This is a genomic window from Halosimplex halobium (genome assembly GCF_051414055.1).
Classification (GTDB): domain Archaea; phylum Halobacteriota; class Halobacteria; order Halobacteriales; family Haloarculaceae; genus Halosimplex; species Halosimplex halobium.
In genome coordinates, this window is sequence record NZ_JBLKNX010000017.1 from 1 (window position 1) to 108015 (window position 108015).

At 68.2% G+C, this 108015-nt stretch carries 126 protein-coding genes and 2 tRNA genes (1 of these 128 only partly in view); 79 read left to right on the forward strand and 49 right to left on the reverse strand.

Annotated features, from left to right (window positions below):
- The first annotated feature begins 163 nt into the window (after window positions 1-163).
- On the forward strand, window positions 164-700 hold the full coding sequence (locus ACMGFG_RS17315; protein ID WP_436931574.1) for a response regulator transcription factor: 537 nt from the start codon (window positions 164-166) through the stop codon (window positions 698-700).
- 161 nt (window positions 701-861) lie between these two features.
- Entirely contained in the window at window positions 862-2106 is a 1245-nt protein-coding gene (locus ACMGFG_RS17320; RefSeq protein ID WP_436931575.1) for a mandelate racemase/muconate lactonizing enzyme family protein, read from the forward strand.
- Window positions 2107-2154: 48 nt separating this feature from the next.
- On the opposite strand, the gene ACMGFG_RS17325 is transcribed toward ACMGFG_RS17320, so the two are convergent.
- Genes ACMGFG_RS17325 through ACMGFG_RS17335 form a run of 3 tightly spaced genes read right to left on the reverse strand, consistent with a single transcriptional unit; the run spans window position 2155 to window position 4706 of the window.
- A complete protein-coding gene (locus ACMGFG_RS17325) occupies window positions 2155-3087 on the reverse strand; it encodes a hypothetical protein (RefSeq protein ID WP_436931576.1) in 933 nt (310 codons plus the stop codon).
- Window positions 3088-3143: 56 nt separating this feature from the next.
- Window positions 3144-3782, reverse strand: coding sequence for a hypothetical protein (locus tag ACMGFG_RS17330; protein WP_436931577.1), 639 nt, complete (start codon window positions 3780-3782; stop codon window positions 3144-3146).
- A 45-nt stretch (window positions 3783-3827) separates the two neighbouring features.
- Complete coding sequence (locus ACMGFG_RS17335) at window positions 3828-4706, reverse strand: hypothetical protein (RefSeq protein ID WP_436931578.1); 879 nt, start codon at window positions 4704-4706, stop codon at window positions 3828-3830.
- 119 nt (window positions 4707-4825) lie between these two features.
- Here ACMGFG_RS17335 and ACMGFG_RS17340 point away from each other — a divergent pair, with 119 nt between their 5' ends.
- Together ACMGFG_RS17340 and ACMGFG_RS17345 are read left to right on the forward strand one after the other, a co-directional pair.
- Window positions 4826-5566, forward strand: coding sequence for an HFX_2341 family transcriptional regulator domain-containing protein (locus tag ACMGFG_RS17340; protein ID WP_436931579.1), 741 nt, complete (start codon window positions 4826-4828; stop codon window positions 5564-5566).
- A 757-nt stretch (window positions 5567-6323) separates the two neighbouring features.
- Window positions 6324-7100 (forward strand): class I SAM-dependent methyltransferase, encoded by a 777-nt coding sequence (locus tag ACMGFG_RS17345; protein ID WP_436931580.1) that lies wholly within the window; start codon window positions 6324-6326, stop codon window positions 7098-7100.
- Between the two features lie 43 nt (window positions 7101-7143).
- On the opposite strand, the gene hflX is transcribed toward ACMGFG_RS17345, so the two are convergent.
- Together hflX and ACMGFG_RS17355 are read right to left on the reverse strand one after the other, a co-directional pair.
- Complete coding sequence (gene hflX, locus ACMGFG_RS17350; RefSeq protein WP_436931581.1) at window positions 7144-8460, reverse strand: GTPase HflX; 1317 nt, start codon at window positions 8458-8460, stop codon at window positions 7144-7146.
- Window positions 8461-8776: 316 nt separating this feature from the next.
- Window positions 8777-9754, reverse strand: coding sequence for an MBL fold metallo-hydrolase (locus tag ACMGFG_RS17355; RefSeq protein WP_436931582.1), 978 nt, complete (start codon window positions 9752-9754; stop codon window positions 8777-8779).
- A gap of 203 nt (window positions 9755-9957) precedes the next feature.
- On the opposite strand from ACMGFG_RS17355, the gene ACMGFG_RS17360 reads away from it, so the two are divergent.
- The gene (locus ACMGFG_RS17360; RefSeq protein WP_436931583.1) at window positions 9958-10575 is read left to right on the forward strand and encodes a helix-hairpin-helix domain-containing protein; all 618 of its coding nucleotides are present in this window, start codon (window positions 9958-9960) and stop codon (window positions 10573-10575) included.
- A gap of 57 nt (window positions 10576-10632) precedes the next feature.
- Here ACMGFG_RS17360 and ACMGFG_RS17365 read toward each other — a convergent pair whose 3' ends face one another.
- The 5 genes from ACMGFG_RS17365 to ACMGFG_RS17385 form a co-directional block, all read right to left on the reverse strand.
- Window positions 10633-11418: an SAM hydrolase/SAM-dependent halogenase family protein gene (locus tag ACMGFG_RS17365; protein WP_436931584.1), complete on the reverse strand. Its 786-nt coding sequence runs from the start codon at window positions 11416-11418 to the stop codon at window positions 10633-10635.
- 66 nt (window positions 11419-11484) lie between these two features.
- A complete protein-coding gene (locus tag ACMGFG_RS17370) occupies window positions 11485-12528 on the reverse strand; it encodes an ABC transporter ATP-binding protein (protein WP_436931585.1) in 1044 nt (347 codons plus the stop codon).
- Complete coding sequence (locus ACMGFG_RS17375; RefSeq protein WP_436931586.1) at window positions 12521-14263, reverse strand: ABC transporter permease; 1743 nt, start codon at window positions 14261-14263, stop codon at window positions 12521-12523. The genes ACMGFG_RS17370 and ACMGFG_RS17375 overlap by 8 nt, the downstream gene beginning before the upstream one ends.
- Entirely contained in the window at window positions 14264-15460 is a 1197-nt protein-coding gene (locus ACMGFG_RS17380; protein ID WP_436931587.1) for a thiamine ABC transporter substrate-binding protein, read from the reverse strand.
- 163 nt (window positions 15461-15623) lie between these two features.
- Window positions 15624-16502, reverse strand: coding sequence for an aldo/keto reductase (locus ACMGFG_RS17385; RefSeq protein ID WP_436931588.1), 879 nt, complete (start codon window positions 16500-16502; stop codon window positions 15624-15626).
- Between the two features lie 154 nt (window positions 16503-16656).
- Between ACMGFG_RS17385 and ACMGFG_RS17390 the strand changes: the two genes are divergently transcribed.
- The gene (locus ACMGFG_RS17390) at window positions 16657-17196 is read left to right on the forward strand and encodes a multiprotein bridging factor aMBF1 (RefSeq protein WP_436931589.1); all 540 of its coding nucleotides are present in this window, start codon (window positions 16657-16659) and stop codon (window positions 17194-17196) included.
- 51 nt (window positions 17197-17247) lie between these two features.
- Here the strand turns inward: ACMGFG_RS17390 and ACMGFG_RS17395 are convergent, their stop codons facing one another.
- Window positions 17248-17808: a response regulator gene (locus ACMGFG_RS17395; RefSeq protein ID WP_436931590.1), complete on the reverse strand. Its 561-nt coding sequence runs from the start codon at window positions 17806-17808 to the stop codon at window positions 17248-17250.
- Window positions 17809-17971: 163 nt separating this feature from the next.
- On the opposite strand from ACMGFG_RS17395, the gene tpiA reads away from it, so the two are divergent.
- A complete protein-coding gene (gene tpiA, locus ACMGFG_RS17400; protein WP_436931591.1) occupies window positions 17972-18619 on the forward strand; it encodes a triose-phosphate isomerase in 648 nt (215 codons plus the stop codon).
- A 102-nt stretch (window positions 18620-18721) separates the two neighbouring features.
- Complete coding sequence (locus tag ACMGFG_RS17405) at window positions 18722-20044, forward strand: MFS transporter (protein WP_436931592.1); 1323 nt, start codon at window positions 18722-18724, stop codon at window positions 20042-20044.
- 60 nt (window positions 20045-20104) lie between these two features.
- Here the strand turns inward: ACMGFG_RS17405 and ACMGFG_RS17410 are convergent, their stop codons facing one another.
- Both ACMGFG_RS17410 and ACMGFG_RS17415 read right to left on the reverse strand, forming a co-directional pair.
- Entirely contained in the window at window positions 20105-22276 is a 2172-nt protein-coding gene (locus tag ACMGFG_RS17410; RefSeq protein ID WP_436931593.1) for a helicase HerA domain-containing protein, read from the reverse strand.
- 791 nt (window positions 22277-23067) lie between these two features.
- Window positions 23068-23658, reverse strand: a complete 591-nt coding sequence (locus ACMGFG_RS17415) for a J domain-containing protein (RefSeq protein WP_436931594.1) — start codon at window positions 23656-23658, stop codon at window positions 23068-23070.
- Between the two features lie 163 nt (window positions 23659-23821).
- Here ACMGFG_RS17415 and ACMGFG_RS17420 point away from each other — a divergent pair, with 163 nt between their 5' ends.
- Window positions 23822-24031 carry a hypothetical protein gene (locus ACMGFG_RS17420; RefSeq protein ID WP_436931595.1) on the forward strand — a complete coding sequence of 70 codons (210 nt, stop codon included), beginning with the start codon at window positions 23822-23824 and terminating at the stop codon, window positions 24029-24031.
- Window positions 24032-24045: 14 nt separating this feature from the next.
- Here ACMGFG_RS17420 and ACMGFG_RS17425 read toward each other — a convergent pair whose 3' ends face one another.
- Window positions 24046-24591 (reverse strand): NUDIX hydrolase, encoded by a 546-nt coding sequence (locus ACMGFG_RS17425; RefSeq protein ID WP_436931596.1) that lies wholly within the window; start codon window positions 24589-24591, stop codon window positions 24046-24048.
- Between the two features lie 134 nt (window positions 24592-24725).
- The gene (pyrF, locus tag ACMGFG_RS17430) at window positions 24726-25538 is read right to left on the reverse strand and encodes an orotidine-5'-phosphate decarboxylase (RefSeq protein ID WP_436931597.1); all 813 of its coding nucleotides are present in this window, start codon (window positions 25536-25538) and stop codon (window positions 24726-24728) included.
- 96 nt (window positions 25539-25634) lie between these two features.
- Between pyrF and ACMGFG_RS17435 the strand changes: the two genes are divergently transcribed.
- The 3 genes from ACMGFG_RS17435 (at window position 25635) to ACMGFG_RS17445 (ending at window position 27592) form a co-directional block, all read left to right on the forward strand.
- On the forward strand, window positions 25635-25880 hold the full coding sequence (locus ACMGFG_RS17435; RefSeq protein ID WP_436931598.1) for a hypothetical protein: 246 nt from the start codon (window positions 25635-25637) through the stop codon (window positions 25878-25880).
- Window positions 25877-26719, forward strand: coding sequence for a beta-keto acid cleavage family enzyme (locus ACMGFG_RS17440; protein ID WP_436931599.1), 843 nt, complete (start codon window positions 25877-25879; stop codon window positions 26717-26719). Before ACMGFG_RS17435 ends, ACMGFG_RS17440 begins: the two co-directional genes overlap by 4 nt.
- Before the next feature lie 225 nt (window positions 26720-26944).
- The gene (locus ACMGFG_RS17445) at window positions 26945-27592 is read left to right on the forward strand and encodes an alpha/beta hydrolase (RefSeq protein ID WP_436931600.1); all 648 of its coding nucleotides are present in this window, start codon (window positions 26945-26947) and stop codon (window positions 27590-27592) included.
- A 113-nt stretch (window positions 27593-27705) separates the two neighbouring features.
- On the opposite strand, the gene ACMGFG_RS17450 is transcribed toward ACMGFG_RS17445, so the two are convergent.
- The 4 genes from ACMGFG_RS17450 to ACMGFG_RS17465 all read right to left on the reverse strand — a co-directional run bounded on the left by ACMGFG_RS17450 (window position 27706) and on the right by ACMGFG_RS17465 (window position 30420).
- Entirely contained in the window at window positions 27706-28425 is a 720-nt protein-coding gene (locus ACMGFG_RS17450) for a helix-turn-helix domain-containing protein (RefSeq protein ID WP_436931601.1), read from the reverse strand.
- Between the two features lie 178 nt (window positions 28426-28603).
- Entirely contained in the window at window positions 28604-29089 is a 486-nt protein-coding gene (locus ACMGFG_RS17455; RefSeq protein WP_436931602.1) for a double winged helix-containing putative transcriptional regulator, read from the reverse strand.
- A 1-nt stretch (window position 29090) separates the two neighbouring features.
- Window positions 29091-30023, reverse strand: a complete 933-nt coding sequence (gene mch, locus ACMGFG_RS17460) for a methenyltetrahydromethanopterin cyclohydrolase (RefSeq protein WP_436931603.1) — start codon at window positions 30021-30023, stop codon at window positions 29091-29093.
- Window positions 30024-30102: 79 nt separating this feature from the next.
- A complete protein-coding gene (locus ACMGFG_RS17465; protein WP_436931604.1) occupies window positions 30103-30420 on the reverse strand; it encodes an MTH1187 family thiamine-binding protein in 318 nt (105 codons plus the stop codon).
- A 197-nt stretch (window positions 30421-30617) separates the two neighbouring features.
- On the opposite strand from ACMGFG_RS17465, the gene ACMGFG_RS17470 reads away from it, so the two are divergent.
- The gene (locus tag ACMGFG_RS17470; protein ID WP_436931605.1) at window positions 30618-31883 is read left to right on the forward strand and encodes a substrate-binding domain-containing protein; all 1266 of its coding nucleotides are present in this window, start codon (window positions 30618-30620) and stop codon (window positions 31881-31883) included.
- 177 nt (window positions 31884-32060) lie between these two features.
- Window positions 32061-33782, forward strand: coding sequence for an ABC transporter permease (locus ACMGFG_RS17475; protein WP_436931606.1), 1722 nt, complete (start codon window positions 32061-32063; stop codon window positions 33780-33782).
- Window positions 33783-33955: 173 nt separating this feature from the next.
- On the opposite strand, the gene ACMGFG_RS17480 is transcribed toward ACMGFG_RS17475, so the two are convergent.
- Window positions 33956-34948, reverse strand: a complete 993-nt coding sequence (locus ACMGFG_RS17480; protein ID WP_436931607.1) for an ATP-binding cassette domain-containing protein — start codon at window positions 34946-34948, stop codon at window positions 33956-33958.
- A 174-nt stretch (window positions 34949-35122) separates the two neighbouring features.
- Here ACMGFG_RS17480 and ACMGFG_RS17485 point away from each other — a divergent pair, with 174 nt between their 5' ends.
- Entirely contained in the window at window positions 35123-35296 is a 174-nt protein-coding gene (locus ACMGFG_RS17485; RefSeq protein WP_436931608.1) for a hypothetical protein, read from the forward strand.
- A gap of 268 nt (window positions 35297-35564) precedes the next feature.
- On the opposite strand, the gene ACMGFG_RS17490 is transcribed toward ACMGFG_RS17485, so the two are convergent.
- A tRNA-Gly gene (locus ACMGFG_RS17490) sits at window positions 35565-35635 on the reverse strand.
- Between the two features lie 197 nt (window positions 35636-35832).
- Between ACMGFG_RS17490 and ACMGFG_RS17495 the strand changes: the two genes are divergently transcribed.
- The 33 genes from ACMGFG_RS17495 to ACMGFG_RS17655 all read left to right on the forward strand — a co-directional run bounded on the left by ACMGFG_RS17495 (window position 35833) and on the right by ACMGFG_RS17655 (window position 59029).
- The gene (locus tag ACMGFG_RS17495; RefSeq protein ID WP_436931609.1) at window positions 35833-35955 is read left to right on the forward strand and encodes a hypothetical protein; all 123 of its coding nucleotides are present in this window, start codon (window positions 35833-35835) and stop codon (window positions 35953-35955) included.
- 312 nt (window positions 35956-36267) lie between these two features.
- On the forward strand, window positions 36268-37176 hold the full coding sequence (locus tag ACMGFG_RS17500; RefSeq protein WP_436931610.1) for a putative RNA uridine N3 methyltransferase: 909 nt from the start codon (window positions 36268-36270) through the stop codon (window positions 37174-37176).
- Window positions 37177-37181: 5 nt separating this feature from the next.
- Complete coding sequence (locus ACMGFG_RS17505; RefSeq protein WP_436931611.1) at window positions 37182-38231, forward strand: 50S ribosomal protein L3; 1050 nt, start codon at window positions 37182-37184, stop codon at window positions 38229-38231.
- 3 nt (window positions 38232-38234) lie between these two features.
- Window positions 38235-38978 carry a 50S ribosomal protein L4 gene (gene rpl4p / locus ACMGFG_RS17510; protein WP_436931612.1) on the forward strand — a complete coding sequence of 248 codons (744 nt, stop codon included), beginning with the start codon at window positions 38235-38237 and terminating at the stop codon, window positions 38976-38978.
- A complete protein-coding gene (locus ACMGFG_RS17515) occupies window positions 38975-39229 on the forward strand; it encodes a 50S ribosomal protein L23 (RefSeq protein WP_436931613.1) in 255 nt (84 codons plus the stop codon). Before rpl4p ends, ACMGFG_RS17515 begins: the two co-directional genes overlap by 4 nt.
- Before the next feature lie 2 nt (window positions 39230-39231).
- Window positions 39232-39954, forward strand: coding sequence for a 50S ribosomal protein L2 (locus tag ACMGFG_RS17520; protein WP_436931614.1), 723 nt, complete (start codon window positions 39232-39234; stop codon window positions 39952-39954).
- Window positions 39951-40373, forward strand: coding sequence for a 30S ribosomal protein S19 (locus tag ACMGFG_RS17525; RefSeq protein ID WP_436931615.1), 423 nt, complete (start codon window positions 39951-39953; stop codon window positions 40371-40373). The genes ACMGFG_RS17520 and ACMGFG_RS17525 overlap by 4 nt, the downstream gene beginning before the upstream one ends.
- Window position 40374: 1 nt before the next feature.
- Window positions 40375-40842, forward strand: a complete 468-nt coding sequence (locus ACMGFG_RS17530; protein ID WP_436931616.1) for a 50S ribosomal protein L22 — start codon at window positions 40375-40377, stop codon at window positions 40840-40842.
- On the forward strand, window positions 40842-41819 hold the full coding sequence (locus ACMGFG_RS17535; RefSeq protein WP_436931617.1) for a 30S ribosomal protein S3: 978 nt from the start codon (window positions 40842-40844) through the stop codon (window positions 41817-41819). Before ACMGFG_RS17530 ends, ACMGFG_RS17535 begins: the two co-directional genes overlap by 1 nt.
- A complete protein-coding gene (gene rpmC / locus ACMGFG_RS17540) occupies window positions 41816-42031 on the forward strand; it encodes a 50S ribosomal protein L29 (RefSeq protein ID WP_436911782.1) in 216 nt (71 codons plus the stop codon). Before ACMGFG_RS17535 ends, rpmC begins: the two co-directional genes overlap by 4 nt.
- The gene (locus tag ACMGFG_RS17545; protein WP_436931618.1) at window positions 42031-42387 is read left to right on the forward strand and encodes a ribonuclease P protein component 1; all 357 of its coding nucleotides are present in this window, start codon (window positions 42031-42033) and stop codon (window positions 42385-42387) included. Before rpmC ends, ACMGFG_RS17545 begins: the two co-directional genes overlap by 1 nt.
- A complete protein-coding gene (locus tag ACMGFG_RS17550) occupies window positions 42378-42704 on the forward strand; it encodes a 30S ribosomal protein S17 (RefSeq protein WP_135363716.1) in 327 nt (108 codons plus the stop codon). Before ACMGFG_RS17545 ends, ACMGFG_RS17550 begins: the two co-directional genes overlap by 10 nt.
- A complete protein-coding gene (locus ACMGFG_RS17555) occupies window positions 42704-43102 on the forward strand; it encodes a 50S ribosomal protein L14 (protein WP_006884834.1) in 399 nt (132 codons plus the stop codon). The genes ACMGFG_RS17550 and ACMGFG_RS17555 overlap by 1 nt, the downstream gene beginning before the upstream one ends.
- Entirely contained in the window at window positions 43099-43461 is a 363-nt protein-coding gene (gene rplX / locus ACMGFG_RS17560) for a 50S ribosomal protein L24 (RefSeq protein ID WP_436931619.1), read from the forward strand. The genes ACMGFG_RS17555 and rplX overlap by 4 nt, the downstream gene beginning before the upstream one ends.
- Window positions 43458-44222: a 30S ribosomal protein S4e gene (locus ACMGFG_RS17565; RefSeq protein ID WP_436931620.1), complete on the forward strand. Its 765-nt coding sequence runs from the start codon at window positions 43458-43460 to the stop codon at window positions 44220-44222. The genes rplX and ACMGFG_RS17565 overlap by 4 nt, the downstream gene beginning before the upstream one ends.
- A complete protein-coding gene (locus ACMGFG_RS17570; RefSeq protein WP_436931621.1) occupies window positions 44219-44752 on the forward strand; it encodes a 50S ribosomal protein L5 in 534 nt (177 codons plus the stop codon). Before ACMGFG_RS17565 ends, ACMGFG_RS17570 begins: the two co-directional genes overlap by 4 nt.
- Window positions 44749-44931 (forward strand): 30S ribosomal protein S14, encoded by a 183-nt coding sequence (locus ACMGFG_RS17575; RefSeq protein ID WP_436931622.1) that lies wholly within the window; start codon window positions 44749-44751, stop codon window positions 44929-44931. The genes ACMGFG_RS17570 and ACMGFG_RS17575 overlap by 4 nt, the downstream gene beginning before the upstream one ends.
- Window positions 44928-45320, forward strand: a complete 393-nt coding sequence (locus ACMGFG_RS17580) for a 30S ribosomal protein S8 (protein ID WP_436931623.1) — start codon at window positions 44928-44930, stop codon at window positions 45318-45320. Before ACMGFG_RS17575 ends, ACMGFG_RS17580 begins: the two co-directional genes overlap by 4 nt.
- Window positions 45321-45322: 2 nt before the next feature.
- Entirely contained in the window at window positions 45323-45859 is a 537-nt protein-coding gene (locus ACMGFG_RS17585) for a 50S ribosomal protein L6 (RefSeq protein ID WP_436931624.1), read from the forward strand.
- Entirely contained in the window at window positions 45859-46707 is an 849-nt protein-coding gene (locus ACMGFG_RS17590) for a 50S ribosomal protein L32e (protein WP_436931625.1), read from the forward strand. Before ACMGFG_RS17585 ends, ACMGFG_RS17590 begins: the two co-directional genes overlap by 1 nt.
- Window positions 46700-47137, forward strand: a complete 438-nt coding sequence (locus ACMGFG_RS17595) for a 50S ribosomal protein L19e (protein WP_436931626.1) — start codon at window positions 46700-46702, stop codon at window positions 47135-47137. Before ACMGFG_RS17590 ends, ACMGFG_RS17595 begins: the two co-directional genes overlap by 8 nt.
- Complete coding sequence (locus ACMGFG_RS17600) at window positions 47137-47697, forward strand: 50S ribosomal protein L18 (RefSeq protein WP_436931627.1); 561 nt, start codon at window positions 47137-47139, stop codon at window positions 47695-47697. Before ACMGFG_RS17595 ends, ACMGFG_RS17600 begins: the two co-directional genes overlap by 1 nt.
- Window positions 47694-48326, forward strand: a complete 633-nt coding sequence (locus tag ACMGFG_RS17605) for a 30S ribosomal protein S5 (protein ID WP_135363708.1) — start codon at window positions 47694-47696, stop codon at window positions 48324-48326. Before ACMGFG_RS17600 ends, ACMGFG_RS17605 begins: the two co-directional genes overlap by 4 nt.
- Entirely contained in the window at window positions 48326-48790 is a 465-nt protein-coding gene (locus ACMGFG_RS17610; protein WP_436931628.1) for a 50S ribosomal protein L30, read from the forward strand. The genes ACMGFG_RS17605 and ACMGFG_RS17610 overlap by 1 nt, the downstream gene beginning before the upstream one ends.
- On the forward strand, window positions 48787-49284 hold the full coding sequence (locus tag ACMGFG_RS17615; protein ID WP_436931629.1) for an uL15m family ribosomal protein: 498 nt from the start codon (window positions 48787-48789) through the stop codon (window positions 49282-49284). Before ACMGFG_RS17610 ends, ACMGFG_RS17615 begins: the two co-directional genes overlap by 4 nt.
- A gap of 2 nt (window positions 49285-49286) precedes the next feature.
- Window positions 49287-50771: a preprotein translocase subunit SecY gene (secY, locus tag ACMGFG_RS17620; RefSeq protein ID WP_436931630.1), complete on the forward strand. Its 1485-nt coding sequence runs from the start codon at window positions 49287-49289 to the stop codon at window positions 50769-50771.
- A gap of 178 nt (window positions 50772-50949) precedes the next feature.
- Entirely contained in the window at window positions 50950-52638 is a 1689-nt protein-coding gene (locus ACMGFG_RS17625; protein WP_436931631.1) for an ABC transporter substrate-binding protein, read from the forward strand.
- Window positions 52639-52690: 52 nt separating this feature from the next.
- On the forward strand, window positions 52691-53713 hold the full coding sequence (locus ACMGFG_RS17630) for an ABC transporter permease (RefSeq protein WP_436931632.1): 1023 nt from the start codon (window positions 52691-52693) through the stop codon (window positions 53711-53713).
- Window positions 53713-54843 (forward strand): ABC transporter permease, encoded by a 1131-nt coding sequence (locus ACMGFG_RS17635; RefSeq protein WP_436931633.1) that lies wholly within the window; start codon window positions 53713-53715, stop codon window positions 54841-54843. The genes ACMGFG_RS17630 and ACMGFG_RS17635 overlap by 1 nt, the downstream gene beginning before the upstream one ends.
- Entirely contained in the window at window positions 54843-56090 is a 1248-nt protein-coding gene (locus tag ACMGFG_RS17640) for an ABC transporter ATP-binding protein (RefSeq protein ID WP_436931634.1), read from the forward strand. Before ACMGFG_RS17635 ends, ACMGFG_RS17640 begins: the two co-directional genes overlap by 1 nt.
- Window positions 56083-57411: an ABC transporter ATP-binding protein gene (locus tag ACMGFG_RS17645; protein WP_436931635.1), complete on the forward strand. Its 1329-nt coding sequence runs from the start codon at window positions 56083-56085 to the stop codon at window positions 57409-57411. Before ACMGFG_RS17640 ends, ACMGFG_RS17645 begins: the two co-directional genes overlap by 8 nt.
- Window positions 57412-57485: 74 nt before the next feature.
- The gene (locus tag ACMGFG_RS17650) at window positions 57486-57986 is read left to right on the forward strand and encodes a DUF7529 family protein (RefSeq protein ID WP_436931636.1); all 501 of its coding nucleotides are present in this window, start codon (window positions 57486-57488) and stop codon (window positions 57984-57986) included.
- Window positions 57987-58093: 107 nt separating this feature from the next.
- Window positions 58094-59029 (forward strand): DNA adenine methylase, encoded by a 936-nt coding sequence (locus ACMGFG_RS17655; RefSeq protein WP_436931637.1) that lies wholly within the window; start codon window positions 58094-58096, stop codon window positions 59027-59029.
- Here the strand turns inward: ACMGFG_RS17655 and ACMGFG_RS17660 are convergent.
- The gene (locus tag ACMGFG_RS17660; RefSeq protein WP_436931638.1) at window positions 59023-61266 is read right to left on the reverse strand and encodes an amino acid permease; all 2244 of its coding nucleotides are present in this window, start codon (window positions 61264-61266) and stop codon (window positions 59023-59025) included. The genes ACMGFG_RS17655 and ACMGFG_RS17660 overlap by 7 nt on opposite strands.
- The gene (locus tag ACMGFG_RS17665; protein ID WP_436931639.1) at window positions 61259-61771 is read right to left on the reverse strand and encodes a universal stress protein; all 513 of its coding nucleotides are present in this window, start codon (window positions 61769-61771) and stop codon (window positions 61259-61261) included. Before ACMGFG_RS17665 ends, ACMGFG_RS17660 begins: the two co-directional genes overlap by 8 nt.
- Window positions 61772-62041: 270 nt before the next feature.
- Between ACMGFG_RS17665 and ACMGFG_RS17670 the strand changes: the two genes are divergently transcribed.
- From ACMGFG_RS17670 to ACMGFG_RS17695, 6 genes are all read left to right on the forward strand, one after another.
- A complete protein-coding gene (locus tag ACMGFG_RS17670; RefSeq protein ID WP_436931640.1) occupies window positions 62042-63589 on the forward strand; it encodes a TrkH family potassium uptake protein in 1548 nt (515 codons plus the stop codon).
- A 47-nt stretch (window positions 63590-63636) separates the two neighbouring features.
- A complete protein-coding gene (locus tag ACMGFG_RS17675) occupies window positions 63637-64119 on the forward strand; it encodes a cation:proton antiporter regulatory subunit (RefSeq protein WP_436931641.1) in 483 nt (160 codons plus the stop codon).
- Window positions 64116-65312, forward strand: a complete 1197-nt coding sequence (locus ACMGFG_RS17680) for a cation:proton antiporter (protein ID WP_436931642.1) — start codon at window positions 64116-64118, stop codon at window positions 65310-65312. Before ACMGFG_RS17675 ends, ACMGFG_RS17680 begins: the two co-directional genes overlap by 4 nt.
- Before the next feature lie 168 nt (window positions 65313-65480).
- A complete protein-coding gene (trkA, locus tag ACMGFG_RS17685; RefSeq protein WP_436931643.1) occupies window positions 65481-66812 on the forward strand; it encodes a Trk system potassium transporter TrkA in 1332 nt (443 codons plus the stop codon).
- A 7-nt stretch (window positions 66813-66819) separates the two neighbouring features.
- Window positions 66820-68322, forward strand: a complete 1503-nt coding sequence (locus tag ACMGFG_RS17690; protein ID WP_436931644.1) for a TrkH family potassium uptake protein — start codon at window positions 66820-66822, stop codon at window positions 68320-68322.
- Between the two features lie 110 nt (window positions 68323-68432).
- On the forward strand, window positions 68433-69920 hold the full coding sequence (locus ACMGFG_RS17695; RefSeq protein WP_436931645.1) for a hypothetical protein: 1488 nt from the start codon (window positions 68433-68435) through the stop codon (window positions 69918-69920).
- Here the strand turns inward: ACMGFG_RS17695 and ACMGFG_RS17700 are convergent.
- Entirely contained in the window at window positions 69915-70631 is a 717-nt protein-coding gene (locus ACMGFG_RS17700; protein WP_436931646.1) for a class I SAM-dependent methyltransferase, read from the reverse strand. The two genes, ACMGFG_RS17695 and ACMGFG_RS17700, sit on opposite strands and share 6 nt — an antisense overlap.
- 206 nt (window positions 70632-70837) lie before the next feature.
- On the opposite strand from ACMGFG_RS17700, the gene ACMGFG_RS17705 reads away from it, so the two are divergent.
- Entirely contained in the window at window positions 70838-71482 is a 645-nt protein-coding gene (locus ACMGFG_RS17705) for an adenylate kinase (RefSeq protein WP_436931647.1), read from the forward strand.
- Between the two features lie 65 nt (window positions 71483-71547).
- Window positions 71548-72516 carry a DUF106 domain-containing protein gene (locus ACMGFG_RS17710; RefSeq protein WP_436931648.1) on the forward strand — a complete coding sequence of 323 codons (969 nt, stop codon included), beginning with the start codon at window positions 71548-71550 and terminating at the stop codon, window positions 72514-72516.
- A 68-nt stretch (window positions 72517-72584) separates the two neighbouring features.
- Here the strand turns inward: ACMGFG_RS17710 and ACMGFG_RS17715 are convergent, their stop codons facing one another.
- Window positions 72585-73835, reverse strand: a complete 1251-nt coding sequence (locus ACMGFG_RS17715; RefSeq protein WP_436931649.1) for an orc1/cdc6 family replication initiation protein — start codon at window positions 73833-73835, stop codon at window positions 72585-72587.
- 918 nt (window positions 73836-74753) lie between these two features.
- Between ACMGFG_RS17715 and cmk the strand changes: the two genes are divergently transcribed.
- The 12 genes from cmk (at window position 74754) to ACMGFG_RS17775 (ending at window position 83151) form a co-directional block, all read left to right on the forward strand.
- Window positions 74754-75332, forward strand: a complete 579-nt coding sequence (cmk, locus tag ACMGFG_RS17720) for a (d)CMP kinase (RefSeq protein ID WP_436931650.1) — start codon at window positions 74754-74756, stop codon at window positions 75330-75332.
- Window positions 75332-76201: an RNA-guided pseudouridylation complex pseudouridine synthase subunit Cbf5 gene (locus ACMGFG_RS17725; RefSeq protein ID WP_436931651.1), complete on the forward strand. Its 870-nt coding sequence runs from the start codon at window positions 75332-75334 to the stop codon at window positions 76199-76201. Before cmk ends, ACMGFG_RS17725 begins: the two co-directional genes overlap by 1 nt.
- Before the next feature lie 50 nt (window positions 76202-76251).
- Window positions 76252-76322 (forward strand) — tRNA-Pro (locus tag ACMGFG_RS17730).
- A gap of 67 nt (window positions 76323-76389) precedes the next feature.
- The gene (locus ACMGFG_RS17735; RefSeq protein WP_436931652.1) at window positions 76390-76740 is read left to right on the forward strand and encodes a hypothetical protein; all 351 of its coding nucleotides are present in this window, start codon (window positions 76390-76392) and stop codon (window positions 76738-76740) included.
- Window positions 76740-77354 (forward strand): hypothetical protein, encoded by a 615-nt coding sequence (locus tag ACMGFG_RS17740; RefSeq protein WP_436931653.1) that lies wholly within the window; start codon window positions 76740-76742, stop codon window positions 77352-77354. Before ACMGFG_RS17735 ends, ACMGFG_RS17740 begins: the two co-directional genes overlap by 1 nt.
- Window positions 77351-77857 carry a PD-(D/E)XK family putative nuclease gene (locus tag ACMGFG_RS17745; protein ID WP_436931654.1) on the forward strand — a complete coding sequence of 169 codons (507 nt, stop codon included), beginning with the start codon at window positions 77351-77353 and terminating at the stop codon, window positions 77855-77857. The genes ACMGFG_RS17740 and ACMGFG_RS17745 overlap by 4 nt, the downstream gene beginning before the upstream one ends.
- A complete protein-coding gene (locus ACMGFG_RS17750) occupies window positions 77857-78327 on the forward strand; it encodes a hypothetical protein (RefSeq protein ID WP_436931655.1) in 471 nt (156 codons plus the stop codon). Before ACMGFG_RS17745 ends, ACMGFG_RS17750 begins: the two co-directional genes overlap by 1 nt.
- Window positions 78317-78526, forward strand: coding sequence for a hypothetical protein (locus ACMGFG_RS17755; protein ID WP_436931656.1), 210 nt, complete (start codon window positions 78317-78319; stop codon window positions 78524-78526). The genes ACMGFG_RS17750 and ACMGFG_RS17755 overlap by 11 nt, the downstream gene beginning before the upstream one ends.
- Window positions 78507-79550: a DNA cytosine methyltransferase gene (locus tag ACMGFG_RS17760; RefSeq protein ID WP_436931657.1), complete on the forward strand. Its 1044-nt coding sequence runs from the start codon at window positions 78507-78509 to the stop codon at window positions 79548-79550. Before ACMGFG_RS17755 ends, ACMGFG_RS17760 begins: the two co-directional genes overlap by 20 nt.
- The gene (locus tag ACMGFG_RS17765; protein ID WP_436931658.1) at window positions 79547-80380 is read left to right on the forward strand and encodes a DUF6884 domain-containing protein; all 834 of its coding nucleotides are present in this window, start codon (window positions 79547-79549) and stop codon (window positions 80378-80380) included. The genes ACMGFG_RS17760 and ACMGFG_RS17765 overlap by 4 nt, the downstream gene beginning before the upstream one ends.
- Window positions 80381-80386: 6 nt before the next feature.
- Window positions 80387-82021 (forward strand): DUF7845 domain-containing protein, encoded by a 1635-nt coding sequence (locus ACMGFG_RS17770; protein WP_436931659.1) that lies wholly within the window; start codon window positions 80387-80389, stop codon window positions 82019-82021.
- 584 nt (window positions 82022-82605) lie between these two features.
- Window positions 82606-83151 carry a type IV pilin domain-containing protein gene (locus ACMGFG_RS17775; RefSeq protein ID WP_436931660.1) on the forward strand — a complete coding sequence of 182 codons (546 nt, stop codon included), beginning with the start codon at window positions 82606-82608 and terminating at the stop codon, window positions 83149-83151.
- 300 nt (window positions 83152-83451) lie between these two features.
- Here the strand turns inward: ACMGFG_RS17775 and ACMGFG_RS17780 are convergent, their stop codons facing one another.
- The 22 genes from ACMGFG_RS17780 to ACMGFG_RS17885 all read right to left on the reverse strand — a co-directional run bounded on the left by ACMGFG_RS17780 (window position 83452) and on the right by ACMGFG_RS17885 (window position 96604).
- The gene (locus ACMGFG_RS17780; protein ID WP_436931661.1) at window positions 83452-84147 is read right to left on the reverse strand and encodes a hypothetical protein; all 696 of its coding nucleotides are present in this window, start codon (window positions 84145-84147) and stop codon (window positions 83452-83454) included.
- The gene (locus tag ACMGFG_RS17785) at window positions 84144-84377 is read right to left on the reverse strand and encodes a hypothetical protein (protein ID WP_436931662.1); all 234 of its coding nucleotides are present in this window, start codon (window positions 84375-84377) and stop codon (window positions 84144-84146) included. The genes ACMGFG_RS17780 and ACMGFG_RS17785 overlap by 4 nt, the downstream gene beginning before the upstream one ends.
- 5 nt (window positions 84378-84382) lie before the next feature.
- On the reverse strand, window positions 84383-84676 hold the full coding sequence (locus tag ACMGFG_RS17790; protein ID WP_436931663.1) for a hypothetical protein: 294 nt from the start codon (window positions 84674-84676) through the stop codon (window positions 84383-84385).
- Entirely contained in the window at window positions 84676-84939 is a 264-nt protein-coding gene (locus ACMGFG_RS17795; RefSeq protein ID WP_436931664.1) for a hypothetical protein, read from the reverse strand. Before ACMGFG_RS17795 ends, ACMGFG_RS17790 begins: the two co-directional genes overlap by 1 nt.
- On the reverse strand, window positions 84936-85157 hold the full coding sequence (locus tag ACMGFG_RS17800; protein ID WP_436931665.1) for a hypothetical protein: 222 nt from the start codon (window positions 85155-85157) through the stop codon (window positions 84936-84938). Before ACMGFG_RS17800 ends, ACMGFG_RS17795 begins: the two co-directional genes overlap by 4 nt.
- Complete coding sequence (locus ACMGFG_RS17805; protein ID WP_436931666.1) at window positions 85154-87328, reverse strand: hypothetical protein; 2175 nt, start codon at window positions 87326-87328, stop codon at window positions 85154-85156. The genes ACMGFG_RS17800 and ACMGFG_RS17805 overlap by 4 nt, the downstream gene beginning before the upstream one ends.
- Complete coding sequence (locus ACMGFG_RS17810) at window positions 87328-87606, reverse strand: hypothetical protein (RefSeq protein WP_436931667.1); 279 nt, start codon at window positions 87604-87606, stop codon at window positions 87328-87330. Before ACMGFG_RS17810 ends, ACMGFG_RS17805 begins: the two co-directional genes overlap by 1 nt.
- 172 nt (window positions 87607-87778) lie before the next feature.
- The gene (locus ACMGFG_RS17815) at window positions 87779-88942 is read right to left on the reverse strand and encodes an ATP-binding protein (RefSeq protein WP_436931668.1); all 1164 of its coding nucleotides are present in this window, start codon (window positions 88940-88942) and stop codon (window positions 87779-87781) included.
- Window positions 88939-89715 carry a hypothetical protein gene (locus ACMGFG_RS17820; RefSeq protein ID WP_436931669.1) on the reverse strand — a complete coding sequence of 259 codons (777 nt, stop codon included), beginning with the start codon at window positions 89713-89715 and terminating at the stop codon, window positions 88939-88941. Before ACMGFG_RS17820 ends, ACMGFG_RS17815 begins: the two co-directional genes overlap by 4 nt.
- Window positions 89702-91414 carry a hypothetical protein gene (locus tag ACMGFG_RS17825; protein ID WP_436931670.1) on the reverse strand — a complete coding sequence of 571 codons (1713 nt, stop codon included), beginning with the start codon at window positions 91412-91414 and terminating at the stop codon, window positions 89702-89704. Before ACMGFG_RS17825 ends, ACMGFG_RS17820 begins: the two co-directional genes overlap by 14 nt.
- A complete protein-coding gene (locus ACMGFG_RS17830; RefSeq protein WP_436931671.1) occupies window positions 91411-91632 on the reverse strand; it encodes a hypothetical protein in 222 nt (73 codons plus the stop codon). Before ACMGFG_RS17830 ends, ACMGFG_RS17825 begins: the two co-directional genes overlap by 4 nt.
- Window positions 91629-91958: a hypothetical protein gene (locus ACMGFG_RS17835; RefSeq protein WP_436931672.1), complete on the reverse strand. Its 330-nt coding sequence runs from the start codon at window positions 91956-91958 to the stop codon at window positions 91629-91631. The genes ACMGFG_RS17830 and ACMGFG_RS17835 overlap by 4 nt, the downstream gene beginning before the upstream one ends.
- Window position 91959: 1 nt before the next feature.
- The gene (locus ACMGFG_RS17840) at window positions 91960-92439 is read right to left on the reverse strand and encodes a hypothetical protein (RefSeq protein ID WP_436931673.1); all 480 of its coding nucleotides are present in this window, start codon (window positions 92437-92439) and stop codon (window positions 91960-91962) included.
- On the reverse strand, window positions 92429-92839 hold the full coding sequence (locus tag ACMGFG_RS17845) for a hypothetical protein (protein WP_436931674.1): 411 nt from the start codon (window positions 92837-92839) through the stop codon (window positions 92429-92431). Before ACMGFG_RS17845 ends, ACMGFG_RS17840 begins: the two co-directional genes overlap by 11 nt.
- A gap of 84 nt (window positions 92840-92923) precedes the next feature.
- Entirely contained in the window at window positions 92924-93208 is a 285-nt protein-coding gene (locus tag ACMGFG_RS17850; protein ID WP_436931675.1) for a hypothetical protein, read from the reverse strand.
- Between the two features lies 1 nt (window position 93209).
- Window positions 93210-93668, reverse strand: coding sequence for a hypothetical protein (locus tag ACMGFG_RS17855; protein WP_436931676.1), 459 nt, complete (start codon window positions 93666-93668; stop codon window positions 93210-93212).
- Complete coding sequence (locus ACMGFG_RS17860; protein ID WP_436931677.1) at window positions 93655-93996, reverse strand: hypothetical protein; 342 nt, start codon at window positions 93994-93996, stop codon at window positions 93655-93657. Before ACMGFG_RS17860 ends, ACMGFG_RS17855 begins: the two co-directional genes overlap by 14 nt.
- Window position 93997: 1 nt before the next feature.
- Window positions 93998-94453, reverse strand: a complete 456-nt coding sequence (locus ACMGFG_RS17865) for a hypothetical protein (protein WP_436931678.1) — start codon at window positions 94451-94453, stop codon at window positions 93998-94000.
- Window position 94454: 1 nt separating this feature from the next.
- Window positions 94455-95909 carry a hypothetical protein gene (locus ACMGFG_RS17870; protein WP_436931679.1) on the reverse strand — a complete coding sequence of 485 codons (1455 nt, stop codon included), beginning with the start codon at window positions 95907-95909 and terminating at the stop codon, window positions 94455-94457.
- Window positions 95910-95949: 40 nt separating this feature from the next.
- Window positions 95950-96096 (reverse strand): hypothetical protein, encoded by a 147-nt coding sequence (locus ACMGFG_RS17875; protein ID WP_436931680.1) that lies wholly within the window; start codon window positions 96094-96096, stop codon window positions 95950-95952.
- Window positions 96093-96215: a hypothetical protein gene (locus ACMGFG_RS17880; RefSeq protein WP_436931681.1), complete on the reverse strand. Its 123-nt coding sequence runs from the start codon at window positions 96213-96215 to the stop codon at window positions 96093-96095. The genes ACMGFG_RS17875 and ACMGFG_RS17880 overlap by 4 nt, the downstream gene beginning before the upstream one ends.
- Window positions 96212-96604, reverse strand: coding sequence for a hypothetical protein (locus ACMGFG_RS17885; RefSeq protein WP_436931682.1), 393 nt, complete (start codon window positions 96602-96604; stop codon window positions 96212-96214). The genes ACMGFG_RS17880 and ACMGFG_RS17885 overlap by 4 nt, the downstream gene beginning before the upstream one ends.
- Window positions 96605-96922: 318 nt before the next feature.
- Here ACMGFG_RS17885 and ACMGFG_RS17890 point away from each other — a divergent pair, with 318 nt between their 5' ends.
- The 3 genes from ACMGFG_RS17890 (at window position 96923) to ACMGFG_RS17900 (ending at window position 97958) form a co-directional block, all read left to right on the forward strand.
- Entirely contained in the window at window positions 96923-97090 is a 168-nt protein-coding gene (locus tag ACMGFG_RS17890; protein WP_436931683.1) for a hypothetical protein, read from the forward strand.
- A 263-nt stretch (window positions 97091-97353) separates the two neighbouring features.
- The gene (locus ACMGFG_RS17895; RefSeq protein WP_436931684.1) at window positions 97354-97611 is read left to right on the forward strand and encodes a DUF7692 domain-containing protein; all 258 of its coding nucleotides are present in this window, start codon (window positions 97354-97356) and stop codon (window positions 97609-97611) included.
- Window positions 97612-97676: 65 nt separating this feature from the next.
- Entirely contained in the window at window positions 97677-97958 is a 282-nt protein-coding gene (locus tag ACMGFG_RS17900) for a hypothetical protein (RefSeq protein ID WP_436931685.1), read from the forward strand.
- A gap of 28 nt (window positions 97959-97986) precedes the next feature.
- On the opposite strand, the gene ACMGFG_RS17905 is transcribed toward ACMGFG_RS17900, so the two are convergent.
- Complete coding sequence (locus ACMGFG_RS17905; RefSeq protein ID WP_436931686.1) at window positions 97987-98874, reverse strand: HNH endonuclease; 888 nt, start codon at window positions 98872-98874, stop codon at window positions 97987-97989.
- Between the two features lie 80 nt (window positions 98875-98954).
- Window positions 98955-99203, reverse strand: a complete 249-nt coding sequence (locus ACMGFG_RS17910; RefSeq protein WP_436931687.1) for a winged helix-turn-helix domain-containing protein — start codon at window positions 99201-99203, stop codon at window positions 98955-98957.
- 413 nt (window positions 99204-99616) lie between these two features.
- Here ACMGFG_RS17910 and ACMGFG_RS17915 point away from each other — a divergent pair, with 413 nt between their 5' ends.
- From ACMGFG_RS17915 to ACMGFG_RS17950, 8 genes are all read left to right on the forward strand, one after another.
- On the forward strand, window positions 99617-99883 hold the full coding sequence (locus ACMGFG_RS17915) for a hypothetical protein (protein WP_135363863.1): 267 nt from the start codon (window positions 99617-99619) through the stop codon (window positions 99881-99883).
- Window positions 99880-100170 (forward strand): hypothetical protein, encoded by a 291-nt coding sequence (locus tag ACMGFG_RS17920; protein ID WP_436931688.1) that lies wholly within the window; start codon window positions 99880-99882, stop codon window positions 100168-100170. Before ACMGFG_RS17915 ends, ACMGFG_RS17920 begins: the two co-directional genes overlap by 4 nt.
- Window positions 100167-101213 (forward strand): tyrosine-type recombinase/integrase, encoded by a 1047-nt coding sequence (locus ACMGFG_RS17925; RefSeq protein ID WP_436931689.1) that lies wholly within the window; start codon window positions 100167-100169, stop codon window positions 101211-101213. Before ACMGFG_RS17920 ends, ACMGFG_RS17925 begins: the two co-directional genes overlap by 4 nt.
- Window positions 101214-101610: 397 nt before the next feature.
- Window positions 101611-103014: a metallophosphoesterase family protein gene (locus tag ACMGFG_RS17930; RefSeq protein WP_436931690.1), complete on the forward strand. Its 1404-nt coding sequence runs from the start codon at window positions 101611-101613 to the stop codon at window positions 103012-103014.
- A complete protein-coding gene (locus ACMGFG_RS17935; RefSeq protein ID WP_436931691.1) occupies window positions 103011-105734 on the forward strand; it encodes an AAA family ATPase in 2724 nt (907 codons plus the stop codon). Before ACMGFG_RS17930 ends, ACMGFG_RS17935 begins: the two co-directional genes overlap by 4 nt.
- Window positions 105734-106966: a DNA double-strand break repair nuclease NurA gene (locus ACMGFG_RS17940; protein ID WP_436931692.1), complete on the forward strand. Its 1233-nt coding sequence runs from the start codon at window positions 105734-105736 to the stop codon at window positions 106964-106966. The genes ACMGFG_RS17935 and ACMGFG_RS17940 overlap by 1 nt, the downstream gene beginning before the upstream one ends.
- A 37-nt stretch (window positions 106967-107003) precedes the next feature.
- Window positions 107004-107681, forward strand: a complete 678-nt coding sequence (locus ACMGFG_RS17945) for a DUF8166 family protein (protein WP_495849355.1) — start codon at window positions 107004-107006, stop codon at window positions 107679-107681.
- On the forward strand, window positions 107678-108015 hold the 5' portion of the coding sequence (locus tag ACMGFG_RS17950; RefSeq protein WP_436931694.1) for an ATP-binding protein. 1321 nt of this gene lie beyond the right edge of the window; only the first 338 of its 1659 coding nucleotides appear in the window; it begins with the start codon at window positions 107678-107680; the stop codon falls past the right edge of the window. The genes ACMGFG_RS17945 and ACMGFG_RS17950 overlap by 4 nt, the downstream gene beginning before the upstream one ends.

The window sequence follows — 108015 nt, forward strand, 5'->3', positions numbered from 1 at the left end:
CCAGCGACGCCGCTTGTTTAACGAAGCGGAAGAGTGGCATAGGTACATTCACTCTCTCCGCTTCGCTTCCACCTTCAGAGCGACGCTATCCGCTCGCCCTCACCGGATTCAACAGAGCAGTCGGATATAAAGTTCTAAATCGGGTACCCGCCAACTGCGATACATGGTCCGAGGGGGGGTAGCGACCGTGCTGGTCGTCGACGACGACGAGGCGGTCGCCGACGTGTACGCGAGTCAGCTGAGCGAGTTCTACGACGTGTTGACCGCCTACGACGGCGAGTCGGCGCTCGAACTGGTGACCGACGAGGTGGACGTGGTGTTGCTCGACCGCCGGATGCACGGGCTCTCGGGGCGGGAGGTCCTCGAACGCATCCGCGGGCGTGACATCGACTGCGGGGTGGTGATGGTGACTGCCGTCGACCCCGGCTTCGACATCGTCGACATGGGGTTCGACGACTACCTGCTCAAGCCCGTCGAGGGGCCGGAACTGCAGTCGGTCGTCGCCGAGACGGTCAACCGGCTCGACAAGCGCGCCGTCGTCCGGGAGTACCACGCTCTCTCGGCGAAGGTCGCCACCCTCCGCGTCGAGAAGAACCCGGCCGAACTCGAGGACAGCGAGGAGTACCAGCGACTGCTGGACCGCCTCGACGACCTGAAGGGCCGGATCGAGGACGGCCCCGACCCCGGTCCCGAGGACTGACTCCGCCGGGGCCGCCTGGCTGACCCGGGGCGGTCCGTCAAGACGATCCGACGGCACGCACGTTCCGTTCGGCCGACCCGGGAGTCGATTCGTTTCGGAGAGCCGAACGGAGCGTCGGCGTTTCCTCCACACTTTAGTAGGGGCCACAAGTAGCCGCCGACATGGGACGCGACTACAGAGACCTCCACGACCCGAACGCGGAGTACACGATGCGGGAGCTGTCCGCGGAGACGATGGACACCACCGCCCGACGCGGCGGCGGCCGTGACGTGGAGATCACGGACGTACAGACGACGATGGTCGACGGGAACTTCCCGTGGACGCTGGTGCGGGTCTACACCGACGCGGGGCTCGTCGGCACCGGCGAGGCCTACTGGGGCGCGGGCATCCCCGAACTGATCGAGCGGATGACGCCGTTCCTCATCGGCGAAAACCCGCTGGACATCGACCGCCTCTACGAACACCTCATCCAGAAGATGTCCGGCGAGGGATCCGTCGAGGGCGTCACCGTCTCTGCCATCTCCGGTATCGAGGTCGCGCTGCACGACCTGGCCGGCAAGATCATCGAGGTGCCCGCCTACCAGCTGCTCGGCGGCAAGTACCGCGACGAGATGCGGGTCTACTGCGACTGCCACACCGAGGAGGAGGCCGACCCCGACGCCTGCGCCGACGAGGCCGAGCGCGTCGTCGAGGAACTCGGCTACGACGCCCTGAAGTTCGACCTCGACGTGCCCTCGGGCCACGAGAAGGACCGCGCCAACCGCCACCTCCGGCCCGGCGAGATCCGACACAAGGCCGAGATCGTCGAGAAGGTGACCGAGCGCGTCAAGGACCGCGCGGACGTGGCCTTCGACTGCCACTGGACGTTCTCGGGCAACTCCGCCGAGCGCCTGGCCGAGTCCATCGACGACTACGACGTGTGGTGGCTCGAGGACCCCGTCCCGCCGGAGAACCTCGAAGTCCAGGAGAAGGTGACCGACTCGACGACCACCCCCATCACGGTCGGGGAGAACCGCTACCGCGTCACCGAGCACCGCCGGCTCATCGAGGAGCAGGCCGTCGACATCGTCGCGCCGGACATGCCGAAGATCGGCGGCATGCGCGAGACGCGGAAGATCGCCGACGTGGCCAACCAGTACTACGTCCCCGTGGCGATGCACAACGTCTCCTCGCCCGTCGGGACGGTCGCCAGCGCCCACGTCGGCGCCTCGGTGCCGAACTCCCTGGCCGTCGAGTACCACTCCTACGAACTCGACTGGTGGGAGGACCTCGTCGAGGAGGACGGCCTCATCGAGGACGGCTACATGAAGGTGCCCGAGGACGAGGGCCTCGGCCTGACCCTCGATCTGGACACCGTCGAGGAGCACATGGTCGAAGGGGAGACCCTCTTCGACGAAGCGCCCTGACCCTCTTCGAGCGCGAAATCTCCGATTTTCCGCGCTTTCGACCGGTATTCACTCGTCGGACCGGTACCCGTCGAGCACCCAGTCGTACTCGGCGGTGAACTCGTCCGGGTCGCAGTAGAACGCCTCGCGGACCGCCTCGATCCCCCGAGTAGCTTCGAGCCCGGTCAGGATCGCCGTGCCGACGCGATACGGCAGCCGCTGCCCTCCGAACAGGTGGGTGAACAGGCGGTCGGGCGGGACGGCGGACTCCCCGAGCGACGCGCGCAGCGAGTCGTAGGTCGCCACGAGGTCGGGCAGCCGGTCGTCGTCGGAGAGCACGGCGTAGTCCTCGGCGACGGGGTCGTCGCGCTCGCCCTGGTCGCCGTCCGCGCCGTCGTCCGCGCGACGCAGCGGGATCGGCGTGTACGTCGCGAACGCTTCCGTGTGAACCACGGTGTCGAAGACGGTCCGCTGGCCGGCCGGGTCCTCGAACGCGTCGGGGCCGAGTGCGCGCCGCGAGCGGTGGACCCGCTCGTGGAGGACGTGCGAACACTCGTGAGCCGCGGTGTACAGCACCTCACGCGGCGCGTCGCGGAACAGCGGTGCGTGCAGGTTCAGGTAGGCGCCCCGCTCCCCGCCGACCCCCGTCCCGTAGTCGTAGCCGACCCCGAGAAACACCGTCACGTCCGCGTGGTCCTCGTCCGGGGCGACCCGTTCCAGGGCGGCCTCGATCCGGTCGATCCAGGCCGCCTCGTTCGAGCGGACCCGTTCCAGCAGGCGGCGGACCCGGTCGCGGTGCTCCGGCAGGTCCCCCACCCCGGAGAACGCGGTGTCCTCGCCGGAGAGTCCCCGCTCCACGTCTTCGCGCGCGATGTCCCGGCCGAGCAGGTCCGCGTGTTCGCGGACGACATCGTAGGCCGGGTGTTCCCAGACCCGCTCCAGCGAGCCCTCCACGTCGAGGCAGGCGAGAAACCGCTCGGCCGCTGTCGCGTCGATCCGCACGACCCGTGGGTCGGCGACCGGCGGCAAGTGTCTTGCGGCGGGGTTCGCTCGGCCGGTCAGCCGAGGAAGTACCGCACGAGCGCGTCGTGTCCCGGTGCGACCTCGTCGGGGACCCTGTCGAACCAGTCGAGGTTGGGGTTCGAGGCGATGGGACCGGCGCCGGGACCGCCGGGCGGTCCACTGGGGCCGCCCGCGGGTGGCCCCTCTCCCTCCGGGGCCGCTTCGCCGTCCGGTGTCTCCTCGCCGTCGGGGCCGACGCCCGGCGGGGGACCGCCGGGGCCCATGCCGCCCGGGCCGCCCATCGCGGGGATCAGTGAGGCGGCGAACGCGACCGTGTAGCCGACGACGCTCTCGTCGCGGCCTTCGGCGCGTGTCTCCGTGCGGATGACCAGCTCGGGCTGTTCGATCTGGACGGGGAAACTGAGCGCGTCCTCGCTCCAGCGGTCGGCGGCGACCGCCCAGTCCTCGTCGGCGCCGACCGGGCCGTTCGGGAGCGTCCACCCGTCGACCCACTCGGAGTCGACAAGCAGCAGCCGCTCCCGGTCGTCGGTGACCGCGACGACGACGAGGCCGCTCTGGTTCTCCGCGCCCTCGACGGCCTGCTCGAACTCCTCGCCGTCGACGACCTGCTCCTGCTCCCGGAAGTCGACCCCGGGCTCGTCCCGGAGCGACTCCGGGTCCCTGACGTTGACCATGCCACTACTCGGGCGGCTCCGGTTGTAAAGACTGGCGCCATCCCGTCACATCTCGACGACCTCGAAGTCGTACCCCACCCGTTCGCGGACGGTCGCGAGCCCCGCGACCGCCCGCCGGAACTCGCCGGCGTCGGCGAACGACAGCCTCCGGGGCGGGTCCGTCGAGCCGTCGAGGCGGTCGACCGTCCACGCGAACGCCCGCAACAGCCCGCGGAGCACCCGGCTGGGCTCGCGGTCGACGCGTTCGCCGACGGGTCCCCAGTCGACGACGAGCTCGCGGCGGTCGCGGTCGACGGCGACGCGGCGCACGTGCTCCAGCGAGACGCCCGACCCGGCCTCGAGGCGGAGCGCCCGGTGGGTCAGTTCCCCGCCGCCGGACCACGTCGCGACCGGCCCCGTCGGGACGGCGGCGCAGGGCAGGTCGGCGAGGCGCTCGCACGCCCGGTCGGGGAGCGCGGGCACCCCCGTCGCGTCGAGTTCGAACCGCGAGTGGTGCGGGACCGACCGGTAGACCGGATGTCCATCGCGGCGGACCTCGACCCGCTGCACGTCCCAGCGACGCCAGCGCGCTTCACCGAGCGACCCGTCAGCCTCGGGGTCCGCGACCGTCAGGGCGCGCACCAGCGCGTCGGCGTCGTCCGGGAGCGGCGCCCGCCACGTCGGTCCGCCGAACGCGGGGTCGGTTCCGCCGTCGGCCCCGTCGTCCACGCGGTCGAGTTCCCCGTCGAGTATCCGCTGGGTGTGGGGGCTCCGGTCGCTGACATCGTCGGTCGCCATCGTCAGGACCCCCTCGTCGCCGAACTCACAGGCGACGGCGACCAGGCGCGTGTCGGCCGCGACCTCGTCAGCGAGGTCGCCCGTGGAGACGATCTCGTGGGTCGGTTCCCAGTCGGTCCCCTCCCCCGTCCGCTCGCCGGTCGTCATCGCCGGGGCGTACCGGCGGCGGACCGATACGTCTTCGGGCGGTGTGTGGCCGCGTCCCGCGCTCGCCGGACGGGCCTGCCACCGAAACGTTCTCCTCGGGGGCGCTCGCGCTCCCTGGCATGCGAACCATCGACGAAGTCCACGTCGTGCCGCTGGGGTACGAGCACGACCGGGTCCTCCGGCCGCTCCGCAAGCACGACGCGGACGTGGTCTACCTGCTGGCCGCCGACGGCGAACACACCCCGCTGACGCCCTACCAGGAGGCGCTCGTCGAGGAACTGGAAGACGACGGTCGAACGGTCCGTTTCCGGGAGACGGCCCTCTCGGATCTGTACGACGTGCTCGCGGTGGTCACGACAGTCGCCGCCGACCACGAGCAGGATGTGGTGCGCGTCAACGTCTCCAGCGGCGGGAAACTCGCCGCCATCGGCAGCGCCATCGCCTGCATGGCCACCGAGGCCACCGCCTACTACGTCCGCGCCGAGGAACACGTCCCCGACCTGGAGGAGCACCCGCGCACCCGCGGGATGCGCGACGACGAGGTCCTGCCATCCTACCCCATCGAGGCCGTCTCCCGCGACCAGGTCGCCATGCTCGCCTTCCTGGAGGAGACCAACACCGACACCTACACCGCCAAGAAGTCCGACCTCATCGACCACGCCGAGGCGGAGTCGCTCTCCTTCATCGCCGACGCCGACCCCGCCAACGACAAGGCGAAGTTCGCCCTGCTGAACGCCAACGTCATCGACCCGCTCGTCGACGACGGCTACATCGAGGTCGAGCGCGTCGGCCGCCAGAAACAGATCCGCCTCACCGAGACCGGCGCGAACGTCCTCCACGCCTTCCGTCACAAGCTCTGACTCGACCGGTCCCGTTCGGTCGCGCCGTATCGACGCTCGATAGAGTAACCGGGGTACAGCGAGTAACGATAGTATAGGTAGTATCGATACAATAGACGGTACCGAGATAGAAACTACAAACCGGTTCCCTCTACCAGTAGGTGCGCGCAGTTCGGTGGGTGCGACGGCCCTCGCGTCGCCCTGTCAGGTCCCCACCCGCTGACGCTTCGGCCCTCCCCACGCCGCCCCCGACTGCGCCGCTGTCGCATCGCCCGCCAACCGATCCACCTGTGCCTCTGACAGGGGACGACCGCCTCCGGTCGCCCCACTCCTGCTTCGAGCTGTTGCCTTCGTTGCTCGTCCCGGTGTTCCGTGTGGTGTCGCTACGTGTTCGACAGCCCGGGAACGCGACCGCTCGGCACGCCACCGCGACCCCACCGCAGACGGCCACGACCCGCCCCAGCCGATTGCGCTTCTCGCAGGCTGCGATGCTCATCCACCGTCGGAGCACGTTCCGACGAGCCTTCGGTCGCAGACTCCCGAAGACAGCGAGGGACCGGCGGTCCCTCGGGCCATTGGGGCGACGCCCGGGTCGCCCGCAGACCTCACGCGGCTACGGTCGCGCGGCTTAGCGCGCGCGTTGGCGCGCGGCGACCGCACCGAAACCTGGTCTGACGGCGATCCCGGGAACGAACACCGGGTGATATTCCCCGTTCGCTCGGTTTCCGACCCCCTCCGTCACCCGGAAACATAAGCCACGGCGCGGTCTGTCTCCGGCATGACCGAGGACCCGGAGGCGGTCTTCGCGGCGAACCGCCGCTACTGGGACCGCTCGACGCCGCGGAAGATGGACCACGGCAGCTACCCGCTGGCAGCGTTCCGGACGGGCGAGTCGACGCTGTTCGACCACGAGCGCGAGGAAGTCGGCGAGGTCACCGGCCGGTCGCTGCTGCACCTCCAGTGCAACAACGGGCTGGAGACGCTCTCGTGGGCGCGGGAGGGCGCCGAACCCGTGGGCATCGACATCTCGGGCGAGAGCCTGCGGGTCGCCCGAGAGCTGGCCGCGGAGGCGGACGTAGACGCCGAATTCGTCCAGTGCAACGTCTACGACGCCGCCGACGTACTCGACCGCCGCTTCGACGTGGTGTACACCTCCCGCGGCGTGCTCGGCTGGCTCCCCGACCTGGACGGCTGGGCCGACGCGGTCGCGCGCTCGCTCGCCGACGGCGGGGTCTTCTACCTCTTCGAGGGCCACCCGCTCGTCCACTCGTTCGACGGGGACCTGGAGATCGAGCGCTCGTACTTCGAGACGGGCCCGCGCGAGCGGACCGAATCGGACTTCGGCGCCGACGAGCGCCACTACCTGACTCACCACCGACTCGGCGACGTGGTCACGGCGCTCGCCTCGGCCGGACTGCGGGTCGAGTTCCTCCGGGAACACCCGTTCGACTACTGGCGGCGGTGGGACCGGATGGTGCGCGACGACGCCGGCCGCTGGCGGCTCCCCGACGACCCGGTCGCGCTCACCTTCTCGCTGCGGGCGCGACCGGCGTAGCCGATGGTGGGTCCCTTTAGCGGACGCCGCCGTCCCGCGGGCGCTACTCCCCGACCGCTTCGGCGTCGGCCCGAAGTTGCTCGATCACCGACGGCCGTCCGCGGACCGACAGCGCGACCGTCTCGGGGCCGTAGTCGACGGACTCGACGACCGCGCGGCCGTACGCCCGCGAGACGAGCGCCATCGATTCGTCGCGGTTGGGGAGGTGCAACTCGGCGCGCTCGGTTGGGAGTCGCGCCGCGACGGCCGCGCGGAGGCGGTCGAGGTTCGTCCCTTCCCGGACGCTGACCGGGACCGGCTCCGGGGCGAGGTCGGCGACCGCCTCGCGGCACCCGGCCAGCGCGTCGCCGTCGAGCAGGTCGACCTTGTTCAGCGCCGTGACGACCGCCGACTCGTCGACGCCTTGCCCGGCCAGCACGTCGAGCGCGACCCCGACCTTCTCGCGCAACTCCTCCGGCGGGTCGCTCGCGTCGGCGACGAGCACGACCGCGTCGGCGGCCGCGGCGTCCGACAGCGTCTCGCTGAACGACTCGACCAGCCAGTGGGGCAGGTCGGCGACGAACCCGACGGTGTCGGTACAGAGGGTCCGCCGCCCGTCGACCGTCGCCCGCCGCGTCGTCGTCTCCAGCGTCTCGAACAGCCGGTCCCGCACCGCTGCGGTCTCCGTCGCCGCGTCGGGGTGGCTGTGGCGCTCGCGCGTCGCGGGGCAGTCGCCCTCGGTCGGTTCCTCGAGCGTCAGGTCGTCCGCGAGCCGGTGCAACAGCGTCGACTTCCCGGCGTTCGTGTAGCCCGCGAGCGTCACCAGGTCGAACCCCTGCTCGCGGCGCTCGGCGCGGTGCTGCTCGGCCGGGTGCGGCAGGTCCGAGAGCTTCCGTTCGAGGTCGGCGATCCGGTTTTTCACCCCGTCGAGTGGCGTCCCCTTCTCGACGCGCCTGTTCATCCCCTGCACGTCCGAGCGTGCCTTCAGCCGGGGGAGGTCGTACCGCAGCCGGGCGAGTTCCGTCTGCAGTTGCGCCCGCCGCGTGCCCGCCCGGTCGGCGAAGACGGCGAGCACGAGCCGGTAGCGGTCGAAGACGGTCGTCCCGTCGGGGAGCGCCTCCCCGATGGCGGCCGTCTGCCGGGGTGTCAGCTCCCCGTCGACGGCGACCAGATCCGCGTCCGTCTCCGCGACGCGGGCGGAGAGCTCGGCGACCTTCCCGCGCCCGAAGTGCGTCCCCGGGTCCTCCGCGCGGGCCTGCGTCACCGCACCACGGACCTCGTAGCCCGCGGCCTCGGTCAGCGCCCGTATCTCGTCCGTGTCGACCGGTCGTTCGTCGGCTCGTGCCGCGACGATCGCTGCCGTTCCTGTCCGTCGTCTCATGTGTATCGATGTCTCTGTGGTGTCAGTCTGCACGCGATACCGCCGCCCGCCCGCCGGATCCACGTCGGATGGTCGCCGAGCTGTCGGACCGTCGACGATCGCCGGTCACGGAGCCGCTGCGGCGTCACGCTACCGGCGCGTGACCGCAGCGGTACCGACAGCCACGAGCGCGTCGCGACCCGCGGATGTGGGTCCACGGACAGCACCCGCGCTCGAAGCCGGTCAACAGAAGTGTCTGATCTCCATCGCCGTACCCGTCCGGTCGGCCGCGGCCATCATGAGCGTTGCCGTGGTGTGGGAGTCGCCCGCACGGCGCTCAGAAGTCGCCGAGCGTGGCCTGGTTCCGCTTCAGCGACTGCGCGGGGATCCCGAGTTCCGACGTGACGCTCGTCGCGAACTCGTCGGCGAAGCCGTGCTGGGTGTACACCTGCTCGGGGTCGACGGCGGCGACGACCTCGAGCAGTTCGTCGTAGTCGGGGTGGTCGGTGAGGACGAATCCCTCGTCGAAGCCGCGACGGTAGACGAACGAGTCGTCGACGGCCCACCCGGAGAACCCGGCCGTCACAGCCCCGGTCGACGCCACCAGCGACTCCACCCAGGGACTGCGCGGCGACCCCGAGCAGACGAGCGCGTCGCCCGCCCGGAGGTCCACGTCGGCGTCGTACCGCTCGCCCGGGAAGGTCACGTCGCGGTAGCGTTCGATCACGTCGCTCACGTCGGCGACGGCGTCGGTGACGAACACCCGTTCGCGCGGCGAATCGGCGAGGACCCGCTGGAGCTTCTGGGCCCGCCCCAGCGCGTAGCCGAACAGGAGGACCGGCCGGTCGGTCGTCGCCGCGAGCCACGACTGGATCGCCGCCTCCGACTCCGCGGTCGACGGGAACCGGTACTCCGGCTTCCCGTAGGTCGTCTCCAGGATCAGCACGTCGGCGTCGACGGGGTCGAACCCGTCGAGGTGGAAGCGGTCGCGCGTCGAGCAGTCGCCCGTGTAGAGGTACCGCCGGCCCGTCTCGGGGTCGGTGAGTCGCATCGCTCGCGAACCTGCCACGTGTCCCGCCGGGAACAGCTCGACCGCGGGATGGTCGACGGCGGTCGGGGCGGCGCCGTCACGCCGGGCGTCCAGCAGCGCCGCCGTCAGCTCCGAAGCGACAATCTCCGACCCGCTCGCGTAGTGGTCGCCGTGGGCGTGGCTCACCAGCGTCGCGTCGGCGTCGCCGCTCCCGTCCGCGACGAACCGCTCGCCGCCGGCGAACGTCACTTCGACCCCGCTCCCCAGCCGGACTCGCCGAGTCACGCCCGTCCGTTGGTTCCTCCGCCGAATATACGTGTCGTCGGCCGGTCGGTCGCCCGGCGTCTACGCTGTATGCCATCGTAGACAGCTCCCCTGTGCACCGTCGACGAGACCCGGAATCGACAGGCCCAAATCGCCAGAGTGCGTGCCGATCGTACGGGGTACGTGCCGCCGAGAAACAACCAGGCACGGCTTCGAACCCGACCATGGCAGACGCACACCACGATCCGTCGAGAACCAGCAGGATCGGCACGGAGATCGGACTCGTCCTCGAAGACCAGCGCACCGACGAGCGGCGGCAGGTGATCTACACCGACGCGCGGGTGGTGCTTTTGCGCGACGAATCCGGGGCAACGACGCTCGTTCGCCGCGACGCGTTCGACGCCGAACTCGGGACGCGCTACCGCCCGCGGCCGGACGCCGAGGCGCCGAGCGACGCCGGCCAGTACGAGCGCCTCCGCGAACGGCTCGCCGCCTACGAGCGCGCGGACGGCCGCAAGGCGAGACACAAGGCCGACGCGCTCCGCGAGGCGCTGGACCTGCTCGCCGACCCGAGCGGCCGCGACGCGGACGGTAGCGTCGCTGACGGAGACGGTAGCGGCGACGACTCGGACGACGGCGACTCCGGCGAGAGCGATACCGACACGGACCCGGAGGTTGCCTTCGAAGAGGTGCCCGGGGTCGGTCCGAAGACCGCCGGGAAGCTCCGGACCGCGGGCTACGTCACCGAGAGCGACGTGCGCGGCGCGGCGGACGACGCGCTGCTGGCGGTCGCCGGGATGGGGCCGACGAGCCTGGCGAGCCTCCGCGAGTTCGTCGACTGACGCCGTCCCCGGGCGGGCGCCGCCCTCGGACCCACCGGGAGCACCGCGAGCGCCCGCCTACCACTCCAGCAACACGCTGTCGCCGACGCCGAGGTCGAACGCCTCGTCGCCGCGACCCCTGTTGACGGCGAGTTCGACGTTGCCGTGGCTGCCGACGGTCACGAGACGCTCGCCGGGGTCCCGGACGGCGTAGGCGTCGCGGAACGGGATCAGCTCGTCGTTGACCCGGACTCCCTCGCTGTCCTCGACCGACCCACCGGGGATGTTCGTGATGACGTTGCCGAACCCGTCGACGACGAGTACCTCGCCGCGGGCGCCCTTCGCGACCATGTCCGGTTCCGGGAAGGTGAGGTCGACCCAGTCGTCGGTCCGCATGCACCGGTCGAGCGCGGCCGGCCCGCCCTCGTCGTGTACGTCAGCGGCCGCCGGCGCGAACACGTCGCGGCCGTGGAACGTGTTGCTCGCCGTCTCGCCGTCGTCGTACTCGATCTCCCACACGTCGAAGGCTTCACTGTCGGATCCGTCGGTCTCCGCTCCGTCGCCACCCGCAAGCTCGCGAGCGACCGGGACGGCGACGCCGTTGTCGGGCGCGATTATCTCGTGGTCGCCGGCTTCGACGACGAGCGCGCTCCGGTCCGTCCCGACACCGGGGTCGACGACGACGCAGTGGGTGGCCGGCGGGAAGTACGGGAGCACCTCGCGGAGCCAGAAGGCCGCCGCGCGCACGTCCTGGCGGGGGAAGTCGTGAGCGATGTCCTCGATCCGGGCGTCCGACCGCGAGCAGATCACGCCCCGCATCGCAGCGGGGTACGGGCTCGGGAAGTCCGAGGCGAGCGTTATCATACCCGATGGCACGGCGAAACGCCGGTTAATTCCCCCGGTCTGTCCCGGCACGGCGACGCGGGCCGCTCACACTATCCGAGCGTCGGCCGGGTCGAACCCGAGCGTCAGCGCGTCCCCGTCGTGGGGATCGGGCGTCCGGAAGACCACGGTCCGGTCGCCCCAGTCGGCGTAGTAGCGGGTCGTCTCGCCGAGGAACTCCGCGGTGTCGACCGCGACCTCGAAGCGGTTCGCGTCGGCGCCCACGCGCAGGTCCTCCGGCCGGACGCAGAAGGTGAGGCGGTCGCTCGCGGCGGCCGTTCCGCCTTCCAGCCCGTCGTCGATCCGGAACTCCGTCCCGTCGACGGCCACGGTCGTCCCGTCGCCGTCGCGGCCGACGACCTCGCCGCGGAAGAGGTTGTTCTCGCCGACGAACGAGGCGACGAACTCCGTCGCGGGCCGCTCGTACACCTCGCGGGGGGTCCCGACCTGCTCGACTGCGCCGTCGCTCATCACGGCGAGGCGGTCGGAGATCGCGAGGGCTTCCTCCTGGTCGTGAGTGACGTAGACGGTGGTCACGCCCAGGTCCTTCTGGATGCGCTTGACCTGCCGGCGCAGGGTCTCCCGCAGGCGGGCGTCCAGCGCCGACATCGGCTCGTCGAGCAGGAGCACGTCCGGCGCCGGCGCGAGCGCGCGGGCCAGCGCGACCCGCTGTTGCTGGCCGCCCGAGAGCTGGTCGGGGTCGCGGTCGCCCATGCCCGAGAGATCCACCAGCTCCAGCAGGTCGGTCACCCGTTCGTCGACCGACTGGCCGTCCGGCGGGTCGGCGAACTTCAGGCCGTAGGCGACGTTCTCGCGGACGCTCATGTGCGGGAACAGGGCGTAGTTCTGGAAGACGATGCCCACGTCCCGCTCCTCGGTGGGGACGCCGGCCACGTCCGCGCCGCCGAACCGGACGGTGCCGGCGGTCGGCGATTCGAGGCCGGCGATCGTCCGGAGGGTCGTCGTCTTCCCGCAGCCGGAGGGGCCGACGAGCGTGAAGAACTCGCCCTCGGCGATGTCGAGGCTGACGCCGTCGAGCGCGACGGTGTCGTCGAAGGCCTTCCGGACGCCGTCGAGTTGCAGGTCAACCACCGAAACCACTCCCCTCGCCGAGTCGGTCGATTATCACGAAGCTCACGCCCGTCACGACCAGCAGGACCACGCCCATCGCGGTCGCGGGGCCGAGCCGTCGGCCGATGAACCGCTCGATTGCGACCGGCATGGTGTAGCCGGAGCCGCCGGTGGCCAGTATAACCGTCGAATCGAACTCGCCGATGCTGATGGCGAAGGCGAAGGCCGTCCCCGCGAGGATGGCCGGGACGACCAGCGGGAGTTCGATGTCGAGCATCACCCGGGCGCGGGAGGCACCGAGCGAGCGCGCCGACTCGACGACCGAGTCGTCGATGCCGGCCAGCGCCGGCGCGACGTTGCGCGTGACGAAGGGGTAGGCGCCGACGGCGTGGGCGGCGACGATGGCGACCGCGCCCGTCGCGGTGAACCGGTAGCCGAAGGCTTCGGTGCCGAAGACCCATCCCCGTAACAGCCCCAGGCCGACGACGACGCCGCTCACCGCGAACGGCGCCATCGAGAGGGTGTCGATCAGCTTGCGCCCGCGGAACTGTCGGGTGCTGACGACGGCGAGGAACACGCCCATCGGGACCGCCAGGAGTAGGGTCCCCGCGCCGAACACGAGCGAGTTCGTGACGGCCGTCAGCGGCTTGACCTGGAAGGCGTAGGCGCTGGTCTGGCGTTCGACCAGGAAGCGGTAGTTGCGGAGCGTGAACCCCTCGGGGCCGGTGACGCTGCTGTAGACCAGGCTGACGATGGGGACGACGAAGACGACGACGGCGACGACGGCGTAGCCCCAGGCGAACAGCCGCCGTTTCGTCGCCGGGCCGAAGAGATCGATCCGGTCGGGCGGGCGCGCGGCGCCGGTCGCCCGCTGGCGCGCCTCGTAGCGCAGGTAGGCGTAGGTGAGCGCCAGCGAGAACAGCATCTCCATCGTCGCGAGCGTGGAGGCGGTGCCGTAGTCGAGCTGGCTGATCCGGTGGTAGACCCACACCTCGACGGTCGCCAGCGAGAGGCCGCCCAGCGCGAGGACGACCGCGAACGACATGAACGAGAAGATGAACGTGAGCAGGGCGCCGGTCAGGATCGCGGGAAGCAACTGCGGGATCACCACGTCCCGGAACGCCCGCAGCGGCGACGCGCCCAGCGAGCGGGCGGTCTCGGTCATCTCCGCGTCGATGCCCTCCCACGACGCGGCGGTGATCCGCGCGACCAGCGGCGCGTCGTAGAAGGCGTGGGCGAGGACGATGATCCCGAGCGTCCCGGTGAAACTCGACACCTGCAGGCCCAGCGCCTGCAGCGTCCCGGTGACGACGCCGCTCGCGCCGAACGTGGCGACGAACCCGATCGCGACGAGGATCGTCGGCATGACGAACGGCAGCGCCGTCAGCGAGCGAATCGTCCTGCGACCGGGGAACTCGAAGCGGGCGAGGACGTACGCGCCCGGGATCCCCAGCAGGACGGCGGCGACCGTCGACAGCAGCGCCTGGTAGGCGGTGAAGCCGAACAGCCCCAGCCGGTAGTCGGGGAACGACCGCACGATAACGGCCGGGTCGTCGAGCGCCTGGGCGACGACGCCGAAGTAGAACGGGTCGCGCAGCACCTCGACGGCGGTCGCGAGCGTGTAGACGCCGTCGACCCGGACGGCCTCGACGAGGACGATCCCCACCGGGTAGAAGAACATCAGCCCCAGCACTGCGAGCGTCGCGACTGCCAGCGCGGGGGCGCTCAGCCGTTCGACGACCCGGGAGGCCCGCATCTACTGCGTCGCGATCTGGCGCGACCAGTCGCTGAGCCACGGCTCGACGTTGCCCATCAGCTCGTCGTAGCCGAAGCTGACGATCTCCTCGGGCTCGTAGACGAGGTCGTAGTAGTCCGAGGGGAGGTCGGCGTTGTCGACCGCGGGGAGCGCGACGTTGCGCTGGGCGATCTCCGCCTGGATCTCCGGCTGGAGGACGAAGTCGATGAACTCCGTCGCCAGCCCCATCCGGTCGGTGCCGGTAAAGGGCGCGGCCCCCTCCAGGTAGGCGTAGCCCGAGTCGTCGAGGAACCCGACCTGGTGGCGGGCCATGTCCTGGTCGTAGCGGTCGGCGTACACCTGGTCCGTCGAGTAGGAGACGACCATCGGCGCCTCGTCGTTCGAGTAGGCGTCGTAGGCGGTCCCCCAGTCCTGCAGGACGCGCGTCCCGTTGTCCATCAGGTTCCTCCAGTAATCGAGGTAGCCGTCCTCGCCGAACTGGTCGATAGTCCAGAACATGAACTCCAGGCCCGTCTCGCTGTTTTGCGGGTTGGGGACGAGCAGGCCGTTCTCGTAGGGGTCGCTCGCCAGCTCGTCGAACGTCTCGGGCGCGTCGACGCCGCGCTCGTCCAGCGCGTTCTGGTTGTAGACGAGGCTGATGTAGGAGGCGCCGACGGGGATGGCCCGCTCCTGGGGGTCGAAGCGGTAGTCGTCGACGACCGCGTCGGCGTTCGAGAGCGCCCCCGTGTCGACGCTGGTGAACAGCGAGTCGCCCTCGCCGACCCCGCGGTCGGCCTTGACGAGGTTCTCCGGGGTCAGCCCGAGGAACAGGTCGGTGTCGATGCTGACGCCCTGCTGGCGCCGCTGGAGGAAGTAGTCCATGCTGCTCTCGGGCGCGAACCACTGCAGGTCCGCGTCGTACTCGGACTCGAAGCGCTCCTTGAGCCACGGGCCCGGACTCGAACTCGGCGCGTCGACGAACGACGGGTACGTGCCCACGCGCAGCAGCGGCGTCCCGCCCGAGGCAGTCCCCGTCACCGTCCCCTCTGCGGTCTCGGTCGCCGTGCCGTCGCCGTCCGTGGCGGTCGACCCGCTCTCGGGCGTGTCGGTCGAGTCGCCCTCCGTCGCGGTCGAGTCGTCGGTCGGTTCGGCGCTACAGCCGGCGAGCAGTCCGGCGGCACCCGCGCCCACGGTGGTGAGGAAACGTCGTCGGTTCACAACCAGTGAATATAGACGGCGAATAAAATACCCCGCGATCCTGACCCGACGGATCCGGAGGAAACCACCCGTTCTGGGACGCGAACGTGCAGAAATGGACAATCAGACGGAACGAATCGGCACTGGCGTGGGGGCCTGCTTTCGACCGGCCGTTCGGCCGCCGTCAGATGTCGACGGTCGGCACGGGCGACTCGTCGGACCGGCGTTCCTCGACCATCGCGGCCTGTTCGTCGTCGTCCATCGGCTCGAACTCCGCCGCGGCGTCGAGGATATCGTCGACGAGCCGCGGGTCGCCCGCGTTGGTCAGGGTCGTCACGCCCTCCTGGGCGAGCGTGAACCGGAGACACCGCCGCAGGTCCGCAGGGTCGTCGTAGGGTTCGTACCAGGTGTTGTAGGGTCGCTCCTCCTCGGACAGATCGTCGGGCCACGGCCGCTTCGCGAACGTCTTGATCGCCAGCACGCCGATCCCCCGCTCGGAGAGTTCGCGGGCCAGCGCGGGGAACTCGTGGTCGGGACCCTCCTTCGCGGCGACGGTCGCGTTGACCGGGAACATCGCCGTCTCCAGGTCCGGGATCCGTTCGACGGCCTCGCGGATCACCGCGGGACTGCCGTGGCTCGTCAGGCCGATGTGGTCGATGATTCCCTCCTCCTGGGCCTCGCGGTAGGCCTGCAGCGCGCCGTCGTCGGCGGTGATCGCGTCGATCTCCGAGGACTCGGTGACGGCGTGGAACTGGTAGAGGTCGATGTGGTCGACACCGAGCCGGTCGAGCGACGCCTCCAGCTTCTCCCAGGCGCCCTCGTAGCTCCGTTCGAGCGTCTTGCACCCGAGAAAGACCTCGTCGCGGCGGTCGGCCAGCGTCGGCGCGAGCTTGACCTCCGCGGTGCCGTACTGCGGCGCCACGTCGACGTGGTTGACCCCGCGGTCGAGGACCGCCTCGGTCATCTCGTCGGCCTCGGGCTGGTCGAGGAAGTCGAGCGCGATCGCGCCGAAGGTCAGGACCGTGCTCTCCTGGCCGGTATCGCCCAGCGGTCTGGTCTCCATAGCCGGAGTAGGGTCGAGAGCGGCAAAAACCCCGGTGGCCCCGGCGGGTGCGTCCGGAAGCGCGCGGTCGTCGTCGATCCGCACGGGAGCGCGAGGCGCGTCCGGCAGGTATTCTGGCGTATGCTTTATGCCCGGTGACCGGCAAGGGGCGATCATGGTTCAGTGTGAGATGTGCGGGAGCGAGACGAGTTCCCCCAACCGCGTCAAGGTCGAGGGGGCGGAGCTCGACGTCTGCGACGAGTGCACGGACTTCGGGACGGAGGTCACCCAGCAGTCCTCGTCGTCGACCTCGACGAAGTACTCGACCTCGTCGTCGGACTCGTCGTCCGGGTCCTCGGGTGGATCGTCGTCCTCGGGCTCGTCGAGTTCGGGCGGGTCCTCGCGGCGCCGGCAGGACATGTTCGACGAGATGGACGAGCTCGCCCAGGACTACGACGAGACCGTCCGCTCGGCGCGTGAGTCCGCTGGCATGAGCCAGGAGGACCTGGCCCGCCAGCTCAACGAGAAGGCCAGCCTCATCCGGAAGATCGAGCGGGGCGACACCCTCCCGAGCGACGAGGTCCAGCGCAAGCTGGAGAGCGCGCTGGACGTGGATCTTTCCGCGGGCGGGACGACCGACGAGTCCGAGTGGTCGGGCGGCGACTCGACCGGGGAGTACACGCTCGGCGACGTTGTCGAACGGAAGGACTCCTGAGGACGGGTCTCCGGCAAGCGAAACCGTTCGGGAACGGGACGACGCGGCCGCTCACTGCGTTTTCGCGACGTAGTCGTCGCCCAGGTCGTCGGCGATCCCCTGGATAGTCTCCTCCATCTCGGCGATCTCCCGCTGGAGGCGCTGGAACGTGTCGCTGTCGGCGAGCTCCGATTCGGTCTTCTCGACCTGCAGGACGTTGCGCTTGAGCTTCTTCGCGGTGAGCTCGCGCTTGCGGTCGGTGTACTCCGACAGCTTCAGCAGGCGGTCGACGACCTCCCTGAGCCGGTCCCTGGTCACCGGTTTGACCACGTAGTCGTCACAGCCCATGTCGATGATGTCGAAGTCGGGGTCGACGGCGGTGACCATGGCGACCCGACACTGGAGGCCCCGCTCCTGGATCTCCGCGAGCACCTCGTTGCCGGAGACGATGGGCATCCGCCGGTCGAGCAGGACCACGTCCAGGTCCGAGGCGAGCATCTCCAGGGCCTCGGCGCCGCCGTAGGCAGTCCGCACCTCGTACTCCTCGTCGAGGTACTCCGTGTACAGCTCGGCGAGGTGGTCCTCGTCCTCCACGACCAGCACCGTCCCGCGTTCGGCACTCCCCTGTGTCACGACGGACTGATATTGCGGGACGACCGTCTTAACTCTCACCCTCGACGCCCGGGTCGGTTCGCCGGTCGACGGCCGCCGGCGCCGACCGGATCCCGGGGGATCCGACCGGGCGACCGTCGCCGGACTCACAACCTATTTCCCCGTCGGGGTCGCCAACTCGGGTATGTTCGTCCTGGTCAACCTGAAAGCCTACCCGTGTGACCCCGTCGAGATCGCCGAGGCGGCCGCCGACGTGAGCGACGCGACCGGCGTGCGGATCGCCGTCGCCCCGCAGGCCGCCCACCTCTCGGCGGTCGCGGAGACCGGCGTCGAGACGTGGGCCCAGCACGTCAGCCCCGTCGAGCACGGCAGCCACACCGGCAGCACGCTCGCAGAGGCCGTCGCCGACGCCGGCGCCGAGGGCACGCTGCTCAACCACTCCGAGGCGCGGCGCAAGCTCGCGGACATCGACGCGAGCCTCGACGCGGCCGAGCGGGCGGACCTGGAGACGGTCGTCTGCGCGAACAACCCCGGCCAGGTCGGCGCCGCGGCCGCGCTCGGCCCCGACGCCGTCGCCGTCGAACCCCCCGAACTCATCGGCACGGGCACACCCGTCAGCAAGGCCGACCCCGACATCGTCACCGACGCCGTCGAGGCGGCCGCGGCGGTCGACGAGTCGGTCGACGTGTTCTGCGGCGCCGGCATCTCGACCGGCGACGACCTCGACGCGGCCCGCGACCTGGGCGCGACGGGCGTCCTGCTGGCCAGCGGCGTCGCGAAGGCCGACGACCCGCGGGCCGCGCTCGAAGACCTGGTCGAACCGCTCGCCTGACCGCTCCAGGAGAAGCGCGACTCGCCCGGGGATCGCGCCCGGGCCGACCGCGGACGCGTTCGCTGTCGGTGGGTATTTGCGACGGTCGTCGCAAACCCGACCATGGTCGACGACGCGAGTCGCGACGCGGAGAGCGGCGCCACAGGCGGCGGACCGTCGACTGACGCGTCGGACGGTGGGCTGTCTGACGGCCCGGAGTCGCACGACGCGTCCCCGGACGCGGTTCCGCCGAGTTCCTACGTGCTGGTCGTCCTCGGCGCTGTGAGCTATCTCCTGCTGATGGCCAACTGGTTCGCCCTGGCGGCCTTCCTCGAACCCATCGGCCGGGGGCTCGGCCTCTCGGACACCCAGGCCGGGGCGCTCGTCGGCGCGGTCCCGCTCACGTACGTTCCGCTCTCGCTGCTCTCCGGGCTCGCGCTCGACCGCATCGGCGCGCGCCGCGGCATCGCGCTCGCGGTCGGGGTCTTCGGCGTCGCGCAACTCCTGCGCTCGGCGACGACGGGGTTCCCGGGGATGCTCGCGACGACCGTCCTGTTCGCCGTCGGTGCGACGGGGATCACGTTCGGCCTGCCGAAGCTCGTGGCGAGCGTCTTCCCCTCCCAATTGCTGGGCACGATGTCGACCGTGTACATCCTCGGCTCCTACGCCGGTACCGCGGCAGCCTACAGCGTCGGCCGGGCGATCCTGGGGCCCGCGCTGGGCGGCTGGCGGCCGACCTTCCGCGTCCTCGCAGGCGCGGCGCTGGCCTTCCTCGTCGTCTGGCTTCCGGTCGCCGCGTGGCACGCCCGCCGCCACGGGACGCCCTACGGCGACGAGGCGGAGAGCGACTTCGCGCTCGGGTCGCTCCGGGTGGACGTGACCCGGGTCTTCTCCCACCGCGTGATGCGGCTGCTCGTCGTCGTCGGCACCGTCTACCTGCTGCTGGGCCACAGCCTCCAGGGGTGGTTGCCCACCCTCGCGGGCGCTCGCGGCGCGGCCCCCGCGCGGGCCGCGGCCGTCGCGACGCTGTTCGTCGTCGGCCAGGCCGCCGGCACCGTGGTCGTCCCGCCGCTCTCAGACCGGCTGGGTCGCCGCCGCGAGGCAGTCGTCGCCTGCGGCGGCGCGGCACTCCTGGGGATCGCCGGCCTCGTGGTCGGTCGGAGCGTCCTCGCGGCGAGCGTCGCCGCCGTGGTCGTCGGGACCGGCGTCGGCGGCGTCTCGCCGCTCGTCCGCGCTATCCCGACCGAGATCGAGGACATCGGCCCGGCGCTGACCGCGACCGCCGTGAGCCTCGTGTTCGCCGTCGGCGAACTCGGCGGCTTCTTCGGCCCGTTCCTCGTCGGCGGGCTCAGGGATCTGACGGGCTCGTTCGCCCCCGGGCTGGCGGTGCTGGCGGTCGGTGCCCTCGCGATGGTCACTGCGGGCCTGCGGCTGCCCGAGATCTGATCGCGACGGATCCGTGGAGCAGAGTGGACTCCGTGAGCGGCGTCACGGTCCGCTGGCGAGTCAGTCGAGGATCTCGACGTCGTCGTTGTCGACGGCGAGGGAGGAGTCGTCGTCGCCACTGTCGTCGGTGGCGTCGTCGGATCGCAGGTCGTCGAGCCCGTTGGTGGCGTCTCCGCTCGGGGTGGCGTCTTCGGCCGGCACGTCGCCGGCGCCGGTCGCCGTGCCCGCGTCGGGGTCCTCGACCTGACCGGGTTCGTCGGCCTGCTCGTGGTCGTCGCCGTCCTCGGCCTCGTCGACCGGCACGTCCTCGTGGTCGTCGCCGTCGAGCGCGCGCTCGACCTGCTGGACGAACGGGTCGACCGACTCGCGGTCGGTACGCTCGCGCAGGAGGGCGGGGACGCGATAGTCGTAGCGCCCGCGACCGACGTGTTCGACCAGACCGCGGACGCGCAGCCGCCGGTTTCGGGCGTAGGCCCGGGTTCGGTCGTCGGAGCCCCCGGCCGCGAACAGCGCGTCCGTCGGCGTCCCGGGGCCGTGGTCGCGGTAGTAGCGCAGCATCTGCCGTGTCTCGGCCTCCAGGTCCGCGAGGTCGTCGGCCAGCTCGCTGGCGAACGCGGCGGCGTCCTCGACCGCCTCGTCGTCGACGGCCGTCGAGGTGCCCGCCTCGAAGGCGTCGGTCGCGCGGTCGCCCAGCGGGTCGTCCTCGACGCCGTCGAACCCGCGGGTCATCGCCGCGTCGTCGGCCCCGCCGAGCCCCTCGTCGGCCCGCGCGGTCCTTCCGCCGTCCGTCGCGGCACTCCCGGTGGCTTCGGCGTCGTCACCGAACCCGTCGGCCATGCCGCCGAACATGCCGCCGTCGTCGCCGTCGCTCCCCGAGGCCTCCGCGGTCGTTTCGCCGTGGTCCGTGTCCGCGTCGGCGCCGTCGGCGACCTCGTCGGCCTCGGCGCCGCCCTCCCAGGCCTCCGCCCGGGCGGCCTCGTCACCGGGCCAGGTCATCGCCGACTCGTCGTAGCCGTCGTCCTCGCGGGCGGTCTCGTCGGGCAGCGGCGGCTCCTCGCCGTCTGTATCCGCTTTTGCCGACCCGTCGGTCCACTCCTCGGCGTCGTCGAACGACGACTGGTCCCCGTTCGCGGCGGCGCGGCGCTCGCGCATCCGCTCCTGTTCGGTGCGGCCGGGGTTGGCCCCCTTGACGTGGTCGACCAGCGCCTGCGTGAACTGGTCGGCCATCCGCTGCATGTCGCGGGCGTCCTGTAGCTCCGCCTCCAGCTCGGCGATCCGCGAGTTCTTCTCGTCCAGCTGTTCGCGCAGTTCGGCGATGCGGTCCTCGGTCTCGGCCTTCTCCTCGCTGATCTCCTGCAACTCGGAGACCAGGTCGTCGCTGACGGACTTGAGGTCGGGGCGCTCGAAGTCGTCGAGGCCGGGCGTGGCACCGGCGTCGAAAGTCTGCTTGCGGCGGAACTGGACCCGCTGGACGTCCTCGTCCCAGTCGTTCATCATGAACGCCTCGCCGTCGTCGAGGTCCTCGACGGCCTCGGCGTACTCCGTGTCGAGCACCCGCTTGACGACCTTCGTGTCGTTGTTCCAGGTGAGCCGGTGCCAGACGAGCCAGTCGCACTGGGTGATGAAGTCCTTCTTCACGTCGGCGGGTCGCTGGCTGATGCCGACGATCCCCAGGCCGTGCTTGCGGCCGCGCTTGGAGATCTTGATGAGCATCTTGCCGCACTCGCCGACGCTGCCCTTCTGGGGGATCCACTCGTGGACCTCCTCGACGAGCATCAAAAAGGGCTGTTTGAGCTTCTTGGCCTTCGCGAACAGCCGCTTGGAGACCTCGGTCAGCAGGTCGGCGGCCTCCTCTTCGTCGAGGAACGACGACACGTCGAGGATGATCGGGACGTTCTGCTCCAGCGCGAGCGTGGCGATCTTCTCGGCGTGCTCGGTGGTGACCTGGATGTCGCACTCGTCGTCGGCACCGGCGTGGAGGATCTCGTACTCCTCCTTGAGGCCGTAGTACTCGCCGTCGATGTCGACGATGAGCATGCCGAAGCCGTTGTCGAGCAGCTTCTCGACGACGACGCTCGCGGTGTTGGACTTGCCCGAGCCGGACTTGCCGGTGACGAACCCGCGCCCGGTCAGCAACTCGACGACCGGCAGGTCGACGGCCCGGCCCGGCTCGCCCGACCCGCACGGCCCGTCGCTCACGTCCGCGACGGTGATCGACTCTGTCTCTGCCATTACCGATCCACACCCGCGGCCGAGCCATAAGCCCCCGTCAGACGGAGGTCTGACGACCGATCTGTTGCGATGAGCGGGCGCGGTGCGGGTGGCGCGCGCTGTCGTCTCGGAATCGCAAGCGATTCCGAGGGCCGTCAGAGAAGCGATTCCGAGGGTCGTCAGAGAAGCGATTCCGAGGGCCGTCAGCTCTGACGGAGGCGCGCGTTCATGCGCGCGACCGGTCGCGCGAGGTCTTCGTGAACTGTGTGAACGAAGGCTCGTCGGAGCTTGCTCCGACGGTGGATGAGCGACGGCAGAAGCAAATCGGCTGGGGAGGCTCGTGGCCCTCTGCGGTGCCGTGCGGGGCGGTCTGCAGTACGGTCCTGGCGTCCGCGCGAACGTGTGAGCGCGGGCTCGGGAGAGCGTGCTCGCCCGGTGGACTGAACGGGCGAGGCACGCTCGCGCCGAGAGTCGACTGAGCGGGCAACATATCCGCGCGGTGCGAGGTGCTGTGCGCCTCGAAGCGAACGGCTGTGCCGTGAGCGGGCGGTGCCGAGAGCGCGGATATCCCGCCTGGTTCGAGAGAGCTTCGCTCTCTCGTCACTGAGCGAATCCGAGATTCGCGAGGTCTGTGGGAGCTGTGCTCTCGCCCGATCCCGAAAATCTTCGGTTTTCGGAGACAGCGACCGCGAGCGCGCCGAAGGCTTTCAGCGCTCACCGGCGAATGCGGTCTCCCCGACACGACTTCGTTTCACGACACCACAAACAGAAACAGCCGATACACTCGCCACTCGAACCGAACGGGACGGGACTCAGTCTGTCAGTCGCTCGTAGGCCGACTGCACCGCTTTGAACTCCTCCTCGTCGCCGTCGGGGGAGTCGGGGTGGACCTCCTTGACTTTCTCGCGGTAGGCGGCCTTGACCGCGTCCTCGTCGGCGCCGCGGTCCAGGCCGAGCGTGTCGTAGGCCTCGGCGGCTGTGGGACCGCTCCGCCGTGCGGCGGCGGTCGCCCGCCCCCGGCGACGGCGCTGACCGCCCGCGCGGGCTCCCCGTCGCTGGCGACGGCCACCCCCTGACTGCTGGCCGCCGGCTGCCTGTGCCCGTCTTCGGGCGCCCTCGTCGCGGGGCGGTTCCCAGTCCTCCCGCGGGCCGGCGCCGAACCCGCCGCGGTCGGCGCGGCTGCCGCCACCGGCGCCGCCCGGTGCCGCCCGGTTCTCGACCCCGCGGTAGAGCCGCTGTGCGAACCGACCCGACGCGTGGTACCACATGAAGTACGCGACCGCACCGAACAGCGCTGCGACGGCGAAGAAGCCGAGGTTGGCGACGAACCCGAAGATGGCGAACAGGACCGCGATGGCGGCGAACACCGTGGCGACCGCCGTGACAAGCCGGGTACCGTACACGATCGCCCCTTGGCGTCGGTGCCTCCTAAACGTCTCGGACGCGGCGGAACCTCTACTGGTGACCGGTCGCGGACGGTTCCCGCTCGCCCGTTCTCGGGGACCGTCCTGCCCGCCATCCACCCGCCGCCCAATCCCTTTACGCGCTCGCCTGCTACGAGCTTACATGAGCGTATCCGGGCTCTGCGAGGTCTGTCAGCGCCCCGATGTCGACCACACCTGCGACCGTTGCGGGAACCTGGTCTGCGACCGGCACTTCGACACCCAGCTGGGGATCTGCAGCGAGTGCGTCGCCGAAGTCGAGGGCGGGGATCCGACAGACCCGACCGGGACCGGCGACGACACCCCCGACGGCGTCGACACCTACCGGTTCTGAGCCCGAACCCCTCGTCACGCCTCGTCGAGCGTCGCGCGGGCGCCCTCAAGCCACCACGAGAGGTCCCGCGTCGCCGCGGGCTGGCGGTCGCTGAGCGCCATCCCCGAGTCGGCGAACGCCGCCGCCGACCAGAACCGGACGCCGTCGGGTTCCGCGCCGGCCTGTAGTTGCCCCCCCGTCGCCGCCCTGTCGACGGCGTAGCAGAGTCTCGTCGTGTACTGGTCGGGGACCGACTCGTAGCTCCGGGCGTCGAACAGCTCCAGTGCTCCGGGGTCGACGGTCAGGCCCGTCTCCTCTCGGAGCTCCCGCGCCGCCGCGACGGGCGGGTCCTCGTCGGCCTCCAGCCGACCCCCCGGCGTCTCCCAGGTGTCCGCGACGCCGGGGACGCCCACCTCGCAGAGCAGCAGTTCGTCGCCGTCGACGACGGCCACCCGGGCAGCGGGCGTCGGGTTGTAGAACGCGAACTCCTCGCAGTCCTCGCAGCGGTGGACGGTCGGCGGGTCGACCGCGGCCAGTTCGCCCCCGCAGTGAGGGCAGTACTCGGGCGGCTTGTTAGTCATACGCACGATCACTTCGTCGCCGCTACTTGATGGTTTTCGACACGAACGATCCGGAGGGTCGCCGTCGGGCAGTGTTCCACCGGCTGGCCGCCCTCCGGCCAGTTACGCTCCGGCCAGTCACGCCCTTGGTCGGTTCACTCCCGGTACTGGTTCAGCCGCTTCTTCAGTCGCTTGGCGGCCTGTCCCGACGCCTGGGCGAACTCCTCGCCCTGGTCCTCCCCGGCGAAGATGATACCGCGGGAGGAGTTGACGAGGCCGACGCCGTCAGCGAGGCCGTACTCGACGGCGGCCTCGGCGTCCCCGCCCTGTGCGCCGACGCCGGGGACGAGGAACGGGATGTCGGGGACGATCTCCCGGACCTCCGCCAGCTCCTCCGGTGCGGTGGCGCCGACGACCAGACCGACGTTGTCGTTGTCGTTCCACAGGTCGGCGAGCGCCGCGACCCGTTCGTACAGCGGCTCGCCGGTTTCGAGTTCGAGGTTCTGCAGGTCGGCGCCGCCGGGGTTGGAGGTCCGACAGAGGACGATGACTCCCTTGTCTTCCCGCGAGAGGAACGGTTCCAGTGCGTCGCGGCCGAGGTAGGGGTTGACAGTGATGGCGTCGACGCCCATACCGTCGTCGGAGAGCAGGTCTGCGTACTGGCGGGCGGTGTTTCCGATGTCGCCGCGCTTGGCGTCCAGCAGGACCGGCACGTCCTTGCCGTGGGCGTAGGCGACGGTCTCGCGTAGCGCTTTCCAGCCGTCGGGGTCCTCGTAGAAGGCGGCGTTGGGTTTGAACGCCGCGGCGTGTTCGTGCGTCGCGTCGATGATGCGGCGGTTGAACGCCCAGCGGGGCAGGTCGTGGTCGTGCAGGTGGTCGGGGATCCGGGCGGGGTCGGGGTCCAGCCCCACCGAGACGACGCTGTCGACGGCCGCGATGCGGTCGGCCAGCCGGTCGAAGAAGTTCATACCCGAGTCTCGCCGAGTCCGGTAAACAAGGTTGCGACTCCCGGCGGGGGATCTTCACGTGGGAACCGTTAACTCTCCAGCCCCGTAATTCGGCGTGTGACCTGCCCGTTCCTCTCGTACCGGGAGTCGGCCGACGGCGCGAGCTTCGACGAGACGCGTGCCTACTGCGAGGCCGCCGAGCGGTTCGTCCAGCCGATGCGCGCGGACATCTGCAACGACCGGTTCGAACTCGCCCACGCCGAGGACTGCGAGATCTACCGCGACCACGCCGACGACGCCGCTGGCGAGCCGACCGGCGAGAGTGACCACGAGAGCGGCAACGACGGAGGCGATGGCTCGTGAGCTACGAGCGGTTCCTCGCGGACGAGCCGGTCGTCGTCACGGCGGCGCTGACCGGCGGGATCCACGGCAAGGAGACCAACCCGAACCTGCCGGAGACGCCCGAGGAGATCGGGAGGGCAGCGGGGGAGGTAGAGGCGGCCGGCGCGTCAGTCGTCCACGTCCACGCCCGGAAAGACAACGGCGAACGAGCGTTCTCGACCGAGCGGTTCGGGGCGATCGACGAGGCGATCCGCCGGCACACCGACGACGTGATCATCCAGCATACGACCGGGGCGACGGGGGCGCCCGCGGAGAAACGCCATCTCTCGCTGCGGACGGACCCGCCGCCGGAGATGGCGTCGCTGGACATGGGGCCACTGAACCGCTACGACCGGCTCACCAGCGAGAACACCGTCGCGACCATCGACGCGCTGTACGACGAGATGGCCGACCGCGGGATCAAGCCCGAACTGGAGGTGTTCAACGACGGCCACCGCAACGAGGTCCACGGCCTGCTGGAGCGGCGCGACCTGGCCGACCCGGTCTACGCGACGCTGATCTTCGGCCCGGGGACGCTCACCCGACCGCGACCCCGGAACTTCCTCAACGCCGTCGACAACCTCCCCGAGGGCGCGCTGTTCAACACGCTCGGGTTCGGCCGCCACCAGTTGCCCTTCGCGACGATGGGGATCCTCTTCGGCGGCAACGTCCGCGTCGGGCTGGAGGACAACGTCTACTACCGGAAGGGGGAACTCGCCGAGAGCAACGCCCAGCTCGTCGACCGCGTGGTCCGGGTCGCCGAGGAACTCGGCCGGGAGGTCGCCGATACCTCGCAGGCCCGGGGGATTCTGGGACTCTGACACCGGGCGACTGCACTGGGATCCGAGGCCCCGGGTGATCGCACAGGGATCAGGGGCCCGGGCGACCGCGGTCGGGTCGGTAACCCCGATGTCATCGGGTGGCGCCGATGTCGGCGAGCGCCTTTGTAGGGCGACACCGTATGGAAGCCCATGACCGCCCAGCGAGAGACGTTCGGTGCGGCACCGACGGACGAACACCCCGCTCCCACAGGGGAGGTGGCCTGAATGGACGGGCCCCACCAGGGACAGCAACTCGCCACCGGCGGGACGCCGCTGGAGGAGGCCGAGGCCGCGATGATCCTGGTCCACGGCCGCGGCGCGACCGCCGAGAGCATCCTCCAGATGGGGCGCCAGCTCCACGAGGACGGCGTCGCCCTGCTGGCCCCGCAGGCCGCGCGCAACACCTGGTACCCCAACTCCTTCCTCGAACCCGTCGAGTCCAACGAGCCCGGCCGTTCGTCGGGCCTGCAGGCTATCGCGGACGCCCTCGGCGAGGCGAACGACGCCGGGATCCCGACGGGGAAAGTCATGATCCTCGGGTTCTCCCAGGGCGCCTGTCTCGGGTCGGAGTTCGTGGCGCGCAACCCGCGGCGGTACGGCGGCCACGTCGCCTTCTCCGGCGGGCTCATCGGCGAGACGGTCGACCCCGACGAGTTCGAGGGGTCGCTGGAGGGGACTCCCTCGTTCGTCGGCTGCAGCGACGTGGACCCGCACATCCCCGAGGAGCGCGTCCACGTGACGACGGAAGTGCTGGAGCAACTCGACGCCGACGTGGAGGAGCGCATCTACCCCGGCATGGGCCACGGCGTCAACGACGACGAGGTCGAGTACGTGAGCGGGATGGTCGCGGACCTCGTCGCGGACGAGGACTGATACGGATTATTGGGAGCGTTTACCGGGTCGACCGCACGACTGCGTGCGGTCGATCCCGGAATGACTTGCAATAATCCGTATGAGCCACCGGCGGATACTGTGCTGCTGACCCGTCAGAGCGTCTCGGAGGCGAAGCGGCTGACGATCTTCTCCTCGGCGCGCTGGAGGCGGTACTGGACCGTCGAGTGGGGGGTGTCCAGTTCGTCGGCCAGGTCCGCGACGGTCGCGTCCCGCGGCGTGCCGTAGTAGCCGGCGCGGACGGCGGCGGCGACCGTCTCCCGCTCCTCGGGCGTCAGCAGGCCCGCGGTGCCGAACCCGCCGTTCCAGTTCTGCGGGTCGGAGACGTGGCCGAGTTCCAGCGAGATGCCGTCGCGCAGCCGCTCGTCGACCCGGTCGTACAGCTCCCCCACGGCGCAGTCCTCCGGGATGAGCAGCCGCCAGACGTACTCGTCGTCACACCGCTCGGCCTCGATCAGCAGGCCGTCGCCGACGTGGTCGACGGCGAGGTAGGGGATCGAGTGGCAGTGCTGGATCTCCTCGCGGCGCGTGAAGTAGACGCGGTGCTCGGGTTCGGAACTGATGACCTGGTACTCCCGCGTCGAGTCACAGCCCGCCACGTCCAGGCACTCGTTGCACGTCGTCTCGTCGAGGAAGTGTTCCTCGACGGCGTCGAGGGCGTCGGGCGACCCCAGGACGTGGTCGACGCGCCACATAGAGCGGTCGTTGGCGAAACACGCCGCCGTCTGGGCGCGCAGCCCCGACCGCTCGCGGAACACGTCCATCAGCTCGTCCGCCCCCGGCCGGTAGGTGAGGACGAACTCGAACTCGCGCATACCGGCGAATTTGTTGGACATAGCTAATGGGTTTCGATCCGAATTCGTCGGCCGTACGGGGGACTACCGAGAGGTATGTTCGGCCAGGACCCGGTGTTGGGTATAGACAATCCGTCGGGGCGCTGCGGCGAAGTCCACGCTGGCGAGCGAGCGGCGTCCGTCGACGCCTGGTGCTCGCCTACGCGTCCGCGGCCCGATAGCGGTCGCCGTCGCGGGCGGCCAGGCCGAACTCGACACTCCAGTCCAGCAACCGCCCGGTCCGCTCGCGCCACTCGGCCGCCCAGTCGGTGTGGCGGTCGCGCTCCCACCGGGGGACGTGCTCGCGGATCTCGTCGAAAGCCTCGTCGAGTGTCAGCGACTCGGCCGCGCGCAGCGCGGCGAGGAGTTCGCTCGCGCCGAACACCCGGCCTTCGAAGGCCTCGGCGAGGGCGGCCTCGTCGGCGTCGACGCGCCGTCGCCTGAACCCCCGCGGCGTCTCCTCGGCGAGTTCGAGCGCCTGGAGGAAGGTGAGGTACTCGCGGGCGGCGTCCCGGGAGGGCGCGGCCGTCTCGTCGACGATCCGGAGACAGCAGTCCTCGACCGTCCCCGGGACCAGCGGCAGGGCCCGCTGGGCGGCCGCGAGGAAGGCCGGATCGCGGACCGGCGGGACGATCTTGTAGCGCACGCTAGAGCCCGAAGCTCTCGGCGAGTCGCTCCTCGTTCACGTCGCCGAGGACGTGCGTGTCACCACCGACCACGTCGATGGTGACCTGGGCGGGCGCGAACACGGACTCGGGCACCTCGTAGAAGTCCCAGTCGGCGTCGGCGAAGATCTCGGCGAACGGCGTGTCGTACTCGTCGGTCGCGGTCGAGGGCACCTCGTCGAACCGGTCGAACGGCTCGTCGACGACGAGGTGGGCCTGGCCGCCGTAGGCCAGCGCGTCGTTCGTCCGCGCGATCGCCGTCTCCTCGTCGTCGGCGACGGGTGCGACCGGCGCCGACCCCGTCACCGAGAGGATATCGAGCGGGTCGTAGCCAAGCTCCGAGAGGCGGAACGTCGCGAGCTCGGCCGCGCGGGCGGCCATCGCGACGCTGCCGGTGAGGCTGGCCGTCGAGAACGCCTGGAGGAAGACGCCGCTCTCGGCGACGCCCGCCCGCTCGGCGACGTGCTCGACGACGGCCTCGTCCGGGACCGTCTCCGTCTCGATGGCGAGGACGGCGAACTCGAAGTCGTCCTCGTAGCCGACGCGCTGGAACTCGTCCTCCTCGGCGACGAGCGCGCGGGCGGGGCCGCTGCCCAGCCCCTCGAAGCCGTCGACGCTGAGCTCCCAGCCGGCCTTCTGCGAGCAGAGCAGGGCCAGCGCCGGGTGGTCGGTCGACAGTTCGACGTGGGTCAGCGGCGCGCCGGCGACCTCGGCGAGGTCGCTCTCGACGGTCGCCAGCCCGGCGGTCTGTATCTCCGCGAGCATCAGCCCGGCCTCGACGCCGCCCGGCACGTCGACGCCGAAGTCGACGACCAGCGCCTCGCTGTCCAGCTGGTGGGCCGCGACGTTCAGCTCGTCGGCGAAGTCCAGCGCCTCGTCGACGAGGTCCGTCGCGGTCCGGTTGAGACTCTCCATACACCCGCCTCCACGCCGCTGGGCCTTCGGTCTTCGGTTCGCCGACGCGGACGACGCGGCCCGTTCGCCCGACCGGCCCTCACTCCGGACGCTCGCGTCTCGCTTCCCGCCCGAGGTGGTCCTCGACGGCGTCGACCTTCTCGCCGGCCGACTGGTCGACGGTTCGCTTGTCGTCCACCTTCAGGAACGTGCTTACGCGGTCGGCGTCGACGGCCTCGTGAGCGGCCTGTGCGGCCGCGAACAGCTCCGCCGAGTCGTCGGCCTCGATGACCGTCCCCATCGGCGTCGTCTCGTAGCCCACGTCGAACTCGTCGAGCGCCGCCACCGCCTTCGCGACCTCCTCGGACATGCTCCCCTCGACGACCGGTGCCACGCTCAGAAAGCCGATGACTGTCATGACCGGGGGTACGACCGGCCGGACCTAAGATGCTCCGCCAGCGCGCGGCTCGACCCCATGGAACAGATCTGCCCGATGTGTAATCAGTTCGTGACAAAAGCAAATGGTATGTACTCATCCCCGAGTCCGGGAGATTCCTGATGAATTATCGGCACAATTTATAAGTAACGACTGTCGTTAGGTCACCCTGTCATACGATGGCACCTGACAGTGGAGACATCGAGGAGGCGGACGACGTCGTCTCGATCGAACTTGGCGTATCGCGCCGGAAGCTGATGAAACAGCTCAGTGCGGCCGGGCTGGCCAGCGGGCTCGCGGGGATGGCGGGGTGCAGTTCGCTGCGCAACCAGGAGACGGCCACGCCGACGAGCGGAGGCGGCGGCCAGGACGGCGACGGCGGCGACGGCGGTGGCGGCGGGTCGAACCAGATCCCGGAGTTCACGCGGGTCCCGCTGGTGCCGCCGCCAGGCGCCGACTCGATGGACCTCTCGGAGCCGACCCACGAGGAGCGGCGGATGGACTTCGTCACCCACAACGGGACCAACCAGTTCTTCACGCCGGTCATCGCCGGGATGAACGACGCCCTCAACGCGATGGGCTGGACGGGGTCGTTCACCGGTCCCGAGGGCAACGACCAGGCCCGGCAGGTCGAGATCCTCAACACGAAGGTCGACTCGCTCGAGAGCGGCCGCGACCTGCTCGGGACGACGGTCCTCGACGAGTCGTCGTACACCGCGCCCGTCAAGAGCGCGATGGAGAACGACATCACCGTCGTCCAGTACAACACCACGGTCGACGGGTGGGACTACGAGTACATGATGGACGAGTTCGGGATGCCGCTGCCCTACGTGGGTCAGCGGGCGTTCCCCGCCGGGAACGCCGTCGGGATCACCGCCTACGAGAAGGCCCAGGAGATCCTCGGTTCCGACACCGAACTGACCGTCCTGCCGTGTATCGCCGTGCCGGGCCACCCGGCGCTGCAGGCCCGGACCGACGGGTTCGTCAACTCCATCGGCGCCCAGGACAACGTCACCATGCTCGACCAGCTCAACGTCAGCACCGACGTGTCCCAGGCGACCTCCCGCGTGCAGGACGCCTACAGCGCCAACAACGACATCAACGTCATCCTCGGGTCGGGTTTCTGGGGGCCGGCCGCGGCCGCCCAGCTCGTCGAGAGCGAGGGGCTCCAGGACGAGGTGATCGTCGGCGGCTTCGACCTGCCCGAGTCGACGCTGCAGGGGATCGAGAACAACACGATCACCTTCACCGTCGGGCAGGACCCCTACTCCCAGGGGTTCCAGTCGGTGATGCTCGGCTGGGAGTACGTCGAACGGGGCATCCCGATGAAAGACTACATCACCGGCGTCTCCATCGTCGACGAGTCCAACATCGAGTTCGCCAGGACCCGCTCGGGGTCGTGGGACGAACTGGTCAGCTGGCAGGACGAGAACTACGACACCTGACCCCGCGCTCGTCGGCGTTGCCCGGCCGACCCCGCGTCGGCGGGGCGCCGCCGTCATCGACCGGCGGATCGACGACGGGTTCCCCGTCGCCGGATCGCCCGAATACTGCCGAGAGAGTGGTTCTGCGACGACAATACGCCGGTGAATTTAATGGATGGGCCCGTAGAACGATGAGGTATGGCAACCGAAGTGGACAGCGGTCCGGAGGCAGTGGAACGCGAGCGGACGCTCGTACAGCGGATCTTCGGCCGTCGGGAGTTCGGCGTCGTGGTGGCCATCCTCGGGCTCCTCGTCGTCGGGTCGGTCGTCCGGGCGGACGTGTTCCTGACGCTCGGAAACTTCGTCGGCGTCCTCCGCAACGCCGCGGTCGTCGCGCTCATCGGCTACGGGATGACCGTCCTCATAACCGCCGGGGAGTTCGACCTTGCGGTCGGGTCGGTGATGGGCATCTCTGCCGGGATCACGGCGGTCATGCTGCTCGACGGGTTCTCGATCTGGTTCATCTTCCTGACCGTCGCGCTGCTCGCGGTGTTCTTCGGGGTCCTCCAGGGTATCCTCGTGACGAAGGTCGGACTCCCCTCGCTGATCGTCACCATCGGGACGCTCACGCTGCTGCGCGGGGCCCACCTGGCCATCCTGGGGAGCGTCACCCAGACGATCCCCCTCGGCGAAACGCCGCTCTCGCTCAGGGCGCTGGGGGGAACGATCTCGCTGCCGTTCCCGGTGCTGGTCCCGTTCACCGACGTGCAGCTGTTCACGCTGCCGGCGCTCTCCTACCGGCTCCCGGGAGTCCACGACGCGACCCAGACGTTCGACACCATCCCGCTGCAGATCCTGTGGGTGGTCGCCCTCGGCGCGGTCTTCCACTACATCCTCTTCTACACGGCCTTCGGCTACCGCGTCCGCGCGACGGGCGGGGAACTCAAGGCCGCCGAGTACACCGGCATCAAGACCGACCAGGTGAAGATCGCCGGGTTCGTCATCGTCGCGCTGATGGCGGCCTTCGCCGGGCTGAGTCAGCTGGCCTTCACGGGCAACGTCTCGCCGCTGACGGGTGACGGCCAGGAACTCGTCGTCATCGCCGCGGTCGTCATCGGCGGGACCGACCTCTTCGGCGGCGAGGGGACGATGAGCGGGACCGTCCTCGGCGCGCTCGTGTTCGCGTTCACCCAGAACATCCTGGTGCTCGCCGGCTTCGGGACGGAGCTGTTCTCGATTTTCACCGGCCTGTTCATCATCTTCGCCGTCGCCGTCGACGCGATCACCCGCCGCACCCGCTACGAGACCGTCGTCGAACAGTACACGACGCCGCTGCGACGCATCCTGCGCCACCCCCGGGAGTACTTCGGGCACGTCCGCGACCAGGTCCAGGGCGTCGACCGGCCGCTCGCCTTCTTCGTGCTCGTGACCGCGACCTGGGCGCTGCCGGTCGTCGTCGTCGCCGCGCTGACCTTCGTCACCAACCCCCTGACCGGGTCGCCGTTCCTCGGGCTCGCGTTCGACCTGCTGTTCATCGCCGGCGACGTGGGCGCGCTCGGGATGATCCCGGTGTTCGCGTACGTCCTCGCGGGCGGGAGCGCGCTCCTGCTGGTCGCGTTCCTCCAGCCGTTCGTCTGGCTGTTCGACGGGTCGGGCGACGTCGACGAGACCGTCCAGGCGGTCTGTTTCGCGGCCGCGCCGACCGTGGGGCTGTTCGTCCCCGTCCTGCTGGCGGCGCTCGACTTCATCTTCCCGCTTGTCGCCGCGACGGGCGCGGTCGTCGGCCTCGCCGTCCTCGGCCTGCTCGTCTTCGGGATGGAGACGCTGCACGAGCTCCCGCGGAGCCGCGCCGCGGGCGCCGTCGCCGGCGCCAGCGTCCTCCTGCTCGCGGTCTTCGCGTTCGTCGCCGTCGAACTCTGACGCGTCCTCCCCGCGGTCCCCCGACTTCTCGCCGTGCTACTGGTGCCTGCTGACCCGGAGTTGACAGGCCCCCGCGTCCGTCGCCTCGCCGCCCGCCGCGCGGTCCGACACCTCGGCCTATCCCCCGGAGCGGCCGCTACGGAGGCCTCAACGGTCGAAGGGTCGGCGAAGAATCAGCTACCGTCGGCCGTCCGCTCGGTATCGGTTTCCGTCGCCGCGGCCTCGTCGGCCGTCCGCTCGGTGTCGGTCTCCGTCGCCGCGGCCTCGTCGGCCGACCCGTCGCTCCCGGGAGCCGTCTCCGGTTCGGACGCGGCGTCGGCCGTCTCGTCGGTCCCGTCGTCGAGCCGCTGGACCGCGCCGGTCATCAGCCCGACCACGTCGCGGCGGTCGAGCGACGGGTCGTTGTCCAGGACCTGGACGAGCTTCCCGTCGCGGAGGACGGCGATCCGGTCGGCCACTTCGAACACCTCGTCGAGGTTGTGCGAGATGAACACGACCGTCCGGCCCTGGTCTTTCAGCCGCTCGACGAGTTCGAGGATCTTCTCCGAGCCCTCGACGGAGACCTCCGCGGTCGGCTCGTCGAGCAGGACGATCTCCGGGTCGGAGATGAGCGCGCGCGCGACCGCGGTCGCCTGCTGCTGGCCGCCCGACAGCTCCGCGGTCGGCGCCGTCGGGTCGACCTGGAACCCGATCTCCGCGAGCGCCTCGGTCGCGCCCTCCTCCATCCGGTCGCGGTCGACCCGCCGGAGGAGCCGCCCCAGCAGGTTCGACTGACGGGGTTCCCGCCCCATGTAGACGTTGCTCGCCACGTCGTGTTGCCCCGACAGCGCCAGGTCCTGGAACACCGTCTCGATGCCGACTTCCTGGGCGTCGCTCGGGTCCTCGATGGTCTGTTCGGCGAGCTCGCCGTTCTCGTCGCGGACGTAGATCGTCCCCGCGGTCGGGGAGATGACCCCGGTCAGCGACTTGACCAGCGTCGACTTCCCGGCCCCGTTGTCGCCGACGAGCGCGAGCACCTCGTTGTCCACGATGTCCAGGTCCACGTCGTCCAGCGCCTGGACCCCCTCGTAGCGCTTCGACAGCCCCTCGACCCGGACGACCGGCGTGTCCGCCGCCTCGGCGGTCGCTCGCTCGCCGCTCGCTGCTCTATCGTCGACAGTTGACATGGCACGTGATTCTGTATCCCGAGTATTAAGCCTTCAGGTAGCCGGGGTGGTCCCGCCCCGGCCGAAACGGTGTCTGCAGTCGAACCGTCCGGGTAGCTGCAGGCTGGTTGCGAGGTTCTCAACCGAGAGATTCGGACCGAAACCTTAAGTACCGACCTCGGAAGTGCGTTGAGTATGTCCGGCCTACCGGACTCGCCTTCCTACGAGGAGGACGAGACGCTCGCGAAACTACAACAGGCGCTCGACGACGCGACGGGCGTCGATATGCGCGCCGCGCTCGAAGGCGCTATCGAGGACCGGAAAGCGGAGATTCGCCGGAACGCACGCGACGCTCGCCACGCGGACTGATTCCCGACCGCGGCCGGCACACGATATTCTCACCGTATCAGCCGTAGGCGCCGCTTTACCGAGACCACGTCGTCCGGTCGAAGACCCTCGTGTTCGGGAGAGATCGGGGCCCGAACGTGGCGCATCCGCTCGCCGAGTAGTTCACGGAAGAGGTGCGACGGGCGAGATTTGAACTGCGCGCGACCGGTCTACTTCAAATCTCGGAGCGCATTCATCCGCTCACGAAGGCGAGCGCACGAGGTACTCGCCGGGTAGTTCGCGGAAGAAGTGCGACGGGCGAGATTTGAACTCGCGTTAGGACCGTGGCAGGGTCCTGTGATACCACTACACTACCGTCGCACGCTCGGCGTCGCCCGGTCGCCCGGTGCGCCTCACATCGTAAACGACTGGCGGAGAGGGATAAAAGGCTTCCGAATCGGTCGGACCGGCGACGGCGACGGCCGCGCGGGCTGTCGATTCGCGGCGGGGAGTCGCCCCCGGTTTCCCGGCCGACCGCCACCACGCTTTTCCGGCCGGCGACGCGTGTCCAAGGCGTCATGCCAGGCGACCCCGTCCAGTGTCCAGTCTGCGGGTGGACAGGCCAGCCGAACGATCTCGACGCCGGCCAGGGCCGCGGGAGTTGCCCGGTCTGCGACGAGACGATACCGAACCACGACTGAGCGGCGCGCCGGCGGGACGCTCGCGCGCGAACCCGCCGACCACGCCGCGTGGGAAGGCGGGCAGTGACGTTCCGGGAGACAGGGCGGTGGCGTTCCGGCCCCGACCGTTCCGTCCCGGCTGCCGGAGCCGGCGAATACTACCTCGACGCGAAGGGGCGACCGTCCGGTACGTATCGGGCCCGTCGCGCGGCGCTCCGTGTGAACGGTGGGCATGTGAACGCGTCCCTCCGCGCGCGTGAAGCGCGCTTTTTTTAAGGGTGGGCTGGGGATGTATCGCTACAGTCTAGTGGCGCGGCGCGGAAGCGTCACGGCATGACCACCAGCGTGCTCGTGCCGGCATCCCTCACCCGGGAGGCCGAAGACAAACGCGAGGCGACTCGCAAAGTCGGATACGTGGCCCGCGCGGCCACGGTCTTCCGGGTGGACCGGTTGACGGTCTATCCCGACCCCGACGGGGTCGAGAAGCGAGGTGCCGGGTTCGTCGAAACGGTACTGCGGTACGCCGCCACACCCCCCTACCTCCGAAAGGAGGTATGGGACAGGCGGGGCGAACTGGAGTACGCGGGGGTCCTGCCGGCGCTCCGGGTCCGTTCACGGACCGGCTCCGGTTCGGACGAATCGGGGTCGTTAAGACAGGGAATCGTGACCGAGGTCGGTGCTGATGGACGCGTACGGGTCAATTGCGGCCTGCAACACCCAGTCTCCCTGCCCGTTCCCTCCGGAATGGAGGTCGGGGAGGGGGAGCGCGTCTCCGTCAGGGTCTCTTCGCGACGACCGGTTCGGGCGAAGCTCGTCGACGAGCCCGCGGCAGGGTTCGTCGTCGACTCGGCCGAGATCGACGACGCGCTCGCGCGGCCCGACGCCGGGCTGACCATCGCGGCCTCTCGCTACGGCGAGGAGCTGACCGTCACGAAGCTCGACCAGCTGGTCGCACGGCTTCGTGGCGACGATGGCGGCACGTCCGGTAACGGGACGGGCGGATCCGACGACTCCGACGCATCCGACGACGAGGCGGCGCCCGGCGACCTGACGGTCGCCTTCGGCGCGCCGGAACGGGGGTTGCCCCCCATCCTCGGCGAGAACCCGGAGGCCGTCGCGGCGGAGACAGGCGACGACAGGTTCGACCTCTGGCTGAACACGGTTCCGGACCAGGGTAGCGAGGTCGTGCGAACGGAGGAAGCGGTGTTCGCCACGCTCTCGCCCCTCAGGCTGACGAGGTAAGACAAATGCCAGGTACGAACAGACCACGCAAAGGCTCGCTGGGCTTCGGCCCGCGTACGCGAGCGGCGAGTGAGACCCCGCGGTTCAACAGCTGGCCCGACGACGACGGCCAGCCGGGTCTCCAGGGCTTCGCCGGCTACAAGGCCGGCATGACACACGTCGTGCTGATCAACGACGAGCCCGACTCCCCCCGCGAGGGGATGGAGGAGACCGTCCCCGTGACGGTCGTCGAGACGCCGCCGATGCGCGCGGTCGCGCTCCGAGCCTACGAAGACACGCCGTACGGCCAGCGTCCCCTCACGGAAGTGTGGGCCGACGAGTTCCACGGTGAACTCGACCGTGCCCTCGACGTCCCGGAGGACCACGACGCTGCCGCCGCAGAGGAACAGATCCGCGAAGCACACGAGTCGGGCGACCTCGGGGACGTGCGCGTCATCACGCACACCGTCCCGACCGAGATCCCCGGCGTCCCGCGCAAGAAACCCGAGGTCATGGAGACCCGGGTCGGCGGTGGCTCCCTGTCCGACCGCCTCGACTTCGGGCTCGATCTGGTCGCCGACGGCGGCGAGCACTCGATGACCGACGTGTTCCGCGCCGGCGAGTACGCCGACGTGGCCGCGGTCACCAAGGGCAAGGGCACCCAGGGCCCCGTCAAGCGCTGGGGCGTCCAGAAGCGGAAGGGCAAACACGCCCGCCAGGGCTGGCGCCGACGCATCGGCAACCTCGGCCCGTGGAACCCCTCGCGCGTGCGCTCGACGGTCCCCCAGCAGGGGCAGACCGGCTACCACCAGCGCACCGAGCTGAACAAGCGCCTCATCGACATCGGCGAGGGCGCGGATGCCACCGTCGAGGGCGGCTTCGTCAACTACGGCGAGGTCGACGGGCCGTACACGCTCGTCAAGGGCTCGGTCCCCGGCCCGGACCAGCGCGTCGTGCGCTTCCGGCCGGCGGTCCGCCCGAACGACCAGCCCCGCCTCGACCCCGAGGTCCGGTACGTCTCGACCCAGTCCAACCAGGGCGGGCGCGGGACCGCCGCGACCACACAGGAGGACTAACACATGGAAACGACAGTACGCGACCTGGACGGCGACGACGACGGGAGCCTCGAGCTCCCCGAGGCGTTCGAGACGGCCTATCGCCCGGACCTGATCCGGCGGGCCGTCAACGCCGCACAGGCCAACCGGAAGCAGGACTACGGCAGCGACGACTACGCGGGGCTGCGCACGCCCGCCGAGTCCCAGGGGAGCGGCCGCGGCATGGCCCACGTCCCCCGGGAGAACGGCCAGGGGCGACGCGTGCCCCAGACCGTCGGCGGTCGCCGCGCGCACCCGCCGAAAGAGGAGAAAGACCGCGGGCTCGACATCAACACGAAGGAGAAGAAACTCGCCGTCCGCTCGGCCGTCGCGGCCACGGCGGACGCCGAGACAGTGGCCGACCGCGGCCACGACTTCGACGACGACGTCGAGCTCCCGCTGGTCGTCTCCGACGACTTCGAGGACCTCGTGAAGACCCAGGAGGTCGTCGACGTGCTGGAGTCGCTCGGCGTCGACGCCGACATCGAGCGCGCCGACGACGCGACGGTTCGCGCCGGCCGCGGGACGACCCGCGGGCGCAAGTACAACCGCGCGAAGTCGATCCTCTTCGTGACGAGCGAGGAGCCCTCGAAGGCCGCCCGCAACCTCGCGGGCGCGGACGTGACGACCGCGGCCCAGGTCAACGCGGAGGACCTGGCGCCCGGCGGCGACGCCGGTCGTCTCACCGTCTGGACCGAATCGGCCGTCGCGGAGGTGGCCGAGCGATGAGTGATATCATCAAGTACCCGAACATGACGGAGAAGGCGATGGACGACCTGGACTTCCAGAACAAGCTCCAGTTCGTCGTCGCCGGCGACGCCGCCAAGCCGGAGATCGCCGACGCGGTCTCCGAGCAGTTCGACGTGACGGTCGTGGACGTGCAGACGCAGGTCCAGCCGAACGGCGAGAAGAAGGCGTACGTCACGCTCTCCGAGGACGACGAGGCCGAGGACGTGGCCTCGAGGATCGGGGTGTTCTGACCATGGGACGACGAATCCAGGGACAACGACGCGGTCGCGGCACCTCGACGTTCCGGGCGCCGTCGCACCGCTACAAGGCGGAACTGTCGCACCGGACGGTCGAAGACGGCGACATCGTCGAGGGCCGGATCGTGGACATCGAACACGACCCCGCCCGCTCGGCGCCCGTCGCGGCCATCGAGTTCGAGGACGGCGACCAGCGACTCGTCCTCGCGCCCGAGGGCGTCGGCGTCGGCGACCGCATCCAGGTGGGCGTCAGCGCCGAGATCGCGCCCGGGAACACGCTCCCGCTGGCGGAGATCCCCGAGGGCGTCCCCGTCTGCAACGTCGAGGCCAACCCCGGCGACGGCGGGAAGTTCGCCCGCGCGTCGGGCGTCAACGCCCAGCTGCTGACCCACGACCGCAACGTGGCGGTCGTGACGCTCCCCTCCGGGGAGACCAAGCGGCTGGATCCGGAGTGCCGCGCGACGATCGGCGTCGTGGCCGGCGGCGGCCGGACGGAGAAGCCGTTCGTCAAGGCCGGCAACAAACATCACAAGATGAAAGCACGGGGGACCAAGTGGCCCAACGTTCGCGGCGTGGCCATGAACGCCGTCGACCACCCCTTCGGCGGGGGCGGTCGCCAGCACCCCGGCAAGCCCAAGTCCGTCTCGCGGGACGCCCCGCCGGGCCGGAAGGTGGGCGACATCTCCTCGCGCCGTACCGGCCGAGGTGGTAACAAATGAGTTCAGAGTACCAGATCGGTCACGAGGGTGAGTTCACCTACCGTGGCCACACGCTCGAGGAACTGCAGGAGATGGACCTCGAGGACGTCGCGGAACTGCTGCCCGCTCGACAGCGGCGAAGTATCACGCGTGGCCTCTCCGTCGAGAAGGAGAAGCTGCTCGAAGAGGCCCGCGAGGCCGGCGAGGAGGAGACGGCCAACGACCCCATCCGCACGCACCTGCGCGACATGCCGATCGTGCCGGAGATGGTCGGGCTGACCTTCGCCGTCTACACCGGCCAGAGCTTCGAGCGAGTGAAGGTCGAGCCGGAGATGCTCGGCCACTACCTCGGCGAGTTCCAGCTGACACGGACCTCCGTCGAGCACGGCCAGGCCGGCATCGGGGCCACGCGCTCCTCGAAGTTCGTACCGCTCAAATAACATGGGAATCAGCTACTCAGTCGACGCCGACCCGGAGACAACGGCGAAAGCGATGCTTCGGGAGCGTCAGATGAGCCACAAGCACAGCAAGGCCATCGCCCGCGAGATCAAGGGGAAGACGGCCGCCGAGGCCGTCGAGTACCTCGAGGCGGTCATCGCCGAAGAGCAGTCGGTGCCCTTCCGCGAGCACAACTCGGGCGTCGGCCACCGCAAGGACATCGACGGCTGGGACGCCGGCCGCTACCCCGAGAAGGCCAGCGAGGGCTTCCTCGACCTGCTCGAGAACGCCGTCGGCAACGCCGACGAGCAGGGCTTCGACGGCGAGTCGATGGAGATCATGCACGTCGCCGCCCACAAGGTCGGCGAGTCCCAGGGTCGCAAGCCCCGCGCGATGGGCCGAGCGAGCCCCTGGAACTCCCCGCAGGTCGACGTGGAACTGATCCTCGAAGAGCCGGAGGTCGAGGAATAATGGCCGACGAACAGCAGTTCATCGAGGACGGCCTCCAGCGGACCCAGATCGACGAGTTCTTCCAGGACGAACTGGGCCGCGCGGGCTACGGCGGCATGGAGGTCGCCAAGACCCCGATGGGCACCCAGATCGTCCTCAAGGCCGAGAAGCCCGGCATGGTCATCGGCAAGGGCGGGAAGAACATCCGCAAGATCACGACGGAGCTCGAGGAGCGGTTCGACCTCGAGGACCCGCAGGTCGACGTCCAGGAGGTCGACGAGCCGGACCTGAACGCCCGGATCGTCGCCGACCGCCTGGCGAACGCCCTCGAACGCGGCTGGTACTTCCGGAAGGCCGGTCACACCACGATCGACCGGATCATGGAGTCCGGCGCGAAGGGCGCCGAGATCGTCCTCTCGGGGAAGGTCACGGGCGCCCGCTCGCGCGTGGAGAAGTTCAACCGCGGGTACATCAAGCACAACGGTGAGCCCGCCGAGAACATCGTCGACCACGGGATCGGCACCGCGGTCATGAAGCTCGGCACCATCGGGGTGCAGGTGAAGATCATCCCGCCGGACGCCGAACTCCCCGACGACTTCGAGGTCTACGAGGACATGGAAGTCGAGGACTACGTCGAGGACGTCGACGACGAGTCCGTCGAGGAGCTCCTCGAGGGCGAACCCGAGGAGGCCGACGCCGAACAGGTCACCGAGCCGGAGACCGACGACGAGCCGGCCGAGCCGGAGGTCGACGAGGAGGTCATCGAGGAGGCCGCCGAGGAGACCGAGGAGTTCGACGACGTGGACGTGCCCGACGAGGAGGACATCGAGGACGAACTCGAGGACCTCGACGAGGCCGTCGACGAGGAGCTCGACGAGGAGACCGAGGCGGAAGCCGAGGAGCTCGTCGAGGAGATGGAAGACGCGGACGAGGACTCCGAGGCCGACGCGGCCGACGATGACTCCGACGCAGACGACGCCGAGGAGGGTGAGCAATGACCGTCCTCCACACCGAGGAGATCCGCGACATGACGCCCGCCGAGCGGGAGGCGGAGCTCGAAGAGCTGGAGACGGAGCTGCTGAACGACCGGGCCGTCAAGGCCGCGGGCGGCGCCCCGGAGAATCCGGGTCGCATCAAGGAGCTCCGGAAGGCCATCGCGCGGATCAAGACCATTCAGCGCGAAGAAGGCGACCTCGAGGAGTCCGAATAATGCCGCTGACACCCGAGACGCTGGCGAGACACGAACTGGTCGGGCTGGCGGCCCGCGTCCGCGCGGGCGACAACCCCGACCTGCTCGGTATCGAGGGGCAGGTCGTCGCGGAGACGACCAACACCCTCGGGGTCGAGCGCGAGGGCAGCGAGTCCTCGGAGCGAGCGGACAGCGGGTCCGCCGAGCGAGCGGATCGGGTGGCGACGGTCCCCAAGGCGGGGACAACCTTCGAGTTCACGCTTCCCGCGGGGGCGGGCGACGCCTCGGCCGGAGAGGTCGTGACCGTCGAAGGGCGCAGGCTGGTCGCACGGCCTGCACGACGAACGGAGAAATCTGGTGATAGCAAATGGCGCTAGGATTGAACGTACAAGAACCCGACGCGGCCTGTGACGACGAGAACTGCCCGTTCCACGGCACCCTTTCGGTGCGCGGGCAGACGCTCGAGGGCACAGTCGCGTCGACCGACATGGACAAGACCGTCGTCGTCGAGCGAGAGTACGACGTGCCGGTGCCGAAATACGACCGCCTGATGAAACGGCGGAGCCGTGTTCCGGCCCACGCACCCGAGTGTCTCGACCTCGACGAGGGCGATACAGTGACGATCGCGGAGTGTCGACCGCTCTCGAAGACGAAGAGCCACGTCGTGGTCTCCCGCGCGGGAGGTGACGACTGATGGAGGCGATGAAGGCAGACGTGACCCAGGGCCTGGAGAAGGGCTCGCTGATCAACTGCGCCGACAACACCGGCGCACGCGAGCTGAAGGTCATCTCCATCGCCGGCTACTCGGGAGCGAAGAACCGCCATCCGAAGGCGGGTATCGGTGACAAGATCACCGTCTCGGTCACGAAGGGGACCCCGGAGATGCGGCGGCAGGTGCTGGAGGCGGTCGTCGTCCGCCAGCGCAAGCCGATCCGCCGCCCGGACGGCACCCGCGTGAAGTTCGAGGACAACGCGGCGGTCGTCGTCGACGACAACGAGGACCCCCGCGGGACCGAACTCAAAGGACCGATCGCCCGCGAGGTCGCGGAGCGATTCGGGTCGGTCGCCTCGACGGCGACGATGATAGTATGAGCGAGCAACCACGCAAACAGCGGACGGATGACGCTACGGCGCCGCTGCACGAGCGCCACGAGAAGGTCCGGGCGACCCTGTCGCAGGACCTCCGTGACGAGTACGGGCAGCGCAACGTGCGCGTCAACGAGGGCGACACGGTCGAGGTGCTGCGCGGCGACTTCGCCGGCGAGACCGGCGAGGTCGTCGACGTGGACCTCTCCGAGACCGCGGTCAGGGTCGAGGACGTGACGGTCGAGGCCGCGGACGGGGAGGAGGTTCCCCGTCCGGTCGACGCCTCGAACCTGCGGGTCACGGACCTGAACCTCGAGGACGACCGGCGCCAGCAGCGTCTCGAATCGGAGGAGGACAGCGCATGACGAAACATCAGAAGCGACTCTCGGTGCCGAACAGCTGGCCGATCGAGCGCAAGACCGAGACGTTCACCGTCAAGGCCGACGCCGGCCCGCACGGCGAGGCGGGGGTGCCCCTGCTCATCGTCCTGCGGGACGTGCTCGGCTACGCGGACAGCCGCAAGGAGGCCCGCTACGCCTTAGAGCAGGACAGCGTCCTGATCAACGGCAAGGCGGTCTCCGACGAGGAGCGTCCGGTCGGGATGTTCGACATCCTGGCGTTCGTCGAGCGAGAGGAGTACTACCGCGTGTTCCCCGGCGAGGGCGGTCGGCTCTCGCTGACCCCCATCGACGAGGAGGCCGCGGACTCCACGCTCGGCAAGATCGTGAACAAGAAGACGGTGCCCGGCGGCGACGTGCAGCTGACCCTGCACGACGGCCAGACGCTGGTCGTCGACGAGGGCGCCCCCTACGACGGCGGCGACTCCGTGGTCGTCTCGAACGACGACGGCGAGATCGTCGCCCACTTCGAGTACGAGGAGGGCGCGCTGGTGACGGCGGTCGACGGCGCCCATGCGGGCGAGGTCGGCACCGTCGACGAGATCCAGGTCACGCCCGGCAGCGCCTCCAACAACGTGATCGTCGAGCAGGACGAGGGCGGCTTCGAGACGGTCGAGGAGTACGTCGTCGTCATCGACGAGAACTTCACCGACGACGAGGGCGAGGGCCCCGAGGACGCGACCGCCGAGGCCGCGGCCGACGTCGAGGAGGGAGGTGACGACGAATGAGTTCGGAGAGCGAATCCGGCGGCGACTTCCACGAGATGCGCGAGCCGCGCGTCGAGAAGGTCGTCGTCCACATGGGCGTCGGCGAGGGCGGCCGCGAACTGGCGGACGCCGAGGAGATCCTGGCCGACGTGGCCGGGCAACAGCCGGTCCGCACGCAGGCCCAGGCGACCGTCGGCGAGTTCGGCATCCGCCAGGGCGACCCGATCGGCGCGAAGGTCACGCTGCGCGACGACGAGGCCCACGAGTTCCTCGAGACGGCGCTGGGGCTGGTCGACCTGTCGGAGTCGCAGTTCGACGACACGGGTAACTTCAGCTTCGGCGTCGAGGAACACACCGACTTCCCGAGCCAGGAGTACGACCCGAACACCGGCATCTACGGGCTGGACGTGACGGTCAACCTGGTCCGGCCGGGCTACCGCGTATCGAAGCGAGACAAGGCGTCCCGACAGATCCCGTCGAGCCACCGGCTGGACGTGGCGGACGCGGTCGCGTTCGTCGAGGGGACGTTCGACGTGGAGGTGAGCGAATGAGCGAGAGCGAATCAGAGTCCGAGCAGACTGGCGAGCAGGTTGCAAAGCGGACCGGCCAGCTGGAGTCCTGCCAGCGCTGCGGGCGCGAGCAGGGACTGGTCGGCAAGTACGACATCTGGCTGTGTCGCCAGTGCTTCCGAGAGATCTCGCGAAGCATGGGATTCAGGAAGTATTCATGACAGGAAACGACCCACTCGCCAACGCACTCTCGGGGCTCGACAACGCCGAGAGCGTCGGGCATCTCGACCACGAGGTAGAACCCGCCTCGAACGAGATCGGCAGCGTGCTCGAGGTCTTCTACGACCGCGGGTACATCGACGGCTTCGAGTTCGTCGACGACGGCAAGGCCGGCAAGTTCGAGGTCGAACTGAAAGGAGCGATCAACGAATGTGGCCCGGTCACGCCCCGCTACTCGGCGGGCGCCGACGAGTTCGAGAAGTGGGAGAAGCGCTTTCTCCCCGCCCGCGACTACGGGACGCTCGTCGTCACGACCAGCCACGGGATCATGAGCCACTACGAGGCCCGCGACGAGGGCATCGGTGGCCAGGTCATCGCGTACGTATACTGACAATGCCACGCACAGAACTACAGATTCCAGACGAGGCGAGCGCCGAGATGGACCATCTCGAACTCACAGTCGAGGGTCCGAACGGGAGCGTGACCCGACGGCTCTGGTACCCCGACGTGTCGGTCTCGGTCGACGGCGACGCCGTCGTCATCGAGAGCGACGAGGACGACGCCAGGACGATGTCGACGCTGGGGACCTTCGAGAGCCACGTTCGGAACATGTTCCACGGCGTGACCGAGGGCTGGGAGTACGAGATGGAGGTCTTCTACTCCCACTTCCCGATGCAGGTCGACGTCGAGGGCGACGAGGTCGTCATCGAGAACTTCCTCGGGGAGCGCGCCCCGCGCCGCACCGATATCCACGGGGACACCGACGTGTCCGTCTCCGAGGAGACGATCACGCTGTCCGGCCCCGACGTGGAAGCCGTCGGCCAGACGGCGGCGGACATCGAACAGCTGACCCGCGTCACGGACAAGGACGTTCGCGTCTTCCAGGACGGGGTCTACATCACGAACAAGCCCACACGAGGTGACGCCTGATGGCAGACGAGACACCAGACAACGACCCCGGCGACGAAGCCAACGCCGACGAGGAGGGCCTCCCGCAGAAGGAGGCCGCCGACGAGGAGCTCGACGAGCCCGAGCCGGCCGAAGACGAGGAGGACCTCGTCGAGGACGCCGAGGACGACGAGGAGTTCGAGGAGCTCGAGGACATCAGCGGCGTCGGGCCCTCGCGGGCCTCCGACCTCGAAGACGCCGGCTACGAGACGGTCGACGACGTGCGCGCTGCCAGCCAGGAAGAGCTCGCCGACGTGGTGGGCAACGCACTGGCGGCCCGCATCAAGGCCGACGTCGGCGGCCTCGAGGTCGCCGAGGAGACCGAGGCCGAGGTCGAGGAGGAAGAGACCGAGGAAGCCGAGGAAGAGGAGCCGGCCGAGGACGTCGAGACGGAGATGCGCCCGCGCATCGAGGTCGACTTCGAGCCGGACATCGACGAGAACACCGAGCGGCTGCTCGACGAGCGGCGGTCGAAGAGCATGCCGAAGTTCAACCGCCAGGACCACCACAAGAAAAAGCGCGTCTCGAAGTCGTGGCGCAAGCCCCGCGGGACGCTCTCGAAACAGCGGATCGGCATCAAGGGCAAGGGCGACACCGTCCAGGCGGGCTTCCGCACGCCGAAAGCGGTGCGCGGCCTGCACCCCTCGGGCTTCGAGGAGGTCCGCGTCCACAACGTCGACGACCTCGAGGACGTGGACGGCGACACCCAGGCCGTCCGCATCGCCTCGAAGGTCGGCGGTCGCAAGCGCGAGCGCATCGAAGACGAGGCCGAGGACCGGCAGATCAAGGTCCTCAACCCCACCTACGAGGAGGTCGAAGTCGATGACTGACCTGAGCGCACAGAAGCGAATGGCGGCCGACGTGCTGGACGTCGGCGAGAACAAGGTCTGGCTCGATCCGGAACGCCAGGGCGAACTCGCGGACGCCATCACGCGCGAGGACATCCGCGAGCTCGTCGACGAGGGAGCGATCCGCGCGGAGGCGCCGAAGGGCAACTCCCGCGGTCGCGCCCGCGAGCGACAGGAGAAACGCGCCTACGGTCACCAGAAGGGACAGGGGTCCCGGAAGGGGACCGCGGGCGGCCGAGAGAACGAGAAGGACAAGTGGGAATCGCAGATCCGCGCACAGCGCGAGAAGCTCCGCGAGCTGCGCGATTCCGGCGAGATCTCGAAGTCTCGCTACCGCGAACTCTACGACCGCGCGAGCGGCGGGGAGTTCGACAGCGTCGCGGACATCGAACGAACACTGGAGGACAACTAATGGCGACAGGACCACGCTACACGGTGCCGATGCGGCGTCGCCGCGAGGCCCGAACGGACTACCATCAGAGGTTGCGCCTGCTGAAATCCGGCAAACCGCGCCTGGTCGCTCGAAAGAGCAACCGGCACGTCACGGCGCAGCTGATCACCACCGGACCGAGCGGCGACGAGACGGTCGCGAGCGCGCACTCGAGCGACCTCGAGGAGTACGGCTGGGAGGCGCCGACGGGCAACATGCCCGCGGCCTACCTGACCGGCGTCCTCGCGGGGCTGCGCGCGAAGGAGGCCGGCCTCGACGAGGCCGTCCTCGACATCGGCCTCAACTCCCCGACGCCGGGTAGCAAAGTATTCGCGGTACAGGAAGGTGCAATCGACGCGGGACTCGACGTTCCCCACAACGACAGCGTACTCGCGGACTGGTCGCGCACGCGCGGCGAGCACATCGCCGAGTACGCCGAGCAGCTCGACGACGGGCTGTACGGCGGGGACTTCGACGCAACGGACCTACCGGAGCACTTCGACGACATGCGAGAACAACTGCTGGAGGCGGATGAACTATGAGTAACGGCTGGGAGCCTCGCACACGGCTCGGCCACGCGGTCGCCGAGGGCGAGATCGACTCGATGCAGGACGCCCTCAACTCCGGCCTGCCGCTCAAGGAACCGGAGATCGTCGACCAGCTCGTCCCAGGGCTGGAAGACGAGGTGCTGGACATCAACATGGTCCAGCGCATGACCGACTCGGGCCGACGCGTGAAGTTCCGCTGCGTGGTCGTCGTGGGCAACCGCGACGGCCTCGTCGGCTACGCGGAGGGCCGCGACGACCAGGTCGGCGGCGCCATCCAGAAGGCCATCGAGGTGGCGAAGCTGAACCTCATCGACGTCTCGCGGGGCTGCGGGTCCTGGGAGTGTGGCTGTGGGCGCCCCCACACCGTCGCGCTCCGGACGACCGGCAAGGCCGGCAGCGTCGAGGTCGAACTCCAGCCCGCCCCGCGCGGGCTCGGGCTCGCGGGCGGAGAGACCGTCCGCCACGTGCTCGAACTCGCGGGCATCGAGGACATCTGGACGCGCTCGTCGGGCAACACCCGCACGACGGTCAACTTCGCGAAGGCGACGTTCAACGCGCTCCAGAACACCGCCGAGGCCCGCGTCCCCCAGGAGACCTGGGAGAAGCGCGAGGTGATCGAGTGATGCAAGCGCTCGTCCAGCTCCGCGGCGAAGTGAACATGAACCAGGACGTACGGGACACGCTGGAGATGCTGAACATCCACAACGTGAACCACGCCGCGTTCGTCCCGGAGACGGACACCTACGAGGGCATGGTCACGAAGGTCAACGACTACGTGGCCTACGGCGAACCCAGCGTCGAGACGGTCGAGCTGCTGCTCGAGCGGCGCGGCGAGCCGCTGGAGGGCGACGCCGACATCGACGACTCGTGGGTCGTCGCCAACACCGACTACATGAGCGTCGAGGAGCTCGCCGAGGCGCTGGTCGACGAGGAGACGACGCTGCGCGAGCAGGGGCTGGCGCCGACGCTGCGCCTGCACCCGCCCCGCGGCGGCCACGACGGCATCAAACACCCCACCAAGGAGGGCGGCGAGCTCGGCAAGCACGACACCGAGGCCATCGACGACCTCCTGGAGGCGATGCGATGACATCCAAGAAGAAACGACAGCGCGGCTCCCGCACGCACGGCGGCGGCTCCCACAAGAACCGCCGCGGCGCCGGCCACCGCGGCGGCCGGGGCAACGCCGGGAGCCGCAAACACGAAATGCACAACCACGGCCCGTGGGACAAACACGGGTTCGAACGACCCGACGACGTCCAGGACGAGGTCGCGGAGGTCGACGTCCGCGAGCTCGACGAGGACGCCGCGCTGCTGGCGGCCGAGGGCGTCGCCGACGAAACGGGCGACGGCTACGCCATCGACGCGCGTGACGTCGTCGAAGACGGCTACGAGGTCGACGTGGTGAAGGTGCTCGGCGCTGGTCAGGTGCGCAACGAGCTGCACCTGGTCGCCGACGCCTTCTCCGACGGCGCGGTCGAGAAGGTCGAGGACGCGGGCGGCTCGGTCGAGCTGACCGAGGCCGGGCAGGCCCGCGCCGAGGAAACCGACAAGGATACACCCGACGAGCAAGACGACTCATAACCATGGGCTGGAAGGACACCGCCGAACCGGTACTCACCCGCATGCCCACCGTCCAGCGACCGGACGGCCACGTCCCCTTCAAGCGGAAGCTGGGCTGGACGGCCGGCGTGCTGGTGCTGTACTTCTTCCTGACGAACGTCTTCCTGTTCGGCCTCGGGACCGGCCAGGGCCAGGACGTCTTCGGCCAGTTCCGGTCGATCCTCGCGGGCGGACAGGGCACGATCATGCAGCTGGGCATCGGACCCATCGTCACTGCGAGCATCGTGTTGCAGCTGCTCGGCGGTGCCGACCTGCTCGGCCTCGACACGCAGAACAACCCCCGGGACCAGGTGCTCTACCAGGGGCTCCAGAAGTTCCTGGTGCTCGTGATGATCTGCCTGACCGGCCTGCCGATGGTGTTCGCGGGCGGGTTCCTGCCGGCCAGCGAGGCGCTGGCCCAGTCGTTCCCCGGCGGGGCGTTCGGCGTGCAGTGGCTGCTGTTCGCCCAGATCTTCGTCGGCGGTGTCCTCATCCTCTACATGGACGAGGTCATCTCCAAGTGGGGCGTCGGCTCCGGGATCGGCCTGTTCATCATCGCCGGCGTCAGCCAGCGACTGATCGGCGGGCTCGTCTCGACGAGCTTCATCGGCAACCCCAACGAGATCGGTCTCATCCCGTACTGGATCGGGGTTGTCACCGGGAGCGCCGATGTCGGGCCGCTCCTCGGGAGCGGACTCCAGACGCTCATCTTCGGTCAGGGTGACATCCTCGCGATGATCACGACGGTGCTCATCTTCGTGGTCGTCGTCTACGCCGAGAGCGTCCGCGTGGAGATCCCGCTGTCGAACACCCGGGTCAAGGGCGCCCGCGGTCGCTTCCCGGTGAAGCTCATCTACGCGAGCGTCCTGCCGATGATCCTCGTCCGCGCGCTGCAGGCCAACATCCAGTTCCTGGGCCGGATCCTCCACGCCCAGCTGGGGAGCCTCCCCGCGTGGCTGGGCACCTACCAGGAGTCGGCGGGCGGCGTCGCCAACCCGGTCGGCGGCCTGTTCTACTACATGGCCCCCGTCCGGAACCCGAGCCAGTGGATGTGGTGGCTCGGTCAGACGACCAACGCCCCCTGGCAGATCGCCCTGCGCGTCGGCGTCGACCTGACGTTCATGGTCGTCGGCGGCGCCATCTTCGCCATCTTCTGGGTCGAGACCACCGACATGGGCCCGGAGGCGACCGCCCAGCAGATCCACAACTCCGGGATGGAGATCCCCGGCTTCCGCCGCAACACCAGCGTCATCGAGAAGGTGCTGGAGCGGTACATCCCGCAGGTAACCGTCATCGGCGGCGCGCTGGTCGGCCTGCTGGCCGTGCTCGCCAACATGATGGGGACCATCGGTGAAGTCTCCGGGACGGGGCTGCTGCTGACGGTGTCTATCACCTACAAGATCTACGAGGAGATCGCCGAGGAGCAGCTCATGGAGATGCATCCCATGATGCGCCAGATGTTCGGCTAACTCCGCCGAACGTCCGGTCCGACCGCATTCTTTCGACGCTCGATACCGGACAGCGACGGCATCGGTCGCGGCGGAAGGGGCGACCACGACGGGAGAGGGCGGTCGCCGCTCGGGTGTCCGTTCGTGGGCCCCGATATCGTCACAGCTTATTAGTGTGTCCCAAGCCACGGAGGGAAACATGGCACGTGATATCGACAGACGGAATTTCTTGAAGCTGGCCGGGACCGCTGCGGGGACGGCCGCGGTGGCGGGCTGTTCGGGCGGCGAGGAGACGCCGACCGAGGGTGACGGCGGTGACGGCGGAGATGGAGACGGCGGCGACGGCGGTAATGGCGGCGACGGGATGGACGGCGGCGACACCGCGACCGAGACGGGGACGCCGCTGCCGGAGCCGGAGACGCGGGTCGGCTACCTCGAACGGGCCAACCGCCTGCTCCACGAGGAGGCGCCGTGGATCTTCCTGAACCGCCAGTACTCCGTCTACGGCAAGTCGACGGACGTGGACTGGGAGGCCCGCCGCGACGAGCGCATCGACGGGTACGCCATCGAGCCGACGGGCGATACGGGCTCGGTGCAGATCACCCAGTCGGCGATGGACTCGGGGCTGGACCCTCACGACCACCGCGAGACGCCGACGGACAACATCGTCCTGCAGGCCTACGAGGGGCTGCTCTCGCGGGACCGCGAGGGCCGGGTCATCGAGGAGCTGGCGACGGGCTACGAGCGGCTCGAACCCGGGCGGGTGCGGTTCGAACTCCGCTCGGGCGTCTCCTTCCACAGCGGCGACTCGCTGACCAAGGAGGACGTGGCCTTCTCGATCAACCGGATCGTCGACCCGGATGTGGGCGGGCTGGACAGCCCGCAGTCCGACCAGCTGGCCGGGGTCACGGGGGCCGAACCCGCGGACGGAGACAGCGCGGTCATCGTCGAGTCCGACGGGATCAACCCGATCGTGTTCGCGCTGTTCGCGACCTACTGCGACGTGATGAACAAGTCGTGGGTCGAGTCCCACGACACGGCGTACATCAACACGCACATGGACGGGACGGGCCCGTTCCAGCTGGCCAACTACGAGCAGGACGTGTCGGTCACCTTCGAGTCGTACGGCGACTACTGGAAGGACGAGGCGCCGGCGGACGAGCTGGTGATCACCGCGGCGAGCGAGGCGAGCACGCGGGTCAACCAGCTGCTCAGCGACGAGACGGACGTGATCGTCAACGTCCCGCCCCAGAATATCAGCCAGGTCGACCAGGCGGACAACGCGGAGATCAGCGCGGTCCCGAGCACCCGGATCATCTACAACGCGATGATCTACAACCGGGAACCGTTCGACTCCGCCGAGTTCCGGCGGGCGATGAACTACGCCATCGACCTGGAGGGGATCGTCGAGAACGTCCTCTCGGGGTTCGGCGACGGGACCAGCCAGCCGACGCTGGAGGGCTTTACCGGGTACAACTCGGAGCTGGACCCCTATCCGCACGACCCCGAGGAGGCCGAGCGGCTCGTCGAGGAGAGCGGCTACGCCGGCGCGGAGATCGAGTTGCACACGCCCAACGGCCGGTACCTGAAGGACCTGGAGATCGCCCAGGCGGTCGTCGGCTACATCGACGACCTGGAGAACGTCTCCGCGTCGGTCAACCAGCGTGACTTCGGGAACCTGGCGGAAGTGCTGCTCGACGGCGACATCTCGACGGGCCCGGCGTTCTACCTCATCGGCTGGGGTAACGCCACCTTCGACGCGAGCCAGACGATCATCCCGCTTTTGACCTCCGACGGGGCGCTGACCTCCTACAAGAACGAACGAGTCGACGAGCTGATCAACGAGGCCCAGAGCATGGGCGGCGGGGAGTCAGGGACCGACAGCTAAATGTCGTCGACGCGGGCGCACGCACTGGAGCGGGGGCGATAGCGTGGCGTCGATGGGTCGGTTCCTGGCGCGGCGGGCGCTGCAGGGACTGGCGGTCGTGCTGGGCGTGGTGACCGTCGTCTTCCTGCTGCGGTACGTGACGCCGGGGAGCCCGGTTGATTTCATCGCGCCGCTGGACGCCAGCCAGGCCACTCGCCGCCGGATCGCCGAGAACCTGGGGCTGAACAGGCCGCTGTACGTCCAGTACGTCGACTACGTCGCGGATCTCATGACCGGCGACATGGGGTACTCCTACCGGTCGCGGACGCCCGTGCGGCCGCGCGTGTTCGCGAAGGTGCCGGCGACGCTGGAGCTAGCGCTCGCGGCGACCTTCGTGGCCGTCGTGCTCTCGATCCCGCTGGGCGTGGTCAGCGCGACCCACCGCCACGGCCCGGCCGACTACGGGGCGACGCTGTTCTCGCTGGTCGGCATCTCGACGCCGAACTTCTGGCTGGGCGTGATGCTCGTCATCGTCTTCGCCGTGCAGTTCAACGTGTTCCCGACGAGCACGCGCCCGGTCGGGCTGCTCGACGCCCTCGGGAACCTCGTGGTGATCGCCGGCCCCGAGCAGGGGTTCGCTGCCCCGCTGAACGTCTCCGGGTTCCTCGCGGACCTGCGGTCGTGGCTGGCCTACATCACGTTGCCGGCGATCACCCTGGGGACGTACTTCACGGCGCTGATCACCCGGCTGACCCGCTCGGGGATGCTCGACGAACTCGGGCAGGGCTACGTCCGCGCGGCGCGGGCGAAGGGGCTGCCCGAGACCCTGGTGCGGTACCGCCACGCGCTGCGGAACACGCTCATCCCCGTGATCACCGTCGTCGGCCTCCAGCTCGGGACGCTGGTCGGTGGCGCGGTGATCACCGAGGCCGTCTTCGACTGGCCGGGACTGGGGACGCTGGTCATCGACGCTATCGGCAACCGCGACTGGCCGCTCATCCAGGGCTGTCTGGTGGTCATCGGCTTCGGCTTCGTGGTCGTGAACATCGTCGTCGACGCGCTGTACGCGACGCTCAATCCGCAGGTGATGGACTGATGGGACGACTCGACACGCTACTCGAATATCTCGACCCCCGCCGGATCGTCTCGGCGCTGCGGTCGTCTGTGTCGCCGCGGACACGGCGCAACCTCCGCCGGGAGTTCGACCGCAGTTTCCTGGCGAAGCTCGGGATCGCGCTGGTCACGCTGATGGTCGCGCTGGCGGTGTTCGCGCCGCTGGTCGCCCCGTGGAACCCGACGAACCAGGACCTCGACAACGAGCAACAGCCGCCGCTGGGGTTCAGCCGCACCGAGACCCAGACCGGCCAGGAGATGGTCAACGGGAGCCTGCAGATCACCAACGAGACCGTGCGGGTGAACGCGACGACCGCCCACCCGCTGGGGACCGACGGGCTCGGTCGCGACATGCTCTCGCGGGTGATCTACGGGGCGCGCACGTCGCTGCTGGTTGGCCTACTTGGAACCACACTCGCGATGCTGCTGGGGGTGCCGACCGGGCTGGCCTCGGGGTACTACAGCGGTCGGGTCGACGACCTGCTGATGCGGGTCGCCGACGTGAGCCTCGCGTTCCCGTCGCTCGTGCTCGCCATCGCCCTCGTGGGGCTGTGGGGCGAGGCGAGCGTCGCCGTCCCGGACCCGTTCGTCGTGACCGGGATCGCACCGCTGATACGAGGGGCGATATCGCTACCCGGCGGGCTGACCTACCCGACCGGGATGCCGGAGACGTTCACGCTCCCCGGGACCGTCATCGTCGTGGTCGGACTGGTCAACTGGGTGTGGTTCGCCCGCGTCGCCCGCGGCGAGGCGTTAGCGGTCCGCGAGGAGGAGTACGTCACCGCCGCGGAGTCGCTGGGCGCCACCGACCTGTTCGTCATCCGCAAGCACGTCCTGCCCAACAGCCTCACGCCGATCCTCGTGCTGGCGACGATCCAGGTTGCGGCGATCATCCTGCTGGAGAGCGCCCTCTCGTTCCTGGGGTTCTCCGGGACGACCCTCTCGTGGGGCTTCGACATCTCACAGGGTCGGCAGTACCAGACGACCGCGTGGTGGATCGCCGCGATGCCGGGGCTGGCTATCGTCGTCACGGTCATCGGCATCAACCTGATCGGCGACTGGTTCCGCGACGCGCTGGACCCCGGCATCGAGGGTGAAGGGGGTGGCGTCTGATGGACGACGCCGATACTGACGCCGATGTCGACGCCGGTTCCGACCCCCGCGACCTCCTGCAGGTCCGGGACCTGTCGACCCGCTTCTTCACGGAACGGGGGCAGGTCAACGCCGTCGAGTCGGTCGACTTCGACGTGCGCGAGGGCGAGATACTGGGCATCGTCGGCGAGTCGGGCTCGGGCAAGTCCGTCACGGCGCTGTCGCTGGTCGACCTCGTCGAGTCGCCGGGGCGGGTGACCGAGGGGGAGATCCGGTATCGCGACCCCGAGCTGGCCGATGAGTTCCCCGACGCGGCCGACGGCGAGATGGTCGACCTGCGGGAGTTGCCCGAGCGGGTCCGGCGGTCGCTGCGGGGGCCCGATTTCAGCATGATCTTCCAGGACCCGATGAGCAGTTTCAACCCGTCGCTGACGGTGGGCGAACAGATCGCCGAGGCGGTGGAGGTCCAGCGCCGGGCGAGCGCCCGGCCGCGGTCGACCCGCTCGCGCACGCAGGGCTACGGGCTCGGGTCGTACCTGCTGGACGGGGTCGTCCCCGGCCGCGACTACACCGACCCGGAGAGCCACGACCGCGCGGTCGAACTGCTGGAGCAGGTCGGCATCCCCGACCCCGCCGAGCGGGCCGAGGAGTACCCCCACGAGTTCTCCGGCGGGATGCTCCAGCGGGCGATGATCGCCCAGGCGCTGGCCGGCGAACCCGACCTGCTCGTCGCCGACGAGCCGACGACGGCGCTGGACGTGACCATCCAGGCGCAGATCCTCGAACTCCTCCGTGAGATCCAGGCCGAACGGGACATGAGCGTCGTGCTCATCACCCACGACCTGGGCGTTATCGCGCGGATGAGCGACCGGGTCTGCGTCATGTACGCCGGCGAGGTCGTCGAACGCGGGACGCTCGAGGACATCTTCGAGGAGTCGGTCCACCCATACACGGAGGGGCTCGTCGGGTCGATCCCCGACCTGGCCGACCCGGCGCCGCGGTTGCAGCCCATCGAGGGGTCGGTGCCGAGCCTGCGCGACGAGGAGATGGACGACCGGTGTTACTTCGCCGACCGCTGCCCGAAGGCGATGGAGCACTGCCTGGAGAAGCCGCCGGAGTTCGACCTCGGCGGCGAGCACGGCGCGAAGTGCGTCCTCGCCGAGCGCGAGTACAGCGAGGCGACCGCGCTCCCCGACGGGTTCTTCGAGGAAGACGGGACCGAACGGACGGCCGCCGACGGGTCCGGCGGGGGTGAGCGCCGTGAGTGAGGGCCGCCCGCTGGTCGAGGTCGAGGGGCTGAAGAAGCACTTCGCGGCCGACGACTCGCTGGTCGACCGGCTGCTCGGCGCCGAGAGCCGGAGCGTCAAGGCGGTCGACGGCGTGAGCTTCGAGGTCGCCGAGGGCGAGACGCTCGGGCTGGTCGGCGAGTCGGGGTGTGGCAAGTCGACGACCGGCGAGACGCTACTCGCGCTACAGGACCCGACCGCCGGCGACGTGCGCTTCGACGGCGAGTCGGTGTTCGACCGCGACGACATGGCGGCGTTCCGCCGGCGGGCGGGCGTGGTGTTCCAGGACCCGTTCTCCAGTCTCGACCCGCGCCAGACCGCCGGCGCCATCGTCACCGAACCGCTCGTGATCCACGGGCTGCCCGCGACCGACCCCGACGTGCGGACCGAAGCCGACGTGACCGTCGACGGCGTCGACGCCGACCGCGTCGAGGTCCGCGTGGCCGACGACGTCGACCGCGTGGTCCCCGCCGAGGACGGGGTCGCCACCGTCCACGTGACGGTCCGGCGCCGCGGCGGGGAGCTGTCGGCGACCGTCGCCGAGGACCTCTCGGCGGCGGTCGTCAGCGACGGTACCGACAGCGATAGTCGGGTCGTCGTGGAAGTGCGCGTCGATCGGTCGATCGACGAGATCCGCCGCGACCGGGCGAAGGAACTGCTGGAGCGGGTCGGGCTCTCGGCCGACCAGGTCGACCGCTACCCCCACGAGTTCTCCGGCGGGCAGCGCCAGCGGCTCGGCATCGCCCGGGCGCTGGCGCTGGAACCGGACTTCCTCGTGCTCGACGAACCCGTGAGCGCGCTGGACGTGAGCGTCCAGGCGCAGATCCTCAACCTGCTCGACGACCTGCAGGACGAATTCGGGCTGACCTACCTGTTCATCGCCCACGACCTGAGCGTCGTCCGCCACATCTCCGACCGCGTCGCGGTGATGTACCTCGGCGAGATCGTCGAGCGCGGCCCGGTCGACGCCATCTTCGAGGACCCCCAGCACCCCTACACGCGGGCGCTGCTGGAGAGCGTCCCGCGGGCCGACACCAGCGAGCAGGGCCGCCGGGTCGACCCGCTGAAAGGTGACGTGCCCTCGCCGCGGGACCCGCCGGCGGGCTGTCGGTTCCACACCCGCTGTCCGCACGCCCGGGAGGCCTGCCGCGAGGAGACACCCGACGACTACGACGGCGACACGGCCGGCCAGCGGGCGGCGTGTTTCCGGCTGGTCGACGACCACCCCTACTGGGACTCCGACCCCATCGACGCGGCCGCGGAGCGGTCCGGGGGCGAAGCGGCGACGGGAGACGACGACTGACTGCCCCGCGACAGGACCCGATCCTGGTCCGCCGGAACGACACCTTTTCCGCGGGGCCGCCCGGAATCCCGTGCATGACCGACGACGAGGGCGCCGCGGGCGGGCCGGCGTTCGCGGAGATGGGCGCGGCGAGCGCGGTCCGCGAGCACTGGGAGGACCTGATCGGCGACATGGAGGCCACGGCCGCGGAGTTCGAGGACGCGGGCTGGGAGACGCTCCAGTTGCACCCGGGCGACGTGACGGCCGTCACCGGCGAGCGCTGGGGGTTCGACGTGCTCGTCCCCGACGACGAGTTCGAGCGGCTGCGCGAGTGGGTCGACGACGGCGAGTTCGACGAACACGACGTCTACCGCGTCGAGAGCGGCATCCACTTCGCGCTGGTCGTGCTCAAGGACGAAGGCGACGAGCGGGCGGTCTGCTGTCCGCTCTACTACGACGACGCCGCGGTCGAGGGGCTGGGCGAGGTCGCCGCCGGCGAGGGCCGCGTCTACACGCACGTCCGGAACCTCGCCGAGGAGTACGTCACGTTCAGTCACGAGGAGCCGGAACTGTTCTTCCCCGCCGACGGGGACTGAACGGGGCGGTCGACCGACGGAACGGCGGGGCGGGCTGGCCGGACCGACCGTTCGGCTGTCCCCCGCGATGGCTGGGTTTAAGACGGAAACCGCCCACCGTCCGGTGAATGGCGAAGCCGGTACTGAAGTGGGCCGGGGGCAAGCGCCAGCTGCTCGACGAGCTGTACGCCCGCTTCCCCGAATCGTTCGACCGCTACCACGAACCCTTCCTCGGCGGCGGCGCGGTCTTCTTCGACCTCGAACCCGCCGAAGCGACGGTCAACGACACCAACCCCCGACTCGTCAACTTCTACGAGCAGGTACGCGACCGGCCGGAGGCGCTGATCGACCGGTTGCGCGAGTTCCGCGACCCCGAGGCCGACCCGGATCCGGACCTGCCGTTCGCCGAGGAGACGCGCCGCGGGGCCGAGGTCGAGCAGTACTACTACCAGCAACGGGCGCGGTTCAACGAGCGCGCCTACGGCGACGGGTGGCCCGAGAGCGACGACGACCGTCTGGAGGAGGCAGCGCTGTTGCTGTACCTGAATCGGACCTGCTACAACGGGCTCTACCGCGAGAACGCCGACGGCGGGTTCAACGTCCCGATCGGCCGCTACGCCGACCCCGACTGGGTGCAGGCCGACCGGGTCCGCGCGGCCGCCGCGGCGCTCGACGGGGCCGAGCTACGCAACGGCGACTTCTCGTACGTGCTGGAGGCGGCCGATCCCGGCGACCTGGTGTACTTCGACCCGCCCTACGAGCCGATGAGTCCGACCGCGGACTTCGCGGAGTACAGCGCCGCGGGCTTCGACCGCGCCGACCAGGAGCGGCTGCTGGAGGTGGCCGTCGAACTGGACGAGCGGGACGTGTGGGTCGTCCTCTCGAACAGCGGCGTCACGTACGACCGCTACGCCGAGGCGGACTTTTTCGTCGAACGGGAGGGCGCCACCCGGGCGATCAACAGCGACGCGAATTCCCGGGGGGAGGTCGACGAGATCGTGGCGACGAACGTCCCGGAGAGCGAGCGGCGCGGGCCGGACCAGCGAGCGCTGGACGACTACTGACCGCCGAACAGGCGCTCGCGGAGCGACCGCTCGGTGCGCTTCTCGGCGAGCAGGACCGAGCAGTCCACGTCCTCGACGACGTCCATGACGACGGAGCCGCCGATCAGCCGCTGGAGTAGCCCTCGTTCGCTGGCGCCGAGGATCACGAGCGTAGCGTCGTCGGCCGCCGCTTCGATCGCGGTCTCGACGTCGCCGGTCTCGACGCGCATGTTCGCGTCGCCGAGGTCGTGGTCGCCGGCCCAGCCGGCGAGGAAGTCCGCGCCCGCGGCGCTCTCGCCCTCGTCGGCGACGTACAGCAGGGTCACCTCGGCGTCGAACTCCCGGCGGAGGACGGTGGCGATCTCCGCGGAGAGGTCGGAGTCCGGGCCGCCGGCGGTCGGGACGAGCACCCGCTGGGTGTCGAGCCCGCGGTCCCGGAGGACGAGGAAGTCGGCGGGGAGGTCGCCGGCCATCTCGTCGAAGGCGGACTCGGCGCGGCCGGGCGAGCCGTGGGCGTCCGGGCCCCAGCCCATGACGACCTGGTCGGCGTCGTGGGTGCGCGCGGCGTCGAAGATCTGTTCGAACCCGCGGTGGGAGAGGATGGTGTGGGTCTCGACGGGGACGCCGAACGTCTCGGCGTTCTCGCGGGCGTGGTCGAGCAGCTGCCCCGAGGTTGCGTCGAGGTCGTCCGCCCGGTCGCGCGCGCTCGCCAGCGAGGTCTGGTCGGGGACGGTGACGATATGCGTCGCGACGACCGTCCCGCCCTTGGCCTTGGCCAGCGCGCTGGCGAGCGTGATGAGGTCCTCCTCGTGTTCGGGGTTGGCGAGCGGGACCATCACGCGGTAGTCGCCGCCGTCGGGCGCGACGCCCGCCGCCGCGGAGACGGCTGGCTCGGGCATCTCGTCGGAGCGTTCGAGGATGTACTGCGAGAGGATCCCCTGTTTCTCGGTCCGGGTCCGGGCGTAGAAGACGTACCAGAGGGCCGCGCCGACCACGAGCACGGCGCTGACGACCTTGGCGGGACCGATGATGAAATACAGGAGCGCGAACGACGAGAGCATCCCGAGGATCGGGACGAGGGGGTACAGCGGGACGGTGTAGTCGGGCTGGTACTCCTCGGGGTCGGCCGTCCGCATGACGATGAGCGCGATGTTGAGTAGGCCGTAGATGATCAGGTGCAGCGCCGAGCCGATCGAGGAGAGCAGCTCCAGGTCCGCCGAGACGATAAAGACGAGGATGAGCAGCCCCGTGATCCCGATCGAGCGGTACGGCGTCGCGAAGCGGTCGTGGATCTCGTTGAGCTTCGGCGTGACGATGTTGTCACGGCCCATCGCGAAGTTGATCCGCGAGGAGGCGAGGATGCTCGCGTTGGCCGAGGAGGCGGTCGCCAGCAGGCCGCCGAACAGCAGGGCGCCGGCCATGATCGTCCCCTGGATCTGGCGGCCGACCTCGACGACGGCGGTGTCGCCCTGGGCGGACACCTGGGCGACGAACCCCTTCGGGACGGCGGCGCTCATGATCAGCAGGACGAGCGCGTAGATGGTCGTCACGATGAGGACGCTCCCGATGACGGCGCGCGGGAGGTTCTTCCCGGGGTTCTTGATCTCCTCGGCGACGCTCGTGATCTGGACGAACCCGAGATAGGAGACGAAGATCAGGCCGGTCGTCGCCATCATGGGGCCGTAGCCCGCGGGGTCGGGCAGGTTCGCCGGGTCGGCCCGGAGCGAGCCGGTGATGGTGAAGACGGTGAGGATGGCGACGAGGACGACGACGATGACGTTCTGGAGCCGCCCGGTCTCCTTGGCGCCGACGTAGTTGACCAGCGTGAAGAAGGCCGCGCCGGCCAGCGCGATGAGCTTGATCGCGGTGATCTGGACGGGGCCGACGCCGTAGGTGCCCTCGATCCCGATGATCTGGGTCATGTAGTCGCCGAACCCGTACATGTAGAACGCGGAGGCGAAGGCGAGGCCGAGCCAGTTTGCCCAGCCGGCGACCGAGCCGAACAGGGGTCCGAGCGCGTGGTTGACGTAGAAGTACGCGCCGCCGGATTTCGGCATCGCCGTCCCGAGTTCGCTCGCGGACATCGCGGTGAACAGCGCGATGACCCCGCCGAGGACGAACGCGGCCACGGCGAAACTGCCGGCCTCCTCGATGGCGATCCCCGGCAGGACGAAGATCCCGGCGCCGATCATCGTCCCGACGCCGATCGTCAGCGCCGCGAGCGGACCCAGGTCCTTGGCCAGTTCCTCGTCACTCACCGTCGGACCCTCCGGCATTCTCGTCGTCGTGCGACTCCACGTCGGTGGTCCCGTTGCCCTGTGACGCCACGTCGGTAGCCCCGTCGCCGTCGCCCACGTCCGGCAGCACGACGACCGGCCGGTCGGTCTCGGTCACCAGCGACAGCGCCACGTCGCCGGTCAGCAGCTGGACCCACCGGCTGCCGCCGCGGGGCGTGATGACGATGGCGGTGGCGCCGTAATCGTCGGCGGCCGCGAAGATGGCGTCGGCCACGTCGGTGTCGTAGCGGATCTCGGTGTCCAGGTCGACGCCGTCGCCGAAGTACGCTTCGAGGACGCCGAACGCCTCCTCGGCGGCCTCCTCGCGCTGTTCGACGCCGGCCTTGTCGGGGGCGCCGCCGGCCTTCTCGACGACGTGGACGGCCCGTATCGAGCCGAACTCGTGGCCGTCCAGCGCGCGGGCCGTCGCCCTGGCGTCGTCGTCGCTCGCGACCGGGAGCACGACGCGGTCGAGGAGGGCGCTCATCGTTGCCGTCCCCGCCCGCGGTCGCAGCTCGGTTCCGGTCCTGCCGTCGACTGACGTGTCCCGGGGGAGACGAACCGTTCCATGGTCGTTCCCTACGAGCGACCCAACTTAACCACTTTGTCCGACGGCTACCAGCGGCGGCGACCGGGACGGACCGAGATCCCTGTCCAGCGACCGGCCCGCGTCCAGCGACCGGCCCGCGTCCGGTGGTCCCCGCATACCGGTTCCGAAACACACATCTTCCACCGCCGGGACGGTGACAGTTGTCCAATGGCGGTCGCCAACGAAGGGTACGTCGACTATCGGCTCAGCCTCTCGCTGGTCGGGACTGTCGTCAAGTACCTGGCGGCCGCCCCCCTGTTCCCGGTGTTCGTCGCCGTCTACTACGGCGAGAGCGTGCTCCCGTTCGTCGCGACGGGCGCCGTGATGGTCGCGGTCGGCGTGGGCCTCGAACAGCTCTCCGAGGAGACCGACCTGGGCCACCGCGAGGCGTTCCTGCTGGTGGGCCTCTCGTGGCTCGTCGTCCCGGTCCTCGGCACGATCCCCTACCTCGTGGCCGGCAACGGCACGGTCGCGGGCCCCGTCAACGCCCTCTTCGAGAGCATGAGCGGGTTCACGACCACCGGGTCGACGGTCATGGGGGAGATCTCCTTCGAGCGCCACTCCTACGCGCTGCTGATGTGGCGCCAGCTCTCCCAGTGGCTCGGCGGAATGGGGATCCTCGTGTTGATGGTCGCGATCCTTCCGGAGCTGTCGGTCGGCGGCGCCCAGATCATGAACGAGGAGGCGCCCGGCCTCTCCATCGATAAGCTCACGCCGCGCATTCAGGAGACTGCCCGGGCGCTGTGGAAGATCTACGTCGGGTTCACCGTCCTAGCGGCGCTGGTCTACTACGGGCTCAACGTCGTCGGGCTCGCGCCGAACATGGGGGTGTACAACGCCGTCGCCCACGCGCTGACGACGATGCCGACTGGCGGGTTCTCGCCGGAGGGGCGCAGCGTCGAGGCGTTCACGCCGGCGGTCCAGTGGGCGTTCGTCCCGTTCATGGTCGTCGCCGGGACCAACTTCGCGCTGTTCTGGTACGCGCTCGACGGCCGGGTCGACCGGCTGACCGAGAACGCCGAGTTCCGGTCGTACCTCGGGCTGATGGCCGGCGTCACCGTCGCGCTCGCCGCCCTCCTGTTCACCGGGCTGGGGATCGCCTCGGCCGCACCGAACGTCGACCCCATCCCGGGCAACCTGGAGAACTCGCTGCGGCAGGCGACGTTCCAGGTCGTCGCCATCGTGACGACGACGGGGTACGCGAGCATGGACTTCAACCACTGGCACCCGGTCGCCCAGACGGTGCTCCTCTTCGCCTTCTTCCTGGGGGGGTCGGCCGGGTCAGCAGCGGGTTCGATCAAGATCGTCCGCTGGGTGCTCGTCCGGAAGGCGATGTACCGGTCGCTGTTCACGTCGATCCACCCCGACGCGGTCAAGCCGATCCACGTCGGCGACGAGGCCGTCCCCGAGGAGACGCTCCGGGACGTGTTCGTCTTCATCATGATCTTCCTCACGCTGTTCGTCGTCTCGACCGTCCTGCTGTACGTCGACAGCCTGTTCGTCGAGGAGATGAACCTGACCGGGCTGGAGGCGATGAGCGTCGCCATCGCGACGCTGGGCAACGTCGGACCGGGCTTCGGCGCGGTCGGCCCGATGGACAGCTTCGAGCTGTTCTCGGCGCCCGCGAAGCTGTACATGGTCTTCCTGATGTGGATCGGCCGCCTGGAGATCCTCTCGGTGCTCGTCATCCTGACGCCGGCATACTGGCGGTCCTGAGTGCGACCGCCGACACTACTTATGCCGTCCCGGGCCAAGGTCGGGCCATGACCGTCTACGAGACGGAGGTACCCGGGGTCGGCCGCAAGTTCGAACTGGAGATCGACGGCGGGGGGCGGCTGGTCGTCGTGCTCCACCACGACGGCAAGCGCGACGTGTACCTCCGGCCCGAGGAGGACGCCGACAGCGAGCAGCTGTTCACGCTGTCGGGCGACCAGGCGCGCAAGTTCGGCTCGATCCTGGAGGGGGCGTACTTCCAGCCGGTCGAACTCGACGAGGTGGCGGTGCCGCTGGGCGAGGCGATCATCGAGTGGCACGAGGTCCCCGACGGGACCGACCTGGCGGGAGTGTCCCTGGAGACGGCATCGGTCAGACAGCAGACGGGCGCGTCGATCATCGCGATCCAGCGCGGCGAGGAGACGATCCCCAACCCGGGGCCCGACACCCGGGTCCAGGCCGGTGACACCCTGGTGACGCTCGGCACACGCGCGGAGCAGTCGGAGTTCGAGGCCCTTATCGGGGACGGATGAGCGCGGCGCTCGTCGAGGTGGGCATCGGCCTCGCAGCCCTCGCGCTCGCCGGTTACCTCGCCCACCGGGTGTCGCTGTCGGTCATCCCCGCCTACATCGTGGCCGGGATCGTCGTCGGGCCCCACGCGCCCACGTCGCTGTTCGGCGTCCCGCTCACGCTCGTCCCGGAGACCGAGTTCATCGACGTGCTGGCCGAACTCGGCGTCGTCCTCCTGCTCTTCTTCTTGGGGCTGGAGTTCAGCGTCGACCAGCTGCTGGCCGACCGCCGGCGGATCCTGGCGGCCGGGACCGTCGACCTCGCCCTGAACCTGGGCGTCGGGCTCGCTATCGGCCTGGCGTTCGGGCTGGGCGTCGTGCCGACGCTGTTCGTCGGGGGCGTGGTGTACATCTCCTCGTCGGCCATCGTCACGAAGTCGCTGATCGAGCAGGGGTGGATCGCCAACCCCGAGAGCGGGCCGATCCTCGGGACGCTCGTCTACGAGGACCTGTTCATCGCGGGCTACCTGGCCGTCCTGGCGGCGCTGGTGGCCGGGGGCGGCGACGTGGCGACGGTCGCGCGGGACGTGGGCGTCGCCTTCGCCTTCCTCGCGGTCCTGGCGGTCGCCGCCTGGGGCGGGACGGCGGTCCTCGACCGCGCGTTCGCGCTCGAGTCCGACGAGCTGTTCGTGCTGGGCGTGCTCGCGACGACGACGCTCGTCGCGGGCGCGGCGCTGACACTGGGGCTGAGCGAGGCGGTCGCCGCCTTCTTCGTCGGCGCCGGCTTCAGCCAGACGGGGCACGTCGACCGGATCGAACACCACGTCGTGGCCGTCCGGGACCTGTTCGCGGCCTTCTTCTTCTTCTCGATCGGGCTGACAATCGACGTGACGGTGCTCCCGTCGGTCGCGGGGTTGCTGGCGGCCGCGGTCGTCCTGTCGACGGCGAGCAAGCTCGTCAGCGGGACCGTCTCCGGCCGGCTGTACGACCTCTCGCCGCTGCGGTCGCTGCGGACGGGGATCGGGCTGGTCCCGCGGGGCGAGTTCTCGCTGGTCATCGCGGCGCTGGCGCTGTCCGCCTCGGGGCCGGTCCGCGAGGTGGTCCCGCCGTTCGCCGTCGGGTACGTCCTCGTGATGAGCGTGGTCGGGACGGTCCTCATCCAGCACGCCGACCGGGTGACCGACCGCCTGGTACCGTTCGTCCCGGCGGGGGACTGAGTCGGTCGTCACGACGTGCTGCTCGTCAGTCGGCACCGTCTCCGGGGGAGACACTCGTCCCGGGGACCCACCCCCGAGGAAACTCTCGCCCCGGGAACCCCCGCGACCGAGGGAAATCCACTTACGCGCGCCGCGAAAAGCCGGGGGCATGCACGCGGAGGGCAGCAGATGCGCGTAGTCATCGTCGGCGCCGGCGAGGTCGGCTCGACGATCGCCGAGAGCCTCGCCCAGTCCCACGACGTGGTCGTCGTCGACATCGACACCGACCGCGTCGAGTCGCTGACCTACTCGCTGGACGTACTGCCGATCGAGGGCGACGGGAGCGACATCGCCACGCTCGAGGAGGCGGGGGTCGCCGACGCCGACCTGTTCATCGCCAGCACCGACGACGACGAGACGAACATCGTCGCCTGCGGCGCCGCGAACGTCGTCAGCGACGCGTTCACCATCGCCCGCGTCAAGAACCCCAAGTACCTCACCGCCTGGGAGCGGGCCCGTGGCGCCTTCGGCGTCGACTTCATGGTCTGTTCGGACCTGCTCACCGCGGAGGCCATCGTCGGGCTGGCGGGTCTGCCGACCGCCCAGGACGTGGACACGTTCGCCGACGGGCTCGTCCAGATGACGGAGTTCGAGATCCCCGCCGAGAGCCCGGTCGCCGACCAGACCGTCGCGGAGGCCGACCGCTTCGACTCGCTGACCTTCGCCGCCATCATCCGCGACGACGACGTGGTGATCCCCCGCGGGGACACCCGGCTGCAGGCCGGCGACGAGGTCGTCGCCATCGGCAGCCCCGACAGCATCCGCGCGTTCAGCTCCGAGATCGCCCCCCGGGAGCGGGGGCCGGAGGACATCGTCATCGTCGGGGGCGGCGAGATCGGCTACCAGACCGCACGACTGCTCGAGGAGCGGGGCTTCTCCCCGCGGCTGATCGAACAGGACGAGGACCGGGCCCGCTGGCTCGCCGAGCAGCTCCCGAACACCACCGTGCTGAACAGCGACGCGACCGACCAGGAGCTGCTCGAACGGGAGAACGTCGGGAAGGCCGACGTGATCGTCGCCGCGCTGACCAACGACCAGCAGAACCTGCTCGCGACGCTACTCGCCAAGCGGAAGGGGACCGACCGGGCGATCACCGTCGTCAACACGGGCGATTTCACCGAGCTGTTCGAGGCCGTCGGCGTCGACGTGGCCGTCAGCCCCCGGAAGGCGACCGCCGAGGAGATCACCCGGTTCACCCGCGCCCGCCGCGCGGAGAACGTCTCGATCATCGAGGGCGACAAGGCCGAGGTGCTCGAACTGGAGGTCGACCCCGACAGCGTCCTCGTCGACCGGTCGATCCGCGAGTCGGCCGCCGACATCCCCGAGGGCGTCGTCATCGGCGCGATCACCCGCGGCGACGAGCACATCACGCCGCGCGGTGACACGGTCGTCCGGGAGGGCGACCACGTGATCGTCTTCGTCGACACCGCGGTGCTCGACGAAGTGACCGAGAAGCTGTGAGCGCGCGATGAGGGTCGTCGGCGAACTCAGGGTCGACTGGGCCACCAGCCTGAGCCTCGTCGGGACCGTCCTGAAGGCGTTGACGGCGCCGCTGGTCGGGACGGCGCTGGTCGCGCTGTGGTACCGCGAGCCGCTCGTCCCCTTCCTGGCCACCGCGGTCCTGACGCTGGCCGCCGGGATCGCGCTCGAACGGCTCGGCCGGGACGACCTCGGCATCCGCGAGGGGTTCCTGATGGTCGCGCTGACGTGGCTGGCGATCGCCGTCGTCGGCGCGGTCCCGTTCCTGATCGCCGGCGAGGGGACGCTCGCGAGCCCCGTCAACGCGCTGTTCGAGTCGACCAGCGGCGTCACGACCACGGGCGCGACTGTCGTCCGGGACTTCGGCGCCCACAGCCGCGCGGTCCACCTCTGGCGGGCGCTGCTGCAGTGGATGGGCGGGCTCGGCATCCTCGTGATCGCGGTCGCGGTCCTCTCGCAGCTGTCGATCGGTGGCGCCCAGCTCATGGAGACCGAGTCCCAGACCCGGGACGTGAACAAGCTCACGCCGTCGATCGAGGAGACGGCACGCCTGCTCGGGTGGCTCTACGCCGGGCTGACCGGCCTGATGGTCGCGACGTGGCTGGCCATCGGCGCGGTCGGCCTCGGGCCGGAGGTGACGCTCTACGACGCGGTGACCCACGCGTTCACCGCCGTCTCGACGGCCGGGTTCTCGCCGCGGGCCGAGAGCCTGGGCGCGTTCTCGCCGGCGGTCCAGTGGGCGACGATCCCCTTCATGTTCCTCGGCGCGACGAACTTCGTGCTGCTGTACCACCTGACGCGGGGGAACCCCTCGCGACTGGTCGACAGCGACGAGTTCCGCTTCTACCTCGCGGTGGTGCTCGGGCTGACGGGGCTGACCGCGGGCTTCCTGGTCGCCTCCGGGGAGTTCACCCGGGTCGAGCGGGTAGCCCGCCACTCGCTGTTCCAGGTCGTGTCGATCCTGACGACGACGGGGTACGCGACGGTCGACTTCAACGGCTGGTCGCCGGCGGCCAAGCACATGCTCTTCCTCGCGATGTTCTCCGGCGGGATGGCCGGGAGCACGACGTGTTCGATCAAGACGCTGCGGTGGCTGGTCGTCGTGAAGTCGTTCCACCGGGACCTGTTCCGGGAGATCCATCCCGACGCGATCCGGCCGGTGCGGCTGTCCGGACAGGTCGTCGACGAGGACGTCGTCCGCGACGTGTACGCCTACGTCCTGCTGAGCGGCATCGTCTTCGTGCTCCTGACGGTGTTCGTCGTCACCGACGCCGCGAGGGTCGGGCTCGGGATCGGCGAGTTCGACGCGATGGGAGCGGCGGCGGCGACCTTCCTCAACATCGGCCCCGCCTTCGGGGCGGCCGGCCCCTACGGGGACTACGCGGGGTTCCCGGCGACGACGAAGGTCGCCTTCATCGTGCTGATGTGGGTCGGGCGCATCGAGATAATTCCCGTGCTCGTCCTGTTGACGCCGGCGTTCTGGCGGTCGTGACCTCGGTGAACTGGCGGTCGTTGCGTCGGCGGACCGACGGGCGTCGGCGAGCGGGCGGTCGCCCGCACGACCCCCGGAACGCGTATTAGCGTCGACCGCATACGGCGCGCGTGGAGCAGCCGTGGCCACCGTCGACCTCGGTCGCGCTCGGCCTGCTCGTCGCCGTGGTGCTCGTCGCGGGCGCGGGGTCGCTCGCCCTCTCGGCGACGGGGCCGGACGACTCCGGGGTCGGGACGACGCCGGCGAAACTGGTCGAACCGCGGCCGGGAGAGAACGTCTTCTGGCCGTACACGAGCACCCGCAAATCCGCGAGCGGGCGGACCCTCGCGATCAACCTCGTGGTCTACGCGGACGCCGAGACCGTCCGGTACTTCCTGACCGAGCGAGGCGGCGCCACCTGGAACGAGACGACTGCCGAGTGGCAGGACGTGGGGCCGACGACCGCGGGGGAGTCCGCGGCCGCGGCCGGAGCGAACGGCACCGTCGTCGAGTGGGCCTCGGCGCAGGGCGCGACCCGGTATCTCTACGTCCACAACTACGCGCTGACCGAGCCGGGCCCCAACGAGACGCGCCGGCCCTACCGCGCGGCGCCGTACACCGGCCACGGCGACCGCACCGTCGGCGGGCGGTGGATCGACGAGGCCTACCAGCTGCACGACGGCACCTACTTCGGCGCCCGCGACCACCTCCGGATCTACGAGTCGCCCTTCGAGTCCGACGAGTGGGTCGCCGTCCAGGCCCACAGCGACCACTGGGACTGGTTCCGCCTGCGCCACACCGTCCACGCGACCGACGCGACGCGCGACCGGCTGGAACGGGAGTTCATGGGCGAGCCGTCGGTCGAGACCGTCTGGCGGATGTACCTCGGGAACCGCCGGGCGCTGGGCTCGGACGGCTGGGCGACGGTCGTCGACTTCGTCGGCCTGCTCGGCGTCGGGCGTATCGGGTCGGGCCTCGCCGCGGCGGGGCTGGTCGCCGGCCGCGACGCGACGGCGCTCCTCGGGCGGCGCACCGCGACGGCCGGCACTCGACCGCCCCCCCACGAGTTCGACCGGTCGCTGCGGACGAGCGCGGGGCCCGTCGGGGCAGCGAAGCGGGCGGCCGTCTCCGGCCTGCTCGCCCGCGGGTGGCTCGACCGCGAGGGCGCTCTGCTCGTCGTCCGCGGGCTCTCGTACGCCCTGCTGTTCGCGGCGCTGTTCGGCTGCTACCTGTTCGTCCGCTTCGGCGGGATCGCGCTCGAGACCCGCTTCCCCGGCACCAGGCCGGAGGTCATCGCCGCCGCGCTGTACCCGGTCCTGGCGCTGGGGCTCCCCGCCGTCGCCCACGCGTTCGGCCGGGACCTCGACCCGGTCAGGAGTTTCTCGGTCGCGGCCCTCGGCGTCGGGGCGGCGATCGTCGTCGACTACCGGGCGCTCGGCGTCACGGTGCTGTCGCTGGACGTGGTGCTCCACCGGGTCGGCGTCGTCGTCGCGATCGGTCTGCTCGCCGCGGGGTCGGTCAGCCACCGGTCGTCGACCGAGACGGTCAACCTGCTCGTCGCCGCCGGAACCCTGCTGTGGGTCACCCTGCTGGTCGCGCCGCTGGTCGGCTGGCTATGACTCCCCCGCCCGCGCGGTCACGGCCACCCACGCGTCCTCGGCGCCCGTGCCGTCCCCGTCGTCCGTCTCGACCGAGACCACCTCGAAACCCGCGTCCGCGAACAGGTCGCGGACGCGACCGGGGTCGTAGCGTTCGAAGTGACGGCGGTCGTCGTCGTAGGGACTGTTGTCGACACCTTCACCCGCACCGCCGGCGGCCTTCAGCGAGACGAGCGTGACGCCGCCGGCAGCGAGGGCCCGTTCGAACTCGGCGAGGGTCCCGGGGACTTCGCGCTCGGGGACGTGCAACAGCGACGCGCAGGCCCACAGGCCGTCGAAGCTACCGTCGGCGAAGGGAAGCTCGCGCATGTCCCCGCGGACGGGCGTCGCGTCCGGGACGCGCTCGCGGGCCTGGTCGAGGAACGACCGTGTCAGGTCGAACGGGACGGTGTCGAACCCGGCCTCGGCGAAGGCCGTCGACTCCCAGCCCGGGCCACACCCCACGTCGAGCACCCGCGGCGGGCCCGTGGAGTCGCTCCCGCCGGCGTCCGCCGCGTCGACGCCGCTCCCGGACTCGGCGTCCGCCGTCCCGGTGTCGCCGTCCGTCCGGCCGACCGTGGTCACGAACTGCTCGACGATGTCCGCGACGACCGAGCGGTCGCCGTGGATGTCCTCGTAGCTGTCGGCGACGCGTTCGTAGGTCTCGACCGTCCGCCGGACGCGTTCGTCCATACGGGTCGGCGTCCGCGCGGCGGGGTGGTAAGTCTACCGACAGGTCGGCCGGAGGGCGCCGTCTCGCATCGACGCGGCGGGGGCGGCCGCCCCGAATCGACGGCGCGCGGTTGGCAACACACGGCCGGCGACGCGCGGTCAGCGACCGGGCCCGGGGCGACGAGGAGAACGACACTATAAAGCGGCGGTGCGTCGAAGCGGGCGACATGAACCCGAAGATCCTGATTCTCGGTCCGCCGGGCGCCGGCAAGGGAACCCAGAGCGAGCGTCTCGCCGACGAATTCGGCGTCGAGCACGTCACGACGGGCGACGCGCTGCGGGCGAACAAGGAGATGGACATCAGCGACATGGACACCGAGTACGACACACCCGGCGAGTACATGGACCGGGGCGACCTGGTCCCGGACGTGGTCGTCGACGCGATGGTCGGCGAGGCCCTCTCTGGCGTCGACGGGTTCGTCCTCGACGGTTACCCGCGCAACGGCGACCAGGCCGAGGCGCTGAAGGACATGACCGACCTCGACGTGGTGCTCGTCCTCGACGTGCCCGAGGAGGAACTGGTCGACCGGCTCACCGGACGCCGCGTCTGCGAGGACTGCGGCGCCAACTACCACGTCGAGTTCAACCAGCCCGAGGAGGAAGGCGTCTGCGACAAGTGCGGCGGCGACCTCTACCAGCGCGAGGACGACAACGAGGAGTCGGTGCGCAACCGGCTGTCGGTCTACCACGAGAACACCGAGCCCGTGCTGGAGCTGTACGCGGACCACGACGGCTACGTCGAGATCGACGGCGACCAGACCCCCGACGAGGTCTGGGAAGACGTGAAGGCGGCCGTCGAGGCCGAGGCGTGACCCCGTTCGGCGAGCGAGCGGGAGAATTAAAGGTTGATAACGACCGAGGACGGAGATAGATAGCAATGGCACGGACGGCAGAAAAGGCGGAGTCGCTGGCCGAGGAGAGCCAGTCGATGGCCGACGCCATGGCGCGCGTGCTCCGGGTGGCCGACGAGCAGGGCACCGTGGAGTGGAGCGACGTCAGCGACGACATCACCAGCGGCGAGTGGGGCCGGCTCATCGAGCAGGGCATCCTCGTCGACGTCGACGGCGAGGGGTTCGTCGTCGACGACCCCGAGGGCGTCCGCGACGCGCTCGGTGACGACGCGCCCGCCGAGGCCGACTCGACCGACGGGTCGGACAGCCCCGGCTCGTCGGGGTCGAGCGCGAGCGGCTCGACCGCCTCTGGCGGGTCTACCGACGACGAGGACGAGGGGTGGTCCCGCTGGGACAAGGGGGCGGCCGTCGCGACCGTCGCGCTCTTTCTCGGCTACTCCCAGGCGCCGATCCGCAACACCGTCGGCGGCGTGATCGACATCGCGCTCGGGCCGCTGGCCAGTGTGTTGCCCTTCTACATCATGATCCTCGTGCTCGCCACGTTCACCGGCTTCAGCTCGACGGTGCTGCAGGGCAAGCTGATGAACATGGAGAAGATGGGCGAGTACCAGGAGCGCATGCAGGAGATCCAGGAGCGCCGCAAGGAGGCCAAGGAGCGCGGCGACGACGAGGCCCTGGAGGAGATCCAGGAGGAGCAGATGGAGGCGATGGGCGACCAGCTCGGCATGTTCAAAGAGCAGTTCCGCCCGATGGTGTGGATCATGCTCGTCAACATCCCCGTGTTCCTCTGGATCTACTTCATGGTCCAGACGCCGGAGATGGTCGCCGGCGCCGGCCCGGCCATGGTCCTCCCGCTCATCGGCGAGATCGCCTCGTGGAACCAGCGCATCGGCCCGATGTGGGCGTGGATCGTCTGGTACTTCGTCTGCTCGATGAGCTTCACCCAGATCGTCCGCAAGGCGCTGGACGTGCAGACGACGCCGTCCACCTCGTAACGCCGTCGACGGCGTAACGCCGTCCACCTCGTTTCTCCCGGCCGTTCTCCGCACCGGCGAGCCGCTTCTCAGCGCTCGACGTCGACCTGTGCGGGGTCGGGGTCCATCTTGAAAACGACGCTGGGCTCCCACAGCAGGCGGTGTTCCTTGTAGGTGCCCTTGCCCATGCCGCCGTGTTCCTGGTTGGACTCGGTGACCTCGAGGAAGGCGAGTTCGCTCAGCAGTCCCCGGATCGAGTCGGTCGTCAGGTCGTCGGCGCCCTCGGCGGCGCAGACCTTCTGGTAGACGTCGTAGATGACGGTCGTCCGGAACCAGTCCTCCTCGGGGCCGGTGTTGGCGGTGAGGTTCGCCAGCGCGTAGAGGACGTACTTGCTGTGGGGCGGCAGGCCGGCGATGAGTTCCTTGAGCCGCTCGACCTCGGCCTGCTCCTGGGCGCGTTCGAGGTGGTCCTCGGTCACCTCGTCTAACCCCTTGTTCTTGGCGTAGTCGCCGGCGTGGCGCAGCAGCCGGATGGCCTTGCGTGCGTCGCCGTGGCGCTGGGCGGCCAGGGCGGCGGTCTTCGGAATGACGCCGGCCTCCAGCACGCCGTCGCAGAAGGCGTCGCGCCGGTTCTCGAGGATCTGGCGCAGTTGCTCGCCGTCGTAGGGGTCGAAGATGAACTCGTTGTGGCCGAGGCTGGACTTGACCCGCTCGGTCATCTGCTCGCGGAAGTTCACCTTGTTCGAGATGGAGATGATGCCGATGGGCACGTCGACTTTCCCGGCTTCGCGGGCCCGCGAGAGGAGCATGAGGACGTTGTCGTCGTCGAGGCGGTCGACCTCGTCGAGGGTGACGAGGGCGGCGTCGTACTCGCGGTCGAGGATCTCCCAGAGGCGATTGTAGTACTCGTTGGTCGAGATGCCCCGCGTCGGGATGTCGACGCCCGAGCCGGACGAGTTGATCCCGGTCGCGATCGTCTGGACGGCGTCGGCCTCGCCTTTGGCCTGGGCGCAGTCGACCGTGACAGTCGCCAGCCGGTTGGAGCGCCGCCGGGCCTCGCTGCGGGCCCGCTCCATGACGTGGTTGGCGACGAGGGACTTGCCCGACCCGGTCTTGCCGTAGAGGATCACCGAGTTCGGCGGCGACCCGGTCACCGCGGGCCCGACCTCGTTCGCCAGGTCCCGGATGTGCTCGTCGCGACCGACGATCCGCGCCTCGTCGGGGACGTGGTCGATGTTGAGCAGTTCGCGGTTCGCGAAGATGGTGTCGCCGCCGCCCTCCTCGACGGCCTGGAACAGCTCGTCGCCCGCGTCGGCCGACCCATCGCCGTGCTCCTGCATGGGTTGTCCGTTCGCGGCCCCGTGGAAAAGCGTTTCCACTGCACTCCGAGTTAGTTGCCGCCCACCAGCCCCCAACGACCGAGCCTGCGGCGACCCGTCGTAACTCCGAACGGCGTCGAGCCCACTCGATTCCGAGTTACCCGGCGTGTCACCCGCCCGCTCCCGCCGCAACGTGTGCGGACGCGGAGACCGCGAACCGGACCGCCCAGGTGCCGGGGAGTGCAGCACAGTCCCACACACCGGATTCCGAGTTAGTTTCGACATTTCAGCGGCTCTGTATCCGTATATCCGGACCGAGATCCGACATGAGTGTCTGTCGGGTCGGTCGTTCGGCTCCCGCGGTGCACGGAGCCGGTCCCGGATCGGTCGGTGGTGTCTTCGGGCTTGCCAGCCGGCCGGGCTCGTCAGCGGGGTCCACTGGACGGGGTACGCCGCCGGGACACCGGATTCCGAGTTAGTTTCCGGTGACGTGAGCCGGTCGACGGACGACACCCTGGGGGGACACCCGATTCCGAGTTAGTCGGGAGTCGAGCCACAGCGGCACACACACCTGATTCCGAGTTAGTCGACGGGTGAGGGCTGGGCGAGCAGCGTGGGGACGGGAGGGCGAGCAGCGTGAGGACGGGATTCACCGCGGTCGGGCCCGCTCCCCGCGAGCGCTCTCTCGTCGTGGCTCCTGTTCTTTCTCTTTCTTTCTTCGTTCTAGAACCTAGTAACTAGTCTAGACACACCTCGTTCCGAGTTAGTTCACGGCTCGCGGCCGCGGCCTCACCCCGCTCAACCCCAACTAACTCGGAATCGGGTGTGTGTCCCCGCCGGAACGTGATCCGTCGGCGAAACGGGTGGACGACACACGAGCCCTCGGCGGGAAACGGGCCGTTCCGCAACCTCTATTTACGGACCGGACGGAAACCGGGTATGTTGATAACCGTTTCCGGCCCGGCCGGGAGTGGCAAGAGCACGTTCGCCGCGGCGCTGGCGAACGCGCTGGAGGTTGACCACGTCAGCGGCGGCGACATCTTCCGCGAGATGGCCGACGAGCGGGACATGTCGCTGGTCGCGTTCAACGAACTCGCCGAGGAGGACGACCAGGTCGACCGCGACCTGGACCGCCGTCTCCGGGAGATCGCCGCCGAGAACGAGGACCTCGTCCTGGAGTCGCGGCTCGCCGGCTGGATGGCCGGCGACCACGCCGACCTGCGGGTCTGGCTCGACGCCCCGCTGGACGTGCGCGCCGAACGGATCGCCGACCGCGAGGACAAGTCCGTCGAGACCGCTCGCGAGGAGACCACCGCCCGCGCCGAGAGCGAGGCCAAACGCTATGCCGAGTACTACGACATCGACATCGAAGACCGCTCCATCTACGACCTGGTGCTCAACACCTCGCGGTGGACGCCCGCCGCGGAACTGGAGATCGTCCTCGCGGCCGTCGAGTCCTACGAGCCCGCCGAGGACGAGGGCAAACCGCCGGTCACCGGCGTCGACTACGACTTCTGATGGCCCTTCGCGGCCCGCCCGACGAACGGTCCGTCGACGACCTGCTCGAGTTCGGCGTCGTCAACCTCGACAAACCCCCCGGCCCCTCGGCCCACCAGGTCGCCGCCTGGGTCCGCGATATGGCCGGCGTCGAGCGCGCCGCCCACGCCGGGACCCTCGACCCGAAGGTCACCGGCTGTCTCCCGATGCTGCTCGGCGACGCGACGCGGATGGCCCAGGTGTTCGACGACAGCGTCAAGGAGTACGTCGCCGTCCTCGAACTCCACGGCCCCGCGCCCGCAGACTTCGAGTCGGTCCTCGCGGAGTTCGAGGGCGAAATCTACCAGAAGCCCCCGAAGAAGAGCGCCGTCGTCCGGCGACTCCGCTCACGGGAAATCTTCGCCCTCGACGCCCTCGAGGTCGAGGACCGGCGGGCGCTGCTGCGGATCCGCTGCGAGAGCGGGACCTACGTCCGGAAGCTGTGTCACGACCTGGGGCTCGCGCTCGGGACCGGCGCGCACATGGGGCACCTCCGCCGGACGACCACTGGCACGTTCGACGACACGGACCTGGTCTCGCTGCACGACCTGGCCGACGCGCTCGCGTGGGCCGAGGAGGGCGACACGGGCCCGCTCCGCGAGGTCGTCCAGCCGGCCGAACGGGCGCTGACCGACCTGCCGAGCGCGACCATCGCCGAGTCGGCCGCCCGGGAGGTCGCCGAGGGCGCGCCCGTCTACGCGCCGGGCGTGCTCGACATCGACGACGTGTTCCGCGGCGATCTGGTCGCCTGCTACACGCCGGACGGTGCGGCGGTCTGTCTCGGGACGCTCGCGGGCGACCCCGAGGCCGACAGCGGTGTGGTGCTCGACCTCGAACGCGTGCTGGTCTGACCGACCGAAAGCGAAGGGCTTAATCCGGGTAGGCTCGTCTGCCGATACGCGGGACCGTGGGGTAGCGGTATCCTCGGCGCATGGGGTGCGTCGGACCTGAGTTCGAATCTCGGCGGTCCCACTGCCTACATACCCTTTTTCCAGGGTTTCCTGATAGTCTGGAATCGTACCTTTAGGGGGTGCTCCGCATGACCCCGGACAGTCGCGGCGCCGGCCGCGAGTCCGAGGTCGACTCCGCCTGCTATACCGACGTACGCAACGCACGGCCGGTCCCTGCCGGCGGATCTACCGCGGAAAACCGCGAGCGGTGCGGCGTCTGTTTCCCCGACGGGACGATCCCCGACCACGTCGACGAGGTCGTCGTCGGTCGCTACACCTCGTCGGTCCACCTGACCAACGACCACGAGGTCGACTGTTCCCAGTCGACCGAGCCCGACAACCCCTCGAATCGGACCAACGGCCTCGCGGCGAAGATCGGCGCCGAGGACTTCGGGCCGGACGACCTCGAGGAGCTGGGCGCCCAGGGAGGTGACGCCTGATGTCCTGGCCTCTCGAGATCGACGGCAGGGAGTACCAGCCGATTCCCGAGTCGTGGATCGAGGCCGGCGTCGACGACGGCTTCGGCGACCCGCGACTCTACGCCGTCAGCGCCGCGGTCGAGTCCCGCCAGATGCTGGTCGTCAGGTACGCCCACCCGTCGAATCCCGGCGTTCTCTGGGCGTCGATGCAGGGGACGGATGGATCCTCGGGCGGGACGATCCCGGCCAGCCTGCCACGACGCAGCTGGCCGCGGTCGATCGTCCCTGGTAGAAACACCGAACCGACCGGCGTGATCCGTGATATCGAGCGCGAGCACCTCGAGGAGCTGTGGGCGGACCGACTCCAAGAGGATGATGAGGCCGACCAGCAGCTGATCGCCGACGGCGGTCGCGTCGACGACGATACTGAGCGTCGAGTCCAAGAACTGGAGGAGCGTGTCCGCGAGCTGGAACAGATCATCAACCGTGACCTCGGATACAACCTCGGGAAGACCCCGATCGAACCGCAGTACGTGGACTGTGACTGCGGCGAGACGTTCGAAGTCGACCTGATCAACGGTCTGGTGTGTCCCGAATGTGGTCGTGGCTCCGACGAACGGGGTGAGTCGGCGTGAGTACCCTGGAGTCCTCCAAGAAACGCGGCGACTCAGTCGAGAGCGCCGTGATCGACGCCGACCCGGCGCTGGAGTTCGTCGGCGACTCCGTTGCCACGTGGCACGACGCACGGACCACCGAGTGCCTCGATCCCTCCTACGAGCGTCCGTTCCTGGGGGTCCCGCTCGTCGAGCGCGACACCGAGGTCGAAATCAAAGGCGCGTGTGAGACACGGTCGGCTGGCGTCAGCCGGCAGCGCTCCGGTGCCTGGTACATCAAGCGCCAGGCGCACGAGCGGTTGCTCGAGGCCGGCGGCGTCTACCTGCTGGCCGTCTACGGCCCGCGACCCGACACGCCGATCCTCCGGTCGGTGATCGTCCCGGCGTCGATTCTCGACGAGCATCTCGACGGCCGCTGGTACGAGGTCGACGCCGACCGCTCGGAGACCGAGGTCGCCCAGCTGACGTGGACCGTGCTGATCGACCGTGAGCGGGTCCCCGGACCAGCGGAGGTGAGCCGGTGATGCCGTCGACGAACCAGGCCGGCGGTCGCGACTGCGAGGCCTTCGACAAGATCGAGGCAGACATCGGCCACAACCCCGCGCGGTTCCTCGACTGGGACTTCCTCGCCGAGACCTACGGCGACAGCAAGGTCAAGAGCGGCCGGAAGATGCTGCTAAAATCGCGGATCAGCGGCATCGACCGCATCGAGGTGATCCGCGCCTACAAGGCCGTCGAGCGGGCGCTCGGTCGCGGCCCGGCTGGCGGGCCGCGCGAGGGAGTGATCCGGTTGCTCGACCAGCGCGAGGAGTTCCTCCAGGAGCGCGGCGAGCGCCCGGAGCGGTTGATGTTCGGTCCGCGCCGGCCGCCGGAGTACTACGTGACCGAGACCGGCGGCGAGGACGACGACCGACCGCGGACGGCCGCCGAGAAGCTCTCGCGGATGCGCTCCGAGCGGGTCGCGACCGACGGGGGTGAGCGCGATGCCGAGTGACCAGGCCCCAACCGCCGGCGAGTGGGCGATTGCACTCGTGTTCTACGTCGGCGGGCTGGTCGGCGTGATCGCAGGTCCGTCATGGCAGCTGCGTGCCACGGCGGTTCCGGTGCTCCTCGCCGGCGGTATCGGTATCCTGCTACTCATGGGGTTCGTTCCGAACGGTCGCCGGGCCGGGGGTGGTCTCCGTGCCGAGTGATACCGCCACGGACGGTACTGAGCGTCCGCCCGGTCAGGTCTGTCCGAACCCGGACTGCCACATCGACCAGCGATGGGAGGGGTTCCGCGGCCTCGCCTGTCCGGAGTGTGGGACGAAGCTCGCCGTCGCCTGCGAGAAGTGCGACTCAGGTGCGGTGGAGCGGGTCGACGGCTCGCCGCGCTGTTCCGAGCACGTTCCCGATTTGGTCGCCGACGGTGGTACTGAGCGAATCGCGTTCATCGATATCTACAGCGGTCCCGGTGGTGTCGGATACGCCCTCGACGCGATCATCCGAGAGTACGACCTGCCGGTTGACCACATCGGTATCGATAAAACCGACTACAGCGACACCTACCCGGGCGATTTCGCTCAGTGCGACGCCAGCAGTGTCGGCCAGGTCATCAACGCGGTCTGGTACTACCTGGTGGACTACGACGTCGTCATCCTCTGGATGAGTCCGCCCTGCCTGGCGTACTCGACGGTCTCCTGGTCGAACTGCAACCAGCTCGGATTCGACGATCCACGGGAGTACTACCCAACGTTCGCTGACCTGAACGTCCGCGTAGTCCTCGAAGCGATCGACCCCGACGCGTATATCATCGAGAACGTCGCGAACTGCGAGGACATCCGCGAGCCGACGCGCATCAACGGATTCGGCGTCGGCCTCCCCTTCGACCTCGAACGCCACTTCGAGACGAGCTTCCCGTGTCCCAACCGCCTCGACGACGGTGAGGCTGAGGCCGGTCACTTCACGCGGACGGGCGACTGGCAGTCGAAGAAGCCTCTGGCCCGGACGAAAGGTGTCCCAGAAGACTGGGGCCGGCAAGAGATCCGGAGCGCCATGCCTCGGGAAGTAGTGCAGTACCTCCTGCACTACTGTCCCGAGTTCCCCGAGGTTCCTCTCCCGGACGGTGTCGAAGACCGTCAGCAGTTCCTGACCGAGTCGTTTGTTGCAGCCACCGACGGCGGTGAAACGCGCTCTCACTCTACCACGGATACTGAGCAATCGGAGGGGTCGCAGTGACTCCCGAGATCCAGACGACCACCCCGACCGTCGGCGGCATCGAGGACGAGGATCCGTACCTCGCCGACGTGCCGACGATCTTCGACGATGGGACGTTCGTGCTCGTCGGCTGCGGCGCCGCGAAGCGCGACCCTGACGACCCGCTCGACGTTCACGAGGCTGCCGTCGGCCCCGACGAGTCGTTCGGCCAGGACTGGACCGACGAGACCGGGCCAGCATGGAGGGCGAAGGACCTCTACACGAGCACCTACTTCGGCGTCAAGCGGGATTTCGCGGAGATGGCAACCCAGTGGGCTCGCCAGCGCGACGGCTGGGCGTGGTCGATCCTCTCGGCCGAACACTACATCCTCCCACCGTGGGAGCCGGTCAAACCCTACGACACGACTATTGACGACCTCGGCGACGATCACACCAACGACGACCACCTCGCCGACTTCCCCTACGAGCGCCGACCGGACGGTCAGCCGCTCGTCACCGAGCTGGACAAGTGGGTCTACATGGTCGCCGTCGGGCTCCAGCGCTGGCTGACCATGTTCGACGGCATCGCGTCACCGCACGGGGGCGGGACGCTGCGGAACCTCATCGTCCTCGCCGGCAAGGACTACGTCGAGCCGCTTCGGGAGCGCGGCGCCTTTGACGGCCTCGGGAACATCCGCAAGGGCTGCCAGCGGATCCAGGTCGAACCGACGTTCCTATTCGAGGAGATCGACGCCGACGGCATCGGCGAACAGATGGCGTGGATGTCCGACGCGATGAGCCAAGTCGAGGAGCGCCGCTCGGAGACGGAACAGGCCACGCTCGGCGCCGCAGTCGACGAGGACGGGAGGTGAGCGCGGGTGTCTCAAGTCACCCGAGCCACCCACGAGGCCGAGATGTGGCTCTACTACGCGCCGGTCGGCGACGACAGCGAGGCGTACGTCGACTATGACGGTCTCGATCCCTACTGGGCGCTGGCGGACCTCCTGATCAACGAGTTCGACGGCTACCAGGAACTCGCCGACGTGGAGATCAACGGCGAGCGCTGGGATATCCGGATGAACTACAGCAAGAGCGGCTTTCGCCCGCGTCCCGAGGACGATATCGCCAGCGATCGCCTCTACGAGTTCGATATCAACGCCCAGGGCCGCGGCGAGCGAAAGTGCGATTACAACATCTCCCCGCGGTTCCCCGACATGCGCAAGTCAGACGGCGAGCGGACCACGACGGCGTTCGACCACACCGAGCCCGACGAGGGCGTGAGCGTCCACTGCCAGCCGTCGAACGTGGCCCTCGAGGAGGTCGCCGACCTCCTGCCGCGGTTTGTCTTCGAGCTGGCCGACGCCGCCGACCTGGGCTTGTATCACGGCTACTTCGCCGAGCCGTTCGACGGGCGGATCACCGCCCTCGAGCGGTACGTCCGGCTCACCCGGTCGATGAACGAGAAGCTCATCGGCACCGGCGGCGTCTTCGACCGGCTGTCGATGCTGCTGTCGGACGCCGACGGGACGAAAGGCGTCTACAAGTTCGACAACGAGCGCGAGCGCGGCTATCACCACGTCGTGCGCCACGGGTCGACCAGCGCCGGCGAACTGGTCTCGGGCCACCGCCTCGGCGGCCAGCTCAAGAGCTACCTCCCCGAGCACCCGGAGAAGTTCGAACCTGACGATCCGCTGTATCATCCGAAGCTCGGCGTCAAGTTCGTCCAGGGGCGGACCGCATCCGGGTCGGTTCCCTGGAGCGACCGCGACGAGGTCGTGCGCGAGCTCGACGAGCGGCTCGTGTCGGTGCTCTCCTGGGCGGAGATCCCGACTGAGGCCGGCGGAACCACGTTCGTTGCGGACGATCACTTCGACGCCGGCGCTGCGGCGGAGTCCGTGCCGATCCACTCAGACCCGACGCCGCGCCTCGAGGCGAATCAGGAGCACCTGATCGTGACGACGCTGCGGGACATGACCGACGCCGACGAGGCGATCGTCGAGAACCTCGCGACCGACGGCGGCCAGCCGGCTCGCGAGGTCGCCGAGGCCGCGGACGTTGGACTGTCGACGGTCTACCGGTGTCTCCAGCGCCTCGAGGGTGTGGTCACGTCGGACAACGGCCACGTCCGGTTCGTTTCGGAGAAGCTCCGCCAGGAGATCCGGGCGATCGTGGAGTCGGCGGAGTCGAAGATCGAGAGCGCTGCGGACCGGGCGGCCCAGCTGGTCGACATGGACGTGCGCCAGTCGGCCTCGAGCGCGTTCGACCGGTGGCTCGCGAAGTACGGCGCGGAGTTCGACGCGCCGAGTAACGAGGGTGAGCGGCCGGTCGTGCGGATCGACACGGTGCTGTCGAAGCTCAAGCACACGACGGACCCGCTGGTCGACGATGTCCTGGACGAGATGCTCCAGGCGTGGTCGACCGACGGCCGCGACCCGCGGGACCTCAAGCAGGCGATCGTGGAGGTGACGGTCGACGGCAGCGCGATGCGTCGGCCGGTCTCGACCCTCCACTGACGCCCGACGGCGTAGAGGCATCACTGTCGTTCGTCGTCTCTTTTTATAAGGGATAGTCCGATTTTACCCCGAACCTACTTTTCGAGTGGAACCCGGTTAGTGGCCGATCGGCGTCGAACCGGTGGTTTGCCGGTCGGGGCGTGCCCGCCGCACGGGCAAGCCCCCTTAGGAGGTGTGCCTAAGGGCACGCGCCTGCGGCGCGCAAAAATACACCCCCGCTCCCGCACGAGATTCCACCCGAAGCACGTGAAACGCACCCCTGACTCCCGGCCAACAGGTACGTTTATAATCGTTCCACCGACACTACCCGACGGCACCACCGGAGCCGGCAACCGACCGGGTTGGCAACCGGATCACAGTTCGTAGCTGCTTCAGCTGCATGTGGTTGCCCACGAAAGATGCGTCGTGGTGCCATTTCCCGATAAACGCGAGATTCCGAGGTATAAACTTTCTCGCCGGGATTCAATTCATACCTGACGTGTTTATCTGACGCTGAAATCACCTGATACCTGACGTTGAAAACATGTTTGTAGGAAACGACGGAGAGGGTTTAATATACTATCCAGATACTTGCCGGTCGCAACATGGATCTCAAACAGCTATTCAACGACGACGACGCGGTGTCGCCGGTCATCGGCGTCATCCTGATGGTGGCGATTACAGTCATCCTCGCGGCCGTGATCGCATCGTTCGTGCTCGGGCTCGGCAACCAGGCCCAGCAGGGCGCGCCGACGACGACGATCGGTATGGAATATGAACAAGTTTGGGAGAACTCCGACTCCCCGAATCTCGGTGTGCTGGAAGTGACTCACGATGGCGGTGATTCCGTGAGCGCACAGGAGATCTATATCCGCGGTAGCGGGATCAATGACACCAAAAACAGCTACGACAACACAGGAAGTGGTGACAACGACATGCTCGACGTGAAAGAGATCGGGAATGTCGGAGCAGTTCAACAGCGATCGACTGGTCCCTGGAACGGTACGGCAAGCGGCGAAGATTCGGCGATTGTCTCCGGTGACGAGACGAACGTCCCTGTCGACTCGAACTACGAGATCAGCGTCGTCTGGCAGGCTCAGGAGGGCGACTCCTCCTCGACGCTGAACGAGCAGAGCGGCCCCGACGCCTAATTCGCGTCGCTCCTTTCGTTTTTATCGAGCGTTAACCCGATAGAGACATCACCATTAACGAGATCGTCCACAGCGTCGGTACACTGTAGGATCTCGACGTTGATTGTCCTTGTAGACACGTCCGTATCTGTTGGCTCTCGCCGGAGGTTGGAACGCGACGGGGCGTGTCGACGCCCGAGCTGGGGAAGGGCCATTCCGAAAGGTGGTCCAAGTGCTCTGGAGGACCAATTTCGCCCGCGAAGCAAGCCTTTCTTTCAACGAATCAGGCGATGAAAAGCGCGTTCACGCCGCACACAGAACTTACCACCAGACGGCGTATTCACCGTATCGGGCCGTGACTGTCTCCGAACCGTCTCCGCCGTCGCCGTAGACCGTCACGCCGTGGGCGCGATCCTCGTTTGGCCGCTCTGAAATCGTTGCGTCGGGATCGTCGACCAACGGCTGTCGGTTGATCCACAGTTTGGACTCGGGTACTTCCCAATCGATGAGGATGCTAATATGGAATTCTTGGCGGGGGTTGTCCAACTCAGCCCCGAACGACGAGCCACTCAGTTGGACCGTCTCGGTTGTCCCGCTACCCTTATTGACTCTAAAGCGGTTGGTACCGCCACCGAGTTGGACACTCACAGTGTCGTCACGGTCGAAGTTTCCGAGGTTGTTGATGTACCCGACTTCGGCCTTGTCGGTCATGTTCTCGGGATCGTTCCCGAGACCGACAAACATCTGAAGCAGGGTCTTGGCCCCTGTGCCCCCACGCATCGGGCGCGGGTCATTGTAACCCGTGACGACCCCCGCGTGCTCGTCGGTCGTTCCGTCTCCAGATGACAGTTCGATCCCCTTCCCCTGAAATCGGTTTACTGTGCCGTTTGTAGATGAGTTTGTGACAATGTGGTCGTATAGCGAGCCGCTGCTATCCTCTCCGAAGTAGAATTTGTGCTTCGGGGCAAGGTTGTACTTCTTAACGTCGTCGACGTTGGGAACCTTCTTGAGCGTCATTGTCCATCCTCCAGAACAAGATGGCCGTCTTCAGTGACGGCGAGATACCCCGCATTTTCCCCTGTTGGGACACTCGTAACGTCTGTGTAGGACGGGATTGTGAGGTCGTTGTTGATAACGCTACTGTCTGTACTGAACGAATCCGCCACCGCGTCGCCCAGCTCCACGGGCACCTCGTTTCCGTCCTCATCGACTCCGACGATCTTGCCGTTCTTGTTCTTGAGTTTCATTGTTGTCACTCGAAGTTGATTGTCTCTCCAGCGTCCCACTCCAGAACGCCGCCCTGTTCCCAATCGATCAGCTCTATCGACTGTCCCCAGCCGCTCACGACCATGCCCGACGGGATCAGCAGCGTCGACGAGTAGTTCGACCCGCCGCTGCTGCCGCCACCGTCGTCACCTCCTGGACCAACCGGACCGACCGTCGCCAAGTCCTCGCTCGAGGCCATGTCGCCGACGACCAGGCCCGCGACGAGGCCCGTGCCGCCGAGAAGGAGCGTCCGCCGCGTGATGCCCTCGTCGTCGGCCATCACGGACCCTCCGTTACCGTCGACGCGATCAGCTCGACGCCAGCACGGGCGAGGTCGACCGGCCCGTAGCCGGCGAGGCCGACGAGCATCCCGATCGCGAACATCCCGACGAACGTCTGGACCGGCCCGCGGCGGATCGACAGCGGGATGCGCGCGCCGATCTTGCGCACGAGCACGACCGCTACCACCACCGCGGCCGCGATTCCGACGAACGCGGGCGCGCCCAGACCCGAGAGGCCGCCAGCAAGCACGAGCGCGGTCATGGCAGCGGAATCACCCCGAACACGAGGAGGACCAGCAGCACGGCCAGTCCGACGACCACTTTCGTCGGGACCTGCTGGACGATCGCCTCCTCGAGTTTGACCAGCCGGATGTACAGGAACGCCACCACGAGGAGCGCGACGAGCCACGCGACCAGCTCCGCCGCGGCGCCCAGCACGCCCTCGAGGGCGGCCAGCGGCTCAGGCAGCGCCGGGATCACCGCAGCCTCCCGACGGCTTTCTGAGCCGCCTGTGCGAGTCGCTTGTCGTTGCCCGTGAGCCGCAGCGCACCGTAGGCGACCGCGCCGACCAGGGCGATGCCGACGACCGGCGAGCCGCCGCCACCGCCGCCCGTCGGCCCGAAGCCAGCTCCGAGGTCGCCGTTCAGCGAGTTCGCCGGGTCAGTGTCACCGAACCCGATCTCCGAGAAGTTGAGCGAGCCGCCGTCGGTCGTGTTGGCCGAGCCGTTGAGCGTCGGCGGCTCCGGCTGCGGGTACGCCGTAGGCTGCGGGTAGTCCGTCGGCTCGGTCCCGTTCGGGAACGCCGTCGGCGACGGGTACGGCGTTGGTGCGCCACCGTCCGGCGGCGTGATCCCGCCCTCGCTGGCGCCGTGACACCCGAAGTAGTAGCCCTTGGGCGAGTCGAACTCAACGAACTCGTTGATGCTGGTCCCGGCGTACGAGAGGTTGAACCAGATGTTCTCCGTCGACATCGTCGGGTCCCAGTACTCGACGAGGAGCCCGGTCTTCGACTCATTGGCGCCCGGGAGCGTGCAGGTTCCGAGCGCGGTCAGGTCACCGTCGCCTGGCGGCGTGCCCGGGATCGTCGTCGGGACCTCCGTTGGGGTTGTGGTCCCCTCCGGGTCGCAGACGCCCGAGCTCGCGATGCGCTCGGGATCGGTCACCCACTCCTCGAACGGCGAGGCGATCTCGAACTGGCCACGCGTGTTGTACTCTGTGGGGTTGACGCCGTCGAAGACGAACGCCGCCCGATCGCTCTCGACACCTACGCGGTAGGCAACGCTATCGTTCGCACGGGCGCCCTCGAGCGTCGTCTCGCCGTAGCGGTTGAACTCCGTCGTCGACGACTCGCCCGTGTACTCCGAGCTCGCCCAGGAGTTGTCCGCGCTGGTCGGATACGGGTTCCACGTCGCTTCGGCGCCGACGCCCTGGAACTCCGCGTCGCCCTGGTAGCAGACCGAGAGGCTATAATCCGTGCGCTCAGGCTCAGGGGTAGGCGTCGGCGTTGTTTCTTCAATGACAGTCTGCCCGTTGTACGAGACACTCGCAACACCAAGATCACTCGAATCCGTCCCCCAGTCGTACCGAATTCTCCCAACTGATTTGAAATTATTCTGAGCAGAAATATTCCGTTCTTCTCCCAGTACAGTCCCACCTCTGGAGACAATTACATCGTATTCATTCTTCTCATACTTCAGACGGATGTCTATTCGATAATACTTCCTCTTGTCAAATTCTGCGATATATTTATTGCTTGCATTAATTGTATTTTCATATTCGAAGCCGACATCGGTTATTATATTCAGATTCTCGTTTTCGACGGTGAACGTGGGACTATCGTACGAATTCACAGTCTCAAATGCAGCCATGTAGGTTGTGATTGTCTTAGGCGATGTATCGAGATTTTTCCCGAGAAGCTGTCCCTGTCCATTTGAGGAATTGCCGCGTGCAGTCCCATCAGATGCTTGCCATCCCCCACCGACGTTATCCCACTCTGAAAAGTCACCATCTGAGAAGTCATCTATGAGAACTCTTTCGGCAGCTTGAGCCTTCCCAACCGGTGACGGACCGGTATCATCGGAGAGCATAACGCCTGATAGCCCCGCGGTCGTTGAAAGGACGACTAACAACGCGAATCCGACAACGCTTGCCGTTCGCACAACCGTCCAAGGAAGTGTTACTCGTTGAGCACCTGTGGCAAGGACGCTACGATACCGCAAGATAATCACGCTGCCGACGCCCAGCAGACCAGCGCCGACGATAGCCCACACCGTCCGCATGAGCGTCGTCTCGGGTGCTCCGACCGACGCCAGTCGCCAGAGGTTGACCGACACGTCGACGACGCCGACCGCCGCGATCGTCCAGGCACCGCCTTCGGCCGTCCGCGGGTACCAGTCCGCGAGCCGACGGTAGGCGTCGAAGATGAGCCCGACGACGACCATGGCGAGTGCGCCGGTCGCCGGGTAGCCGATCGTGTCGAACAGCCATGCCGCGACCGGGTTGAGTTCGACGGTCGCGAACGACAGTGCGAACGTTAGCACCAGCGCCGTCAGCGTCGCCGCGTGGGCCGTCCACTCCGCGATTCCGATACGATTCCGCCGCTCGGCGATGAACTCGCCGACCCGTTCCGTGATGTTGTGAATGTGTCTCATTAGTGGATGAACTCCGCGATTTGGTTAGCGAGCGATCCGAGACTCCCGCCGTCGACGACGCCGGTCGCCATGCCGCCGACGAACAGCACCAGCACGACGAACCCGATCAGCGAGCCGACGCGAGCCCACCGCGCCAGGACGACGAACGCGTCGGCCGCCTCCCGGAGATACCACAGGCCAACGACGACCGTCGCCAGCGCGCCGACTGCCAGGCCGTTGAGTCCGACCACGTCGACCAGCAGCTCAAGCGCGCCTGCGACGAGCTCGCGAATTAACACGCGCGAACACCTCCGAGACGCGCGCCCCCGCGGGGGGACCCCTGCGATCCCATCTGATACGCGCGCGCGGTAGTGTGCGCGGCCGGCCGGCGCGAGCGCGTCGTTGACGCCCGATCGCCGCCGTCGACCCCAGGGTTTTCCTGTCGAGTTTTTTCAAAAATCGAAGCGAGCATTAGCGCCCCACCTCGATTTTGAGTTTATAAGCGGTCGGTGCCGGCACGTCCTTCCAGCGGAAGGGCTCGAAGTGAGTCTCGTTGTACATGAGCGCCTTCCCGATCTCGTACTCGTCGGTGACCTCGCGGTCCATCGGGACGCTTTCGAAGCCGACCACGTCCGACGCCGTCGTCGGGTTCGCCGTGCCCGGCATCTGGATGCGCCAGCGGATCTTGTGCCGGATCGACTGGTGGATATCGACCTCCGAGTGACCGAACAAGAAGATCGACAGCCCGAACTTCCGGGCATCGACCCACATGTCTTTCAGCAGTTCGACCTTCTGGTACGTGCCGAACTGGTCTTTCTGGGCCGACTGCGGCGCGATGTCGCCGATCTCGTCGCAGATCCACGTCGTCCAGTGGTGCGGCCCGTGGTTCACGCGAGCGAGCGCCCAGGCGAACCACCAGTGGCTCGCCGGGTCCTCCTCGGCGAACAGCGTGTCCCGCTTCGGCGGCGTGTCGTACTGTTTCTCGTCGTCGCGGTCGAGTACCTCCTGGCAGCCGCGGAGTAGCGGGTCCGGGTAGACGACGTGGAATGTCCCCTGGTCCAGCTGGCGATTGAGGTCGACCGGGTCGGAGTACCGGCGCACCTCGCGGACGATCTCCTCGAGGTCGTCGACGCCGAGTTCGACCGCGGGCTCGGTCGGGTCCTTGGACTCCAGGCGCGCGGTGACCGGCACGCCCTTCGGGAGACACAGCACCGTCCAGGGCGCCAGCGCCAGCCACTCCGACCGGCTCGACGAGCCGCGCCAGACGACCTTTTCGTCGTTCGCTTCGAGCTGGCGAATCGCGACGTAGCAGCCCAGTGTCGACTTGCCCTTGCCGGGCTTGCCACGAGCCAGGAAGTCCGTCCCGCCCGCATCGCGATCGCGGCCGGCGTCCCAGGCGTGCTCCCAGCAGTTGGGGATCACGTCCTCGTAGTCGAAGCGCTCGGGCTCCCACCGTGGGATCCCGAACGCCTCGCGCATGTGTCGCGCGTCCGTCCATCGCGAGGCGTTGCCCGTCGCCTGGTAGGTCGTCCGGACCGGCTCGTCGAACTGGTCCAGAACCTCGCGGGCCGTCTCCTCGTCGGCGAGGTCCTCGTCGCCCCAGTCGATCGTCTCCTCGTGGTCCAGCGAACTCATGCGAACTTCGCCTCCGTTCGTTCGGTGCCCTCGTCGGCGACCTCGCTCGCCCGGCCCGACAGCACCCGCACGCCGGCGCGGTAGTACGGGAGCAAGTGGTGAGCGGCGAACAACCGGCGAGCGCGCTTGTCCTCCGGCGTCTCGCCGAGCATGACCGACGCCGTCGACTCCTCGTCGTAGACGCGCGTCACCCACTCCTCGTCGAGCTCGCCGTGGGTTGCCAGCAGGAGATCGTGCGACCACTCGAGCAACTCGCTGCGGTCGTCGAAGCCCTCCAGGAGCGAGTCGAGCGCCCGCTGCTGCCATTGCTCCAGCTCGGAGAGTTCCGGCCGCATCGCGACGAAGCGCTGGCGCTTGGGGTTGTGCGCGTCGCCGTCACCGGCGGCGTCCGCGTAGTCCGTCGCGTCGCGGCGGAGCCGCCGGAACGCCTTCCGGTGGGCCGGCGTGACGTAGTGGGCGACGAGGTGCTCGCGGGTCCGCTCGGCGACCTCGTCGTCGAGCCCCCGCATGCGGCCCCGTCGCGCCGACGGCTCGAGCATGGCTGCCAGGAGTACGCCCTGCTGGCCGCGGAACTGCCGCGCGAAGTCGCTGTACACGCGCTTGTCGATCGTCCCGAGCGTCCGGATCGTCACCTCCTGGAGCCACTCGAGAGCGCGCCCTTCCGAGCGGAGCCCGCCGAGGAGTTCGTCGACGCGCTCGCGAACGTCCTCGGAGAGCGTCACGAGTGCCGGTCGGAACGGGTCCGGCTCCTCGCGCGGGTTAGTCGTCGTCACTCGGGACACCTCCCTCGGAGGTCGCGCCCTCGGAGCTCTCGCGGCGCCGGTCGACGACCTCGCTGTCCTCGTCGTCCGACCGCGCGGTCGGCGCCGGGATCTTCTCGTCGGGGTCCATCATCTCCTCGAGGAGCGTCCGGTCGTGGTCTTCGACCTCCTCGTCGATCTTCCGCTGTTTCTGGACCCGCTCGCGGTCGAGTTGCTTCTTGGCCTCGTCGAGCGTCTTCGCGTCGTCCACGTCCTCCGCGAGCGCGAACATGCTCGCGACCGCGGTCCGGATGTGGACCGGCGCCGGCTCGACGTACGCCTCGCCGTTGACCGGCTCGGCCGCCCACGCCAGCAGCCCCCCGCCGAGCGTGCCGATCACCAGCCACGGCGAGACGCCGCCATAGTGGACGCCGGCGCCGCCGACGGCGAACGCCAGCGCGATCGCGAGGTACGTGCCGATGTGCTCGCGGTCGAGCGGGGGCGTCTCGAGCTTCCAGCCCTCCGGCTCGTAGTGGAGGATCTCGTCGGCCTCGGGGTCGGCGACGAACAGTTCGTCCCACTTGGAGTTCTGGAGGTTGACCCGCGTCCGGAGCCGCTCGGCGTTGTACAGCCGAGCTTTCGCTCCGAACGCGCGAGCCAGGAACGGAAGGAACCCGCGGGTGATCACCGAGACCGTCCCGTCGGTCCCGCGGACGATCCGCGCGTCCTCGAGCTCGCCGTCGAGCATGTCGAACGCGTCGTCACCGGTCGGCGACTCGGCGTGGGTGAGCTGCGGCTGGAAAAACATGGCCTTCGAGACGCCCGTCGAGTACGTCTCGAGCATGACGATCCCGATGATCGCGACCACGTACGCCGACAGCACGATGTGAGCGTTGACGACCAGCGCGGCGACCGACTCGAAAAACATCAACGAGCCGATCCCGGTCGCCAGCGACAGCCCGATCACCCACGGCGTCAGTCCGTAGCCCGGGCCGTCGCCGGCGCGGTCGATCGCCGTCTTACAGAGCGAGCCGACGGCGAATCCGCCGAGCACGATCCACAGCAGGAAGTCGACGATCACCGACCCGAGGTAGTCGCCGGCGCTGTCGATCTGCATCGGCTTGGTCGTCGCGAGACTCTTGTGTCGGAACGTCCACCGCGCCCAGTCCTTGCCCTCGACCCACATGGTCACGCGCTTCTGGGACTGGTGGTTCGGCAGGTCGATCGGGACGGTCGGGCGACCGCGGTCGACGGTCACCTCGCGGGTGACGTGGTTGACGTTGGCCGCGTAGGGCTCGACGACTGTCGTGTTGCCCTCCTCGACGGTCCGGGTCTTCTTGTTCCAGAAGACCATGTGAACCGTCTCCTCGCGGTCGCTGAACGCCCACGTCCGGAGGTAAACGGTATCGCGGCCGAGCGAGTGGTTCGCCGGGAGGTACTCGCCGCCCTCGTCGCTGCCGGGACTGGCGAACACGTCGTTGGCCGGCCAGTACACCAGCCAGTACATGATGTCCGACGTGTCGCCCATGCGCACACTGTCGACGTTCTGGCGGACGCCGTTGCGCTTGAGCTCCTCGAGGGAGTACTCGCCGCCCTGGTCGCTGGCCGAGCTGGCCGACTGGTTGGCCGCCGCGGCCGCGCCGTCGACGGCGACCGTCGCGACGATCGGCGCCGCGACCAGCAGCCCGACCAGCACCAGCGCCGCGAGGGAAACGGTGGACGTGCGGGTCATGCCTCGCTCTCGATCTCCCTCGCTTTGTCGTCGAGCTCCCCGAGGCCGTACGTCCCGCCGGCGATCCCGACGAGCGCCAGCCCGAGCGACACCACGTTTCCGCTGGCCGTCGCGAGCCCAGCGGCGATCGCCGCCAGTCCCAGGATCCCGAAGGTGATCGCGGCCTCCCGGCGGATTTCCGGGCGGACGAGCGTCCGGAGCGAGTACGGTTCGCTCATGCCTCGCGCTCCTCCTTCTCGATGATCCAGTGTGCGAGCGCGACCAGTCCCAGGAACACGAGGATCGGCACCGGGTTGGACACCAGCGGCGCGGCGCCGCCGACGCCCAGCAGTAGCAGCACCACGATCGCGGCGACCAGTAGGACCGCGGCGACGCCGCTCACGAGGAACGACGCCGAACCCGTGTCCGACGACGAACTCATGCGGAGCACCGGGTCGTGACCCTCGCCGCGGAGCCGCTCGTAGGTCCAGTAGAGGATCAGCAGCACGCCGATCACCGCGCCGGCCAGCCGCACGCCCTCCACCGGGACCGACTCAGGGAGCATGTCAGGCCACCTCCTCGCGGCGGTCCTCGTCGCTCGTCTCGACGGGCCGGAGCGTCTCGCCCTGGCGCTCGAGGAGCACGCGCTCGTCTTCCGCCGCGCACTCACCCGAACAGTAGACCGATTCGAGTGTCTGTTCCTCTTTCACGACCGACAGCGGGCCGAGAGAGACGCGCCGCGGCGACCCCGACGAGTGGACCACGACGTACTCGTCGACGCCGTCACGGCTCGCGTGGCCCCGAACGTGGTCGCCGCAGGTCGCACACGTCGCGTCACACTCCGGCGTCGCGTCGTCGTGTGCCAGCGCGGCGCCGAGGAGGCACAGGAACCCGCCCAGAAGGACACCGGCGACGAGGTCGCCGCCGAGCGCCTGGTCGACGCCGAGTGCAACGCCGGCGACGGCCAGCGCCAGGCCGAACAGGCCGGGGATCCCGAGGTCCGACAGCCGCGCGTCGTCGACCTCGAGGGGGAGGTCAGACTGCATCGTCCACCTCCACGGTCAGGAACACGGCGCCGACGATCACCATGCCTGCACCGACGAACTGCTGGCCGGAGATCGAGATCAGCCCGGACAGCCCGGCACCGCCGAGCCCGAGGATCCCGAAGTTCGTCACGAAGTAGGGATGTCCGACGATGAAACCGACGGTCATGCCGACGATGTCGCCGAACTGCACCAGTCCGACAGCTGCCGCGCTCGCGCCGCCGAGGATCAGCCCCAGCGTCCACCGCCCGGTGATCGCCGTCGCCGTTGAGAGCGCGTCGCGGCGGTCCCGGACCCGAGCGTAGGCGACGAGGAACCGTCCGAGGACGATCAGGAGCATCAGCAGCAGCCCCATCAGCAGCCCGCCGACGAGGTCCAGCCCCGCCAGGATGTTAGCAGGCACTCCGATCACCCCCGCATGCGGGTAGGGTGTTGCGCCCTCGCTCCGAGGGCTGTCTGTGCGCCGTTTCCGCCGTATCAGTCCGTCTCATCTGTCTTCTCTCCAGTCTTGGATCTTGTCGATCAGTTTGTCGAGCTGTACCCCGACGTAGACCAGCCCCGAAGCCAGCAGCAGGTTGGTCCCGAGGTTCGGGAAGCCGAGCTCTGGCAGGAGCGTCGCGCCGCTGGTCGCCAGCGCCGGGAACCAGTAGGTCGCCGTCGCCGAGATGAGCGCCCACGCGGGTTCGAACGCGCCGAAACTCAGCTGTCCCAGAGCGCTCACGACCACTGCGAGCCCGGTCAACGGGTGTTTGAGTCTCTCGATCACCTGCATATCATCTCAGCCCCAGGAAATCGACGAGCGAACTGCCGCCAGGCAGCTCGCCCACCAGCGCTATCAGCGCGCGATACGTCACCGCGAGCGCGATCGAGCCGATAGCGATCGTCACCAGCGGCGCCAGCGGTCCGGCCGCCTGAGCGCCGGCGGCCAGCTCCAGCTGGACCCACCGCAGGGCTCCGAGGATGTCGATGCCGACGAACGCGAACGCGCTCGACAGCTGGACCTGGACCCACGCGAGCGCCAGCGTCACCATGTCGAACACCGACAGCACCGAGGCGACGATCCAGCTGCCGAAGCCGAACACCGACGAGACGAGGTACGTCGCGATCAGCGAGAACACCGCCCGCGGGAGCGACCCGTACTCGCGGTAGAGCGCCACCAGCTCGCGGAGCGGTGCGAGCCACGCCGTCGGGATCCCGATGATCGTCCCACCGTCGCCGTCAGTTGGTGGCACTCTGGATCACCCGCGTTGCGAGGTATAGTGTCAGCAGCACGAGCCCGATCGCGAACACGTAGCCGGCGATCCCAGCCTCGAGCACAAACTCGGCGGCGCCGGCCCAGCCGCTGCGGATCACGACCGCCGGGAAGCCGGCGACGAGTGCGACGAGCTGGCCCAGGAACTCCCCGAGCCCGCCCAGCAGCCGGAGCGGAATGTTCACCGCCGAGAGCAACGTCGCGACGGCGCCCTGGAAGTACGCGAGGAGAGTCGCACCAAGCAGCGTCGTCGCTACGCGCCTCCAGCGGATCCGCACGCCGTCGACGTACTCGCTGGGATCGACCATCTTAGCCGTCCTCGTCGTCTTCCTCCGGCCCCGCGAACCCCGGCGAAGGGATGTCGAACGGGATACCTGGGACGAAGTTACCCGTCGGGTCCTCGCTCAGATACGCCACGACCAGGTACAGCGCCAGCAGCACCGAACCGATCGCGGCCGCGAACGACAGCGGCCCGAGGTTGAACATCCCGCCCGGGCCGAGTGACAGCGCTGTCGCGATCGCGCCGAAGTTGATGATCTGAGCGGCGCCGCCGAAGGTCGCCTCGACGAACGCGCCGCCCGCGTTCGCCAGCGCCGACAGCGGGATGATGATCAGGTCGGCGACCGTCAGCACGCCCGAGGCGACGGCACTCCCGGCGGCGAACAGCACGGCGCCGATGCCGCGGAAGATCACCGTCCGCAGGTCGCCGGCCTCCGCCGCCCGGTCGAACAGCCGGCGAACGCGTGGGCCACCGGCCGCGGACATGTTAGCTCCCTCCGCCGAAGTACCGGGAGATCCATGCTCCGCCGAGGACCGTTCCGACGACAGCCGTGAGCTGACCCCAGAAGCCGCCCAGGAATCCACCGCCACCGCCGCCGGTCGGACCGACCGCGCCGGCAGTCGACATGATCGTGTCGACCTCCTCAGTCTGGAGGAGGATCACCGCGTGGATGCGGTAGTTCGTGTCGGCGGTCGCCGACGAGACCAGCTCCGCGGTCGTGTCCTGGCCGGACAGCGCGCTCGTCATGCCGGTCATGGCCGAGTCCGACGTGTTGCCGAAGTCCGTCGACGAGTCGACGCCGCTGCCGACCTCGAGCACCGCGTAGCGCTCGTTGATGAGACCCTGGTCGAACTCCAGCGTGAGGTCGCCGTGGCTCAGGTCGATCGCCGTCGGCACCTGGAGGTCCGCGTAGAGCTCCAGCTTCTCGGGATACGAGTAGGCGTCCGCACTCGAGAAGTTGACCGAGTACTCGCTTTCGTCGGTCACGTCCTCGAGGGCGTAGCGCACGTCGTAGACGTGCAGGTCGGCGATCGACGCCTCGTCGAAGGTGTCGCCCAGCGTCGACAGCCCGGTGATGTTGGTCGGACCGGACTGCCAGATGTTGGTGACCGTCGTCGTCTCGAGCTCGCTGTCGCCGTCCGTGTCGCGCTCGATCTCCGCAAGGTCGACCTCGCCCTTGCGGTCGGCGTCGAGCCAGGAGACGGTCACGTCGGCGTTCGCCTCGCTGGCGACCACGTCGATCTCTTGGATCGAGTCGAGAGCCCCGTCGCCACTCCCGGCGAGCGGCAGGTTGCTGATCCGCTCCTGGAAGACGAACCCGTTGCCGGTGCCGTTGGCGATGTGCGTCTCGTCGGATGCGGCCACCGACGAGCTGATCTCCGCGTAGCGGTAGTCACCGTCGCCGTCGACGACGCGCACCTCGACGGTCGCGCCGCTCGCCAGCTCGTTGACGTTCCCACCGAAGGTGAGCACGCGCTTGTTCGGATCCGAGTCGAGCGAGACGTTGGCGCCGAACGTCGCGGTCGCCGTCTCGCCGCTGGCAACCGACGCGTCGACGTTGACCTTCTCGACGCCGTCGGCGTCAGCCTCGGCCACCGACACCGACGAGCTGGCGCCCGACGACGTGGTCCAGTCGCTCGCCTTGGTCCACGTCGCGTCGTTGTCGCCCTCGTTGTCGACGCGCGGGAACTGAGCGAACGCCTCGGCGTCGACCTTGTCGAACCGGAGGCCGACCGGCGTCGTCTGCGAGGAGTTCACCGACGCGTTGAGTGTCGTCACCTCGCCCGCGTCGTTGTAGTACTCGAGCGGGTCGTCCATCATCGCCCGGTCGTGCTCGTGGACGGTCAGCTCGTCTTCCACGATCGTCGGGTTGGGCGTCTTGTCGCTCGAGAAGTTGAGCCCCGGCGACGCCGCTGCGGCTGGTGTCGCCGTCGCGACCATGATGGCCGCGAATACGGCGAGCGCTGCGATACCTCTCCGTCTAAGTTGTGCTGAAATCATGGATTCCGTTGGTCTGCCACTGTTCAGGTGCCTGTACACCGAGTTTCGGGTACGCTTCGCGGAACGATTCGAGGTACTCGAGAAACGCGTCGGAACAGGCGAGCCCCCGCGGCTCGCCGTCGGTCACGGCTCCCTCCGTTGCTCGCGGAGAACGTCCAGGAGCACGTCGTCACGGATGGACCCGCTGCCGTGTTCCTCGATGCCCTCGATGATCGTGTCGAGCCGGCCGCTGTCGTCGCTGGTCACGCCGGACCACTCCGTAGCGCCAGGCAGGCCAGCCCGCCGATCACGACGGCCGCCAGCCCGACCAGTCCGGTCATAACCGCGTTGCCCGAGCTGGCCGTCCAGCCGGTCGCGACGAACAGCACCGCCGAGATGTACGCCAGCCGGCGGGTCTCGTCCGCCTCGAGGCCGAAGCCCTCGGCGGCGACCTCTGTCCGGTCGGCCAGGCGGCCGCCGTCGGTCTTGAGCTCGTCGCCAGCGCCGTCGTGGTACTCGACGGCGACGCCGGTCGGCACGTGGACCGTCGGCTCGTCGCCGTCGGCGTCCACGAGAACCGTCTCGCCCAGGCCAGGCGTCGCGACAGCCGTCTCCTGACCGTGCTGTCGAACCGCGACCTCGCCGTCGCGGGTCACGCCGCGCCCCCGTCGACGTTGCGCCAGTCGCGCCACGTCGGTCGTTCCTCTGTGTTTTCGCTATTCGCCTCGTTTTCGCCGTGTTGAGTGTCCGAATCCATCTTTTTACCACCCCCACCGGATGCGGGTAGGGGTACCCCGGCGGAAGCCGCCGGAACATCCATCATATGGCTCACACCCTCCAAATTGGCCGCGAGGATAGCGAGATAATAGGGGAACCTCTACACAGAGAATCGGTAGACGATAGGGAGAGAATAGATAGAGACGGGTTCACCCACCGGGAATGCTTTTGATAAGTGGCAAACGAGCGGTAACCACATGTCGGGTCAAAAGCAGTACTCCCGTACCGTCACGGAACAGGGCCCCGGAACGCTCGGTACGAGTCTTCCCGCCGGGTTCGTCAACGAGTTCGGGATCGAGAAGGGTGACGAATTGAAGATCGACGGCATCGACTGGGACGACGGGACGATCACGTTCCGCGTCTGACCATGCCGGGATCACTTCTCCCCCGCGAACCCGCTGCGACCGTGTTTGGCCGCGACCGCCTCCGGTTGCGCGTCGAGAGAAACGTTCGACGCGATATGCACACGAGGGAGATCGCGCCGTGTGCATATTCGGTGCCCGGGGAGGGCTCCGAACCCCAGCTCCGAACGCTGTGGGCTGTGGGCCAGTATGGGCTTTATTAGTGATCGGGGTTCCAGTTACTCGCTCAGACCTGCTTTTTGGCCTCGTGTTCACGAGCGGTCGGTATGCGAATCCGCGAAGACGGCAAGCACGCGCACCGGACTGACACCATTGAGCAGGCCGCCGAGTTCTGGGGGTGCAACAAGACTACCGCGCTCATGCAGTCGGCCGACTTCGCCCGGCGAATCGACGAGGGAATCCGAACTGTGCTCGCTCGCGACGACCTGACGGTCGCGCAGAAACGGGAGATTGCGGACACGCTGACGATTCCCGGCACGTACGAACCAGTTATTAAGGAAACAATAGGGGTCCAGAGAGAGTGAGCGGACTTACTTGAATTCGGCCGGTTATGAAGTGGTTTTATGAGATTAGAAATTCGCCGGGGATTATGGAAGAGTCGACGAAAAACAACATAGGCTCTGGAATCACTGCGCTACTCACAATTGTACTATTTGGGTTCGGATTAGTCCGGGGTATCGACGCATGGTTGACTATTGAACAGATTCAGGCAACAGGTCCAGTTGGGCAAGCGGTATTCCGTGAGGAAGCACAGTCCGCGAAAGCAGGGCTTCTCACGGCTGGTGGGGCCGTGCTTGGGGGAATATTCACTCTCGGGTTGGCGGTAAGTTTCGAAATAAAAGCGGAACTGTGGCGAATGCGGGAAGATTAGGGATTTCTATTGAATCAACGAGAAAGATCTATCGACGACCGTCAGTTTCCCGTTTGTGGATTCGCTCGGTGATATTTCGCTGAAGTTCCACTCCGTCCCACTTCTCTCTCTCGTCAGTCGGGATTTCCTTGTGCAGTTTATCGTCTTCCTGAAGTTGCTCTCGATACTGTTTCAGATACTTCCCCCAGACGATCCGAGGAACAGGCTCACCCCTTTCCTTGCACCACTCGATAACATCCCGATTCGACTTTGAGGAATTACAGGCCTGACATGCCGGAACCTGATTACTGATAGAATCGTCACCGCCTTCGGAGATCGGGATTACGTGGTCAAAGGTTGTTTCCGTCTCTTCTTTACAGTAGATGCAAACTCCGAAATCTTCCTTGAGTTGGTATTTGTCTTCCTTCGTGATTGAAGCCATCTCATACTCGCCGTCTTTGAGTTGATTGTACCGCTTCCAGAGAAAGCCAGCATGAGAGACACCAGCTGCCAACTGGATAAGTCGAGCATTTTGATAGCAAATCAGTTCGTGGTACGTTTGAATATTGTCCGGTAGTGTCGCTGTTTCCCGGAATAGACGCGACTCAGGATAGGTGTAAGTCTTAACTGAGGCATCCTTGACGGCATTTCGGAGATCTTCGGGACCCATCGATTCCCATTCTGAAAGCGTATCACTCAGATTTTGCTCAAATGCGACTTCGCAAACAAGGGCTTCCGGATCGTATCCTTCGTTGAAGTCAGCAACAGTTTGACCAGTACCTGGAATATCCCAGTTTTTCGCTGTCTCCCCTGGTTGACTCACTATAACCATACTCGTCTGGCCCTCTTTATCCCGGTCATAAACCCGTTGGCCTACAGAAAATCGATAAGACCGATCTCCGTCATCGCTGCCTTGTGATCCCTTGGTATCGGACATACAGATTAGTCCTCATTCACAAACGTGGCAGACGCTACTTGATTCTCTAGGATAGATACCAGTCCGTATAGAATTACGCGTCAGATCTCGTCTGCGTCCAGCTCTCCGTCAAGATAGTTCCGGCCCTTGTCTGTGATTGAGTAGTAACTACCGTCAGCTACCGTCACGAGATCGGCTTCTGATAGCTTTGTAAGCCGTTGAGACACCCACGAACGTGAGTAATCGAGGTTTCTCGAAATTACAACGGGTGAGAGTTCTAACCCGGATTCCTCTAAGAGTTCGAGAATCCGGTCGTCGGTTTGGTTCATCCAGTCCACCCGCGGACGCATGGTCCGCGAATCGATTCACTCTGGTTAACGGTTTTTGATACGTTGTCGGTAGATAGCATATCCGTTCTTGATAGATAACGGATCCGTTGAGTAATTTTAAGTGAGGTGGGTCCAACAGTCGAGCCAAGAGCGTCACACCGGGCTGGCGGGACGTTGCTCCCGCGAGAAAGAGTCGGTGGCCGACGACCCTACCCGTCGGCCGGGGTGTCGCTCTCGCGAGCGAACACATGACAACGAGAGATGCACGCCGCCGTAAGTCAGGTGGCACGACGAACAGCCCGCTACCCCGTTTTACTTTCACCGGCGAAATCCGCGATTTTGCCGGGACGGGGGCTGAATCGCTTTACTTTCACTTTCACTACGCGCGTCTGGATTACCCCTTTTACGTCCCCGACATTCAGTCACGCCCGGCTATGTCGGAGAACGAGAAGGAAGTCGTCCAGATCGAAGACCGCCACGACCGGTGGCGGTTCACTTGTCCTCGTGGGCACCGTTCCTGGGAACCCACGAACCACCACTTCTGGTGTTCGAAGTGCGCCAGCGCCGAGGGCGTCGACGGCGTCTTCGACGAGCTGCGCGACAAGCGGAACGACGACCTACTCCGTCGCGACGAGGTGCGACTGCTGACGCCTGCCGGACCCTATGACCGTGATCTCGACTATCGGGAGGGATCGGCGTGACGCGCGAGTTCGTCGTCTCCGACGAGCGTCCATCGGTGAGCTACGGACCGACTCGGAATCTGGACGAGTGGGTTCTGGCGGTCACCTGCGAAGATGAGCGCGTCGAGATCGTCCTCGATGAACGAGCGATGTATGACCTGTGGGTGGAGGTTCGGGGTGTCCCCTGGCCGGACCCGCCGAAGAGTCCGAAAAACGAGCGTCTCGTCCGCCAGTTGGTCCACGCAGCCAACGGCGCCGATGAGGAGATGCTGCGGGACGCGCTCGAAGCCCTGGGGGTGCGACGATGAGCGACGACGATCTCGTCTCTATCCCGCCCAAAGAGGCGGTCGAGCTTCATCTGGATAGCCTGGAGGATACGGCCGCGGACTGGACGGAGAAGGGCCACCGGAGCCACCTCCGGGCGTGGGTGGAGTGGTGCCGCGAAGAGGGTGGTATCGACTCGATGGACGAGGTGACTGGCCGGGACATCTACGAGTTCCGGCGGTGGCGTCGTAACGGTGGCTACTCCCGCGGCGAAGACGAGTTGGCGGCCCGGACCGTCCACACGGCCCTGACGACGATACGGTCGTTCCTGCGGACCTGCGCGTCAATCGAGGCCGTCCCTCAGGACCTGTACGAGAAGGTCCAGCTACCGACCCTGAGCCGGAACGAACAGGTGTCGGACTCGTGGCTCCCGCCGGAGCGGATCCCGCCGATTCTCGACTACCTGAGCAGTTACGAGTACGCGAGTCGCGATCACGTCATCTGGGTCCTGGTGTGGCACACCGGCGCCCGGCTCGGCGCGGTCCGCGCGCTCGACCTGGGCGACGTAGAACTCGATAGCGACGAGCCCGGGCTGCGGTACCGACACCGGCCAGAGACCGGAACCCCGCTCAAGAACGACGACCAGGGGGAGCGGTACAACCGTATCAGCCAGCGAGTCGCGCGAGTCCTACAGGATTACATCGATGGGCCGCGTGTGGAAGCGACCGACGAACACGGCCGGACGCCGCTCGTGACGACGGAGGCCGGCCGTCTGTCGGCGACGTGTATCCGGAACGCGTTCTACCGCTGGACCCGGCCGTGCAAGATCGGCGAGGAGTGTCCGCACGACGAGGACCCGGATACCTGCGAGTACGCCCGTCACACCGGGATGAGTTCCTGCCCGTCCGCCCGCTCGACCCACGACGTGCGGAAGGGGCGGGTGACGAAGTACCGGAACGACGGCGTGCCGCGCGGGGTGGTCGCGGACCGTCTCGACTGTTCGGAAGAGATCCTCGACAAGCACTACGACCGAGCGAACGAGCGCGAGAAGGCAGACCGCCGATGGGAGTTCATCGACGATGAGTAACACCCAACCTGAATCCACGAAAGTACCGAATATTGGGGTTCCGAGGGCCTGCAGCGCCCATCATTTTGCGTAACGGGCAACATTTGGAAGACGGCAGTACGACGTATTTAAATCACCGCCCGTTTTGCCGATTTGATTTCATCACGTTCCGTGATGGGGGTCACCGACGTCGTGCGGTTCGCTAAGATTTAGATGACAGCGAGCGAGGGTACTGGTCTGGAGTCATCGGGGTCGCCACATCAATCCGACCGATGGACCACTTTCACCCCGGCGTGGGCACATTTAACATTGCCGTGGGAGACGACATGACTGTCGAATACTATGCAGAGAAAGACCCAGCCGGTTGCAGGTTTGTTACCGGAATTCGGAGGGTTCCCCACAGGAGGTTTCTAACATCATGCGTATTGCCCACGCCGCCGACATCCATCTCGGTCACCGCCAGTACGGCCTCAAACAACGGGAAACGGACGCTCGCCTGTCGTTCCAGCACTTCCTGTCGCAGGCGCGCGAGCGAGGCACGGACGCGATTCTGATACCGGGCGACCTCTTCGACTCCAGAGACATCCGCCCGCAGACGCTCCAGCAGACCGAAGCGTTACTCGAGGACGTCGAGCAGCCCGTCGTCGTCTCGCCCGGCAATCACGACGAGAACATGAGCCGTCGGCGGGATCTGACGTGGCTGGAGTACCTGAACGACAAGGGGCTGATAACGCTTCTATCGGCGGAGCTATCGGGCGACCGGGCAACCTTTGCGCCGACGGACGTCACCGATCCGCGGCAGGGAGGAGGCGGCTACGTGGACCTCGAAGGCGACGACGAGGTCGTCCGTTGCTTCGGCCTCCAGTACCGGGGCGCGTACATCGAGCGCGACCTCCCGAACGTCGCGGAGGGCATCGAAGCCGTGAACCAGAGCGAGGGGGAACCGGACACGACGATTCTCCTCGCTCACTTCGGCGTTGACGACGCAGTCCCTGACCTGGGAGCAAACGTGGCGCGTGCGGCCCTCACCGATCTCGAAGGCTTCGTCGATTACCTCGCCCTCGGCCACATCCACAAGCAGTTCGAGAGCGGGACGGTGGCCCGGAACCCCGGCAGCCTGGAAGCGTTCGATATCCAGGAGGGACGGTGGGACGACAGCCACGGCTACTACGTCTACGACACCATCGCCGACACCGCCGAACATCAGCTTTCGAAGCGCCGCCCGTACCACACGCTGAACTTCGACGTGTCCGGGTACCGCACGTTCGAGGATCTTCGCGCCGACTTCGAAACGGAACTGGAGAACGCGCGGCCGGACGTCGAAGACGTCTGTCAGCGCGATGTCCACCGCGACGGCCGAGGGAACCGGCGGGACCCGGTCATCAACGTCCGCTTCGAGGGGACGCTCCTGCTCGACCACACCACGTTCGACGTCGAGACGCTCACTGACCTCGCCGAAGACAAACTGGACGCGCTGTACGTCCAACCGACGAACCACACCGAACGGAAGGCTGTTCAGGACCTGCTCGGCGACCTCGAGCGCGGCGAGGCGTTCAACCCGGACGGGACCGTCAACACCGACGCTCTCCAGGAGCGGGTGTTCACGACGATCGCCGGCGAATCCAGGTACAGCGCGGAAGCGGAAGAGGTCGCGGAAACGCTGGATCACGTCGAGGGGCTGGTCAACGAGGACGGACAGGGCGTCGCGGAGGTCGCGGACTACCTCCGGGAGCGGCGTCGTGAACTCTTCCCGGAGGGACCCGGAGAGGCGTCCGACGCGGAGAACACGGACGACGCGACGAACGAGGTGAGTTCCGAATGAGTATCGTCATCGATCAGGTCACGCTGGAGAGCTTCAAGAGCTACGGCGACGAGACGACGATCGACCTGGGGAACGGCGTGACGGCCATCCTCGGCGACAACGGATCTGGAAAGAGCACTATTCAGGAGGGGGTCGGGTACGCGCTCTTCGATACCCACCCCTTCCGAAATCAGGATCGGTTAGTCCGCGACGGCGAGAGTTCCGGACACGTCGAGGTTACGTTCACGAACCGAGCGACGGGAGAGACGTACACCGTTCGCCGCTGGGCGGGACGGTCGAAGTACGACGTCTTGGACGAGAACGGCGATAACCTCGGGTTGGACACGAACAGCGAGGTCAAAGACTGGATCTGCAACCAACTCGGTATCGACAACCCCGACGACCTGTCCGAAGCATGGGAACGGAGCGTTGGCGTTCCGCAGACGGATTTCCTCTCGGACTTCACCAAGACAGAGACCGAGCGAATCGACACGTTCGACCCGCTGTTCGACATCGAACGATACCGGGAAGCCTACAAGTCACTCGGCGGGCTGGAGGAGGAGTTCGAGGGCGACATCGATGAACTCGAAGAGGAGATTACGCGACTCGAAGCCAAGCTCGAGGATCTTCCCGAGGTCAAGGACGAAGTAGAGGAACACGAGGAGGCCGTGGAAGAACTGGAGCAGAAACTCCAGTCGCTCGACGAGGAGATTCAAGAACTCGAGGAGGAGGAAGAAGAGTTGGAGGAACTCGAGGACAACCTCCGGGAAGCCAGGCAGGAACTGGAGTCTCTCGAAGAGACGAAGATTCCCGCGCAGCGGGATGCTCTCGAAAAGGCGAAGGAACGGCGTGAGGAGGCGAAAGAAGCGAAGGAGATTATCGAGGATATCGAGGACGACTACCAGCGCCACGAGAACGCGCAGGACCGACTCGGCGATCTCGAGGAAAAACGCGACGAGCGTGACCAGCTGGAAGACGATCTTTCCGACCTCGGGGGTCAGATCGACCGTCTGAAAGACCGGATCAGTCGCCACAAGCAGGACTTACGAGAGGTACGAGAGGCACGGGAGACGGTCGAGGAACTGGAACCCAAGAAAGACCGGTACGAATCACTCGAGGAACAGATCAGCGACCTCGAAGACGACGAGGACCGCATCGAGGAGATAGACGAGCGGCTAGAAGAAATAGACGACGAGATAGAGGAACTGGAAGCGGAAGCCGACGAGATCGAAGCGGAGATAGATGACGCCGAGGCGAACCGCGAGGAAGCCGAGCGGCTTTCTGACCTCCAGGAGGAGCGGCAAGACCTCATCGCTCGAGAGCAGCGGCTGGAGAACGAGAGGGATAATCTCCGCGACCAGAATCAGGAACTCCGCGAGCTCGACCTGGACGAGGAGTCGGAAGTGTCCTGTCCGACGTGTGACCGGCCGGTCACGCCCGACCACCGCGAGAAGGTCATCGAGCGAAACGAGGGCCGGATCGAGGAAATCACCGAGGACGAGCTCCCCGAGGTAGAGGGAGATATCGAACAGATTGAAGAGGAAATCGAGTCGGCACAGGACGCTAAGGAAGCAGTCGATGAAATCCCGCGGTTGGAAGACAAACTCGAACGTGTCGAAGGGGAGATCGATGACCTCCGCGAGGAGAAACAGGAGCTCCGAGACGAGCGAGACGAACTCGAGGACGAAGTCGCAGCACTGCCGGAAAAGCGAGACGACCTGGACGACCTCGAAGGCGTCGTCGATGACTACCACACGGCGAAGGCCACGGTCGAAAGCGCCGACGACGTCCCGGAGAAGCTCCGCGACACTCGGGACGAGCTGGGTGAGAAACGCGTCGAGTACCGCGAACTCCGGGACGACTTAGCGGAGTACGAGGGACTCGACGACGAGATCGACCGCGTTAAAGAGGTCATCGACGAGACGGCGGACGCTCACACGAAGTACGTCAAGAACGAGGACGAAGCGGCGAAGCTCCCCGACCGCCGGCAGGAAGTTGAAGACGAACAGGAGGAACTCAAGGAACTGAAATCGGAACGCGACGACGTCGAGGATCGCGTCGAGTCGCTTCAGGAGGAGTTCGACGCCGAACGACTCAACGAGGTCCAGGAAGAGCTCGGGGAACTGAACACGCAACACGCCAAGACCGAGCAGAAACTCGACGACGCGCAGGAAGACCTCGAAGAGGCTCGAGACGAACTCGCGGAACTCGAAGAGAAGCAGGAGCGCAAGCAGGGCCTCGAAGACGAAGTCACCGAGTTAGAGCGCGACCAGGAGTTCGCTCGGTGGGCGCGCAACAGCCTCCAGCAGGGTGCCGAAGACCTGCGCGACCTCATCACCAGCGAGATCGGCGACCGCGCGAACGCCATCTTCCAGCAGCTCCGCGGCAACCCGACGGAGACGCTCGTCTGGGACAAGACGTACAACCTGCGCGTTCGCGTCCGCGGGCAGAACAAGCCCTTCGACACGCTCTCGGGTGGCGAGAAGATGGCCGCCGCGCTGTCCGTCCGGCTCGCAATCCTCGAACAGCTGGCGTCCGTCGGCGTGGCGTTCCTCGACGAGCCCACCGCGAACCTCGACCAGCAGAAAAAGCAGAACCTCGTGAACCAGCTGGACGACCTCGACCAGCTCAACCAGCTCCTCGTCGTCAGTCACGACCGGACGTTCGAGTCGATGACCGAGCGGACGATCGAACTCGAGAAGGACGAGGACCGTGAGGTGACCCGGGTGGTGTCGGAGTAATGCCGTTCCATCCCGAAGCGGTCCTCGACGACCTCCGCGACCATGCTGGGGAAATCCGGGAATTCGCCGAGGACGAGGAAGAGACGGTCGAGCGATATCGTGAAGCGTTACGCGACGCGCTCGAGGAGCACAACGCGACCCCGCTCCGGGCGGAACTCGGGCCGGATCGGTATCCGGGCGCCCTGCCGACCGACGAGTGGGACGAGAACGACTCGCCGGTCGTCGGGTTCGACGAGTCCGCCGCGTGGGACAACCACGAGGCGGTGAACGAGTACGCGAAGGACGTGCTGGAGGGCGTGACGACCATCGCCGCCGACGGGTCGGAACTCGGGCCGGCGGACGAGTTCACGGTTCCGCTCGGGCTGGTGCAGGTCGCCTGGAACGCGAACCACCACCACGAGAACGGCGACTACGAGGAGGGACTCGACGCCCGCATCCTCGGCCCGGAAGCGGTTACTCAGGAATCGGACGAGGAAGACGGCATCAGATACACCGACGGGCGGGCACCCGGGCACGAACGCTACCGCGACGAGGGGGAGACGGTCATCGACTGCATCGAGGCGTTCGCCGACCTCGACCCGCCGCCGGTCGTCATCTACGACGGGCCGCTCGTGCCCACCTTCGCCAACACGTACTCGCCGGAAGTTCGGGACAGCTACTACCGGCGGACGATGTCCCGGGTGCTGGCCGCGAGCGAGCACCACGGCGTTCCGGTCGTCGGCTACTCCGCCGGCAGCAGTCGGACGAACGTAGCGAAACTGCTCCGCCGAACGTACCGCGACCGGCTGGGAGACGAACAGTTCGTCGCGGACTCCCGCATCCTGGAAGGGTTCACCGAGAACTGGGGCGACCGCTCGCAGGCCTTCGTCCACCGGCAGGACGGGACGATCGACGCTATGGAGTGCAGGTATCGTGGCGAGGAGTACGAGTTCGCCACCGACGTGCTGTTCGGGTACCTCGACATCCCCGACGGGGACGCGATGGACTACCTCGAGTTCCCGGGATGGGTGCTCCGCGACGGCATCGTCGAGTACGTGTTCGACGTCGTCCGCGCGGAGGCCGGCATCGGCCGCGGCTATCCGGAGATCGTCCAGCAGGCGGACGCGAACGCCGTGCTCGACGCCGACGCGAAACGGCGATTCCTCGCCCTCGTCCAGAACTTCGCCGAGGAGGAGGGCCTGCCGATCGAGTGGAACGCCAAGAACCTGAGCAAGGAGCGCCGCCGCCGATGAACAGTCGATCCGACCGCTTCACCCGAAACCCATCACTATGACACAGAACGAGTCTTCCTCAGAGGAACCGGCACTCACGGAGAGCGATCTCACGCTCGGCACAGTCGCGGAGTCGCACTCCCAAATGGACTACGTCGTCGAGGTGTACCGGGAACGGGAGCGCGAGCGACCGCCGGAGAAGCAGGACTACGAGTTCGGTCAGCCGGTGTACAGCACGACCACAGTTCGTGGGAACGAGTACGCCGTCGTCGGCGTCGTCTACGACTCCCAGCTCGTCGATCCGGACCAGGGGCGCGAGGGACCGCGCCTCTCGAACCCCGACCAGGAGATGTTCGTCCCGGGATACGTGGACGAGAAGCGAACGCTGCTCGGCGTCGCGTTCCTCGGGTTCGCGCGACTCTCGTCCCACACGGAGGGTGACGGATACAGCCTCGCCGACGTCGAACAGGAGATGCCGCGGTGGACGCTCGACATCGACGATTCGGTGTCCACGCTCTCGACCGAGGGGTTCCGGCAGTTCCACTTCCCCGAAGGCTCGCTCCGCGTGCAGTACTACGACCGGCTCATCTCCACGGCCGACCGCTTCGGAGCTGAAGTGACCCTCTCACTGATCGATCGCCTCCGGAGCGACACGCCCGCAGACGAGGACATGCTGGACGTCATCGAGCAGAAGGTCCGCTGGGAAGCGAACTCGGATCGGGGGGTCGTGCGATGAGTGGCGACGTACCCACGCCGCCCACCAGCCGGGACGTCGCCGCAGCGTCGGACACCGTGGTGGGTACCGTCGAGAAGCCCGGCGACTCGGCTGACGAGTTCCAGTTCATCGTCCCGAACGACATCGACGTTCGGACGGGAGAGTTCGTCGTCTACGACACCGTCGTCGAAGGCGAACAGCGCGACGTCCTCGCTCGCGTCACGAACACCGAACAGGAGCGGGGCCTGCCGGGTGACTTCCTCGCGGATCCGGCAGTCGAACCGGACGAAATTGCGGGAGCGCTCGGCGTGCCAAGCGGCGACGTAGAGATCGACCGCGTGACCGCCCGGACCGT

Bases quoted from the DNA above. Each gene is read 5' to 3' on its own strand.
- ACMGFG_RS17925 (WP_436931689.1), top strand. From the start codon at position 100,167: ATGAGCGACGACGATCTCGTCTCTATCCCGCCCAAAGAGGCGGTCGAG.
- ACMGFG_RS17475 (WP_436931606.1), top strand. From the start codon at position 32,061: ATGGCAACCGAAGTGGACAGCGGTCCGGAGGCAGTGGAACGCGAGCGG.
- ACMGFG_RS17780 (WP_436931661.1), bottom strand. From the start codon at position 84,147: ATGACGCTCAAGAAGGTTCCCAACGTCGACGACGTTAAGAAGTACAAC.
- ACMGFG_RS17445 (WP_436931600.1), top strand. From the start codon at position 26,945: ATGGACGGGCCCCACCAGGGACAGCAACTCGCCACCGGCGGGACGCCG.
- ACMGFG_RS17790 (WP_436931663.1), bottom strand. From the start codon at position 84,676: ATGGCCGACGACGAGGGCATCACGCGGCGGACGCTCCTTCTCGGCGGC.
- ACMGFG_RS17940 (WP_436931692.1), top strand. From the start codon at position 105,734: ATGCCGTTCCATCCCGAAGCGGTCCTCGACGACCTCCGCGACCATGCT.
- ACMGFG_RS17805 (WP_436931666.1), bottom strand. From the start codon at position 87,328: ATGAGACACATTCACAACATCACGGAACGGGTCGGCGAGTTCATCGCC.
- ACMGFG_RS17525 (WP_436931615.1), top strand. From the start codon at position 39,951: ATGAGTTCAGAGTACCAGATCGGTCACGAGGGTGAGTTCACCTACCGT.
- ACMGFG_RS17915 (WP_135363863.1), top strand. From the start codon at position 99,617: ATGTCGGAGAACGAGAAGGAAGTCGTCCAGATCGAAGACCGCCACGAC.
- ACMGFG_RS17815 (WP_436931668.1), bottom strand. From the start codon at position 88,942: ATGAGTTCGCTGGACCACGAGGAGACGATCGACTGGGGCGACGAGGAC.
- ACMGFG_RS17485 (WP_436931608.1), top strand. From the start codon at position 35,123: ATGTCCGGCCTACCGGACTCGCCTTCCTACGAGGAGGACGAGACGCTC.
- ACMGFG_RS17575 (WP_436931622.1), top strand. From the start codon at position 44,749: ATGAGCGAGAGCGAATCAGAGTCCGAGCAGACTGGCGAGCAGGTTGCA.
- ACMGFG_RS17465 (WP_436931604.1), bottom strand. From the start codon at position 30,420: ATGACAGTCATCGGCTTTCTGAGCGTGGCACCGGTCGTCGAGGGGAGC.
- ACMGFG_RS17545 (WP_436931618.1), top strand. From the start codon at position 42,031: ATGCCGCTGACACCCGAGACGCTGGCGAGACACGAACTGGTCGGGCTG.
- ACMGFG_RS17565 (WP_436931620.1), top strand. From the start codon at position 43,458: ATGACGAAACATCAGAAGCGACTCTCGGTGCCGAACAGCTGGCCGATC.
- ACMGFG_RS17930 (WP_436931690.1), top strand. From the start codon at position 101,611: ATGCGTATTGCCCACGCCGCCGACATCCATCTCGGTCACCGCCAGTAC.
- ACMGFG_RS17840 (WP_436931673.1), bottom strand. From the start codon at position 92,439: ATGCAGTCTGACCTCCCCCTCGAGGTCGACGACGCGCGGCTGTCGGAC.
- ACMGFG_RS17495 (WP_436931609.1), top strand. From the start codon at position 35,833: ATGCCAGGCGACCCCGTCCAGTGTCCAGTCTGCGGGTGGACAGGCCAG.
- cmk (WP_436931650.1), top strand. From the start codon at position 74,754: ATGTTGATAACCGTTTCCGGCCCGGCCGGGAGTGGCAAGAGCACGTTC.
- ACMGFG_RS17585 (WP_436931624.1), top strand. From the start codon at position 45,323: ATGCCACGCACAGAACTACAGATTCCAGACGAGGCGAGCGCCGAGATG.
- tpiA (WP_436931591.1), top strand. From the start codon at position 17,972: ATGTTCGTCCTGGTCAACCTGAAAGCCTACCCGTGTGACCCCGTCGAG.
- ACMGFG_RS17345 (WP_436931580.1), top strand. From the start codon at position 6,324: ATGACCGAGGACCCGGAGGCGGTCTTCGCGGCGAACCGCCGCTACTGG.
- ACMGFG_RS17615 (WP_436931629.1), top strand. From the start codon at position 48,787: ATGACATCCAAGAAGAAACGACAGCGCGGCTCCCGCACGCACGGCGGC.
- ACMGFG_RS17775 (WP_436931660.1), top strand. From the start codon at position 82,606: ATGGATCTCAAACAGCTATTCAACGACGACGACGCGGTGTCGCCGGTC.
- ACMGFG_RS17410 (WP_436931593.1), bottom strand. From the start codon at position 22,276: ATGGCAGAGACAGAGTCGATCACCGTCGCGGACGTGAGCGACGGGCCG.
- ACMGFG_RS17665 (WP_436931639.1), bottom strand. From the start codon at position 61,771: ATGAGCGCCCTCCTCGACCGCGTCGTGCTCCCGGTCGCGAGCGACGAC.
- ACMGFG_RS17580 (WP_436931623.1), top strand. From the start codon at position 44,928: ATGACAGGAAACGACCCACTCGCCAACGCACTCTCGGGGCTCGACAAC.
- ACMGFG_RS17530 (WP_436931616.1), top strand. From the start codon at position 40,375: ATGGGAATCAGCTACTCAGTCGACGCCGACCCGGAGACAACGGCGAAA.
- ACMGFG_RS17785 (WP_436931662.1), bottom strand. From the start codon at position 84,377: ATGAAACTCAAGAACAAGAACGGCAAGATCGTCGGAGTCGATGAGGAC.
- ACMGFG_RS17360 (WP_436931583.1), top strand. From the start codon at position 9,958: ATGGCAGACGCACACCACGATCCGTCGAGAACCAGCAGGATCGGCACG.
- ACMGFG_RS17425 (WP_436931596.1), bottom strand. From the start codon at position 24,591: ATGACTAACAAGCCGCCCGAGTACTGCCCTCACTGCGGGGGCGAACTG.
- ACMGFG_RS17385 (WP_436931588.1), bottom strand. From the start codon at position 16,502: ATGGAGACCAGACCGCTGGGCGATACCGGCCAGGAGAGCACGGTCCTG.
- ACMGFG_RS17605 (WP_135363708.1), top strand. From the start codon at position 47,694: ATGAGTAACGGCTGGGAGCCTCGCACACGGCTCGGCCACGCGGTCGCC.
- ACMGFG_RS17650 (WP_436931636.1), top strand. From the start codon at position 57,486: ATGACCGACGACGAGGGCGCCGCGGGCGGGCCGGCGTTCGCGGAGATG.
- ACMGFG_RS17935 (WP_436931691.1), top strand. From the start codon at position 103,011: ATGAGTATCGTCATCGATCAGGTCACGCTGGAGAGCTTCAAGAGCTAC.
- ACMGFG_RS17520 (WP_436931614.1), top strand. From the start codon at position 39,232: ATGGGACGACGAATCCAGGGACAACGACGCGGTCGCGGCACCTCGACG.
- ACMGFG_RS17590 (WP_436931625.1), top strand. From the start codon at position 45,859: ATGGCAGACGAGACACCAGACAACGACCCCGGCGACGAAGCCAACGCC.
- trkA (WP_436931643.1), top strand. From the start codon at position 65,481: ATGCGCGTAGTCATCGTCGGCGCCGGCGAGGTCGGCTCGACGATCGCC.
- ACMGFG_RS17825 (WP_436931670.1), bottom strand. From the start codon at position 91,414: ATGACCCGCACGTCCACCGTTTCCCTCGCGGCGCTGGTGCTGGTCGGG.
- ACMGFG_RS17600 (WP_436931627.1), top strand. From the start codon at position 47,137: ATGGCGACAGGACCACGCTACACGGTGCCGATGCGGCGTCGCCGCGAG.
- ACMGFG_RS17630 (WP_436931632.1), top strand. From the start codon at position 52,691: ATGGGTCGGTTCCTGGCGCGGCGGGCGCTGCAGGGACTGGCGGTCGTG.
- ACMGFG_RS17505 (WP_436931611.1), top strand. From the start codon at position 37,182: ATGCCAGGTACGAACAGACCACGCAAAGGCTCGCTGGGCTTCGGCCCG.
- ACMGFG_RS17635 (WP_436931633.1), top strand. From the start codon at position 53,713: ATGGGACGACTCGACACGCTACTCGAATATCTCGACCCCCGCCGGATC.
- ACMGFG_RS17715 (WP_436931649.1), bottom strand. From the start codon at position 73,835: ATGCAGGAGCACGGCGATGGGTCGGCCGACGCGGGCGACGAGCTGTTC.
- ACMGFG_RS17480 (WP_436931607.1), bottom strand. From the start codon at position 34,948: ATGTCAACTGTCGACGATAGAGCAGCGAGCGGCGAGCGAGCGACCGCC.
- ACMGFG_RS17735 (WP_436931652.1), top strand. From the start codon at position 76,390: ATGACCCCGGACAGTCGCGGCGCCGGCCGCGAGTCCGAGGTCGACTCC.
- ACMGFG_RS17450 (WP_436931601.1), bottom strand. From the start codon at position 28,425: ATGCGCGAGTTCGAGTTCGTCCTCACCTACCGGCCGGGGGCGGACGAG.
- ACMGFG_RS17725 (WP_436931651.1), top strand. From the start codon at position 75,332: ATGGCCCTTCGCGGCCCGCCCGACGAACGGTCCGTCGACGACCTGCTC.
- ACMGFG_RS17655 (WP_436931637.1), top strand. From the start codon at position 58,094: ATGGCGAAGCCGGTACTGAAGTGGGCCGGGGGCAAGCGCCAGCTGCTC.
- ACMGFG_RS17710 (WP_436931648.1), top strand. From the start codon at position 71,548: ATGGCACGGACGGCAGAAAAGGCGGAGTCGCTGGCCGAGGAGAGCCAG.
- ACMGFG_RS17795 (WP_436931664.1), bottom strand. From the start codon at position 84,939: ATGACCGCGCTCGTGCTTGCTGGCGGCCTCTCGGGTCTGGGCGCGCCC.
- rplX (WP_436931619.1), top strand. From the start codon at position 43,099: ATGAGCGAGCAACCACGCAAACAGCGGACGGATGACGCTACGGCGCCG.
- ACMGFG_RS17610 (WP_436931628.1), top strand. From the start codon at position 48,326: ATGCAAGCGCTCGTCCAGCTCCGCGGCGAAGTGAACATGAACCAGGAC.
- ACMGFG_RS17340 (WP_436931579.1), top strand. From the start codon at position 4,826: ATGCGAACCATCGACGAAGTCCACGTCGTGCCGCTGGGGTACGAGCAC.
- ACMGFG_RS17405 (WP_436931592.1), top strand. From the start codon at position 18,722: ATGGTCGACGACGCGAGTCGCGACGCGGAGAGCGGCGCCACAGGCGGC.
- mch (WP_436931603.1), bottom strand. From the start codon at position 30,023: ATGGAGAGTCTCAACCGGACCGCGACGGACCTCGTCGACGAGGCGCTG.
- ACMGFG_RS17500 (WP_436931610.1), top strand. From the start codon at position 36,268: ATGACCACCAGCGTGCTCGTGCCGGCATCCCTCACCCGGGAGGCCGAA.
- ACMGFG_RS17535 (WP_436931617.1), top strand. From the start codon at position 40,842: ATGGCCGACGAACAGCAGTTCATCGAGGACGGCCTCCAGCGGACCCAG.
- ACMGFG_RS17550 (WP_135363716.1), top strand. From the start codon at position 42,378: ATGGCGCTAGGATTGAACGTACAAGAACCCGACGCGGCCTGTGACGAC.
- ACMGFG_RS17865 (WP_436931678.1), bottom strand. From the start codon at position 94,453: ATGTCCGCGGCCGGTGGCCCACGCGTTCGCCGGCTGTTCGACCGGGCG.
- ACMGFG_RS17625 (WP_436931631.1), top strand. From the start codon at position 50,950: ATGGCACGTGATATCGACAGACGGAATTTCTTGAAGCTGGCCGGGACC.
- ACMGFG_RS17670 (WP_436931640.1), top strand. From the start codon at position 62,042: ATGGCGGTCGCCAACGAAGGGTACGTCGACTATCGGCTCAGCCTCTCG.
- ACMGFG_RS17680 (WP_436931642.1), top strand. From the start codon at position 64,116: ATGAGCGCGGCGCTCGTCGAGGTGGGCATCGGCCTCGCAGCCCTCGCG.
- ACMGFG_RS17595 (WP_436931626.1), top strand. From the start codon at position 46,700: ATGACTGACCTGAGCGCACAGAAGCGAATGGCGGCCGACGTGCTGGAC.
- ACMGFG_RS17365 (WP_436931584.1), bottom strand. From the start codon at position 11,418: ATGATAACGCTCGCCTCGGACTTCCCGAGCCCGTACCCCGCTGCGATG.
- ACMGFG_RS17515 (WP_436931613.1), top strand. From the start codon at position 38,975: ATGAGTGATATCATCAAGTACCCGAACATGACGGAGAAGGCGATGGAC.
- ACMGFG_RS17890 (WP_436931683.1), top strand. From the start codon at position 96,923: ATGTCGGGTCAAAAGCAGTACTCCCGTACCGTCACGGAACAGGGCCCC.
- ACMGFG_RS17390 (WP_436931589.1), top strand. From the start codon at position 16,657: ATGGTTCAGTGTGAGATGTGCGGGAGCGAGACGAGTTCCCCCAACCGC.
- pyrF (WP_436931597.1), bottom strand. From the start codon at position 25,538: ATGAACTTCTTCGACCGGCTGGCCGACCGCATCGCGGCCGTCGACAGC.
- secY (WP_436931630.1), top strand. From the start codon at position 49,287: ATGGGCTGGAAGGACACCGCCGAACCGGTACTCACCCGCATGCCCACC.
- ACMGFG_RS17870 (WP_436931679.1), bottom strand. From the start codon at position 95,909: ATGGTCGCGACGGCGACACCAGCCGCAGCGGCGTCGCCGGGGCTCAAC.
- ACMGFG_RS17750 (WP_436931655.1), top strand. From the start codon at position 77,857: ATGCCGTCGACGAACCAGGCCGGCGGTCGCGACTGCGAGGCCTTCGAC.
- ACMGFG_RS17470 (WP_436931605.1), top strand. From the start codon at position 30,618: ATGGCACCTGACAGTGGAGACATCGAGGAGGCGGACGACGTCGTCTCG.
- ACMGFG_RS17640 (WP_436931634.1), top strand. From the start codon at position 54,843: ATGGACGACGCCGATACTGACGCCGATGTCGACGCCGGTTCCGACCCC.
- ACMGFG_RS17910 (WP_436931687.1), bottom strand. From the start codon at position 99,203: ATGCGTCCGCGGGTGGACTGGATGAACCAAACCGACGACCGGATTCTC.
- hflX (WP_436931581.1), bottom strand. From the start codon at position 8,460: ATGAGACGACGGACAGGAACGGCAGCGATCGTCGCGGCACGAGCCGAC.
- ACMGFG_RS17315 (WP_436931574.1), top strand. From the start codon at position 164: ATGGTCCGAGGGGGGGTAGCGACCGTGCTGGTCGTCGACGACGACGAG.
- ACMGFG_RS17945 (WP_495849355.1), top strand. From the start codon at position 107,004: ATGACACAGAACGAGTCTTCCTCAGAGGAACCGGCACTCACGGAGAGC.
- ACMGFG_RS17835 (WP_436931672.1), bottom strand. From the start codon at position 91,958: ATGCTCCCTGAGTCGGTCCCGGTGGAGGGCGTGCGGCTGGCCGGCGCG.
- rpl4p (WP_436931612.1), top strand. From the start codon at position 38,235: ATGGAAACGACAGTACGCGACCTGGACGGCGACGACGACGGGAGCCTC.
- ACMGFG_RS17375 (WP_436931586.1), bottom strand. From the start codon at position 14,263: ATGCGGGCCTCCCGGGTCGTCGAACGGCTGAGCGCCCCCGCGCTGGCA.
- ACMGFG_RS17705 (WP_436931647.1), top strand. From the start codon at position 70,838: ATGAACCCGAAGATCCTGATTCTCGGTCCGCCGGGCGCCGGCAAGGGA.
- ACMGFG_RS17900 (WP_436931685.1), top strand. From the start codon at position 97,677: ATGGAAGAGTCGACGAAAAACAACATAGGCTCTGGAATCACTGCGCTA.
- ACMGFG_RS17895 (WP_436931684.1), top strand. From the start codon at position 97,354: ATGCGAATCCGCGAAGACGGCAAGCACGCGCACCGGACTGACACCATT.
- ACMGFG_RS17420 (WP_436931595.1), top strand. From the start codon at position 23,822: ATGAGCGTATCCGGGCTCTGCGAGGTCTGTCAGCGCCCCGATGTCGAC.
- ACMGFG_RS17330 (WP_436931577.1), bottom strand. From the start codon at position 3,782: ATGGTCAACGTCAGGGACCCGGAGTCGCTCCGGGACGAGCCCGGGGTC.
- ACMGFG_RS17850 (WP_436931675.1), bottom strand. From the start codon at position 93,208: ATGCAGGTGATCGAGAGACTCAAACACCCGTTGACCGGGCTCGCAGTG.
- ACMGFG_RS17555 (WP_006884834.1), top strand. From the start codon at position 42,704: ATGGAGGCGATGAAGGCAGACGTGACCCAGGGCCTGGAGAAGGGCTCG.
- ACMGFG_RS17830 (WP_436931671.1), bottom strand. From the start codon at position 91,632: ATGAGCGAACCGTACTCGCTCCGGACGCTCGTCCGCCCGGAAATCCGC.
- rpmC (WP_436911782.1), top strand. From the start codon at position 41,816: ATGACCGTCCTCCACACCGAGGAGATCCGCGACATGACGCCCGCCGAG.
- ACMGFG_RS17320 (WP_436931575.1), top strand. From the start codon at position 862: ATGGGACGCGACTACAGAGACCTCCACGACCCGAACGCGGAGTACACG.
- ACMGFG_RS17335 (WP_436931578.1), bottom strand. From the start codon at position 4,706: ATGACGACCGGCGAGCGGACGGGGGAGGGGACCGACTGGGAACCGACC.
- ACMGFG_RS17755 (WP_436931656.1), top strand. From the start codon at position 78,317: ATGCCGAGTGACCAGGCCCCAACCGCCGGCGAGTGGGCGATTGCACTC.
- ACMGFG_RS17905 (WP_436931686.1), bottom strand. From the start codon at position 98,874: ATGTCCGATACCAAGGGATCACAAGGCAGCGATGACGGAGATCGGTCT.
- ACMGFG_RS17690 (WP_436931644.1), top strand. From the start codon at position 66,820: ATGAGGGTCGTCGGCGAACTCAGGGTCGACTGGGCCACCAGCCTGAGC.
- ACMGFG_RS17860 (WP_436931677.1), bottom strand. From the start codon at position 93,996: ATGGTCGATCCCAGCGAGTACGTCGACGGCGTGCGGATCCGCTGGAGG.
- ACMGFG_RS17570 (WP_436931621.1), top strand. From the start codon at position 44,219: ATGAGTTCGGAGAGCGAATCCGGCGGCGACTTCCACGAGATGCGCGAG.
- ACMGFG_RS17700 (WP_436931646.1), bottom strand. From the start codon at position 70,631: ATGGACGAACGCGTCCGGCGGACGGTCGAGACCTACGAACGCGTCGCC.
- ACMGFG_RS17675 (WP_436931641.1), top strand. From the start codon at position 63,637: ATGACCGTCTACGAGACGGAGGTACCCGGGGTCGGCCGCAAGTTCGAA.
- ACMGFG_RS17740 (WP_436931653.1), top strand. From the start codon at position 76,740: ATGTCCTGGCCTCTCGAGATCGACGGCAGGGAGTACCAGCCGATTCCC.